Source organism: Streptomyces sp. Z423-1 (assembly GCF_013009255.1).
GTDB classification, from domain to species: domain Bacteria; phylum Actinomycetota; class Actinomycetes; order Streptomycetales; family Streptomycetaceae; genus Streptomyces; species Streptomyces gossypiisoli.
In genome coordinates this window covers 400,102-512,882 of the sequence record NZ_CP053109.1, presented here as the reverse complement: position 1 = coordinate 512,882, position 112,781 = coordinate 400,102, and the positions used below count along the sequence as shown (strand labels likewise).

Annotated in this window: 102 protein-coding genes, 4 pseudogenes and 1 riboswitch (1 of these 107 running past the window's edge); of the genes and pseudogenes, 46 read left to right on the top strand and 60 right to left on the bottom strand. The window is 71.9% G+C overall.

Translation table 11 applies throughout. The annotated features are described in order from the left end of the window. Positions 1-139, top strand: partial view of a flavoprotein gene (locus HJD23_RS02380; protein ID WP_171114943.1) — the end only. It extends 380 nt beyond the left edge of the window; only the last 139 of its 519 coding nucleotides appear in the window; its start codon lies off the left edge, out of view; the stop codon is at positions 137-139. Positions 140-237: 98 nt separating this feature from the next. On the opposite strand, the gene HJD23_RS02375 is transcribed toward HJD23_RS02380, so the two are convergent. Beyond that, positions 238-1,056 carry a phytanoyl-CoA dioxygenase family protein gene (locus tag HJD23_RS02375; RefSeq protein WP_171114946.1) on the bottom strand — a complete coding sequence of 273 codons (819 nt, stop codon included), beginning with the start codon at positions 1,054-1,056 and terminating at the stop codon, positions 238-240. Positions 1,057-1,124: 68 nt separating this feature from the next. Here HJD23_RS02375 and HJD23_RS02370 point away from each other — a divergent pair, with 68 nt between their 5' ends. Continuing rightward, positions 1,125-2,045, top strand: a complete 921-nt coding sequence (locus HJD23_RS02370) for a helix-turn-helix domain-containing protein (RefSeq protein ID WP_171114948.1) — start codon at positions 1,125-1,127, stop codon at positions 2,043-2,045. Between the two features lie 153 nt (positions 2,046-2,198). Here the strand turns inward: HJD23_RS02370 and HJD23_RS02365 are convergent, their stop codons facing one another. Further along, positions 2,199-2,441, bottom strand: coding sequence for a DUF4232 domain-containing protein (locus HJD23_RS02365; protein WP_171114950.1), 243 nt, complete (start codon positions 2,439-2,441; stop codon positions 2,199-2,201). A 190-nt stretch (positions 2,442-2,631) separates the two neighbouring features. After that, complete coding sequence (locus HJD23_RS02360; protein ID WP_171118879.1) at positions 2,632-5,004, bottom strand: SpoIIE family protein phosphatase; 2,373 nt, start codon at positions 5,002-5,004, stop codon at positions 2,632-2,634. A gap of 256 nt (positions 5,005-5,260) precedes the next feature. Between HJD23_RS02360 and HJD23_RS02355 the strand changes: the two genes are divergently transcribed. From HJD23_RS02355 to HJD23_RS02335, 5 genes are all read left to right on the top strand, one after another. Further along, positions 5,261-8,359 (top strand): glycoside hydrolase family 2 TIM barrel-domain containing protein, encoded by a 3,099-nt coding sequence (locus HJD23_RS02355; RefSeq protein ID WP_171114952.1) that lies wholly within the window; start codon positions 5,261-5,263, stop codon positions 8,357-8,359. Between the two features lie 150 nt (positions 8,360-8,509). Further along, complete coding sequence (locus HJD23_RS02350) at positions 8,510-10,741, top strand: glycoside hydrolase family 9 protein (RefSeq protein ID WP_171114954.1); 2,232 nt, start codon at positions 8,510-8,512, stop codon at positions 10,739-10,741. 153 nt (positions 10,742-10,894) lie between these two features. Beyond that, entirely contained in the window at positions 10,895-11,140 is a 246-nt protein-coding gene (locus HJD23_RS02345) for a hypothetical protein (RefSeq protein WP_171114956.1), read from the top strand. A 3-nt stretch (positions 11,141-11,143) separates the two neighbouring features. After that, positions 11,144-11,521, top strand: a complete 378-nt coding sequence (locus tag HJD23_RS02340) for a toxin Doc (protein WP_171114958.1) — start codon at positions 11,144-11,146, stop codon at positions 11,519-11,521. A 312-nt stretch (positions 11,522-11,833) separates the two neighbouring features. After that, positions 11,834-13,447, top strand: coding sequence for an RICIN domain-containing protein (locus HJD23_RS02335; RefSeq protein ID WP_171114959.1), 1,614 nt, complete (start codon positions 11,834-11,836; stop codon positions 13,445-13,447). A gap of 117 nt (positions 13,448-13,564) precedes the next feature. Here the strand turns inward: HJD23_RS02335 and HJD23_RS02330 are convergent, their stop codons facing one another. From HJD23_RS02330 to HJD23_RS02320, 3 genes are all read right to left on the bottom strand, one after another. Continuing rightward, positions 13,565-14,734: an alpha-hydroxy-acid oxidizing protein gene (locus tag HJD23_RS02330; protein WP_171114962.1), complete on the bottom strand. Its 1,170-nt coding sequence runs from the start codon at positions 14,732-14,734 to the stop codon at positions 13,565-13,567. A gap of 131 nt (positions 14,735-14,865) precedes the next feature. Next, the gene (locus tag HJD23_RS02325; protein WP_171114964.1) at positions 14,866-15,561 is read right to left on the bottom strand and encodes an alpha/beta hydrolase; all 696 of its coding nucleotides are present in this window, start codon (positions 15,559-15,561) and stop codon (positions 14,866-14,868) included. Between the two features lie 100 nt (positions 15,562-15,661). Then, positions 15,662-16,216 carry a hypothetical protein gene (locus tag HJD23_RS02320; protein WP_171114966.1) on the bottom strand — a complete coding sequence of 185 codons (555 nt, stop codon included), beginning with the start codon at positions 16,214-16,216 and terminating at the stop codon, positions 15,662-15,664. A gap of 325 nt (positions 16,217-16,541) precedes the next feature. On the opposite strand from HJD23_RS02320, the gene HJD23_RS02315 reads away from it, so the two are divergent. Beyond that, entirely contained in the window at positions 16,542-16,976 is a 435-nt protein-coding gene (locus tag HJD23_RS02315) for a protease inhibitor (protein ID WP_171114967.1), read from the top strand. 137 nt (positions 16,977-17,113) lie between these two features. Here HJD23_RS02315 and HJD23_RS02310 read toward each other — a convergent pair whose 3' ends face one another. From HJD23_RS02310 to HJD23_RS02300, 3 genes are read right to left on the bottom strand one after another with little or no spacing between them, the layout of a single operon-like run. Further along, positions 17,114-17,326, bottom strand: coding sequence for a CDGSH iron-sulfur domain-containing protein (locus HJD23_RS02310; protein ID WP_171114969.1), 213 nt, complete (start codon positions 17,324-17,326; stop codon positions 17,114-17,116). Next, complete coding sequence (locus HJD23_RS02305; RefSeq protein ID WP_171114971.1) at positions 17,307-17,981, bottom strand: HemK2/MTQ2 family protein methyltransferase; 675 nt, start codon at positions 17,979-17,981, stop codon at positions 17,307-17,309. Before HJD23_RS02305 ends, HJD23_RS02310 begins: the two co-directional genes overlap by 20 nt. Next, positions 17,982-18,995: an iron-containing redox enzyme family protein gene (locus HJD23_RS02300; RefSeq protein WP_171114973.1), complete on the bottom strand. Its 1,014-nt coding sequence runs from the start codon at positions 18,993-18,995 to the stop codon at positions 17,982-17,984. It abuts the gene before it with no gap. Positions 18,996-19,071: 76 nt separating this feature from the next. Here HJD23_RS02300 and HJD23_RS02295 point away from each other — a divergent pair, with 76 nt between their 5' ends. After that, a complete protein-coding gene (locus HJD23_RS02295; RefSeq protein ID WP_171114976.1) occupies positions 19,072-19,680 on the top strand; it encodes a flavodoxin family protein in 609 nt (202 codons plus the stop codon). Positions 19,681-19,726: 46 nt separating this feature from the next. On the opposite strand, the gene HJD23_RS02290 is transcribed toward HJD23_RS02295, so the two are convergent. From HJD23_RS02290 to HJD23_RS02265, 6 genes are all read right to left on the bottom strand, one after another. Continuing rightward, positions 19,727-19,927, bottom strand: coding sequence for a hypothetical protein (locus tag HJD23_RS02290; RefSeq protein ID WP_171114978.1), 201 nt, complete (start codon positions 19,925-19,927; stop codon positions 19,727-19,729). Positions 19,928-19,955: 28 nt separating this feature from the next. Continuing rightward, the gene (locus tag HJD23_RS02285; protein WP_171114980.1) at positions 19,956-20,963 is read right to left on the bottom strand and encodes a Ppx/GppA family phosphatase; all 1,008 of its coding nucleotides are present in this window, start codon (positions 20,961-20,963) and stop codon (positions 19,956-19,958) included. Between the two features lie 106 nt (positions 20,964-21,069). Continuing rightward, positions 21,070-23,886, bottom strand: a complete 2,817-nt coding sequence (locus HJD23_RS02280) for an NHLP bacteriocin export ABC transporter permease/ATPase subunit (protein ID WP_171114983.1) — start codon at positions 23,884-23,886, stop codon at positions 21,070-21,072. A 1-nt stretch (position 23,887) separates the two neighbouring features. Beyond that, positions 23,888-26,110 (bottom strand): NHLP family bacteriocin export ABC transporter peptidase/permease/ATPase subunit, encoded by a 2,223-nt coding sequence (locus tag HJD23_RS02275; protein WP_171114985.1) that lies wholly within the window; start codon positions 26,108-26,110, stop codon positions 23,888-23,890. Further along, positions 26,107-26,913, bottom strand: a complete 807-nt coding sequence (locus tag HJD23_RS02270) for an HlyD family efflux transporter periplasmic adaptor subunit (RefSeq protein ID WP_171114987.1) — start codon at positions 26,911-26,913, stop codon at positions 26,107-26,109. Before HJD23_RS02270 ends, HJD23_RS02275 begins: the two co-directional genes overlap by 4 nt. A gap of 105 nt (positions 26,914-27,018) precedes the next feature. Beyond that, complete coding sequence (locus HJD23_RS02265) at positions 27,019-27,234, bottom strand: type A2 lantipeptide (protein WP_141306631.1); 216 nt, start codon at positions 27,232-27,234, stop codon at positions 27,019-27,021. 637 nt (positions 27,235-27,871) lie between these two features. Here HJD23_RS02265 and HJD23_RS02260 point away from each other — a divergent pair. Continuing rightward, positions 27,872-29,167: a S1 family peptidase gene (locus HJD23_RS02260; protein WP_171114989.1), complete on the top strand. Its 1,296-nt coding sequence runs from the start codon at positions 27,872-27,874 to the stop codon at positions 29,165-29,167. 351 nt (positions 29,168-29,518) lie between these two features. Here HJD23_RS02260 and HJD23_RS02255 read toward each other — a convergent pair whose 3' ends face one another. Beyond that, a complete protein-coding gene (locus HJD23_RS02255) occupies positions 29,519-31,663 on the bottom strand; it encodes a SpoIIE family protein phosphatase (protein ID WP_171114991.1) in 2,145 nt (714 codons plus the stop codon). A gap of 241 nt (positions 31,664-31,904) precedes the next feature. Here HJD23_RS02255 and HJD23_RS02250 point away from each other — a divergent pair, with 241 nt between their 5' ends. From HJD23_RS02250 to HJD23_RS02240, 3 genes are all read left to right on the top strand, one after another. Continuing rightward, on the top strand, positions 31,905-34,349 hold the full coding sequence (locus HJD23_RS02250) for a SpoIIE family protein phosphatase (RefSeq protein ID WP_171114993.1): 2,445 nt from the start codon (positions 31,905-31,907) through the stop codon (positions 34,347-34,349). 67 nt (positions 34,350-34,416) lie between these two features. Next, positions 34,417-34,836 carry a CBS domain-containing protein gene (locus tag HJD23_RS02245; protein WP_141306627.1) on the top strand — a complete coding sequence of 140 codons (420 nt, stop codon included), beginning with the start codon at positions 34,417-34,419 and terminating at the stop codon, positions 34,834-34,836. A gap of 192 nt (positions 34,837-35,028) precedes the next feature. Then, positions 35,029-36,486: a ubiquinol-cytochrome c reductase cytochrome b subunit gene (locus HJD23_RS02240; protein WP_197973455.1), complete on the top strand. Its 1,458-nt coding sequence runs from the start codon at positions 35,029-35,031 to the stop codon at positions 36,484-36,486. Here the strand turns inward: HJD23_RS02240 and HJD23_RS02235 are convergent. Then, on the bottom strand, positions 36,404-36,805 hold the full coding sequence (locus tag HJD23_RS02235) for a cytochrome c oxidase subunit 4 (protein WP_171114997.1): 402 nt from the start codon (positions 36,803-36,805) through the stop codon (positions 36,404-36,406). The genes HJD23_RS02240 and HJD23_RS02235 overlap by 83 nt on opposite strands. Next, positions 36,805-38,484, bottom strand: a complete 1,680-nt coding sequence (gene ctaD / locus HJD23_RS02230; RefSeq protein ID WP_171114999.1) for a cytochrome c oxidase subunit I — start codon at positions 38,482-38,484, stop codon at positions 36,805-36,807. Before ctaD ends, HJD23_RS02235 begins: the two co-directional genes overlap by 1 nt. A gap of 128 nt (positions 38,485-38,612) precedes the next feature. On the opposite strand from ctaD, the gene HJD23_RS02225 reads away from it, so the two are divergent. The 4 genes and pseudogenes from HJD23_RS02225 to HJD23_RS43330 all read left to right on the top strand — a co-directional run. After that, the gene (locus tag HJD23_RS02225; protein ID WP_171115000.1) at positions 38,613-38,969 is read left to right on the top strand and encodes a DUF6479 family protein; all 357 of its coding nucleotides are present in this window, start codon (positions 38,613-38,615) and stop codon (positions 38,967-38,969) included. Positions 38,970-39,082: 113 nt separating this feature from the next. Further along, positions 39,083-39,262 carry a hypothetical protein gene (locus HJD23_RS02220; protein ID WP_171115002.1) on the top strand — a complete coding sequence of 60 codons (180 nt, stop codon included), beginning with the start codon at positions 39,083-39,085 and terminating at the stop codon, positions 39,260-39,262. A 50-nt stretch (positions 39,263-39,312) separates the two neighbouring features. Continuing rightward, positions 39,313-39,813: a metallophosphoesterase gene (locus HJD23_RS02215; protein ID WP_171115004.1), complete on the top strand. Its 501-nt coding sequence runs from the start codon at positions 39,313-39,315 to the stop codon at positions 39,811-39,813. A gap of 182 nt (positions 39,814-39,995) precedes the next feature. After that, positions 39,996-40,217, top strand: a pseudogene (locus HJD23_RS43330) (phosphotransferase); the annotation flags it as partial. 13 nt (positions 40,218-40,230) lie between these two features. On the opposite strand, the gene HJD23_RS02210 reads toward HJD23_RS43330, so the two are convergent. Beyond that, the gene (locus HJD23_RS02210; protein WP_171115006.1) at positions 40,231-41,331 is read right to left on the bottom strand and encodes an XdhC family protein; all 1,101 of its coding nucleotides are present in this window, start codon (positions 41,329-41,331) and stop codon (positions 40,231-40,233) included. A gap of 205 nt (positions 41,332-41,536) precedes the next feature. Here HJD23_RS02210 and HJD23_RS02205 point away from each other — a divergent pair, with 205 nt between their 5' ends. Both HJD23_RS02205 and HJD23_RS02200 read left to right on the top strand, forming a co-directional pair. Continuing rightward, the gene (locus HJD23_RS02205) at positions 41,537-43,516 is read left to right on the top strand and encodes a TetM/TetW/TetO/TetS family tetracycline resistance ribosomal protection protein (protein WP_171115007.1); all 1,980 of its coding nucleotides are present in this window, start codon (positions 41,537-41,539) and stop codon (positions 43,514-43,516) included. Positions 43,517-43,608: 92 nt separating this feature from the next. Beyond that, positions 43,609-45,468, top strand: a complete 1,860-nt coding sequence (locus HJD23_RS02200; RefSeq protein ID WP_171115010.1) for a cellulase family glycosylhydrolase — start codon at positions 43,609-43,611, stop codon at positions 45,466-45,468. Here HJD23_RS02200 and HJD23_RS02195 read toward each other — a convergent pair. Further along, complete coding sequence (locus HJD23_RS02195) at positions 45,461-46,714, bottom strand: YncE family protein (protein WP_171115012.1); 1,254 nt, start codon at positions 46,712-46,714, stop codon at positions 45,461-45,463. The genes HJD23_RS02200 and HJD23_RS02195 overlap by 8 nt on opposite strands. 150 nt (positions 46,715-46,864) lie before the next feature. Between HJD23_RS02195 and HJD23_RS02190 the strand changes: the two genes are divergently transcribed. After that, positions 46,865-47,527 carry a TetR/AcrR family transcriptional regulator gene (locus HJD23_RS02190; RefSeq protein ID WP_171118881.1) on the top strand — a complete coding sequence of 221 codons (663 nt, stop codon included), beginning with the start codon at positions 46,865-46,867 and terminating at the stop codon, positions 47,525-47,527. Positions 47,528-47,550: 23 nt separating this feature from the next. Here the strand turns inward: HJD23_RS02190 and HJD23_RS02185 are convergent, their stop codons facing one another. The 4 genes from HJD23_RS02185 to HJD23_RS02170 all read right to left on the bottom strand — a co-directional run bounded on the left by HJD23_RS02185 (position 47,551) and on the right by HJD23_RS02170 (position 51,463). After that, positions 47,551-48,402 (bottom strand): bifunctional 5,10-methylenetetrahydrofolate dehydrogenase/5,10-methenyltetrahydrofolate cyclohydrolase, encoded by an 852-nt coding sequence (locus HJD23_RS02185; RefSeq protein ID WP_171115014.1) that lies wholly within the window; start codon positions 48,400-48,402, stop codon positions 47,551-47,553. A gap of 22 nt (positions 48,403-48,424) precedes the next feature. Further along, a riboswitch (ZMP/ZTP riboswitch) is annotated at positions 48,425-48,509 on the bottom strand. A 44-nt stretch (positions 48,510-48,553) separates the two neighbouring features. Further along, positions 48,554-48,919 carry a nuclear transport factor 2 family protein gene (locus tag HJD23_RS02180; RefSeq protein ID WP_171115016.1) on the bottom strand — a complete coding sequence of 122 codons (366 nt, stop codon included), beginning with the start codon at positions 48,917-48,919 and terminating at the stop codon, positions 48,554-48,556. A 114-nt stretch (positions 48,920-49,033) separates the two neighbouring features. Continuing rightward, positions 49,034-50,788: an ABC transporter ATP-binding protein gene (locus tag HJD23_RS02175; protein WP_171115018.1), complete on the bottom strand. Its 1,755-nt coding sequence runs from the start codon at positions 50,786-50,788 to the stop codon at positions 49,034-49,036. 108 nt (positions 50,789-50,896) lie between these two features. Beyond that, positions 50,897-51,463, bottom strand: a complete 567-nt coding sequence (locus tag HJD23_RS02170; RefSeq protein WP_171115020.1) for a rhodanese-like domain-containing protein — start codon at positions 51,461-51,463, stop codon at positions 50,897-50,899. Positions 51,464-51,543: 80 nt separating this feature from the next. On the opposite strand from HJD23_RS02170, the gene HJD23_RS02165 reads away from it, so the two are divergent. Then, the gene (locus HJD23_RS02165; RefSeq protein WP_171118882.1) at positions 51,544-51,819 is read left to right on the top strand and encodes a metal-sensitive transcriptional regulator; all 276 of its coding nucleotides are present in this window, start codon (positions 51,544-51,546) and stop codon (positions 51,817-51,819) included. 31 nt (positions 51,820-51,850) lie between these two features. On the opposite strand, the gene HJD23_RS02160 is transcribed toward HJD23_RS02165, so the two are convergent. After that, positions 51,851-52,597, bottom strand: coding sequence for a sulfite exporter TauE/SafE family protein (locus tag HJD23_RS02160; protein WP_171115022.1), 747 nt, complete (start codon positions 52,595-52,597; stop codon positions 51,851-51,853). After that, positions 52,594-53,958 (bottom strand): MBL fold metallo-hydrolase, encoded by a 1,365-nt coding sequence (locus HJD23_RS02155; RefSeq protein ID WP_171115024.1) that lies wholly within the window; start codon positions 53,956-53,958, stop codon positions 52,594-52,596. Before HJD23_RS02155 ends, HJD23_RS02160 begins: the two co-directional genes overlap by 4 nt. A gap of 218 nt (positions 53,959-54,176) precedes the next feature. Between HJD23_RS02155 and HJD23_RS02150 the strand changes: the two genes are divergently transcribed. The 4 genes from HJD23_RS02150 to HJD23_RS02135 all read left to right on the top strand — a co-directional run bounded on the left by HJD23_RS02150 (position 54,177) and on the right by HJD23_RS02135 (position 57,733). After that, entirely contained in the window at positions 54,177-55,265 is a 1,089-nt protein-coding gene (locus tag HJD23_RS02150; RefSeq protein WP_171115026.1) for an S-(hydroxymethyl)mycothiol dehydrogenase, read from the top strand. Next, positions 55,265-55,894: an MBL fold metallo-hydrolase gene (locus HJD23_RS02145; RefSeq protein WP_171115029.1), complete on the top strand. Its 630-nt coding sequence runs from the start codon at positions 55,265-55,267 to the stop codon at positions 55,892-55,894. The genes HJD23_RS02150 and HJD23_RS02145 overlap by 1 nt, the downstream gene beginning before the upstream one ends. 94 nt (positions 55,895-55,988) lie before the next feature. Then, a complete protein-coding gene (locus HJD23_RS02140) occupies positions 55,989-56,903 on the top strand; it encodes an SDR family oxidoreductase (protein WP_171115031.1) in 915 nt (304 codons plus the stop codon). A 134-nt stretch (positions 56,904-57,037) separates the two neighbouring features. Then, entirely contained in the window at positions 57,038-57,733 is a 696-nt protein-coding gene (locus HJD23_RS02135; protein WP_171115032.1) for a L,D-transpeptidase family protein, read from the top strand. Positions 57,734-57,757: 24 nt separating this feature from the next. Here the strand turns inward: HJD23_RS02135 and HJD23_RS02130 are convergent, their stop codons facing one another. The 3 genes and pseudogenes from HJD23_RS02130 to HJD23_RS02125 all read right to left on the bottom strand — a co-directional run. Next, entirely contained in the window at positions 57,758-58,960 is a 1,203-nt protein-coding gene (locus HJD23_RS02130) for a Gfo/Idh/MocA family oxidoreductase (RefSeq protein WP_171115035.1), read from the bottom strand. 14 nt (positions 58,961-58,974) lie between these two features. Then, positions 58,975-59,142, bottom strand: a pseudogene (locus HJD23_RS42955) (sugar ABC transporter substrate-binding protein); the annotation flags it as partial. Further along, positions 59,140-59,406, bottom strand: a pseudogene (locus HJD23_RS02125) (sugar ABC transporter permease); the annotation flags it as partial. The pseudogenes HJD23_RS02125 and HJD23_RS42955, both read right to left, overlap by 3 nt. A 271-nt stretch (positions 59,407-59,677) precedes the next feature. On the opposite strand from HJD23_RS02125, the gene HJD23_RS02120 reads away from it, so the two are divergent. Together HJD23_RS02120 and HJD23_RS02115 are read left to right on the top strand one after the other, a co-directional pair. Continuing rightward, complete coding sequence (locus HJD23_RS02120; RefSeq protein ID WP_171115037.1) at positions 59,678-60,838, top strand: ROK family transcriptional regulator; 1,161 nt, start codon at positions 59,678-59,680, stop codon at positions 60,836-60,838. Positions 60,839-60,938: 100 nt separating this feature from the next. Further along, positions 60,939-61,124: a hypothetical protein gene (locus tag HJD23_RS02115; protein ID WP_171118884.1), complete on the top strand. Its 186-nt coding sequence runs from the start codon at positions 60,939-60,941 to the stop codon at positions 61,122-61,124. A 46-nt stretch (positions 61,125-61,170) separates the two neighbouring features. Here HJD23_RS02115 and HJD23_RS02110 read toward each other — a convergent pair whose 3' ends face one another. Together HJD23_RS02110 and HJD23_RS02105 are read right to left on the bottom strand one after the other, a co-directional pair. Next, positions 61,171-62,505: a S1 family peptidase gene (locus tag HJD23_RS02110; protein ID WP_171115039.1), complete on the bottom strand. Its 1,335-nt coding sequence runs from the start codon at positions 62,503-62,505 to the stop codon at positions 61,171-61,173. Positions 62,506-62,624: 119 nt separating this feature from the next. Next, positions 62,625-63,455, bottom strand: a complete 831-nt coding sequence (locus HJD23_RS02105; RefSeq protein WP_171115041.1) for an SAM-dependent methyltransferase — start codon at positions 63,453-63,455, stop codon at positions 62,625-62,627. A gap of 147 nt (positions 63,456-63,602) precedes the next feature. Here HJD23_RS02105 and HJD23_RS02100 point away from each other — a divergent pair, with 147 nt between their 5' ends. Together HJD23_RS02100 and HJD23_RS02095 are read left to right on the top strand one after the other, a co-directional pair. Next, positions 63,603-64,781, top strand: coding sequence for an aminotransferase class I/II-fold pyridoxal phosphate-dependent enzyme (locus tag HJD23_RS02100; protein WP_171115043.1), 1,179 nt, complete (start codon positions 63,603-63,605; stop codon positions 64,779-64,781). A gap of 24 nt (positions 64,782-64,805) precedes the next feature. Then, positions 64,806-65,192: a PPOX class F420-dependent oxidoreductase gene (locus HJD23_RS02095; RefSeq protein WP_171115045.1), complete on the top strand. Its 387-nt coding sequence runs from the start codon at positions 64,806-64,808 to the stop codon at positions 65,190-65,192. A 124-nt stretch (positions 65,193-65,316) separates the two neighbouring features. Here HJD23_RS02095 and HJD23_RS02090 read toward each other — a convergent pair whose 3' ends face one another. The 3 genes from HJD23_RS02090 to HJD23_RS02080 form a co-directional block, all read right to left on the bottom strand. Beyond that, positions 65,317-65,730 (bottom strand): zinc ribbon domain-containing protein, encoded by a 414-nt coding sequence (locus HJD23_RS02090; RefSeq protein ID WP_171115047.1) that lies wholly within the window; start codon positions 65,728-65,730, stop codon positions 65,317-65,319. 151 nt (positions 65,731-65,881) lie between these two features. Next, positions 65,882-66,550, bottom strand: coding sequence for a TetR family transcriptional regulator (locus HJD23_RS02085; RefSeq protein WP_171118886.1), 669 nt, complete (start codon positions 66,548-66,550; stop codon positions 65,882-65,884). 100 nt (positions 66,551-66,650) lie between these two features. Then, positions 66,651-67,325, bottom strand: a complete 675-nt coding sequence (locus HJD23_RS02080) for an ANTAR domain-containing protein (protein WP_171115049.1) — start codon at positions 67,323-67,325, stop codon at positions 66,651-66,653. A gap of 131 nt (positions 67,326-67,456) precedes the next feature. Between HJD23_RS02080 and HJD23_RS02075 the strand changes: the two genes are divergently transcribed. After that, positions 67,457-67,807 carry a MarR family transcriptional regulator gene (locus HJD23_RS02075; protein ID WP_171115050.1) on the top strand — a complete coding sequence of 117 codons (351 nt, stop codon included), beginning with the start codon at positions 67,457-67,459 and terminating at the stop codon, positions 67,805-67,807. Between the two features lie 33 nt (positions 67,808-67,840). Here HJD23_RS02075 and HJD23_RS02070 read toward each other — a convergent pair whose 3' ends face one another. The 4 genes from HJD23_RS02070 to HJD23_RS02055 all read right to left on the bottom strand — a co-directional run bounded on the left by HJD23_RS02070 (position 67,841) and on the right by HJD23_RS02055 (position 74,458). After that, positions 67,841-70,246, bottom strand: coding sequence for a SpoIIE family protein phosphatase (locus HJD23_RS02070; RefSeq protein ID WP_240980609.1), 2,406 nt, complete (start codon positions 70,244-70,246; stop codon positions 67,841-67,843). Between the two features lie 214 nt (positions 70,247-70,460). Beyond that, positions 70,461-70,835, bottom strand: a complete 375-nt coding sequence (locus HJD23_RS02065) for a hypothetical protein (RefSeq protein ID WP_171115053.1) — start codon at positions 70,833-70,835, stop codon at positions 70,461-70,463. 319 nt (positions 70,836-71,154) lie between these two features. Beyond that, a complete protein-coding gene (locus HJD23_RS02060) occupies positions 71,155-72,078 on the bottom strand; it encodes a MurR/RpiR family transcriptional regulator (RefSeq protein ID WP_171115055.1) in 924 nt (307 codons plus the stop codon). 445 nt (positions 72,079-72,523) lie between these two features. Beyond that, the gene (locus HJD23_RS02055; protein WP_171115057.1) at positions 72,524-74,458 is read right to left on the bottom strand and encodes a phosphatase PAP2 family protein; all 1,935 of its coding nucleotides are present in this window, start codon (positions 74,456-74,458) and stop codon (positions 72,524-72,526) included. Positions 74,459-74,732: 274 nt separating this feature from the next. Between HJD23_RS02055 and HJD23_RS02050 the strand changes: the two are divergent. Further along, positions 74,733-75,065 (top strand): annotated as a pseudogene (locus HJD23_RS02050) (hypothetical protein); the annotation flags it as partial. 215 nt (positions 75,066-75,280) lie between these two features. Here HJD23_RS02050 and HJD23_RS02045 read toward each other — a convergent pair. Further along, positions 75,281-75,913 carry a nucleoside/nucleotide kinase family protein gene (locus tag HJD23_RS02045; protein WP_171115059.1) on the bottom strand — a complete coding sequence of 211 codons (633 nt, stop codon included), beginning with the start codon at positions 75,911-75,913 and terminating at the stop codon, positions 75,281-75,283. A gap of 370 nt (positions 75,914-76,283) precedes the next feature. On the opposite strand from HJD23_RS02045, the gene HJD23_RS02040 reads away from it, so the two are divergent. The 4 genes from HJD23_RS02040 (at position 76,284) to prcB (ending at position 81,891) form a co-directional block, all read left to right on the top strand. Further along, a complete protein-coding gene (locus HJD23_RS02040; RefSeq protein ID WP_171115061.1) occupies positions 76,284-77,024 on the top strand; it encodes a beta-phosphoglucomutase family hydrolase in 741 nt (246 codons plus the stop codon). Then, positions 77,021-79,363, top strand: a complete 2,343-nt coding sequence (locus HJD23_RS02035) for a glycoside hydrolase family 65 protein (RefSeq protein WP_171115063.1) — start codon at positions 77,021-77,023, stop codon at positions 79,361-79,363. The genes HJD23_RS02040 and HJD23_RS02035 overlap by 4 nt, the downstream gene beginning before the upstream one ends. A 130-nt stretch (positions 79,364-79,493) precedes the next feature. Beyond that, complete coding sequence (locus tag HJD23_RS02030; protein WP_206326293.1) at positions 79,494-80,963, top strand: hypothetical protein; 1,470 nt, start codon at positions 79,494-79,496, stop codon at positions 80,961-80,963. 73 nt (positions 80,964-81,036) lie between these two features. After that, positions 81,037-81,891: a proteasome subunit beta gene (prcB, locus tag HJD23_RS02025; protein ID WP_171115065.1), complete on the top strand. Its 855-nt coding sequence runs from the start codon at positions 81,037-81,039 to the stop codon at positions 81,889-81,891. 9 nt (positions 81,892-81,900) lie between these two features. Here the strand turns inward: prcB and HJD23_RS02020 are convergent, their stop codons facing one another. Genes HJD23_RS02020 through HJD23_RS02010 form a run of 3 tightly spaced genes read right to left on the bottom strand, consistent with a single transcriptional unit; the run spans position 81,901 to position 85,110 of the window. Then, positions 81,901-82,617, bottom strand: a complete 717-nt coding sequence (locus tag HJD23_RS02020) for a peptidase E (RefSeq protein WP_240980608.1) — start codon at positions 82,615-82,617, stop codon at positions 81,901-81,903. 55 nt (positions 82,618-82,672) lie between these two features. After that, on the bottom strand, positions 82,673-83,626 hold the full coding sequence (locus HJD23_RS02015; protein ID WP_171115070.1) for a hypothetical protein: 954 nt from the start codon (positions 83,624-83,626) through the stop codon (positions 82,673-82,675). A gap of 11 nt (positions 83,627-83,637) precedes the next feature. Next, on the bottom strand, positions 83,638-85,110 hold the full coding sequence (locus tag HJD23_RS02010; RefSeq protein WP_171115071.1) for an APC family permease: 1,473 nt from the start codon (positions 85,108-85,110) through the stop codon (positions 83,638-83,640). A gap of 404 nt (positions 85,111-85,514) precedes the next feature. Here HJD23_RS02010 and HJD23_RS02005 point away from each other — a divergent pair, with 404 nt between their 5' ends. Continuing rightward, entirely contained in the window at positions 85,515-86,009 is a 495-nt protein-coding gene (locus HJD23_RS02005) for a DUF5709 domain-containing protein (RefSeq protein ID WP_171115073.1), read from the top strand. Positions 86,010-86,013: 4 nt separating this feature from the next. Here HJD23_RS02005 and sthA read toward each other — a convergent pair whose 3' ends face one another. The 3 genes from sthA to HJD23_RS01990 all read right to left on the bottom strand — a co-directional run bounded on the left by sthA (position 86,014) and on the right by HJD23_RS01990 (position 88,991). Then, on the bottom strand, positions 86,014-87,417 hold the full coding sequence (gene sthA / locus HJD23_RS02000) for a Si-specific NAD(P)(+) transhydrogenase (protein WP_171115075.1): 1,404 nt from the start codon (positions 87,415-87,417) through the stop codon (positions 86,014-86,016). A gap of 128 nt (positions 87,418-87,545) precedes the next feature. Next, positions 87,546-87,752: a hypothetical protein gene (locus HJD23_RS01995; protein WP_171115077.1), complete on the bottom strand. Its 207-nt coding sequence runs from the start codon at positions 87,750-87,752 to the stop codon at positions 87,546-87,548. A 129-nt stretch (positions 87,753-87,881) separates the two neighbouring features. Continuing rightward, complete coding sequence (locus HJD23_RS01990) at positions 87,882-88,991, bottom strand: PP2C family protein-serine/threonine phosphatase (protein ID WP_240980607.1); 1,110 nt, start codon at positions 88,989-88,991, stop codon at positions 87,882-87,884. A 308-nt stretch (positions 88,992-89,299) separates the two neighbouring features. Here HJD23_RS01990 and HJD23_RS01985 point away from each other — a divergent pair, with 308 nt between their 5' ends. Further along, the gene (locus HJD23_RS01985; RefSeq protein ID WP_171115080.1) at positions 89,300-89,578 is read left to right on the top strand and encodes a GlsB/YeaQ/YmgE family stress response membrane protein; all 279 of its coding nucleotides are present in this window, start codon (positions 89,300-89,302) and stop codon (positions 89,576-89,578) included. 119 nt (positions 89,579-89,697) lie between these two features. On the opposite strand, the gene HJD23_RS01980 is transcribed toward HJD23_RS01985, so the two are convergent. After that, entirely contained in the window at positions 89,698-90,588 is an 891-nt protein-coding gene (locus tag HJD23_RS01980; RefSeq protein WP_171115082.1) for a Gfo/Idh/MocA family oxidoreductase, read from the bottom strand. 286 nt (positions 90,589-90,874) lie between these two features. Between HJD23_RS01980 and HJD23_RS01975 the strand changes: the two genes are divergently transcribed. Continuing rightward, positions 90,875-91,699 (top strand): SAM-dependent methyltransferase, encoded by an 825-nt coding sequence (locus HJD23_RS01975; RefSeq protein ID WP_171115084.1) that lies wholly within the window; start codon positions 90,875-90,877, stop codon positions 91,697-91,699. A gap of 29 nt (positions 91,700-91,728) precedes the next feature. On the opposite strand, the gene HJD23_RS01970 is transcribed toward HJD23_RS01975, so the two are convergent. Together HJD23_RS01970 and HJD23_RS01965 are read right to left on the bottom strand one after the other, a co-directional pair. Beyond that, on the bottom strand, positions 91,729-92,649 hold the full coding sequence (locus HJD23_RS01970; RefSeq protein ID WP_171115086.1) for a helix-turn-helix transcriptional regulator: 921 nt from the start codon (positions 92,647-92,649) through the stop codon (positions 91,729-91,731). A gap of 135 nt (positions 92,650-92,784) precedes the next feature. Then, entirely contained in the window at positions 92,785-93,015 is a 231-nt protein-coding gene (locus tag HJD23_RS01965; protein WP_171115088.1) for a DUF397 domain-containing protein, read from the bottom strand. A 208-nt stretch (positions 93,016-93,223) separates the two neighbouring features. Here HJD23_RS01965 and HJD23_RS01960 point away from each other — a divergent pair, with 208 nt between their 5' ends. The 3 genes from HJD23_RS01960 to HJD23_RS01950 all read left to right on the top strand — a co-directional run bounded on the left by HJD23_RS01960 (position 93,224) and on the right by HJD23_RS01950 (position 96,052). Further along, positions 93,224-93,763 carry a hypothetical protein gene (locus tag HJD23_RS01960; protein ID WP_171115090.1) on the top strand — a complete coding sequence of 180 codons (540 nt, stop codon included), beginning with the start codon at positions 93,224-93,226 and terminating at the stop codon, positions 93,761-93,763. Positions 93,764-93,904: 141 nt separating this feature from the next. Continuing rightward, positions 93,905-95,674: an ABC transporter ATP-binding protein gene (locus tag HJD23_RS01955; protein WP_171115092.1), complete on the top strand. Its 1,770-nt coding sequence runs from the start codon at positions 93,905-93,907 to the stop codon at positions 95,672-95,674. 135 nt (positions 95,675-95,809) lie between these two features. Next, complete coding sequence (locus HJD23_RS01950; RefSeq protein WP_171115093.1) at positions 95,810-96,052, top strand: DUF5133 domain-containing protein; 243 nt, start codon at positions 95,810-95,812, stop codon at positions 96,050-96,052. 24 nt (positions 96,053-96,076) lie between these two features. Here HJD23_RS01950 and tgmB read toward each other — a convergent pair whose 3' ends face one another. From tgmB to HJD23_RS01930, 4 genes are all read right to left on the bottom strand, one after another. Continuing rightward, positions 96,077-97,060: an ATP-grasp ribosomal peptide maturase gene (tgmB, locus tag HJD23_RS01945; RefSeq protein ID WP_171115095.1), complete on the bottom strand. Its 984-nt coding sequence runs from the start codon at positions 97,058-97,060 to the stop codon at positions 96,077-96,079. Positions 97,061-97,074: 14 nt separating this feature from the next. After that, on the bottom strand, positions 97,075-97,266 hold the full coding sequence (gene tgmA / locus HJD23_RS01940; RefSeq protein ID WP_141306568.1) for a putative ATP-grasp-modified RiPP: 192 nt from the start codon (positions 97,264-97,266) through the stop codon (positions 97,075-97,077). 314 nt (positions 97,267-97,580) lie between these two features. After that, positions 97,581-97,895 (bottom strand): YkvA family protein, encoded by a 315-nt coding sequence (locus tag HJD23_RS01935; RefSeq protein ID WP_171115097.1) that lies wholly within the window; start codon positions 97,893-97,895, stop codon positions 97,581-97,583. A 160-nt stretch (positions 97,896-98,055) separates the two neighbouring features. Beyond that, complete coding sequence (locus HJD23_RS01930; protein WP_171115098.1) at positions 98,056-99,171, bottom strand: hypothetical protein; 1,116 nt, start codon at positions 99,169-99,171, stop codon at positions 98,056-98,058. Between the two features lie 182 nt (positions 99,172-99,353). Here HJD23_RS01930 and HJD23_RS01925 point away from each other — a divergent pair, with 182 nt between their 5' ends. Beyond that, positions 99,354-100,148, top strand: coding sequence for an SDR family oxidoreductase (locus HJD23_RS01925; protein ID WP_171115100.1), 795 nt, complete (start codon positions 99,354-99,356; stop codon positions 100,146-100,148). Positions 100,149-100,222: 74 nt separating this feature from the next. Here HJD23_RS01925 and HJD23_RS01920 read toward each other — a convergent pair whose 3' ends face one another. After that, the gene (locus HJD23_RS01920) at positions 100,223-101,563 is read right to left on the bottom strand and encodes a hypothetical protein (RefSeq protein ID WP_171115102.1); all 1,341 of its coding nucleotides are present in this window, start codon (positions 101,561-101,563) and stop codon (positions 100,223-100,225) included. Between the two features lie 113 nt (positions 101,564-101,676). Between HJD23_RS01920 and HJD23_RS01915 the strand changes: the two genes are divergently transcribed. Next, the gene (locus HJD23_RS01915) at positions 101,677-102,948 is read left to right on the top strand and encodes a molybdopterin-dependent oxidoreductase (protein ID WP_171115104.1); all 1,272 of its coding nucleotides are present in this window, start codon (positions 101,677-101,679) and stop codon (positions 102,946-102,948) included. Between the two features lie 328 nt (positions 102,949-103,276). Here the strand turns inward: HJD23_RS01915 and HJD23_RS01910 are convergent, their stop codons facing one another. The 5 genes from HJD23_RS01910 to HJD23_RS01890 form a co-directional block, all read right to left on the bottom strand. Beyond that, complete coding sequence (locus HJD23_RS01910; protein WP_171115106.1) at positions 103,277-104,038, bottom strand: class I SAM-dependent methyltransferase; 762 nt, start codon at positions 104,036-104,038, stop codon at positions 103,277-103,279. Next, a complete protein-coding gene (locus tag HJD23_RS01905; RefSeq protein WP_171115108.1) occupies positions 104,035-104,652 on the bottom strand; it encodes a DUF2064 domain-containing protein in 618 nt (205 codons plus the stop codon). Before HJD23_RS01905 ends, HJD23_RS01910 begins: the two co-directional genes overlap by 4 nt. Further along, entirely contained in the window at positions 104,649-105,359 is a 711-nt protein-coding gene (locus HJD23_RS01900) for a glycosyltransferase family 2 protein (protein WP_171115110.1), read from the bottom strand. Before HJD23_RS01900 ends, HJD23_RS01905 begins: the two co-directional genes overlap by 4 nt. 79 nt (positions 105,360-105,438) lie before the next feature. Next, positions 105,439-106,440, bottom strand: a complete 1,002-nt coding sequence (locus tag HJD23_RS01895; protein WP_171115112.1) for an NAD-dependent epimerase/dehydratase family protein — start codon at positions 106,438-106,440, stop codon at positions 105,439-105,441. A 141-nt stretch (positions 106,441-106,581) separates the two neighbouring features. Beyond that, a complete protein-coding gene (locus HJD23_RS01890) occupies positions 106,582-107,946 on the bottom strand; it encodes an FAD-dependent oxidoreductase (RefSeq protein WP_171115114.1) in 1,365 nt (454 codons plus the stop codon). 239 nt (positions 107,947-108,185) lie between these two features. Here HJD23_RS01890 and HJD23_RS01885 point away from each other — a divergent pair, with 239 nt between their 5' ends. Next, complete coding sequence (locus HJD23_RS01885; protein ID WP_171115116.1) at positions 108,186-108,875, top strand: substrate-binding domain-containing protein; 690 nt, start codon at positions 108,186-108,188, stop codon at positions 108,873-108,875. A gap of 3 nt (positions 108,876-108,878) precedes the next feature. On the opposite strand, the gene HJD23_RS01880 is transcribed toward HJD23_RS01885, so the two are convergent. Beyond that, positions 108,879-109,919: a medium chain dehydrogenase/reductase family protein gene (locus HJD23_RS01880; RefSeq protein WP_171115118.1), complete on the bottom strand. Its 1,041-nt coding sequence runs from the start codon at positions 109,917-109,919 to the stop codon at positions 108,879-108,881. Positions 109,920-110,032: 113 nt separating this feature from the next. After that, the gene (locus HJD23_RS01875) at positions 110,033-110,596 is read right to left on the bottom strand and encodes a TetR/AcrR family transcriptional regulator (RefSeq protein ID WP_171115120.1); all 564 of its coding nucleotides are present in this window, start codon (positions 110,594-110,596) and stop codon (positions 110,033-110,035) included. Between HJD23_RS01875 and HJD23_RS01870 the strand changes: the two genes are divergently transcribed. Together HJD23_RS01870 and HJD23_RS01865 are read left to right on the top strand one after the other, a co-directional pair. Further along, positions 110,587-111,228, top strand: a complete 642-nt coding sequence (locus HJD23_RS01870) for a type 1 glutamine amidotransferase domain-containing protein (protein ID WP_277347798.1) — start codon at positions 110,587-110,589, stop codon at positions 111,226-111,228. The two genes, HJD23_RS01875 and HJD23_RS01870, sit on opposite strands and share 10 nt — an antisense overlap. A gap of 838 nt (positions 111,229-112,066) precedes the next feature. Beyond that, positions 112,067-112,540 (top strand): GNAT family N-acetyltransferase, encoded by a 474-nt coding sequence (locus tag HJD23_RS01865; RefSeq protein WP_240980605.1) that lies wholly within the window; start codon positions 112,067-112,069, stop codon positions 112,538-112,540. Positions 112,541-112,781: the final 241 nt, after the last annotated feature.

The window sequence follows — 112,781 nt, the reverse complement described above, 5'->3', positions numbered from 1 at the left end:
GCTGGCCGCCCATCCCGCCTACAACGAGAGCCTGATGAGGCTCCGGGGGATGGGCGTCCGCTTCGGCGACCCGTACTCCGGCGACGAGGGCCGCCACGCCTTCGGCTGGGAGCGCGCACTGGACCTGCTTCACCGCTAGAGGGAGTTGGGCACGGCGTACGCTCGCCGCTCACCGACAAGGAGATCGAGGAACTGCAGCAGCCCTGCTCCCCGCACCCCATCTCCAGGCACTGAGACTCAGTGCGGGCCCGGCGGGTCGAACTCCGTGCCGCACGGGCCCGCGCCCTCGCTCTCCGGCAGCGGCACCCGGTCGCCGCTCATCGTCAGCGTGCGGTAGTAGCTGCCGATGCGTTCGGCGGAGCGGCCGACGTAGTGGCCGATGAACGAGCGGCGGAAGCGGTCGGTGGCGCGGTTCGGGCCGGAGCCGTGCACCAGGCTGCCGTTGAAGAACAGGACGTCACCCGGCCGCATGTCGACCGGCACCGGAGTGAGCCCGGGCGGCGGCGGCACGTACTCCCGTGCGAAGGAAACCTCCGCGTCCGCCTCCTCCGGGCAGAAGATGTCCATCCGATGTGTGCCCGGCACGACCTCCAGACCGCCGTTCTCCCGGTCGATCACATCGCAGGCCACCCACGCCGCGACGCACGTGCCCGGCTCGACCCGCAGATAGAAGTTGTCCTGGTGCAGGGCCTGTCCCCGGGCTCCCGGCGGCTTGAAGTAGAACATGCTCTGCGCGGCCAGCACCTCCTCGCCGAGCAGCATCTCCAGCACCCCGCGCAGCCGAGCGTCCAGCAGGAACCGCAGCGCCAGGTCGTTGATCTCGTGCGGCTGCATGACCCTCGGGTGGGCGGCGAGCGGATCGTCGCCCTCGCGGGGCTCGAAGTGCCCCGGCACCGGCCCGGCCGCGTGCAGTGCCGTGAACTCCGCGCACAGGCGGTCGATCTCGTCGTACCCGAACAGCCCGCGGACGACCGTGAAACCGTCCTCCTGGAACCGTGCGAGCCCTTCCTGGGTCAGGATGGGATGACCGGCGGCGCCCATGTCCGTGGCTGTCATGCGTCCACTCCTCGATGAGGTGTCGTGGTGCACCACGCTAGGCCGGAACGCCGCCCGGGAGGATGCCCATGAGCGCTGACGACTTGCCCGAGGCTGCTGCCCCCGGCGATCCGGCGCCGCCGCCCGGCCTGGTGGTGGTCGGCCACTTCGACCAGTCTCCGGGCTACGCCGTCGATCGGCCACGTGGCGCGGACAGCTGGCTGTTCACCTGGACGACGGGCGGCCAGGGCCGACTGCGCCAGGGCGGCACCGAGACCCGGGCGGGTGCGGGGGACCTGGTCGTGCTCGCGCCCGGAGTCCCGCACGGCTACGGCGTCGCCCCGGGCGCGCGCCGCTGGCGCTTCTGGTGGGCGCACTGCCGGGCCCGGCCGTCCTGGCGGCCCTGGCTGCGCCCGTACGACGCCGGAGACGGCGTCCATGTCGTCGCCCCCGTCCCTGCCGTGCTGCACGGCAGGGTGGAGTCGGCGTTCCGCCGGATGCTCGCCGACGCCCGCTGGGCGGGCGTGGAAGCACCGCCCGCGACGACGCCCGCCGACGACCGGATCGCCGTCGCCCACGGCATGGCGGCCCATGAACTGGCGCTCGGCGCCCTGGAGGAGGTCGTCCTGCTCACGGCCGCCGCCGCGCGCACCCCGGTGCCCCCGCCGGGCGTCGACGCCCGGGTGCGCCGGGCCCAGGCGCTGATCGCCGCCGACCCGGGCGCCCCGCACACCGTCCGCTCACTGGCCGAGGCGGTCGCCCTGTCCCCGTCCCGGTTCGCGCACCTGTTTGCCCAGCAGGTCGGCGAATCCCCGATGCGAGCCCTGCGCGAGGCGCGCCTGCGGCACGCCGCCCGGCTGCTGGAGGCCACCGACCTGTCCGTGGAACGCGTGGCGGCGGCCTCGGGGTTCGCCAGCCCGTTCCACTTCAACCGGGTGTTCCACGAGCGCTTCGGAAGCCCGCCCGGCGCGTACCGGGCCAGGGCCTGTCGTGTGGGTCAGGTCGGCTGAGAGAGACTGCGCTCTTCGGGCGACCCGGGCCGGGCGATGGGGGAGTCGCCACACGTCGACGCGGTGCCGGTGCTGGCGCACGATGCGCCGCCACAGCAGCGTCGCCGGCGATCCCGCGTACGTCAGGTTCGGGCCGATGTTCTCTCGGTGAGATCAGGGTCCGGTGCCCGCTCGCAGCACCGTGAGGGAAACCTCCGACTCGTTCCCGGCCACCGGGACTTCGCCGCCCGTCCATCGCACCGCGGTGATCTCGGGGCTGGTGTACGACAGGCCGGACCAGGCGCTGTCGCCCGGCGCCGGCACGACCCTGGACGGCGCGTCCCCCTCGCGCACCGGGTCGGGCCCGAGCTGTGTGCCGGAGGCGTCGACGAAGGCGGCGCCCGGGTAGCCGTACAAGGTGCACGTGACGTGCGGGACGAGGTGTTGGTCAGGACGACGGGGTAGTTGCGTTGCCCGGCACCCGGGTTGACGCGGCCGACGGAGGCCTCGGCGCGTCGAGGGGGAGGGATGCGCGGACGGGGACGTGGACGTCATGTACCTCAACACTCCCGGACGTTCGCCGATGCGTACGTACTGGTGGCGGCCTTCACTGCTCCTGGAGCAACGCCAGCTCCGCCCAGATCGTCTTGCCCTCGGTCGTGTGCCGGCTGCCCCAGCGCTGGGTGAGCTGGGCGACCAGGAGCAGTCCGCGGCCGCCCTCGTCCCAGGCCTTGGCGCGCCGCAGGTGCGGAGCCGTGTGGCTGGTGTCGGACACCTCGCAGATCAGGGTCGTCGCGTCGTGGATCAGGCGGAGGCGGATGGGGTGGGAGCCGTACCGGATGGCGTTGGTGACCAGCTCGCTGACCACCAGCTCGGTGGTGAACTCCGCCTCCTCCAGTCCCCAGGTGCCGAGTTGGTCGACGACCTGCTTGCGCACCGGGGCGACCAGCGCCGGATCGGCCGGGATGTCCCAGGTCGCGACCTGCGAGGCGGGCAGCCCCCGGGTGCGGGCCAGCAGCAGGGCCACGTCGTCGCGGGCCCCGCCGGTCGGCAGCAGCCGGCGCAGGATCCGGTCGCAGGTATCGTCCAGGGAGGCGGAGGACCGTGAGAGGGCCTCGTGCAGCAGTTCGTGGCCGAGGCCGACGTCCCGGTCGCGGGACTCGATCAGCCCGTCGGTGAAGAAGGACAGCACGGTGCCCTCGGGCAGATACAGCTCGGCCGCCTCGAACGGCAGCCCGCCCAGCCCCAGCGGCGGCCCGGCGGGCAGCTCGACCTCCTCCGCGGTCCCGCCCGGCCGCACCATCAGCGGCGAGGGATGCCCGGCCCGGGCGAGCGTGCAGCGCCGGGACACCGGGTCGTACACGGCGTACAGACAGGTCGCGCCCACCTCCCCGGCGCTGCCGTCGGCGCCGGACTCGTCGGACAGCCTCAGGACCAGGTCGTCGAGGTGGGTGAGCAGCTCGTCGGGCGCGAGGTCGATGTCGGCGAGCGTGCGCACGGCGGTACGCAGCCGCCCCATGGTGGCGGAGGCCTGGATGCCGTGGCCGACGACGTCCCCGACCACCATCGCGACCCGCATCCCCGACAGCGGGATCACGTCGAACCAGTCGCCGCCGACCCCGGCCCGCGCCGCCGGAAGGTATCGCGAGCACGCCTGAACGGCGGCCGTGCTCGGCAGCGACTGCGGCAGCAGACTGCGCTGCAGGGCGAGGGCGGTCTCCCGCTCCCGGGAGTAGCGGCGGGCGTTGTCCATGCACACGGCGGCGCGTGCCGTGATCTCCTCGGCCAGCAGCTGGTCGTCCGGCGTGAACGGGTGAGGGCGGCGGAACCGGGTGAGCACCGCGACGCCCAGGGTCGTACCGCGCGCCCGGATCGGCACGGACATCGTGGAGTGAATGGCGTACTTCCGCACCTGCTCCTTCCGGGCCGTGTCCCAGGACAGCCACTGGGCGAGGGCCTCGGACGCCGTGTCCGCGATGATGGTCCGGCCGGCCAGCAGGGAGTCGGCCTGCGGCGAGCCGGCGGGGTAGACGTCCGGCCGGCCCGGCTTCACCACCGCCCCGGGGCCCGGATTGATCGACTGGTGGGCTGCCCGGCGCAGGGTGATCGGCGCGGTCAGCGGCCCGGCGGCGGGCTCACCCGTGGGCTCCCGAGGGTCGAGCAGGTCGACGCTGACGAAGTCGGCGAGCCCGGGCACGCAGACGTCCGCCAGCTCCTGCGCCGTCCGGGTGACGTCGAGGGTGGTGCCGATCCGGACGCTCGCCTCGTTGACCAGCTGGAGCCGCTCGCGGGCCAGGTACTGGTCGGTGACGTCGTGCACGGCGACGGACACCCCGCACACCTGTCCCGCATCGTCGGTGACCGGCGCCATCCGGCCCAGCCAGGCGGTCGTCCGGCCGTCGTCGGCGGCCGGGACGTAGGTGTTGAAGTCGTGCACCTGGCCGGTGGTGAGTACACGGCGCAGTTGCTGCTCGATCTCCTCGCTCCGGAGCCGGCCGCTGAGCTCGGTCACGCGCAGTCCCCGGACCCGCTCCTCGGGCAGTCCGAGCACCGCGGCCAGGGCGTCGTTCATCCGGTACAGCCGGAGCCGCTCGTCGTAGATCGCGACGGCGCAAGGGGACTGGATGAGCTCGATCCGGTCCAGCGGATCGTCGTCCGGGCGGGCCCGGGCGTCCTCCAACGGGGTGACGACGAGCCAGTCCCCGGCGCGGCCGCCCCGACCCGGCCGCTGGTGGGCGAGCAGCCACACGGACACCGTACGGCCGTCGCGGTGGCGCAAAGTGAGCGTTCCGTTCCAGCGGGTTCCCCGGAGCGCGGGCGCCCTGCCGTGGACCAGCCGCGCGGCGGACCGCCCCACGACCTCGTCGGCCGTCCAGCCCAGCAGCCGCCGGGCCCCCTCGCCCCACTCGGTCACCCGGCCCTCGGCGTCGATGACGGCCCGGGCCGTGGCGGCCTCGTCGAACGGGTACTCCGGGGGCATCGTCGTCACTCCATCGCGCATATACGCACAGTGAACAATCGAGTCACTTCGGTTCCAGCCTAATGCGTCGCGCTCCGACGCGAATCCGGTCGCGGGGCCGTCCGGCGCACCGGTCAAGAGGCGGATCCGGCCGATGTGACCCACGGGACAGAAGGACCTCACCGCACCCTTGACGGGCGTGCGTGGCACACCGTCAGAATCTGTTTGTTCGCGATCAGTTGTGAGTACTTCTGGGCCCTGATGAGGGAGAGCCGCCATGACGGTCACGCGCAGATCGGTTTTGATCGCCGGTACGGCCGCCCCGGCCGCCGGCGCGCTGGTGGGTACCCCGAGTGCCCGGGCCGCCGACGACGCCGGGCACGCCCCCGGCCGCCGTGACGTCCCCCTGCGCGACGGCTGGCGTTTCGCGCTGGTAGACCCGGGCGGCACCACCGACCCGACGGGCGCCTACGCCGACGCCGCCGACCCCGCGTACGACGACTCGGCGTGGCGCGAGGTCGCCGTACCGCACGACTGGAGCATCGAGCAGACCCCGACCACCGACCACGGCACCACCAGCGGCACCGGCTTCTTCCCCGGCGGCCTCGGCTGGTACCGCCTCGCCTTCACCCTCCCGCCCGGCTACGCCGGCAAGCGGATCGCGGTGGAGTTCGACGGCGTCTACATGGACGCGTACGTCTACTGCAACGGCCGCGAACTCGGCCGCCACCCCTACGGCTACACCGGCTTCGCCTTCGACCTCACCGACCTGGTGCACACCGACGGCACCACCGAGAACGTCCTCGCCGTGAAGGTGCACAACCAACTCCCCAGCAGCCGCTGGTACTCCGGCAGCGGCATCTACCGCGAGGCCCGCCTCGTCGTCACCGAACCCGTGCACGTGCCGCGCTGGGGCACGTACGTCACCACACCCCAGGTCACCGAGCAGCGCGCCCGGGTACGGGTGCGCACGGACGTCTTGAACGCCTCCGGCGGCGCGCGACCCGTCGAGATCAGCTCCCGCATCACCGGCCCCGACGGCCGCACGGTCGCCCGGACCAGCTCCACGGTCGACGTCACCGACAGCGCGACGGAGACCCACGAACTGACCGTCGAGCGGCCCGAGTTGTGGGACTTCGCCACCCCGCACCACCGCTACACCCTGGTCACCGAGCTGCGCGTCGACGGCGAGACCACCGACACCTACCGCACCCCCTTCGGCATCCGCACCTTCCGCTGCGACCCCGACGAGGGCTTCCACCTCAACGGCACCTACACCAAGCTCAAGGGCGTCGACCTCCACCACGACCTGGGCGCGCTCGGCGCGGCGACCCACATCGACGCCGTCCGGCGACAGCTGACCATCATGAAGTCCATGGGCGTCAACGCCCTGCGCACCTCCCACAACCCGCCCTCGCCGGAAGTGATCCGGGTCTGCGAGGAGCTGGGCATCGTGCTCCAGGTCGAGGCCTTCGACTGCTGGCGGAGGGGCAAGAACCGCTACGACTACGGCCGGTTCTTCGACGAGTGGTGCGAACGGGACGCCACCGAGATGGTCCGCGCGGCCCGCAACTCACCCGCCGTGATCATGTGGTCCATCGGCAACGAGGTCCCCGACTCCACCTCCACCGCCGGGCTCGCCATGGCCGACCGGATCATCGCCGCCATCAAGGCCGCCGACGACACCCGCCCGGTCGTCATCGGCTCCGACAAGTACCGCCGTCTGCCCGCGAAGGGCTCGGCCGCCGACCTGATGCTGGCCAAGCTGGACGGCCTCGGCCTCAACTACAACACCGCCAAGTCCGTCGACGCCCTGCACGCGGCCTACCCGCACCTGTTCCTCTTCGAGTCCGAGTCGTCGTCGGAGACCTCGACGCGCGGCACGTACCAGGAGCCCGAGCGGCTCAACACCGGCGAGAACTACACGCCGGGCAGGCGCGCCACCTCCTCGTACGACAACAACCTCGCCTCCTGGACCATGAGCGGCGAGTACGGGCACAAGAAGGACCGGGACCGGAAGTGGTTCACGGGCCAGTTCCTGTGGTCGGGCATCGACTACATCGGTGAGCCCACGCCGTACGACGTCTTCCCGGTGAAGGCGTCCTTCTTCGGCGCGGTCGACACGGCCGGGTTTCCGAAGGACATGTACTACCTGTTCAGGAGCCAGTGGACGAGCGAGCCGATGGTCCATCTGCTGCCGATGAGCTGGAACCACCCCAAGGGGGAGACGGTCGAGGTCTGGGCGTACGCCAATGTCGACACCGTCGAGCTGTTCCTGAACGGCCGGTCGCTGGGCGTGCGGCGGTTCGACACCAAGAAGACCACCGACGGGCGGACCTACCTGGAGACCACCGAGGCCACCGGCGACGACAAGACCTTCACCGACGGCCCCTACCCCGGCAGCTACACCAGCCCGAACGGCAGCGCGGGCAAGCTGCACCTCACCTGGCGGGTGCCCTTCGAGCCGGGGATGCTGAAGGCGGTGGCCCGCAGCGACGGCCGGGTGGTTGCCACGGACGTGCTGCGCACGGCCGGAGCCCCGCACGCCGTGCGCCTCACCGCCGATCGCACGTCCCTGGCGGCGGACGGGCGTTCGCTGGTCTTCGTGACCGCCGAGATCGTCGACGCCCGCGGTGTCGTGGTGCCCGACGCCGAGCACCTCATCGCCATCGACGTCAGCGGCGGCTCCCTCGCCGGACTCGACAACGGCCGCCAGGAGAGCGCCGAGCGCTACCAGGCGAGCACCCGGACCGCCTTCCACGGCAAGGCACTCGCCATCGTCCGCTCCGGCAGCAGGCCCGGCCCCCTGAAGGTGACCGCCCGCGTCAAGGGCCTGCGCACCGGCACCGTGACCGTGCGCACGACGGCCGCCCGGTCGGCCGCGACCACCCCCGCGCCTCGGTTCGCGCCCGACTACCCGCCCGCGCCGAACTACCCCCACGCCGACGCCAGTTACTCCGGCCGACCCGACACGCTGCCCGCCGCCATGCTCGACGGCGACCCGGCCACCGGCTGGTCCAACGGCTTCCACAAGGCGGCCACCGCCCTGCTGCCCGCCTTCGACGGGGCCCGGGCGCAGGACTGGGTGTCGGTGGACTGGGGGCGGGCGCGGACCTTCGACCGGGCGGAGGTCTGGTTCACCACGGACGCGACACACAGCCTGCCCGCGGCCGTCGAGGCCGAGGTGTGGGACGGCCGCCGGTACGTGCCGGTCGAGGACGCGTCCGTCGAGTGGGCCACCGCCTCCGACACGCCGACGGTCATCACCTTCGCGCCGGTCCGCGGCTCCCGGCTGCGGCTCACCCTCACCAGCCGGTACCCGGGCGAGGCCCGCGGCGCGGTGCGCATCGGCAAGCTGGAGGTCCCGGCCGGTTGAGCGACGTACGCCAACGGTCCGGACGCAAAAGCAGCAGTTCCGTCCGGACCGTTGACGGGGTGTCACCTTTCGCACAAGCATGGCGGACGTCCGCAACTTGGGAGCGCTCCCATCACAGGGGGCGCCACACGCACCCCGAGGAGCCCCGACGTGAAACGTCGCAGAACCGCCCTGCTGTCCCTGACGGCCCTGCTGGGAACGGCCCTCACCGCACTGCCCGCCGAGGCCGACGAGGTGGAGCAGGTCAGGAACGGCACCTTCGACACCACCACCGACCCGTGGTGGACCAGCAACGTCACCGCCGGCCTGTCCGAGGGCCGGCTCTGCGCGGACGTGCCCGGCGGCACCGCCAACCCCTGGGACGCGGCCGTCGGCCAGAACGACCTCACCCTGGTGAAGGGGGAGTCGTACCGCTTCTCCTTCACCGCGTCCGGCGCGCCCGCCGGGAACGCCGTGCGCGCGATCGTGGGGCTGTCCGAGGCGCCGTACGACACCTGGTTCGAGGTGAAGCCGCAGCTGAGCGTCTCCGGTGACGCGTACGCCTACACCTTCACCTCGCCCGTCGACACCACGCAGGGCCAGGTCGCCTTCCAGCTCGGCGGGGGAGCGCAGGACTGGCGCTTCTGCATGGACGACGTGTCGCTGCTCGGCGGGGTGCCGCCGGAGCCGTACGAACCCGACACCGGGCCGCGGGTCCGGGTCAACCAGGTCGCCTATCTGCCCGCCGGGCCGAAGAACGCCACCCTCGTCACCGACGCGACCGAGGCGCTGCCCTGGCAGCTGAGGAACGCCGGGGGCGCGGTGCTGGCCCAGGGGCGGACCGTGCCGCGCGGTGTCGACGTCTCCTCCGGGCAGAACGTCCACTCCATCGACTTCGGCTCCTACCGGGCCCGCGGCGAGGGCCTCACGCTGGTCGCGGACGGGGAGACCAGTCGGCCGTTCGACATCGACGCGCGCGTGTACGAGCGGCTGCGGCTGGACGCGCTGAAGTTCTACTACACGCAGCGCAGCGGCATCGAGATCCGCGACGATCTGCGCCCCGGCTACGGTCGCCCCGCCGGACACGTGGGCGTCGCGCCCAACCAGGGCGACGCGAACGTGCCCTGCCAGCCGGGCGTGTGCGACTACACGCTCGACGTCACCGGCGGCTGGTACGACGCGGGCGATCACGGCAAGTACGTCGTCAACGGCGGCATCTCGGCATGGGAGCTGCTCAGCACCTACGAACGCGCCCTGCACGCCCGCACCGCACACCCCGGCACGCTCCGTGACGGCACCCTCGCCATCCCGGAGAGCGGCAACAAGGTGCCGGACATCCTCGACGAGGTCCGCTGGGAGCTGGAGTTCCTGCTGAAGATGCAGGTGCCGGACGGGCGCCCGCTGGCCGGGATGGCGCACCACAAGATGCACGACGAGCAGTGGACGGGCCTGCCGCTGCTGCCCAGCGACGATCCGCAGAAGCGCGAGCTGCACCCGCCGTCCACACAGGCGACCCTCAACCTGGCGGCGACGGCCGCGCAGGCGGCCCGGCTGTACCGGCCCTACGACCGCGCGTTCGCGGCGCGGGCGCTCAAGGCGGCGCGCAAGGCCTGGACGGCGGCCCTCGCGCACCCCGCGATGTACGCCGACCCGAACGACGGCATCGGCGGTGGCGCCTACCCCGACAGTGACGCGACCGACGAGTTCTACTGGGCCGCGGCCGAGCTGTATCTCACCACCGGGGAGCGGCAGTTCGAACGGCACATCCTCGCCTCGCCCGTGCACACCGCCGACATCTTCGGCCCCCTCGGCTTCGACTGGGCCCGGACGGCCGCCGCGGGCCGCCTCGACCTCGCGACCGTGCCGAACCGGCTCCCCGGACGGGACAAGGTCCGCCGGTCGGTGATCAAGGGCGCCGACCGCTATCTGGCCACGCTGAAGGCACAGCCGTACGGCATGCCCTACGCCCCCGACGGCAACCTCTACGACTGGGGCTCCACCCACCAGGTCCTCAACAACGCGGTGATCATCGCCACCGCCTACGACCTGACCGGCGCCGCCAAGTACCGCGACGGCGCGCTGCAGAGCATGGACTACGTGCTCGGCCGCAACGCCCTGAACCTCTCGTACGTCACCGGCTACGGCGAGGTCAGCGCGCAGAACCAGCACAGCCGCTGGTACGCCCGTCAGCTCGACCCCGGCCTGCCGAACCCGCCGCGGGGCACGCTCGCCGGCGGCCCGAACTCCAGCATTCAGGACCCCTACGCGCAGAGCAAACTCACCGGCTGCGTCGGCCAGTTCTGCTACATCGACGACATCCAGTCCTGGTCGACCAACGAGTTGACGATCAACTGGAACGCCGCACTGGCCCGGATGGCGTCCTTCGTGGCGGACCAGGGCTGAGATCCGCCGACCGGTCCGGATGTGACCTCGGGGGTGCTCAACGTGACGTACCTCTCTCGCATTCTGAGCGCCCCCTGGCCGTCCGGTACCGTCTCCTGACCCCTCTGAGCTGGGGCTATTTACGAGTAAGTACCCTGGCGGTACCGTATCGGCATGCCAGCCCTCAACGTGGAGTTCAGTGATCGTGAGCTGGAGGACCTGCGGCAGATCGCCAAGGAGCGCGGTACGTCGATGAAGGCCCTCGTGCGGGAGGCGGCCGCGGCCGACATAGCCCGGCACCGGGCGTTGCAGGAGGGCGCCGAGGCCTTCCGCCGGTTCTTCTCCGCCCATGCCGACGAGTTCGCGGCCGCCTTCCCCGACGACGAACCGTCCGTCGGCGGCGAGGGGCGGGTCGCCTGACCGATGGCACCCGTCCTGCATATCGACGTGCCCTGGCTCCTGCAGCGGCACGAGGAGGTCCTTCCGGACCAGCCGACGATCAACGACTTCTCCGCGCTGGTCGCCGCCGTCGCCCGGCACCGGGTCGACCCGCCCCGCCTCGGTGTGAACTCCGACCCCGCCTGGCGGGCCGCCGCCCTGCTGCACACCCTCGCCCTGCTCAAGCCGCTGCCCTCGGCCAACGCCCGCTTCGCCTGCGCGACCGCCGTGGCCTACATGTTCGTCAGCGGCGTCGGCATCGACCCGCCCTACGGCGCCCTCGTGGACCTCACCCGGGACCTGATCGACGGCAAGACGGACGTGTACGGGGCGGCGGACCGGCTGCGGTCCTGGCAGATCTGATGCGTGGCCGTCTGTTCGAGTGCAGGACATTCGCACGGGGCGCCCGGAATAACGAATGGCGTAGCACGGGGCCTGAGTTCCGGCCCGATTGACTTTCTGTCAGTGGCGCTGATGTTGCTCAAGTGCCTTGTTGGCCCAGAGTGAGCTGTGCAAGGGTGAACCATCCGGCGGGGGGTGTAATGGCCGGGCTCACGCGCACAATTCACGCCCCTCGCACCCGCCAAAAGGTATATACCAATCCGGTTCATCCCGGCTTCCCTTTTCGGCGGGCAGAACTCTTTGTGTCACCTTGCGTGGGAAGGAATCCGCTCAGTGCCCACCCCCCACCCCCCTCGTCCTCATTACCCGCCGTCCGGCGGTGATCCGGGCGAATCCGACGCCGCCCTCGCCGCCCGGCTGACCGGCGCCCCGGACGCCGAAGTCGCCCATTCCACGGCCCTGCTGATCGCCCGGCACTGGCAGCCGGCGTACGACTACGCGGTGATCTGCCTCGCCTCCTCGGCGAGCGTCGCGTCCATGGTCACCGCGGCGGCCTTCCATCAGGTCTTCGACCGCCTCACCCTCGGGGAGCCGGGCGATGTGCTGCGGCCGCGGCTGCTGGTGACCGTGCGGGACATCGTCCGGCTGTGGTCGGCCGAGGAGCGAATAGCGGGGGCACTGCCGGAGTTGCAGAAACCGGCCGGGGGGCGCGGTATGCGGGCCGCGAAGTCCATGACGCCGGATAACCGCAAGCTGGCAGAGCGCGCATTCCAGGGCCTTCCGGGGGCGGCCCGCACTCTGCTGTGGCACAGCGAGGTCGAGGCGGAACCGATCACCTTCCCCGCCGCTCTGCTCGGCATGGACACCGACACCGCGTCGGCCACCCTGGAACAGGCCCGGGACAAATTCCGCGAGGGCTGTGTACGGGCCCATCTGCAACTCGCGCCGTCCAAGGACTGCGGCTTCTACAACCGCCTCCTCGATGTCCCGATCCGCCGCGGCGGCGCCCTGCTGCCGGACGTCCAGCAGCATCTGGCGGAGTGCCGCTACTGCCGGGACGCCGCCGAACAGCTCAGCCATTTCGAGGGCGCGCTGGACGTCCTGCTCGCCGAGGCCGTGCTCGGCTGGGGCAGCCGCCGCTATCTCGACTCCCGGCCCGGCCGCACCCAGCACCGATCGCGCACCCGTGCCGCCGCCCGGCACTCCGCCCGCGCCCGCAGCGCCGCACGCCACCGCGTCCTGGCCCGCTTCCCCAAAGTGACCGGGCGCTCCTCCCGGGCGCTGCGCACGGGCGTGGGCATCGCCGGCGCCGCCCTGCTCGGCACCGTCCTCGCCACCAGCCTGTCGTCCTACGACGGTGAGACCGACCCCACGGCCTCCGCGGGCGCCACCGACGGCACCGGCACGGCACCCGGCACCGGCACCCAGGCGCAGCCCACGCCCCCCGGCACCGCCCAACTCCCCACCGCGCCCCGGCAGACCCGGCTGCGCAACGCCGCGAACGAGCTGTGCCTCGACATCCGCGACGAGGCGGAGGCGGGGGCCGGGGCCGTACTGGCGGCGTGCTCGTCCGAACCGAGCCAGCAGTGGATGTACGAGAACGACGGGCTGCTGCGCAGCGTGGCCGACCCCGGGCTGTGCCTGGACTCGCACGCGGACGCCGGTGTCGTCATCCTCGGCACATGCGCCGACGGGGACGACGAGCGCGCCGACGACGTGCGGTACGACCTCACCGTCCGGGGCGAGCTGCTGCCCCGCTGGGACGAGCAGCTAGCGCTCGCCACCACGACCGGGGACCCGGGCGCCGACATCGTCGTCAAGGTGCGCGACGGATCCGACGCCCAGCGGTGGCTGACCGACCCCCAGCCGGCCGAGGCGGGCTCCCTGTCGGTCGCGGAGACGGGCGACCCGTCGGCGCGGCAGGCGGCGCTGGGGAACAGGTCCTAGCGGCGACCGGCGGGCGCAGTTGGGTGCCCGTGGCCCTGGCCGGCGTTCCGTGTCGGCCAGGGTTCGCCTTTTTGCGGCCGCTTTTGCGGCCTTCGGGCTTTGCCTCTTCTACGGCCGTCAGGCGGGATCCTCCACGAGGTCCGCCGCGCCGACGGTCGCGGGTGTGGCGTGGCCCGACAGGGCGAGGGTGAGGTCGAGTTCGGCGAGCAGGCAGCGGATCACGTGCTCCACGCCCGCCTGACCGTCGAGCGCGAGACCGTAGACGTACGGCCGTCCGACCAGGACCGCCCGCGCGCCGAGCGCGAGCGCCTTGAAGACGTCGTCCCCGGTGCGCACCCCGCTGTCGAACAGCACCGTCAGCCGGTCGCCGACCGCCGCCACCACGCCCGGCAGCGCGTCGGCGGCCGCCATGGCACCGGCCACCTGACGGCCGCCGTGGTTGGACACCACCACGCCGTCCATACCGGCGTCGACGGCCTGCCGGGCGTCGTCCGGGTGCACCACGCCCTTCAGGACGATCGGGCCGTCCCAGTTCTCCCGCAGGAACGACAGGTCCGGCCAGGTCTTGGCGGGGTCGGCGAACATGCCGACGAAGTGCATCACCGCCGCGTTCGGATCCTCGTGCACCGGCTTCGCGAGGCCCGCCCGGAACGCCGGGTCCGAGAAGTAGTTGGCGGTGCCCACCCCGTGCAGGAACGGCAGATACGCCTGGTCCAGGTCGCGCGGCCGCCAGGCGAGCAGCGGTGTGTCCAGCGTGACGACCAGGACGCTGAACCCGGCCGCCTTCGCCCGGTTGAGGAAACTCCGGGTCACCTCGCGGTCCTTGGCCCAGTACAGCTGGAACCAGCGCTCGGCGTCGCCCATCGCCTCCGCGACCTGCTCGATGGGCGTGCTGGACGCCGACGACAGCACATACGGCACGCCCTGCGCGGCGGCCGCCCGGGCGGCGGCGCACTCCGCGTCCGGATGCATGATCGACAGCACTCCGACCGGCGCCAGCGCCAGCGGCGCGGGCAGCGCACGTCCCAGTACCTCGACCGACAGGTCCCGCTCGTGCACGTCCCGCAGCATCCGCGGCACGATCCGGCGGCGTCGCAGGGCCGCCCGGTTGGCGCGGGCCGTGCTGCCGTCACCGGCGCTGCCCGCGACGTAGCCGACGGGTCCGGGGCCGAGCCGCTGCGCGGTCAGCTCCTCCAGCCGGGTCAGATCGGTGGGCAGCCGGGGTACGGCTCCCGTCATCCCGTTCAGATAGATCTCGTACTGGAAGTCGGCCCAGTGCTTCGCCATCGCCAGGTCCCCGCCTCTCGCCGTCGAGCCGCGTCGTCCCGACGATACTGGCGAGTAAGGGCAGGTCCGTCCAGCGGTGTGCGGCTCGGTCCTTGACGACCCGGCGCTCTGTCCGCGGCGAGCGCGAACCCTCACTCTCTCGCGACCGACCGGTGCAGGATTTCCGCCAGTTCGCGCGGCCGGGAGAACATCGGCCAGTGCCCGGTGTCCATCCGCACCAGCTCCCAGCGCTCACTGCCGAGCAACTCCCGCACCGCGTCCAGGGGTTCCTCACCGTCGAGCAGGCACTTGATGTAGGTCGTCGGCAGCTCGGCCAGGGAGCGGGTCAGGACCGCCGGTTCGATGAGCGTCGCGCCGGGATGCGGCGTCGAGTCCCGCAGGAGCCGGGCGATCTGGTCGTCCGTCAGGTCCTGGCCCGCGCAGTCGTCGGCGGTGAGCGGCGGCCAGAAGCCGCCGTGCTTCTCGATCGCCGCCCGCACGGGATCGCTCGGCCACCCCGACAGGAAGGTCTCCCCGTCGACGGGAACGATGGCGTCCACGAACACCACCCGGGCCAGCCGGTCGCCGATCCGCTCGGCGGCCTGGCCGACCGGCACACCGGAGTAACTGTGCCCGACGAGCACGACATCCCGCAGGTCCCGGCGCTCGACCTCGTCGACGATGTCCTGGACGTGGGTCTGCTGCCCGGCCGGCACGCCCCGCTTCTCGGCGAGACCGGACAGGGTCAGCGGATGCACCCCGTGCCCGGCCCCACGCAGCTCCGCCGCCACCTCGTCCCACACCCACGCGCCCAGCCACGCACCTGCCACAAGCACGAATTCGGTCATGGCGGCAACGTAGCGCGCGGCACTGACAATCGCCGGGCGGCAGGGGTCCCAGGATCAAAGGGTGCCCGGCGTCAGGGGATCAGTCGGGCACCGTCGTCGATCACTCTCCGTCCTTGGCGGTCTCCCGCGGGGGCTCGGCGTCGGGTCCCTGCGCCCGCACGCGGTGGACGTGTTCGAGGGAGTCCCGCAGTTCGGTCAGCCAGTCGTCGGCGTGGCGCTGGACCAGGCGCACGCACCAGGCGAGCGCGTCGCTGCGGCTGCGGGCGACACCACCGGCGATCAGGGTGTCCAGGACCTGGCGTTCGGGCTGCCGCAGCCGGGTCATCACCGGCGCCGCGACGTGCGTGAACAGCGCCCGCCGCCCGCCGCACTCCACGCCCCAGGACACCTTCCGGCGGAACCGGTGCTCGGCCTCGCGGGCCACCTCGATCCGGTCCTCCCGGGTGCGTTCCCGGAACTCCTCGATCCGCCCCTGTACGGCCGCCTCCCGCTCACCCGCCGAGGCGTCCTCCGCCAGCCGGGGTTCGGGGATACGGCCGATCACGGTGATCTCCTCGCGGTCGACCGTCACCTCGGTCAGTTCCTCGAAGAGGTCGTCGGGCAGCCGGCCGGCGAACCAGCCCCGCAGTTTGTGTTGCTGCTCTGTCGTAATCATGTAATGACGATTACGCGGCCCGCACATGAACACAAGTGGTCAAAACGGACTACGCTCACGGCGCATCCGGAATGTTTCAGGCCGATTAAAGAACCGCAGGGATCCAGCCATTCGGCCACGCGGGGCGATCAAGGGCCGCGTCTCCGGCCGGTTGTAACGTTCGAATTCCGTGACTTCACGCCACTGTTTCAATACGCAATGTTACTGAAACACATGGGGTGGAGGTGAGTTTCGGCGCCGGACTCGGCAGACTCGCGCTCGCCGGTCGGGCACCGACCACAAGCCGGTCCGGCGACTCATGCAATCGAGCGGAAGGATGCACACAATGCGGAACCCCGCGCGCTGGGCAGCGACCCTCGGCCTCACGGCCACCGCCGTCTGCGGACCCCTGACCGGAGCCGCGCACGCCGCCCCCGCCGCCACCCCGGCCTCGCTCTACGCCCCGTCCGCCCTGGTGCTCACCACGGGCCACGGAGAGAGCTCGGCCACCGTCACCCCCGAGCGCGCGGTGACGCTGAACTGCGCCCCGACGGCTTCCGGGACGCACCCGAACGCCGCCGCGGCCTGTGCCGAACTGCGCGGCGTCGACGGGAACTTCGACGCCCTGGAGAGCAGGACCGGCGTGTGGTGCACCCGGCAGTACGACCCCGTGGTCGTCCGGGTCGACGGGGTCTGGCAGGGCCAGTACGTCTCCTATGAGCGCACCTTCGGCAACGAGTGCGTGAAGAACTCGTACGGGACGAGCGTCTTCGCGTTCTGAGGGACCGGGATCGCAGGGTCCCCGTGAATGCCGCGAGCGACCCGCAGTTGGGGAGTGCGGGCCGTCGTCACGGGGACCCTGGGGTCTCGCCCCAGGGGTCGGCAGGGCGGAGTGGGGCCGCCCGCCGACCCCTGGGATCACTCGTCGGACCGCTGCGCCCGGTCCCGGTGGCTGGTATCGCACCAGGGGTAGCGGCGGCTGCGCCGGCAGGTGCACAGCGCGACCCGGAAGCGGTCGGAGGAAACGGTCGTACCGTCCTCCAGTTCCACTTCCACCGGGCCCTCCACCAGCAGAGGGCCACGGCGCCGGACGGTGATCCGGCGCGGGGCGTCAGACGGGCAGTTCGGCACGGACGACCACCAGCTCTTCCTTGTCCTCAGCGGCGGACAGCAGCCCCCGCTCCCGCAGCCAGCCCTGTCGCTCCCGCAGTACGGGACCGAAGGCGATCCGGCGACGACGGATCACGCTCGACTTCAGGCCCGCCGCGCGCAGCAGCTCCAGGGTCCGCTCGGGTCCGCTGACGGCCGAGTGGACGATCAGCAGGACTCCGCCCGGGCGCAGCAGGGCGGGCGCCTCCCGGCAGATCCGGTCCAGGACCAGCCGGCCGTCGCGGCCCGCGTCCCAGGCCCGGGCCATACCGCGCGGCGTCGAGCCCCCGTCCGGCGCGGGCATGTACGGCGGGTTGGCCAGCATCAGGTCGAACGTCTGTCCGCGCACGGGGTCGAAGAGGTTCCCGTGCCGGACGCGGACCCGCACCCCGGACAGCCAGGCGTTGATCCGGGCCGCGCCCACCGCCCGCCACGACACGTCGACGGCCGTCACCCGCATCCCGCGCCGCGCGGCGTACAGCGCCAGCGCGCCGGTGCCGGTGCCCACGTCGAGCACGTCCGCACCCGGCCGGAGCGGCTCCTCGGACAGGGCCTCGGCCAGGAGGGCGGTGTCTTCCTGGGGTGTGTAGACGCCGGGCGGCACAAGAGGGCTCACCCCGCCCAGGTACCCCGGCATTCAGGAAATATGGGAGGTTTCGGATGGGAGCGGGGTGCGCATCGAAGACTTCCCCGCCCGCCAGCCGGTGAGCAGGCGCTCGGCGAGGCGGTCCTCGACATACCCCGTGGCGTCGATACCGAAGGCGATGTCGCGGGCGAGCCACGGCTCCTGGGCCAGCAGACCGCCGATGACGTCGTGCCGGACGACCTGCTCGTGCACGGCGTCGGCCTCCACGTGCTCGTCGTAGAAGTGCTCGGCGGCCGGTCCGGCCCCGGTCCGGCGCATGGCCTCGGCGAGCCGCCGGGAACCCGGTGACGAGGTGACCTCCACGGCGGCGAAGTGGCCCACCAGGGCGCCGCGCAGGGAGCGGTGCAGGCCGAACAGGGACATGAGGTTCACCGTGGTGAGGGCCTCGGCGCAGGCCCCGTCGAGGTAGTGCCCGTACGTCGTGTCCAGGCCCAGGTCCGCCATCAGGTCGGCGAACAGGCGGGCGTGGACCCGGTCGGCGCGGCCGCCGCCGAACTCGTCGAACTCCACCGCCGCCATCGCCGCCTTCGCCCTGCCCCACAGCCGGGGCAGCACCCACGCGTGCGGATCCGCCTCCTTGAGGTGGTACAGGGAGCGCTGGGCCGCGTACTCGCGCAACTGCCACAGCTCGCCCTTGTCGCGCAGAAAGTGGGTGACGCCGGTGCCGTCGACCGGTTCGACGAGGATCTCCGCGAGGGCGTCCTCGACGCCGTCGTGCACCGGCGTGTCGGCGCGCAGGGCGGTCAGGAAGCGGTCCTCCAGCGCGGCGCGGGTGCGCAGCAGGCCGGGGTCCCACTCGCGGTCCTCGGGCACGCCCGCGAAGCCTCGGTAGTGGAGCTCGTAGCAGAGGTAGAGGGCGAGCTGGAGGTCGTCGCCGTACGCGCCCGCGCCCGCGATCTCCTCGTTGCCGGGCAGCGGACCCGTACCCCGCAGATACTCCATGACCGCGGCGGACAGCGGGCCGCGGGCGGACGGCAGCCGTGGTTCGTGATGGTCGTGCGTCATGCGGGAGCGAGTACCCCGGGTGACAGCGGGCCTCCCACCCGACTGGCACCCGGCTGCGCGGGTACCCCTGAGCCCCATGAAGGCACTAGTGATCAACTGCACGCTCAAGCCGTCCCCGGAGCCCTCGAACACCGAGGCGCTGGCCCGGGTCGTCGTCGAGCAGCTGGAGAAGGACGGCGTGGAGGTCGAGGTGCTGCGTGCCGTCGACCTGGACATCGCGCCGGGCGTGACGAGCGAGCCGGTGCGCGAGGGCGACGCCTGGCCGGGCGTCCACGACAGGCTGCTCCAGTCCCGGATCCTGGTCGTCGCCTCGCCGACCTGGCTCGGCCGGCCGTCGTCCGTCGCCCAGCGGGTGCTGGAGCGGATGGACGCGATGCTGTCCGAGACCGACGACGAGGGCAGGCCCGTCGCCTACAACCGGGTCGCCGGGGTGGTCGTCACCGGCAACGAGGACGGCGCGCACCACGTCATCAGCGAGATCTCCGGCGCGCTCGCCGACATCGGCTACACGATCCCCGGCCAGGCCTGGACCTACTGGCACCTCGGCCCGGGCCCCGGCCCCGACTATCTCGACGACGAACGCGGCCGGGACTGGTCCCACCGCACGGGCCGCGCGATGGCGGCCAACCTGACGGCGGTGGCCCGCGCGCTGGCCGCACGGCCGGTGGGGGCGCCGCCCGGGTGAGGCGACCCGGGGGGCGGCCTGGCGGTCGCCGCCCCGGAGCCGTCCGTCAGTCTCCCTGCGACTGCTCCTGCGCCTCCGTGTTGGGCGTGATCGCGTCCCCGGCCTCGCCCCGGCGCCCGGATTCCTCCGGGGACTGCGCGGCGCGCGGCTTGGCGTCCCGGATCTCGCGCAGGACCTTCTCGCGGGCGGTTTCGGCGTGCTCCTCGGGGTGCTTGCCGTGCTTGCCGTTCTGGTCGCTCTTGCTCACGGTGGCTCCTTCCAGGGACGTTGGGACGTCAGGACGTGGCGGACGCGATCCGCAGCGGTACCGGGTCCGGCGGCGCGGCCTCCTCGCTGAGCCGGCAGACCTCCGCCCACCAGGCCGCGCCCTCCTCGATGTGCCGCAGCAGGACGCCCTCACGGATCGCCCACGGGCACACGGTGACCGTCTTCAGCCCGGTCACCTTCATCGCCGTGTGCCCGATCACCGCGCCGGCCAGGCTCTGCCCGGCGCGCGGCGCGGAGATCCCCGGCAGCAGCGCCCGCTCGGCGGCGGGGAGTGCGGCGAGCCGGGTGATCGCCGCCCTCAGGTCGGCGCGCCGCAGCCGCCGCTCGACGAAGGGCCCGTACCGCCCCGGCGCGGCACCGCACAACCGCCCCAGCTGCTGGAAGGTCCGTGAGGTGACCACCGCCGACCGCGGCCCCTCCCAGCGGATCCGCGAGCCGACGTCCCGCAGCTGGTGCCGGACCTTGCGGCGCAGCGCCCGTACCTGCTCCGGCGACGGCGGATCCCGGTCCGCGAAGAACTCGTGGGTCAGCCGTCCCGCGCCGAGCGGAAGCGAGGCCACGAAGTCCGGCAACCGCCCCCGCCCGAAGGCCACCTCCAGCGAGCCGCCGCCGATGTCCAGCAGGGCCAGCGGTCCGGACTGCCAGCCCATCCAGCGCCGCGCGGCGAGGAACGTCAGCTCGGCCTCCACCTCGCCGGCCAGGGTGCACAGCTCCACTCCGGTCCGGGCCCGGACGGTGTGCAGCGCCTCCAGACGGTTCGGGGCGCTGCGCACCACCGCCGTGGCGAAGCCCAGCGGGCCCGCCGCACCCCACCGGGCCGACGTACGGCTCGCCTCGGCGACCGCCTCCACCAGCCGTTCTATGGCATCCTCGGGGATCGCGCCCCCGGGCTTGATGTGCTCGGCCAGGCGCAGCCGCCACTTGGCGGTGTGCACCGGCAGCGGTACTCCGCCCTCCGCGTCCGCCACCACCAGCCGGACCGTGTTCGAACCCACATCCACCACGCTGATTCGCATGGCCTGGCGGGTACCCGGTTGCGCCGCACTCCAACGGTCTCCACATCCGTGCGCCGCCCGAAGTGCGCCAATGCGCCGGAGGGGCCGCCCCCCCGGCAAGGACCGACTACGCCAACTGCCGCCGCACCAGTTCGTGCAGCCGCCCGCCGGTGTCCGCGAGCAGCTGTGCCGGCGGCCCCTGCTGGGCGACCTTGCCGTCCTCCATCACGATCACGCGGTCGGCGTCCAGCACCGTCGACAGGCGGTGGGCGATGACGATCCTGGTGGCGTTGAGGGCCTTGGTGCTCTCGATGACCTTCCGCTGGGTCTCGTTGTCGAGGGCGCTGGTCGCCTCGTCGAAGAAGAGGATGCGCGGCCGGCGGATCAGCGCCTGCGCGATCATCAGCCGCTGCCGCTGGCCGCCGGAGATCGCCCCGTTGCCCGCGACGATCGTGTGCAGGCCCATGGGCATGCGCTCGATGTCCTCGGCGAGGCCCGCCATCTCGGCCGCCGCCATCGCCTCCTCCGGCGTGTACGGCTCGGTGCCGCAGATGACGTCCAGGATCGAGCCGGTGAACGGCTGCGCGTGCTGGAGCACCACCCCGCACTGCCGCCGTACCGCCGACTGGTCGAGCGCGGCCAAATCCTGACCGTCGTACAGCACACTCCCGGAAACCGGCTTGTCGAAGCCGATCAGCAGCCGCAGCAGCGTCGACTTGCCGCAGCCGGACGGCCCGACGATCGCCACGAACTCACCAGGCCGCACCTCGAACGACACGTCGTCCAGGACCAGCGGCCCGTCGTCGGAGTACCGGAAGGACAGCCGCCGCGCCTCCACCGCCCCGGTCAGCGGGCCCGGCCGGGTGCTGGCCGTGCGCACCTCCGGCGTCGCCCGCAGCACCGGCTTGATCTGCTCGTACAGCGGCAGCGCGGCCACCAGCGACACGAACGCGCCCGTGATCTGCGTGACCGAGGTGAGCAGCATCGTCACCGAGGTGTTGAAGGCGAGGAAGGCGGCGGCGGACATCGAGCCGCGCGCCGGGCCCGCTAGCAGCATGAACATCAGCAGCGAGCAGAGCGGCAGATAGACCGCGCCGAGCACGGTGGTGAGGTTCTTGATCCGGCCGAGGCGCTGCTGGAGCTCACGGCTGCGTGCGAACTCGCTCGCCCAGGCGGCGTAGGCGTAGTTCTCGGCCGCCGCCACCCGCAGCTTGGGCAGGCCGCGCAAGGTCTGGAAGGCCTGGTTGTTCAGCTTGTTGGTGAGCACCGTCAGGCGCCGCTGCCAGCGCACCTGCCACAGCCCCAGCCCGAGGAAGACACCGGCGATGACGACGAGCATGCCCATCGCGGCCAGCGCCATCGGGACGCTGAACCACAGCAGCAGCCCCAGGTTCATCGCACCGACGGTGACGGACTGGGCGACGGTCGGCCCCACTCCCGCGAGCAGCCTGCGGATCGCGCTGATGCCCATGGCCGCGCTGGCCAGCTCACCCGTGGAGCGGCCGGTGAAGAACTTCGTCGGGAGCCTGAGCAGCCGGTCCCACACCGCCGGCTGGAGCGTCGCCTCGATACGGCCCTCCAGGCGCAGGATGGTCATGTTCTGCAGCAGCATGAAGGCCGCCGCCACGACACTGCTGACCATCACCGCCAGACAGACCTGCGCGATCAGCCCCGCCTGCGCCTTCGGCACGAACTCGCCGAGCACCTTGCCGGTCGCGATGGGCACCAGCGCGCCGATCGCCACCGTCACCAGCCCGCTGAGCACCAGCCCGGTCACATCCCCGCGCGTGCCCCGCACGCAGAAGCGCAGCAGCCCGAGCGGACCCAGCGGGCGTTCCGGCAGCGGCCGGTAGAACATCACCGCGCGCGGCTCGAACTCCGGCGCGTTGGCCTTCTCGATCGGCGTCTCGCGTCCGGTCGCCGGATGCACCGCCACATAGCCGCCACGCCGCCACAGCAGCGCGACCGGCGCCCCCGACAGGGCCCGGTGGCCCACCAGCGGGCCCACGTTGTCGCGCCACCAGCTGCCGTCCAGCCGCACCGCGCGGGTACGGACGCGCGAGGCGAGGGCGATGCGCTCGACCGGGTCGAGACGGTCGCTCTCGGCGCCGCCGTGCCCGGGGTCGGCGAGGACGATCCCGGCCGCCCCGGCGACGAGCTTGCACACCGCGTACGTGGCGTCCGCGTCGGCGGCGGTGGTGCGCTTGCCCGACGGCTTGCCGATCGCCGCGAGCAGCGTCCGGTCGGCCTGCGCGCGCACCTGCTCCCCGGCCTTGATACCGGCGGCCGTACGGGTCTCGTGGGTGCGCTCCAGCTGCTCGATCCAGCGGTCCAGCGTGGTCAGCAGGCGGTACTGCTGGTCGACCATGCTCTGCCAGACCGCCGGGTCCATCAGCAGGTCGGCGGCCGCCTCCGCGCCGTAGAGCGAGCCGTACTGGACGCTGCCGGGCGGCACCTGCATCCAGAACACGTCGTCGTCGGTCATCTCGGCGGCCCGCTCACCGGCCGTCGGTGCCTGGAAGAGGATCGACAGGCCGCGGCCGACGCCGAGCGCGAGGGCGTACTCCAGCGGGCTCGTCGTGGGCGGCACGTACTGGGGGTTGCCGTACTCGTCGTACGACCACGTCTGGGTCTGCGCGGGCTGGTACAGCTCGCGCAGGCCGATGCGGTGCACCACGCAGTCCCGGACCGGGCGGGCGATCAGCGTGTGCTGCGGGCCCGCGACGGGGCCGAGCAGCAGCGAGCCCGCCTCCAAGCGGCCGAGGTGGTGCCAGTGGCCCTGCTGGGCGGCGTCCACCGCGAACAGGTCGAGGGCGCCCGCCGCGACCAGCCACAGCACCTGCGGCCCCTCCAGGTCCAGACGGCTGAACCCGGCGCAGTCGATGGGCGTGCCCACCGGGCCGAGGGCGCCGAGGACGTAGTCGTCGCCGTGCACGGTCGTCATCTCACCGCTCCCTGACCAGCGCCGCGTACGCGCCGCCGCGCGCCACCAGCTCGTCGTGCCGGCCGCGTTCCACGATCGTGCCGTGCTGGAGTACGACGATCTCGTCGCTGTCCCGCACAGTGCTGAGCCGGTGGGCGATCACCACGCAGGCGCAGCCGCGCCGGCGCAGGTTGTCCATGACGGCCAGCTCGGTCTCGGCGTCGAGCGCGCTGGTCACCTCGTCCAGCACGAGGATGCTGGGCCGGCGCACCAACGCCCGGGCGATCTCCAGGCGTTGGCGCTGGCCGCCGGAGAAGTTGCGGCCGTCCTGCTCGACCCGGCTGTGGATGCCGCCGGGGCGGCGCAGCACGACGTCGTGGAGCGCGGCGTCCTTCAGCGCCTCCACCACCGCCTCGTCCGGGATGGACGGGTCCCACAGCGCCACGTTGTCCCGGACCGAGCCCTCGAACAGGAACACGTCCTGGTCGACGAAGGACACGGAGGCCGCGAGCGCGCCGCGCGGGATGTCCTCAAGGCGTTGCCCGTCGATCCGGATGACGCCCTCCCACGGCGTGTACAGGCCCGAGATCAGCCGGGAGACCGTCGACTTGCCGCTGCCCGAGCCGCCGACGAGCGCGACCTGCTGCCCCGGCCCGACGGTCAGGTCGAAGCCGGTGAGCAGCGGCTTGTCGAGGGGGCTGTAGCCGAAGGTGATGTTCTGCAGCTCGACGTGGCCGTGCAGACGGCGGGTGGAGTCGCCGCCCGCCCGGTCGTACAGCGGGTCGGTGCGGAAGTTCTCCACGTCCTTCAGCCGCGCCACGTCCGCCGCGAAGTCCTGGATGCGGCCCGCGACGCCGTTGAGCCGGGTCAGCGGAGCCGTGAAACGGGTCACCAGCGCCTGGAAGGCGACCAGCAGACCCACCGAGATGTGGCCCTCGATCGCGCGCATGCCGCCGATCCACAGGATCAGCGCGCTGTTCAGCGTGGCGAGCGTCGGCGCGACCACGCCCAGCCAGGCGCTCGGCATGCCGAGCCGCTGCTGTTCCTCCAGGGTGGTGGCGTGCTGTCCGGCCCACTTGCGGAAGTAGCCGTCCTCGCCGCCGGTCGCCTTCATCGTCTCGATCAGCTGAAGGCCGGTGTACGCGGTGTTGGTGAGCCGGGCGTTGTCCGCGCGCAGCTTGGCCGTACGGGTCGCGCGCAGCCGGATGACGACCCGCATGGCGACGATGTTCAGCAGCGCCACGCCGATGCCGACGAAGGTGAGCTGCGGGTCGTACGTGTAGAGGAGCACGGCATAGAGCACGACGACCACGGCGTCCACGCCCGCCGCCGCCAGGTCGCGGGCCAGCGTCTCGGCCACGGCGTCGTTGGACTGCAGGCGCTGCACGAGGTCGGCGGGGCTGCGCTGGGAGAAGAAGGTGACGGGCAGCCGCAGCAGGTGGCGCAGGAAGCGGGCGCTGGAGAGGGTGGAGGAGATGATGCGGCCGTGGTGCAGGTTGGCCTGTTGCAGCCAGGTCAGCACCAGCGTGAGCAGCACGCACGCGCCCATGGACGCGAACAGCACGTCCAGCAGCGAGGTCTGCCCGCCGATCAGGAACATGTCGATGTAGGTCCGGCTGAGCGCGGGTACCGCCGCGCCGACCGCCACCAGCAGCAGGCTCGCCAGCACGGCGGCGGGCATCGTGCCGGCGGTGCCGCGCAGCCGGGCGGGCATCGCGCCCCAGACACCGGGCTTGCGTCCGCCGCGCGTGAAGCCGTCGCCGGGCTCCATCGTGAGGACGACGCCGGTGAAGCTGCCGTCGAAGTCCTCCATCGGCACGAAACGACGGCCTTTGCCGGGGTCGTTGATGAACACCCCGCGGCGCCCGAAGCGGCGGCCCATGCCGTCGTAGACGACGTAGTGGTTGAACTCCCAGAACAGGATGGCCGGCGCCTTCACCTCGGCGAGGGCGGCCAGGTCCATCTGCATGCCCTTGGCGGTCAGGCCGTAACTGCGCGCCGCCTTCAGCAGGTTGCTCGCCCGCGAGCCGTCGCGGGAGACACCGCAGGCGATGCGCAGCTCCTCCAGCGGGACGTGCTTGCCGTAGTGGCCGAGCACCATGGCGAGGGAGGCGGCGCCGCACTCGACGGCCTCCATCTGGAGCACGGTGGGGGTACGGACGGTCTTGCGGCGGCCCTTGGGAACGGTGCGCCCGGGCGGGGCGGCCCGGCGCCGGCCCCGGGTCTGCGGTGCGGCGGTGGTCACGGCAGCAGCCAATCGACGGGACGCTGATCGGCCAGCCGGATCGAGCCCGTGGCCATCGTCATGGAGGTGAGGGGGAACGGCGGTCCGTCCGCCGACGACCACTTGTAGCCGCTCTTGGTGCCGGACGATGTGTCGAGGCGGACCAGTACGGCGACCGGGCGGCCGTCCTTGGTGAACTGCTCGCCGAGCTGGCTGTCGCCGAGGAACGCGGCGATCTCCTGCGCCGACTGCGGGGAGCGGTCCACGGACTTCACACGGCCGCGCAGGACGCCGTACTCCTGGGTGGGGACCGTCTGCACGGTCAGGTCCACGGCCGCGTTCGCGGGGATGGAGCCGGCGTTCTCGGCGGGCACGTACACCGTGGCGTACAGCGGGTCGTCCGCGTCGGCGACCTTCTCGACGGCGGCGACGTTCGCGCCGGTGGCGATGATCTGGCCGATGGTGGCGGCGAGCGCGGTGAGGCGGCCGGCGGCGATGGTGCGGACGACGGTCTCGCCGTCGTCCGTACGGACCTTCAGCACGGGGGAGTTCGCGGGGAGCCGCTCGCCTTCCTCGGCGAGGATCGCGGTGACCTGGCCCGCGGCCGGGCTCTGCAGGATGTAACTGCCCTCGCCGTGGGTGAGGATGGCGGGCGCGCTCACCGTGGAGGTCACCGAGCCGGTCACGGCCCACACGGACGCGGCGGCCATCGCGACCACGGTCACGGACAGCACGAGCCAGCCCTGCGGGCGGGCGAGGCGCACCGGAAGGTCGAGCTCCTCCGGCGACTGGAGCTTGGCGAGGGCCTTTTGGCGGAACTGCACGGAATTTCCCTCACCGGGTGAACAGCGTTACGACATCCCGTTACGACATCCGAAGAGCCCCGGAGCCGGGAGGCGGCTCCGGGACTCAGCGGCACTGGTGTGCGATCAGAGACCGGCGACCAGGTTGGTGACCGGGGCGGTGTTCAGGCCGGTGACACCCTCGACGGTGCCGACGGCCGTGTCGACCAGGCCGGAAACCGGGGCGATGCCGTCCACCGCGCCGACGACGGTGTTCACGGCGTTCACGGAGAGGCCGCCGGAGACGTTGTCGAGCTCGGCGTCGGAGATCTCGACGGTCTCAACCTGGGGGGTGGAGTTCATGATGGAACTTCCCTTCGTATGGCAATTTCACAAGGGGGGAGCGGCACCCTCTGGGGACAGACGGACGGCCGCGACCGCGGGCGCCGGGCACCCCTGGCCGGGGAGCCCTTCGCGTACCGCGCGGTGCGATGGATCAAAGCACGCGGCGACCGTGGGCTTCCAATCAATCACCGGCCTCATCAGGGCACTTGAGTCACACCAGCCCCCATCCGTGCAGGTGTGCCCACGGCTTGTCGGCGACTTCTTCACATGCCGCCCGGCATCGCCCCGCAGCGACCCCTTGCCGCCCGCTCGTCGAATCCGGCACTCCCGCCCCAAAGGCGTGTCCCGGGGCGCGAGATTGTGCAGAACCCCGGGTGCCGGTGACTTGGTTGCGCATTCGATGTGCAGATTCGCTGAAGCGAGGATTCCGCTCACCGTCCGGAACGGACCGTTGCTGATCGATCACCGGCCGTATCGGCCCGGCAGAGGGCGAACGAGGCTTTCGGCGTTGGCCGAATCAGTGCCCGTACGGGCGCGCCGCGAACCGGAATTGAACGTCCCGCGCGCCCCCTGCGTACCAGTGGCCATCCAGGCGCCCCTATCAGCTGCCGAGGGACGGCGGCACGGACCCCGTCCTCCAGGAGGTCGAGAACCCTTGAGTCACAAGCGAATTCCGAAGCGCAAGGCCGCGATCGCGGTGGGCAGCGTGGCGGCGCTCGGGGCGGCGGCACTCCTGCTGCCGAACGCCAACGCGTCCCAGGACGGCGCCGAGGACACGGCCGCCGCCCCCAAGACCCTGAAGGCGGGCGACGCCTCGGGCCTCGCCTCGCAGCTTGCCGGGCTGCTCGGCGACGCCTTCGCCGGCTCCTACTACGACGCCGACAACCAGCAGCTCGTCGTCAACGTGGCCGGCGACAACAACCAGCTGATCATTCAGGCCAAGAAGGCAGGTGCCGCGGTCCGCCAGGTCGACAACAGCACGGCCGAACTGAAGTCCGCCGCGCAGACGCTGAAGTCCGAGGCCACCATCCCGGGCACCGCGTGGGCCGTCGACCCCAGGACCAACAAGATCCGGGTCACCGCCGACAGCACGGTCACCGGCGCGAAGTGGGACAGGCTGGAGGCGACCGTGCAGAGCCTCGGCTCCGGCATGGCGACCATCCAGAAGTCGGCCGGCACCTTCAAGACGTTCGCCTCCGGCGGCGACGCGATATTCGGCGGCGGCTCCCGCTGCTCGCTCGGCTTCAACGTCACCGCGGGCGACGGCTCCCCGGCCTTCCTGACGGCGGGTCACTGCGGGGTCGCGGTCGCCGAGTGGTCCGACGCGCAGAACGGCGCCCCGATCGCCACCGTCGACCAGGCCGTCTTCCCCGGTGAGGGCGACTTCGCGCTGGTGAAGTACAACGACCCGGCCACCGAGGCGCCGAGCGACGTCAACGTCGGCGGGCAGACCGTCCCGATCCTCCAGGCCGCGGAAGCCGCCGTCGGCCAGCAGGTGTTCCGGATGGGCAGCACCACCGGCCTCGCCGACGGCACGGTCACCGGGCTCGACGCCACCGTCAACTACCCCGAGGGCACGGTCACCGGCCTCATCCAGACCAACGTCTGCGCCGAACCCGGCGACAGCGGCGGCTCGATGTTCACCCAGGACGGCCTCGCCATCGGCCTGACGTCGGGCGGCAGCGGCGACTGCACGGTCGGCGGCGAGACCTTCTTCCAGCCGGTCACGACGGCGCTGGCAGCGGTCGGCGCGACACTGGGCGCGGGGGGCGCAGGTGAGGGCGCCGGTGCCGGTGAGGGCGTCGGCGAAGGCGCCGGCGATGGCGACGGCGTCGGTGAAGAGGCCGGTGCGGGCGAGCAGGCGGGCGGCGGTGAGCAGGCCGGCGAGGAAGCCGGTGTCGGCGACCAGTCCGGTGTCGAGGACGGCTCCGGGCTGACCGGCACCAACTGACCCGGAGCCCGACGGTCCGGCCCTCCGGCGGGCGGGCCGGACCGCTGTGTTCGTCGGGCCTTCCGGCGGGTGGGTCGGACCGCTGTGTTCGTCCGGGCTTCCGGCGGGCGGGCTGGACCGCCCTGTTCGTCCGGCTCTCCGGTGGGGGCCTGCCCACCGTGTTCTTCGGGTTTTGCGGTGGGGAGGTTGGTGTGCGTCCGGCTCTCCCGCGGGCGGGTGGGACCGCCGTGTTCGTCCGGCCCTCCGGTGGGAAGGCCAGACCTCCCCGTGCGTCCGGCCCTCGGTGGGAAGGCCAGACCTCCCCGTGCGTCCGGCTCTCCGGCGGGCCGGACCGCCCTGTGCGTCCGCCGCTCAGTCGCCCCCCGCAGCCCCCCGCGCCCGCAACAGCAGCAGCGCCACATCGTCGAGCCGTTCCTCCGCGTGGCCCTCCTGCCCCACCAGCACGTCGGCCAGCTCGTCCAGCGGCCGGTCCCCGGCCTCGGTCAGCCGGCCCCCCAGCTCCACGAGCGCGTCCTCGATGTCGACGCCGGGAGATTCCACCAGCCCGTCGGTGTAGAGGACGAGCACCGAACCCGGCGCCAGGTCCACCTCGGTCGTCGGATACGTCGCCGAGCCGTCGATCCCGAGCAGCGGCCCGCCCGCCAGGTCCAGCACCCGGACCCGGCCGTCCGGCCGCCTCAGCAGCGGCGGCGGATGCCCGGCCCGGGCCATCACGGCCCGCCCGCGTCCCGGGTCGAGCCGCAGGTACAGACAGCTGGAGAACAGGTCGGCCCCCAGGTCGATGAGCAGCCGGTTGGTGCTGCGCATGACCTCCGCCGGCGACTGCCCCACCGTCGTGTACGCGCGCACAGCGGTGCGGATCTGCCCCATCAGCCCGGCCGCCGTCACGTTGTGCCCCTGCACATCCCCGATCACCGCGGCCGCCAGCCCCTCGACCGGCACCACGTCGTAGAAGTCGCCGCCGATGTCCATGCCCCGGGTGCTCGGCAGATAGCGCGCGGCTGTGTCGATGCCGGGCAGCGGCGGCAGCGACGGCGGCAGCAGCGCGGCCTGCAACCCGTGCGCCAGCTGGTGCTTGGCGTCGTACAGCAGGGCCCGCTCCAGTGCCAGGGCGATCAGCCCGCCGAGGCTGGTCAGTACGGCCCGCTCGTCGGCGGGGAAGGCGTGCGGTTCGGCGTAGGCCAGCACGCACGTGCCCACGGGGCGTCCGGAGGCGATCAGCGGCAGATACGCCCAGGCCGCGAAGCCGTCCGGCGTCGCGTGCCGGGCTGGATACAGCCGCTCCAGTTCCGCCTGGGACTCGAAGAACGCCGGCACCCCGCTGTTCAGCGCGTGCGCGCCCGGCGTCGGCGCGCTCAGCGGCGTACCGTCGAACCGCTCCACGACCTGGGGATCCGGATAGCCGCGGTGCCCCAGCACATGCAGCCGCCCCGCCCGCGAGCCGAGCACGACCAGCGCCTGGCAGCCCACGGACGGCGCGATCTCCTCGGCGACCAGCTGCACCACGTCCTGCGCGGTCACCGCCTCCGTCAGCGCGCCGGCCAGGCTCAGCAGCTGCGAGATGGTCACCAGACGGGACGGCCCGTCGCCGTGCGACGGCGCCGTCAGGCCCATCTCCGACACGGACCGCGCCCTGCTCACCCGGACGCTCAGCCCCGTCGTACTCGGATACAGCCGGAACGACAGCCACTCGCCCGGCGGCCGCAGCGCCACGAACGACGTCACGTGCTGGCTGATCAGCGCCGCCCGGTAGCGGTCCTCGTACACCGGGTCGTTCAGCCACGGCACCGCCGCCCACAGATGGGTGCCGAGCAACCGGCTGACGGGGACGCCGATCAGCTCGGCCGCCGCCGTGTTGGCGAAGGTGATCCGCCCGTGCAGATCCAGTGAGCACAGCCCGTACGGCAGCCGCGCGACCATCCGCACCGCCTCGACCGAGCCCAGCGTGCCGGCCACTCTCCCCGTCGCGGGGAGCGGATCGGACTCCAGGAGCACCGGGTGGCTCTCCTCGGCGGCCCGCTCCAGCCGTACGGCGAGCCGTTCGCAGGCCGCGGTCAGATGCTCCCGCTCCCGGTCGGACAGCTCGTGCGGATGGGAGCCGGGCCAGGTCACGAACACCGACCCGTACACCTTGGTCTCGGTCGCCACCGGCAGTGCGGCCAGCGCGAAGGGGTACGGCAGGACCACGGCGACCCGTGGATAGCGGCGCGCCATGTCGTCCTCGCCGCCCACCCAGATCAGCTGCCGCTCACGCGCGGCGTCGGCGACCGGGATGGGGGCGCCGAGCCCCACCCGCTCCCAGGGTGCCGCGAACGCCCGGGGCAGCCCGGCCATGACCGCCATCTCCAGTACGGGCTCGTCGGCGGACAACAGATACACCGCGCCGGAATGCGCGTGGACACCGTCCATCATCGAGGCCAGCGCCAGCGACAGCAGGGAACTACCGGGCGGAGCCCGGCGCGCCGTGGGCGCCTGCTTGTCGGACACGCCGACCACCTCCTCGCAGCGCCGCGGGACGAGTCCCAGGGATCAAATCTCCCTTGTCACGGCCCACCGCGCACGGCGAGTGCCTCACCCACGGGGGCGCCGGCGGCGTCTGGACAACGCAACCGCGTACCCCGACTGCCACGGTCCATGCCACAGCACTCCCACGCCTGTCACGAGACGGAGGTGCGGTACGCCTGTATCCGCGTGCACAGGGGCTGCGCGCGGCGGGCATTAGCGCTGTAATACGGACGTGGTCAGTGAGGGCGTTGCCGGACGCAGGGCGAGAGTGCTGCGTGCCGAGGACGCCCTGTCGGCGCTCATGGCCGACCCGGACACCCCCGACCGCAGGCGCCGCGTCCTCGAACAGGCGCTCGTCTTCGCGCGAGCGACCTTCGCCGCCGTGTACACGCCCAGCGAGGACGGTGAGCTGCTGTGCCTGGCCGACTCGGCCGGCGTGCCCCGGACCCTGTACGGCCTGCGCGACGGCTATCCGCTCGGCGGGAGGTCCCCGGTGGCCGACGCCCACCACACCGGGCGCGCCGTGTGGCTCGGCCCGGGTGAACTCGCCGACCGCGCGGAGGCCCGCCGTACCCCTGCGCGGGACTTCTCGATGGCCGCGCTGCCGGTCCGCCGGGGCGGCGACGGGGGCTGTCTGCTCGCCGTGAGCGAGTGCCGGGACGGCTTCGACACCGAGGACCGCAAGTGCCTGGAGCTGATCGCCGACGCGGTCGCCGCCCCCGCCCCGGCCGCGCCCGCCGAGGGCGGTGAGCTGCCGCCGGGCGCGTTCAGCCTGGCCATGGACACCGGGCGGGTGGAGATCGGCGACGAGATCCTGGAGCTGTTCGGCCTCAGCCGGGACGAGTTCGACGGCAAGGTCGAGACGCTGCTCGGCCGCACCGTGCCGGAGGACGTGCCGTCGCTGATGTCCGTGGTGGAGGCCGACCACATGACGATCGGCGAGCGCGAACTGGAGTTCCGGGTGCTCCAGCGCACCGGTCCCCCCAAGTGGCTCCGGCTGCGCGGCCGCCTGCTGCCCGGCGGCGAGGGTGTCCCGGCCCGGCTCTCGGGCACGGTCGACGACGCCTCCACGCTGCGGTCCGACATCACGGACGTGGCCCGCGTCCAGCGCCTGGCGGCCGCCCTGTCCACCGCGGGCACCGTCCGGGACGTCAGCCAGGCCGTGGTCGCCGCGCTGCGCCGCCCCTTGCAGGCCGACCGGATCGCCCTGGCCGAACTGGAGCACGACCGGCTCGTCGTCACCGTCCTCGACCCGCCCGAGCCGGAGGCCTGGCCCGAGCTGTGGCGTCTGGAGTGGCGCACCGAATGGCCCGACGCGCCCGTGCGCGCCATGCCCACCCTCGCCGCCGCGCTGCGCGAGGGCCGCGCCCAGATCTGGCCCGCGGGCACCGCCCTGGAACCCGCGCTCGCCGATGTCGGCCCCGGCGGCCTCGCCGTCCTCCCGCTGCCCGCCGCGGGCCGCATGGCCGGCGCCTGCCTGATCGGCTGGGACCGCCCGCACGACTTCGGCCCCGACGAACGCGCCCTGCTCACCGCCTCCGCCGGCCTCGCCGGGCAGGCCCTGATGCGCGCCCGCGCCTTCGACGCCGAGCACGAACTCGTCGGCACGCTCCAGCGTCAGCTCCTCCCGCGCCGCCTGCCGAAACTGCCCGGCGCGGTCGCCGTCGCCCGCTATCTGCCCGCCACGGCCGGTCTGGAGGTCGGCGGCGACTGGTACGACGTGATCCCGCTGCCCGACAACCACGTCGCCCTCGTCATCGGCGACGTCCAGGGCCACAGCGCGGGCGCCGCCACCCTCATGGGCCAGATGCGCACCGCCCTGCGCGCCTACGCCGTCGAGGGCCACCCGCCCGACGTGGTGGTCTCGCACGCCAACCGGCTCCTCGTCGACATGGAGACCGACCTCTTCGCCACCTGCGCCTACGTCGACGTCGACATGGAGGAGGGCTCCGCCTGGTGCGTCCGCGCCGGACATCCGCCCCCGGTGGTGCGCCACCCCGACGGCAGCACCCACATCGCGGAGGCCGAGGGCGGCCCGCCGCTCGGCGTGATGGCGCAGGCCGACTACCCGATGAGCCCGATCCGGCTCCAGCGCGGCACCCTGCTCGCCCTGACGACCGACGGCCTGGTCGAGTCCGCCGAAGCCGACATCGACCAGGGCATGGCGGGCTTCGCCGAGCGGCTCGCCGCCTCCGACCCCGCCCACCTCGGCGTGGTCGCCGACGGTCTGCTCGGCGACGCGCACCGAGGCGACGACGTGGCGCTGCTCCTGATGCGCTACGACGGCATGGCCGTACGCCCGCGGCGCGAGACGTGGACCGTGTGGCGGCTTCCCGAGGCCGTCGGGCACGCCCGCCGCTTCACCCGGCGCGCCCTGCGCGCCTGGGACGTGAGCGCGCACACCGACGCCGCCCTGCTGGTCGTCTCCGAACTCGTCACCAACGCGCTCGTGCACACCGACGGCCCGGTCCGTCTCGACCTCACCCTCGTCAACAGCCGGCTGCGCGTCGCCGTCGCCGACACCTCGCCGCGCAGCCCCGTCAAGCCCACCAGCATCGGCTGGGAGGCCACCGGCGGCCGCGGCCTCCTCCTCGTCGAGGCCATGTCCGCGGCCTGGGGCACGGTGCCGGTCAGCGGCGGCAAACAGGTGTGGAGCGAACTCGCCCTCGGCCGCTGACCCGCACGTGCCGACCCGGCCGCCCCGGGTACCCGGAGCCGAGGAGCAGCAGATGAGGAGGTACGTCATGGCCCAGTACGTCCGCGACATCATGACCGGCGACCCGGTGACCGTCGAACCGCAGACGTCCGTCGTGGCGGTGGCCCGGATCATGCGTGACCAGGACCTCGGCGCCGTCCTGGTCACGGACGGCGACCACCTGCGCGGCCTGGTCACCGACCGCGACCTGGTGGTGCGGTCGATCGCCGACGGCGGCGACCCCGGCGAGATCACCGTGGCCGCCGCGTGCAGCGACGACCTGGTGACCGTACGGCCCGACGAGGAACTGGACCACGCGGTGGAACTCATGCGCGAACACTCCGTACGCCGTATCCCGGTCGTCGAAGACGACCACCCGGTGGGCATCGTCTCCCTGGGCGACCTGGCGATGGAGCGCGACCCGGAGTCGGCACTGGGGGACATCAGCGCGGCCAAGCCCAACACATAGCCCTTCGCACACCCCCGATCGGGGTGTTTCACACCCCGCGGGCGCTCGGCGCCGTCCCGGCGCGGGATACACAGCACGGGACGGTGCTGGCGGTGGTCGGAGGTGCGTGACGTGGCGGCAGGCGACGAGGCGGCGGCCCGGCGGCGCCCCCCTTCCCGAGGGGCCCGGCTCGCCGACGCGGCGGACGCCCGGCTGCCCGTCCACGAAGGCGGCGCCCTGCTGCGCAAGGCCTTCCCCGACCACTGGTCCTTCCTGCTCGGCGAGCTGGCCCTCTACAGCCTCCTCGTCCTGCTGCTGACGGGCGTATGGCTGACGCTGTTCTTCAAACCGGAGATGACCGAGGTCGTCTACGACGGCTCGTACGCGCCGTTGCGCGGTGTGCGGATGTCGGCGGCGTTCGACTCCACCCTGCAGATCAGCTTCGACGTCCGCGGTGGGCTGCTGCTGCGCCAGACCCACCACTGGGCGGCCCTCGTCTTCGTCGCCGCCATCGGCGTGCACCTGCTGCGGATCTTCTTCACCGGCGCCTTCCGCCGCCCCCGCGAGCTCAACTGGGCCATCGGCGTCACCCTGTTCGTGCTCGCCCTCGCCGAGGGCTTCGCCGGTTACTCACTCCCCGACGACCTGCTGTCCGGCACCGGGCTGCGCATCGCGCAGGGCATCATGCTGTCCATCCCGGTCGTCGGGACGTATGTGAGCATGTTCGCCTTCGGCGGGGAGTACCCCGGCGAGGACATCATCACCCGGCTGTACGTGCTGCACGTCCTGCTGCTGCCCGGCGCCCTGATCGCCCTGGTCACCGTGCATCTGTTCCTGGTCTTCTACCTCAAGCACACCCAGTGGCGCGGACCGGGCCGCACCCGGCGCAACGCCGTCGGCAAACCCTTCTACCCGCAGTTCACGGCCACCTCGGGCGGCCTGTCCCTGATGACCTTCGGACTGCTCACCGTGCTCGGCGGCGTCGTCCAGATCAACCCGATCTGGGCGTACGGCCCCTACCGGACCGACCTGGTGTCGACCGGTGCCCAGCCGGACTGGTACGTCGGCTTCCTGGAGGGCGCGCTGCGTCTCGTACCGCCCTGGGAGACGGTCGTCTTCGGGCACACCTTCATGTGGAACGTGCTGCTCCCGGCGGTCGTCCTGCCGGGGCTGCTGTTCACGGTCCTGTACCTGTACCCGTTCGTGGAGCAGCGGCTGACGGGGGAGGGGGAGCAGGAGCAGCACCTGTGCGACCGGCCCCGGGAACGTCCCGTCCGCACCGCTCTCGGCGTCGCCGCTATCACCTTCTACGCCGTCCTGCTGCTGGCCGGCGGCAACGACGTCGTGGCGTTCGCCTTCCGGATCTCGGTGAACGCCCTGACCTGGATCCTGCGCGTGGCCCTGGTGCTGGGCCCGATCCTGGCGTTCATGGTCACCCGGCGGCTGTGCCACGCCCTGCTGCGCGCGGAGGAGCAGCGGCTGAGGGAGGGCGTGTCGACCGGCGACGTACGGCAGACCGTCGAGGGGGCCTACGAGAGCGAGCACCGGCCGGTCGGCGAGTTCCGGCCCGGAGCGCCCCGCCCGGAGCTCACTCCTGCCGACCGGCACCCCGATGCGCGTACTGGAACACCAACCCCAGAATCCCCCGGGACAGAACAGCAAGACCGATGAGGAACAGCCACAGCCCGTACACCACGCCGGTGGCCGCCACCGCGAAGCCCACCGCCGTGACGATCGGCCACGGGCTCTCGTCGGGGAAGAACTCCAGCGGCCCGGCCGAGTCGGCGACCTCGGCGTCACCCCGGTCCTGCGGGCGGCGCCCCTTGCGCCGGTACTGCACCGCGCTGAAGAAGGACACCAGGCCCGCCATCAGGAACGCGATCACCAGCAGCGCCGTGCCGGCCGGCTCCTCGGACCACGGGCCGTAGAGCGCGGAGATCCCCGCGAAGAACAGCGCGACACCCCCGAACAGCAACGCCTCCGTCTTCATCAGGCCTCTTCCCCCCTCCTGAGCTGCTGTCGCCGGGCGATGTCCGGATGGTGCAGGTGGAACGCCGGGGACTCGGTCCGTACCCGGGGCAGCGCGACGAAGTTGTGCCGCGGCGGCGGACAGGCGGTGGCCCATTCCAGACTGCGCCCGTACCCCCAGGGGTCGTCCATGGTCACCGTCCTCCCGTATCTGGCGGTGCGCCAGACGTTGTAGAGGAACGGCAGGGTGGAGACGCCGAGCAGGAACGCGCCGACGGAGGACAGGGCGTTGAGGAGGGTGAAGCCGTCGGTGGGCAGGTAGTCGGCGTAGCGGCGGGGCATGCCCTCCTCGCCGAGCCAGTGATGGACGAGGAAGGTGAGCTGGAAGCCGGGGAACAGCAGCCAGAAGTGCAGCTTGCCGAGCCGTTCGTCGAGCAGTTTGCCGGTGAACTTGGGCCACCAGAAGTAGAACCCGGCGAACATCGCGAACACGACGGTGCCGAACAGCACGTAGTGCAGATGCGCCACGATGAAGTACGAGTCGGTGAGGTGGAAGTCGAGCGGCGGCGAGGCGATCAGCACCCCGCTCAACCCGCCCAGCAGGAACGACACCAGGAACCCGAACGCCCACAGCATCGGCGTCTCGAACGACAGCGAGCCGCGGTGCATGGTGCCGATCCAGGCGAAGAACTTGATGCCGGTGGGCACGGCGATCAGGAACGACATCAGCGAGAAGAACGGCAGCAGCACCGCGCCGGTGGCGAACATGTGGTGCGCCCAGACGACCGCGGACAGCATGGTGATGGCGATGGTCGCGCCGATCATCGGCAGATAGCCGAACAGCGGCTTGCGGGAGAACACGGGGATGATCTCCGTGATGATCCCGAAGAACGGCAGCGCGACGATGTACACCTCGGGATGCCCGAAGAACCAGAACAGGTGCTGCCACAGCAACGCCCCGCCGTTGGCGGCGTCATAGATGTGCGAGCCGAACTTGCGGTCCGACTCCAGCGCGAGCAGCGCGGCCGTCAGGACCGGGAACGCGGGCAGCACCAGGATCGACGTGAACAGGACGTTCCAGGTGAACATCGGCATCCGGAACATGGTCATGCCGGGCGCGCGCATGCACACGATCGTGGTGATGAAGTTCACCGCGCCGAGCGTGGTCGACACGCCGGTGACGACCAGGCCCATCACCCACAGGTCGCCGCCCGCGCCGGGGGAGAAGTAGGCGCTGTTCATCGGCGCGTAGGCGAACCAGCCGAACGCCGCCGCGCCGGCGGGGACGACGAACCCGGCGACCACCATCAGCCCGCCGAAGAGAAACATCCAGTACGACAGGGCGTTCAGCCGGGGAAAGGCCACGTCCGGGGCGCCGATCTGCAACGGCATCACGGCGTTGGCGAATCCGGCGAACATCGGCGTCGCGAACAGCAGCATCATGACCGTGCCGTGGATCGTGAAGAGCTGGTTGTAGCCGAGCTCGCTGAAGAACTGCAGCCCCGGCGCCGCGAGTTCGGCGCGCATCCCCAAGGCCAGCAGCCCCGCGAAGAGGAAGAAGCAGAAGGCGGTGACCATGTAGAGCCGTCCGATCACCTTGTGATCGGTCGTCGTGGCCCAGTGCAACAGCGTGGCGCCCAGCGGATGCCCGTGCGTCGTGCGCCGCCGGGCGGTCGGGGTGTCCTGCGGCAGCTCCGTCATCGTCCTCCTCTCCGGCCGCCGCGACGCTATCGCCGTGACGTGCGGTGCCGCCCGCGCCACGCCCTGTTGTCGGCCGTCAGGGGACCGACCGGAGTCATTCACCGCCCGTGACCGGGTACTCGGAGCGCATGAACCCCATCGCTCAGGAAGTAGCCGCAGCCGGTTCCGCCGCCGGGTTCGTCGTGATCCTCGTCGGTGGCGTCGTCGTCACCGCAGTGCTGATCTGGGCCGTCCTGCTCGGCATCAAGGTGCGCAAGCGCGAGCCGCGACGGCCCCGGCCCGACGAGCAGCCGAGGCTGCCGGCCTCCGGCGCGGTCCGGGAGACGCGGGAGCAACGCGACCCCCACGAGGTGGCCGGGGAGGAACGGCTCACCGCGCACGACCTCAGGCCGTCCGGCGGGATGCGCAGCGGCGACCAGCGCCGGCCGCGCTGGAACCGTGGATCCAGCGGTTCGTTCGGCAGCGGCGGACCCGGCGGGGCCTGACCGGCAGGGCGTTTACCTGCGGCGGAGACGGGGACCCGGTCCTGGCGGAGACGGGGACCCGTTCCCCTTTCCGTGCACCCGTACGAGGGGACGCAGAAGGAAGAGGTTGCGTCGTGACCACGTCCACCAGTGACAAACCCGTCGTCCGCCGACTGGAGACCGGCTGGTCGAAGGCCCGTAGGCTGCGCGCGAAGAGCGAACTGCGCACCTGGCTCCCGGCTGTGGAGAGCCCGGACGGACCGCGGACCCCGCACACGGCCCCGGAGTGGAACATCGTGCGGGGTGAGGACTGAAGCACACGCGTGACGCGCCCCGCGTGCGGCAGCCGGCCTACGCTGAAGCCGTGCGCCTGCTCCTGATGTCCGACACCCATCTGCCCAAACGGGCCAAGGCACTGCCGGACGCGCTGCTCGCCGAACTCCCGCACGCCGACGTCGTGTTCCACGCCGGCGACTGGGTCGACACGGCCACCCTCGACCTGCTGGAGAGCCGCTGCCGCCGACTGATCGGTGTGTACGGCAACAACGACGGCCCCGACCTGCGCGCCCGGCTCCCCGAGGTGGCGTACGCCGAACTCGACGGCCTGCGCTTCGGCGCCGTCCACGAAACGGGCCCCGCCCAGGGCCGCGAGGCCCGCTGCGCCGCCCGTTTCCCCGACCTGGACGTTCTGGTCTTCGGCCACAGCCACATCCCCTGGGACACCATCGCCCCCACCGGCCTGCGCCTGCTCAACCCCGGTTCCCCGACCGACCGCCGCCGCCAGCCCCACTGCACCTACATGACCGCCACCGTCACCGACGGCAGCCTCACGGACGTGACCCTGCACCGGCTGCCGCCGCGCTGATGCGCCCAGTTCCCGCAGTGGGCCGACCTTCCGATCTCCCCGGTTCCGATCTCCGGCCTGGACAACGCCACTTGCACCGCCGGCTGCCGCGGCTGGCCCCGCATCTCCCGCTGCCCGTCTCCGAGCCGCTAGCGCAGGGCGAGCCGGGCGAGGGCTACCCGTACCGGTGATCCGTCTACCGCCTGCTGCCCGCCTGGCTGTTCCTGCCCGCGTCCGCCCGCGAGGCGTTCCGGGAGGCCGTCGGCACGGACGACGCGACCTGGGCACGCGGCCGCGGCCGGGCCCGGGCGGGGGCGCTCCCGGTCCCGGACGATCCCTACTTCCGGGATCACCCGGACGGGACCGCGGCGGCACCGGACCAGCTGGAGCACCTCATCGCCGACCACCGGCAGGAGAACGCCTGAGGGACCCCGCCCGTCATGCCGGCGGATGGATCGCCCCCGCCGTCGCCGCCAGCGGCGCCCCGGTCCCGCCCCACCGCAGCGCGACGATCTCCGCGGCGACGGACACGGCCACCTCCTCGGGCGTACGGGCGCCCAGGTCGAGCCCGATCGGGGAGCGCAGCCGGGACAGCTCACCGGGAGTGAGTCCGGCGTCGGTGAGGCGCTTGGCGCGGTCGTCGTGGGTACGGCGGCTGCCCATCGCCCCGATGTACGCGGCGGGCCGGCGCAGGGCCTCCTCCAGCAGCGGTACGTCGAACTTCGGATCGTGCGTGAGCACGCAGATCACCGTGCGCTCGTCGGTGTCGGTGCCGCGCAGATAGCGGTGCGGCCAGTCGACGACCACCTCCACGCCGGGCGGGAAACGCTTCGGCGTGGCGAAGACCGGGCGGGCGTCGCAGACGGTGACCCGGTAGCCGAGGAAGTCGCCGACGCGGGCCACCGCCGCCGCGTAGTCGATCGCGCCGAACACCAGCATCCGCGGCGGCGGCGCGAAGGAGTGCAGGAACACCGAGACATCGTCCTCGCGCCGCTCCCCGTGCGGCCCGTAGTGCCGTACGCCGGTGGCGCCGAGGGCGAGTTCGCCGCGCGCGTCGGCGGTGACCGCCACGTCCAGGCCGCGCGCGCCCAGCGTGCCGGCCACCCGATCGGGCCAGACGGCGAGCGTGGCCCCGCGCGGCGCCGGGCCGTCGGTCACCGTCGCCACGGTCACCGGGCTGCCGTCCAGGACGCACTGAGCGACCGCCCCGAACGCCGGATCCCGCTCGGGCGTCACCGGACGGACCAGCACGGTGATCTCACCGCCGCAGGTCAGCCCCACCGCGAACGCGTCCTCGTCGCTGTACCCGAACGTCTCCAGCCGGGCCTCGCCGCTCGCCACGGCCTCCTGGGCCAGCTCGAACACCGCACCCTCGACACAGCCGCCCGACACGCTGCCGACCACCTCGTCGTCCGGCCCCACCGCCATCGCCGCTCCTGGGTCACGCGGCGCGCTGCGGCTCACCGCCACGACCGTGGCCAGGCCGAACGGGGCCGAGGCCGCGTACCAGCGGCGCAGCGCCGGAAGAATGTCACGCATGCTTCGACCCTCGCATGGTTGAGCGTTAATCCATTGTCGCTCCGCCGGTCCTTCTGCTGCACTGCACCCGACCAGTCGTCACGTACTTACGTCGTCACGTCGTCACGTCGTCACGCCGTCACAGAGCAAGGAGCCGATTGGATGCGAGCAGCGTTCATGTCCCCCGCCGTCGCACTGACCCACACCACAAAGGACATGACGCTTCGTGCACTCGCTCAACCTGGGGATTCTCGCGCACATCGACGCAGGTAAGACCAGCCTGACCGAACGGCTGCTGCACATCGCCGGGGTGATCGACGAGGTCGGCAGCGTCGATGCGGGCAGTACCCGGACCGACACCCTCGCGCTGGAGCGGCAGCGCGGCATCACCATCAAGTCGGCCGTCGTCTCGTTCCCCGTCGACGACGTGACCGTCAACCTCATCGACACCCCCGGTCACCCGGACTTCATCGCCGAGGTGGAGCGGGTCCTCGGCGTCCTGGACGGCGCCGTCCTGGTCGTCTCCGCCGTCGAGGGAGTCCAGGCCCAGACCCGCGTCCTGATGCGGACCCTGCAACGGCTGCGCATCCCCACCCTCCTCTTCGTCAACAAGATCGACCGCCGCGGAGCCCGGTACGAGGACGTGCTGCGCTCGGTCTCCGAACGGCTCGGCGCCCCCGCCGTCCCCATGGGCACGGCCACCGGCCTCGGCACCCGGGCCGCCGGCTTCGTCCCCGGCCTCGGCCCGGCCGCGCTCGACGTCCTCGCCGACCACGACGACGACCTGCTCGCCGCCTACGTCCAGGGCACCGTCCCGGACGACCTGCTGCGCGCGTCCCTCGCCGCTCGGACCCGCCAGGCCCTGGTCCACCCCGCGTACTGCGGCTCGGCCATCACCGGTGCGGGCGTGGACGCCCTGATCGGCGGCATCAGGGGCCTCCTGCCCACCGCCGACGGCGACCCCGAGGGCCCGGTCTCCGGGACCGTCTTCAAGGTCGAGCGGGGCCCGGCGGGGGAGAAGGTCGCCTACGCGCGCATCTTCTCCGGCACGCTGCGCATCCGCGACCGGGTGCCGTGCGGCGAGGAGGGCACCGAGGGCCGGGTCACCGCGATCAGCGTCTTCGACCGCGGTACCGACGCCCGGCAGGACGCCGTCCCGGCGGGCCGTATCGCCCGGCTGTGGGGCCTCGCCGACATCAGGATCGGCGACTCCATCGGCGTACCGCGAGGGCCGTACGGGCACGGGCACTTCTTCGCCCCGCCGACCCTGGAGACGGTCGTCGTGCCGGGCCCCGGGACGCACCGGCGGGCCCTGCACGTCGCGCTCACCCAGCTGGCCGAGCAGGACCCGCTGATCGCCCTGCGGCACGACCAGGTGCGCCAGGAGACGTCCGTCTCCCTGTACGGCGAGGTGCAGAAGGAGGTCGTCCAGGCGACGCTCGCCGACGACTACGGACTGCACGTCACCTTCCGGGAGACCACACCGCTGTGCATCGAGCGGCTGACCGGGACCGGCTCGGCGGTGGAGTTCAACAAGAAGGACGCCAACCCCTTCCTCGCCACGGTCGGCCTGCGCGTCGACCCGGCGCCGCCCGGTGCGGGCGTCGACTTCCGGCTGGAGGTGGAGCTGGGCTCCATGCCGTACGCCTTCTTCACGGCCGTCGAGGACACCGTCCGCGAGACCCTCGGGCAGGGCGTGCACGGCTGGCCGATCCCCGACTGCACGGTCACCCTCACCCACTCCGGCTACTCGCCCCGGCAGAGCCACGCCCACCAGGGCTTCGACAAGAGCATGTCCAGCACCGGCTACGACTTCCGCGGCCTGACCCCGCTGGTGCTGATCGAGGCCCTGCGGCGCGCGGGCACCCGGGTGCACGAACCGATGCACCGCTTCCGCGTCGAGGCCCCGGCCGACACCCTCGGCGCCCTGCTGCCGATGCTGGCCGCGCTGCGAGCCGTACCGCAGACGATCGGCACCCGTGGCACGGCCTGCGTCCTGGAGGGCTCGGTGCCCGCGGCCCAGGTACACGCCCTGGAGCAGCAGTTGCCCGGGCTCACCCGGGGCGAGGGCGAGCTGGACAGCGCCTTCGACCACTACGCGCCCGTCACGTCCGGCACCCCGGTGCCCGAGCGGCCGCGCACGGACCACAACCCGCTGAACCGGAAGGAGTATCTGCTGAACGTGACGCGCCGCGTCGGCCAGTGAGTCGGCCGAGCACCAACTCACTGGCCGAGAACGAACTTACCCGCGAGTCAGAAGTGTTGACGGTGTCCGGATTTGGTCGGACTGTGGTGGACATGCCGAATAAACGTGCGCGTTTGCTCGTTGTTCTGGTTGTCCTCTGTGGATTCCTGTCGGTCGCGGGCACCCGTCCCGCCACCGCCGACACCCTCCCCGACTCCCTCTGGTTCGACGGCTCCCCGCTCACCGTGCAGAACGGCCGCTTCACCGACGCCTCGGGCCGCGAGGTGGTCCTGCGCGGCTACAACGTCTCCGGCGAGACCAAACTCGCCGAGAACAACGGCCTGCCCTTCGCCTCGGTCGCCGACGCCCGCAAGTCGGCGACCGCGCTGCGCGCCCTCGGCGGCGGCAACACCGTCCGCTTCCTGCTCTCCTGGGCCTACGCCGAGCCGGTACGCGGCCAGGTCGACACGGCGTACCTGGCCGCCGCCACCGACCAGATGCGCGCCTTCCTCGACGTCGGCATCCGCGTCTACCCCGACTTCCACCAGGACCTCTACTCCCGGTACCTCTTCGACCCCGACAGCTGGTACACCGGCGACGGCGCCCCCAAGTGGGCCGTCGAACTTGGCGACTACCCCGACGAATTCTGCGGGATCTGCCTGTTCTGGGGCCAGAACATCACCCAGAACGAGGCCGTCAAGCAGGCGACGTACGACTTCTGGCACAACACCCACGGCCTTCAGGACGCCTTCCTCACCACCGCCGAGAAGACCATGGCGTACGTCAGACAGCACCTGTCCGCCGAGGACTTCGCCGGCGTCGTCGGCTTCGACCCCTACAACGAGCCGCACGCGGGCGTGTACGACTCCGGGCAGACCAGCCGCACCTGGGAGCGGGACGTGCTGTGGCCGTTCTACGAGCGGTTCCGCGCCCGGATGGACGCGGCGGGCTGGCAGTCCAAGCCCGCCTTCGTCGAACCGAACCTCTTCTGGAACGCCAACCTCGGCTTCCAGAAGGAGGAGGGCGGCCTGCTCGACGCGGGCACGCTCGGCCCGCGCTATGTCTTCAACACCCACTTCTACGATCAGAAGGCCATCTCCGGCATCTTCATGTGGGGCAAGGCGCAGGACGGCCAGTACGCCGGTGACTTCGGGACCGTCCGGGACCGGGCGGCGGCGACGGGGACGCCCGCGATCGTCAGCGAGTTCGGCCATCCGCTGGCCGGTAACGTCGCCGACAAGGCGCCGACCGTCCTCAAGGCGATGTACCAGGCCCTCGACTCCCGCTTGCCCGGCGCGAGGTGGTGGTCGGACCCGATTGCTTCCGGACCGGTGCTGTCCGGCACACAGTGGCAGTGGGACATCTACAACGGCCGCCACCACGAGCTGATGAACGGCAACCCCGACAAGGTGCTCACCGAGGGCGACGCCTGGAACGACGAGGACCTGTCCGCCGTTCGCCTCGACGACTCCGGTGCGGTGACCCTGCGCCAGGACGCCCGGTTGCTGGACCGCGTCTACCCGAGCGCCACCTCCGGTACGACGGTCGCCTTCACCTACGAGGACCGCTCCCGGGACGGCTCGACCACCCTGACCTGGAACCCGGTGCCGAACTCGCTGCCGAACGTGGGACGACTGGTGGGGTCGGGCCAGTACGCGTTGCTGCTGTGGCGGTCGAACGGCGGCTCGGCGCCGACCGAACTCCACCTTCCGGCGTCCTTCCCGACCTCGGCGACGACGGTGGTGTCGGACCTCGGCACGGCATACGCCCCACCGGCGTACACCGGCACGGCCCCGATCGGCGTGGCCGCCGAGGCGGGCGGCGCGGGCAGCCGCCGCCTGCTGCTCACCGCGCCGGACTCGGGGGTCCTGCACTACGCGCTGGTGACCAACGGGGCGACGGCTCCCTCCGCCGAGCTGCTGAGCGCGGCCCGCGCCGAACTCACGGCGTGGGCCGCGCAGGCCGTCAACTAGCCGACGGACCCGTCCAGTCGGCGGGCACCCGGGCCAGCCGTACGCGCTGGGGGTGGTCGCCGACCGGGACCGAGACGAGCTTCCTGCCGGTGGCGAAGTCGATCGCGGTGACCTGGTCGGCTCCGCTCTCGGAGACCACACAGGCCTTGCCGTCCCCGCTGACGGTCGACCAGTAGGGCTTGGAAGCGGGGACGAGCGGGCCCTCCTGGAGGGTGGCGCGGTCGACGACGACCGCGTAGTCGTCCATGGTGCCCGCGACGCACAGCTTGGTGCCGTCGGGCTTCATGGTGATGCCGTGGTGGCGGGAGTCATTGACCCAGGTGGTGCGGTCCTCGCTGGTGTCCGGGTTCTTCGGCAGGGTCTTGGTACGGGTGATCCTGTCGGTGGCGACGTCGTACTCGAAGAAGCCGTTGAAGAACGACACCTGGAAGTACAGCTTGCTCTCGTCGGGGCTGAAGGCGGCGGGGCGGACCGCGTCCGAGTGGTCGTCGAGCCCGATCGCGTCCAGCCGCTCGCGCATGTCGATCACCTTGACCTGCTGGAACGTCGTCGCGTCGACGACGGTGATGCGTCGGTCGCCCTTCGTCCAGTCCAGCCAGGGCGCGTCGAGGGCGGTGTTGACGTCGCCGATGGACATGTTCCAGATGTACTTGCCGTCCTTGCTGAAGACGTTCTCGTGCGGCTTGTCGCCGGTGGCGAACCGGCCGACCTGCTCACCCGTGACGATGTCCAGCACATGCACGGTGTTCGAGGTCGAGGCGGAGACGGCGACCCGGGTGCCGTCGGGGGAGACCGCCATGTGGTCGGAGCGGTAACCCGATACCGGGAAGCGCCAGTTGATGTCACCGGTGGCCAGGTCGATGGAGACGACGTCGGCGAAGCTCGGCCGGGAGACCACCATCGCCGTGCCGTCCGGGGTGGCGTACATGTCGTCGACGAACTGGTCGTGGCCCTCGCCGACGCTGTTGCGGATCGCCATGAAGTAGATCCACTTGATCGGATCGGCGTTGATCTCCGCCATCCGCTCGTCCTTGTCCGGGATGACGTTGATGCGGCCGATCTTGGCGAAGTCGCCGGTGGACTTGATGACGTCGGCGGTGCCGTCCCAGTTGTTGCCGACGAACAGCACCTCGCGCAGGGCAGCGGAGCCGGGGGTGTCGGCGACGGCGGTGGTCGCGGGGACGGCGAGGGTCAGGGTGAGGGCGGCGGCGATGGAGCAGAGGTGCCTGGGGCTGATGGCAGGCATGACGGCTCTTTCCTCTGGAATCTGAATACTCCGGAATCTGAATACGAGATCGTTCAGAGTTTGACTTACTGGAAAGTAAGGAGCCGGTGCCCTTCTCCACAAGACTGCGTACACGACAAAATTGGCCAACGGTTCGGAACGGGAGGGATGTTGGCGGGCAGGCTCAGGGCGCCGACAGGGCGTTACGGCGGCAAGTCGGCGGAGGAACGGCAGGCCGAGCGGCACGGGCGGTTCCTGGACGCGGCGCTCCAGCTCTTCGGCGACAGTCCGGGCTACCGGTCCACGACCGTCGCCGCGCTCAGCGAGGCCGCGGGACTGTCCACCCGGCAGTTCTACGAGGAGTTCCGCACCTTGGAGGATGTGCTGGCCGCCCTCCATCTCCAGGTCAACGCCTGGGCCGAGGAAGCCGTACTGACGGCGGCGGCCGCCACACAGGGCTCACCGATCGCCGAGCGGGCCACCGCGATCTTCCATGCGTACGCCGGGAACGTCACCGCCGACCCCCGCCGCATCCGCATCACCTTCGTCGAGATCGTCGGCGTCAGCCCGCGCATGGAGGAGCAGCGGCTCACGCGCCGCGCCCGCTGGGTCGACCTGATCTGCACGGAGGCACAGGCTGCCGCCGAGCGGGGAGAGGCGGCCCGCCGTGACTACCGCCTCGCCGCGACGGCCTTCATCGGCAGCGTCAACGGCCTGATCCACGACTGGAGCGCGGGGTGGGTGCCGGCGACGCTGGACGAGGTGGTGGACGAGCTGGTGCGGCAACTGCTGGGGATTCTGCGGCCTACGGGATGGCGGCCGGGGGAGAGGTGAACTCCCTTGGCCGAGCGCCGAGTTCAGGCCACCCCCAGCTGCCGTTCCGCCGCGTCGACCGTCTGTTCCAGCAGCGTGGCGATCGTCATCGGGCCGACCCCGCCCGGCACCGGGGTGATCAGCGCGGCCCGTTCCACGGCCGAGTCGAAGTCGACGTCACCGATGTTCCCGGCGTTGTAACCGGCGTCGATCACGACGGCGCCGGGCTTGATGTCCTGGCCCCGGATCAGGCGGGGACGGCCGACGGCGGCGACCACGATGTCCGCCTCCCGGACGGCCGAGGACAGGTCCTGGGTGCGGGAGTGGCAGTACGTCACCGTGGCGTCCCGGGCGAGCAGCAGCATGCCGGCGGGCTTGCCGAGGATCGCGCTGCGGCCGACCACCACGGCCCGCTTGCCGGCCGGGTCGACGTCGTACGCGTCGAGCAGCCGCATGATCCCGCCGGGCGTGCACGAGACGAACCCCGGCAGCCCGAAGCTCATCGTCGCGAAGGACGCGAAGGTGACGCCGTCGACGTCCTTCTCCGGCGCGATCGCCTCGAACGCGGCCCGCTCGTCGATGTGCTCGCCGACCGGGTGCTGGAGCAGGATGCCGTGCACCTCGGGGTCGGCGGAGAGGGCCCTGAGCGTGCCGGTGAGGTCCTCGGTGGTCGTGGCGGCGGGCAGCGCCACATGCCGGGAGGTGATACCGGCCTTGCGGCAGCGGTTCTGCTTCATACGGACGTAGGTGACGGACGCGGGGTCCTCGCCCACCAGCACCGTCGCCAGACACGGGGTGGTGCCGGTGCGGTCGGTGAGAGCGGCGGCGCGCTGCGCGGTGTCCTCGACGACGCGCCGGGCGAGCGCGGTGCCTTCCATGAGCCGGGCCTGAGACATGATCCACTCCTGGGTCGATCTACTGGATCGCCCAGGCGCGCGGCATCGACTCTGCGTGGACCGCTCCCCGGTGGTACTCCACCTCAGCGCCAGTCACGGCCCCGGACCACCGTAACCGAGGCCGTGCCGCACCTGCTCTCCTGCTTCCGCGTTACTGCTCGTCCCACGCCTGGATCAGGGTCTGCTCGGTGATCTTGCCGTCGCGCAGCCTGATCATCGACTCGGCGAAGACGCGGACCCCGTCCGAGTACTCGCAGGACTCGCTGTAGGCCGCCCGGTCGCCCTGGACGACGCAGTCCTCCAGCTTGTGCGTCATGTCGCGGCTGTAGACGTCGTCGAGCATGGCGCTGATCTCGTCACGGCCGTGCAGCACCCGGGGGTGGCTGGGCTGTGTGTTGTGGTCCACGACGCGCAGTTGGGCGTCGTCGGCGTAGAGCGACAGAAGGGTGTTCGGATTGCCTTCGATGCCCCGGCGCAACGTCTCGGCGTCGAAGGCGGGACTTGCCGCAGTACCCATCGTGACCTCCTTCGAGGGCCGCGGCCCACGGGGACGCGGGCCGGGGATGGCCTCTCCTACGAGATTCCTCCGCCCGGTCGGCCTCGGCAAGCGCAGGTGGCCGCGCCTGACGGGTCAGCCCGCCGTGGCGAGGAACTGCGTGGCCGCCAGCTCCGCGTACAGCGGGTCTGCGGTCACGAGTTCGCGGTGCGTGCCCACCGCACGGACCTTGCCCGAGTCCATCACCACGATCCGGTCGGCCATCGTCACCGTGGACAGCCGGTGCGCGACGACCAGCACGGTGGTCGTGCGGGCCACGTCGGCGACGGTGTCGCGCAGCGCCGCCTCGTTGACCGCGTCCAGCTGCGAGGTGGCCTCGTCGAGGAGCAGGAGTCTCGGGCGGCGCAGCAGCGCGCGGGCTATCGCCACCCGCTGACGCTCGCCGCCCGACAGCTTGGTGCCGCGATGCCCGACGAGCGTGTCGAGCCCGCTCGGCAGCCGCCCGACCAGCCCGTCCAGCCGGGTCGTCTTCAGTACCCGCGTGAGGGCGTCGTCGTCCGCCTCCGGATTGCCCAGCAGCAGGTTGTCGCGCAGCGATCCGGACAGCACCGGCGCGTCCTGCTCGACGTAGCCGATCGCCGAGCGCAGCTGCGGCAACTCCCACTCCATGAGGTCCCGCCCGTCCAACGTGATCACGCCCGACTCGGGGTCGTAGAACCGCTCGATGAGCGAGAAGACGGTCGTCTTGCCCGCGCCGGACGGGCCGACGAACGCCGTCATGCCCTGCGCCGGCACCTCGAAGCTCACGCCGTGGTGGACGTAGGGCAGGTCGTCGTCGTAGCGGAAGCGGACGTCCTCGAAGGTGAGCGCCGCCGGGCGCGCTTCGGCCAACGGCAACGGGGCGGCGGACGCCGGGGGTTCGGCGGGCAGCCGCAGCGCCTCCTGGATCCGGGCCAGGGCCGCGGCACCCGTCTGGTACTGGGTGATCGCGCCGACGACCTGCTGGATCGGCGCCATCAGGTAGAAGACGTACAGCAGGAAGGCGACCAGCGTGCCGACGTCGACGGCGCCGGTCGCGACCCGCGCGCCGCCGACCGCGAGCACCGTGATGAAGGCGATCTGCATCGCCAGCCCGGCCGTGTTGCCCGCGGCCGCCGACCACTTGGCGGCGCGCACGCTCTGCCGCCACGACTCCTGAGCCGCGGAGTGCAGGGTCTGCTCCTCGCGGTGCTCGGCGCCGGACGCCTTCACCGTGCGCAGCGCGCCCAGCACCCGCTCCAGCGAGGCACCCATCACCCCGACCGCGTCCTGCGCCCGCCGGCTGGCCTTGTTGATGCGCGGCACGATGACGCCGAGGACCGTGCCCGCGCCGAGGACCACGGCGAGGGTGACGCCGAGCAGCACCGGGTCGACCAGGCCCATCATCACCACGGTCGCGACCAGCGTGAGCCCGCCGGTGCCGAGGCCGACCAGGGAGTCGGTGGTGACCTCGCGCAACAGCGTGGTGTCCGAGGTGATCCGGGCCATCAGGTCGCCCGGCTCGCTGCGGTCCACCGCGGATATGCGCAGCCGGAGCAGATACGACGACAGGGTGCGCCGCGCGCCGAGCACCACCGACTCCGCGGTGCGCCGCAGCACGTACGCGCCCAGCGCGCCGACCGCGGCGTTGGCCACGACCAGGCCCGACATGGCGATCAACGCGCCGGTGATGGCCCGGTCGTGGGACAGGTCGTCGATCAACTCCCGTGCCACCAGCGGCAGCAGCAGCCCGGTGGCCCCGGTGACCAGCGAGAGCACAGCGCCCACGAGCAGGGCCCACCGGTGGGGTCGTACATAACCCAGGAGCATGCGCCACGGGGGCGGGGCGGTCTCCGTCTGTGCGATGCTCACGCTGCTCCTTCGCTCTTTCACGAGTCCGGCGGGATGTTCAGAGACTCGGGATGTTCAGAGACTACGGGGCAGCACTGACAGTCGACCTCCGGGTTTCGCCGTCGGCCGCTACCGTGCCCTGAGCGCCGTCAGGGTGGCGTCGAGGTCGGCCGGGCGCGGCCGGTTGTGCGGCAGCCTGCCGAGCAGGGCGGCCAGGCCGCACGTGTTGGTCAGGGCGGAGAAGACCAGCCCGCCCGCGATGCCCGCGGCGAGCAACTGCCAGGCGGGATGCAGCAGTCCGAGCGCGAGCCCGGTGAGGACGAGGGCGCCCGCGGTGAACCGGACCTGGCGTTCCATGGACCAGGTGGTGCGCGGGGTGTGGTGGGGGCGGCCCAGTTCGTGACCGCGCCGCGCCCACTCCTGCGTACCGCCCGCCAGCGTCATGGCCGTTACGCCCTCCTCGGCGAGGGCCGCGCAGGCCTGCTCCGAACGGCGGCCGGAGGCACAGACCATGAGCAGTTCGCCGCGCGTCTCACGCAGCGCGGGGAGGGCGCGGGGGAGCTGGTCCAGGGGGACGTTCAGGGCCCCGGGGAGGTGGCCGCCGGCGTACTCGGCCGGGGCGCGGACGTCCACGACGGTGAGGTGGGGGAGTCGGGTCCGGGCCTCTTCCGTGGTGAGGGCGACGGGAGCGGTCATGATGGTGCGTTCCTTCCGTGGAGGGAGGGGTAAAATACCCCTACCGGTATATGGGCCGGTGGGCAGAGGAGTGGGTGGCTGTGGAGTTGAGGTTCGAAGGTGATGAGCTCAAGTCGGTGCTGAACCGGCTGCGCCGGGCGCAGGGGCAGATCTCCGGAGTGATCAAGATGATCGAGGAGGGACGCGACTGCGAGGACGTCGTCACCCAGCTCGCCGCGGCTTCCCGCGCCCTGGACCGCGCCGGGTTCGCGATCATCGCGACGGGGCTCCAGCAGTGTCTCACCGACGCGCAGGACGAGGAGACCACGGACGCGATGAAGGCCCGCCTGGAGAAGCTCTTCCTGTCGCTTGCCTGAGCGTCCGCACAGGTCGTCCGTCCGATCCTGCTCACAGCACGGCGTCCGCCAGCATGAACGCGGCCACCGCCAGCAGCGCCCAGGCGAAGACCCGCCGCAGCGAACCGGCGGAGACCCGCGCCGCCAGCCGCCTGCCGTCCCACGCCGCGAGGACAGCCGCCGCCGCGAACGGCGCGACACGCCCCCAGTCGACGCCCACGGCCGCTCCCGCGCGGGCCGCCAATGCGACCAGCGAGTTGACGGTGATGACCAGCAGCGAGGTGCCGACGGCCGCTCGCATGCCCAGGCCCACGACGTTCACCAGCGCCGGTACGGCGAGAAAGCCGCCGCCCACGCCCAGCACCCCGGTGACCGCGCCGAGCCCGGCCCCGGCGGTGGCGACGCGCCCGCGACGTACCGGCGCGTCGTCGCGCACGGCCGCCGAGGGGCGCAGCATCCGCACCGCGGCGACGGCCGCGAGGACGGCGAAGGCACCGGTCAGCAGCCCGGCCGGGAGCCGCCCGGAGACCGCGCCACCGACGGCGGCGGGGACCAGACCGGCGAGCGCGAACAGCACGCCTCGACGCCACTGGACCGTGCCCTCGCGGGCATGTCCGAGCAGTGCGATGCCGGAGCTGACGGTGACGATCAGCAGGCTCGCGGTGGCCGCCGCGGCCGGGGTGAGGCCGAGCAGGTAGATCAACGCGGGCACGGCCAGCACACTGCCGCCACCGCCGAGGGCGCCCAGGGCCAGACCGGTGACGGCACCGGCGAGCAGGGCGAGGATCAGGGCGCTCACGCGCGGGGCGCGCGGTGCAGCGGCAACCCCGCCTGCCGCGCCGCGTCGAACCCGTCGTCGACGGCCACCACGTCCCGCCCCGCCGCGTCCAGCAGCGAGGCCGCGATGGCCGCCCGCATCCCGCCGGCGCAGTGCACCCACACCGTGCCGTCCGGCACCTCGGCCAGCCGGTCGCGCAGCCGGTGCAGCGGGATGTGCAGCGAGCCGGCTATGTGCTCGGCCGCCCGCTCGGAGTCGCGCCGTACGTCGAGGATCACGACGCCGTCACGGGCGGCGAGTTCCGCGAACGTGCCGCGCGGGAAGGAGCGCGGCCGCTCGCCCGCGGGCACCCAGTCGGCGGGGGAGCCGGTCGCGGCCGCGGCGGGGCGGTCGATACCGACCCGGACGAGTTCCCGCTGGGCGTCGGCCAGCTGCTCGGCGGACTCCGCCAGCAGCGTGACCGGCTTGCCCCACGGCAACAGCCAGGCCAGATAGGTGGCGAGCTGCCCCTCCGCCTCGAAGTTCAGCGCGCCGGTGACATGCCCCTCGGCGAACGCGACCCGGCTGCGCAGGTCCACCACCCACTCCCCGGCGGCCAGCCGGGCGGCGATCTCCCCGGCGTCGGCCCTGCGCGGCGGCGTGAGGTCGACCGGCGCCGGACCACCGGCGTTGGCGGGGCCCATGTGGGCGTAGTACGCCGGTATGTCGTCCAGCGCGGCCAGCAGATCGGCGACGAACGTGTCGACGTCCTTGACGAGCGCCTCGTTGGCGGTGCGCTCCCGGCCGATGGTGGTCTGCGCCCGGCCGTCGTGCTGCGCGGCGGAACAGAAGCTGCCGAAGCCGTGCGTCGGCAGCACCTGCGCTTCGTCCGGCAGCTCGGCGGCCAGCCGGTGCGCGGAGTCGTACTGCGCCCGGGCCAGCCGCGCGGTGAGCCGTGGCTCGACCAGGTCCGGCCGCCCCACGGTGCCGATCAGCAGGGAGCCGCCCGTGAAGACGGCCACCGCCCGCCCGTCGTCCTCCAGGACGTACGACATGTGGTGCGGGGTGTGGCCGGGCGTGGCGAGCGCGCGCAGCGCCAGACCGTCTCCGATCGGGGTGCGGTCGCCGTCCTTGGCGGCTGTCCGCTCGTACGCCACCCGCGCCCCGGCCGGGACCAGATAGCGGGCGCCGGTGACCCTGGCCAGCTCCAGGCCGCCGGTGACGTAGTCGTTGTGGACGTGGGTCTCGGCGACGTGCGTGATGCGCACGCCCCGCCGGGCGGCGGCCGCGATCACCCGATCGATGTCACGCGGCGGATCGACCACGACGGCACTGTGCGCACCCCCCGCCAGATAGCCGCGGTTGCCCAGTCCGGGCACGTCGATGGTGTCGACGAAGTACACGGCAGCGTTCCTCTCCTAGGTGAACCCGGGAGTAAGGGGGAAGTACCCCCGGGGGTATCTAGCAGTTACCGTACAGGATTACCCGGGGGGGTATCCAGAAAGGTGGCCGGAAGCAACCGCCCGCCCCTCCTCCGGCCCCACAAGCCCGCCCCTTACCGATCAGTCACACGTAAGGTCGGGAGCGGGACGGACGCCCGGAGACGGAAGGGGTCAGCACCATGGCGCAGGAAGTACGCGGCGTGATCGCACCGGGGAAGGACGAGCCGGTGCGGGTCGAGACGATCGTCGTGCCGAACCCGGGGCCGGGCGAGGCCGTGGTGCGGGTGCAGGCCTGCGGGGTCTGCCACACCGATCTGCACTACAAGCAGGGCGGCATCACCGACGAGTTCCCCTTCCTGCTCGGCCATGAGGCCGCCGGGGTCGTCGAAACGGTCGGCGACGGCGTCACCGACGTGGCGCCCGGCGACTTCGTGATCCTCAACTGGCGTGCCGTGTGCGGCCGTTGCCGGGCCTGCCTGCGCGGGCGGCCCTGGTACTGCTTCGACACCCACAACGCCGAGCAGAAGATGACCCTCGCCGCCACCGGCCAGGAACTCTCCCCGGCGCTCGGCATCGGCGCCTTCGCCGAGAAGACGCTGGTCGCGGCCGGTCAGTGCACCAAGGTCGACCCGGCCGTCTCCCCGGCGGTCGCCGGACTGCTGGGCTGCGGTGTGATGGCCGGCATCGGCGCCGCCATCAACACCGGCAACGTCGGCCGCGGCGACACCGTCGCCGTCATCGGCTGCGGCGGCGTCGGCGACGCGGCCATCGCCGGGTCGCACCTGGCCGGAGCGGCGCGGATCATCGCGGTCGACATCGACGACCGCAAGCTGGAGACCGCCCGCACGATGGGCGCCACCCACACCGTCAACTCGACCAAGGCCGACCCGGTCGAGGCGATCCGCGAACTGACCGGCGGTTTCGGCGCCGACGTCGTCATCGAGGCGGTCGGCCGCCCGGAGACGTACAAACAGGCGTTCTACGCTCGCGACCTGGCCGGAACGGTCGTCCTGGTCGGCGTACCCACCCCGGAGATGAAGCTCGAACTCCCGCTCCTCGACGTCTTCGGACGCGGCGGCGCGCTGAAATCCTCCTGGTACGGCGACTGCCTGCCGTCCCGCGACTTCCCCATGCTGATCGACCTGCATCTGCAGGGGCGCCTGAGCCTGGACGCCTTCGTGACCGAGACGATCCAGCTCGACGAGGTGGAGAAGGCGTTCGAGCGGATGCACCACGGTGACGTACTGCGCTCGGTGGTGGTGCTGTGATGACCGCCCGCATCGAACGCCTCGTCACCGCAGGGCAGTTCACGCTCGACGGCGGCAGCTGGGACGTCGAGAACAACGTGTGGCTCGTCGGCGACGATCACGAGGTCGTCGTCATCGACGCCGCGCACGACGTCGACGCGATCGTGAAGGCGGTCGGGGGCCGCCGGCTGACGGCCATCGTGTGCACCCACGCCCACAACGACCACATCAACGCCGCGCCCGCGCTCGCCGAGCGCACCGGAGCCCTGATCTGGCTGCACCACGACGATCTGGCGCTGTGGAAGCAGACCCACCCCGACCGCGACCCCGACGCCGGGCTGCTCGACGGCCAGGTCATCGAGGCGGCGGGCGCCGACCTGCGGGTGCTGCACACGCCGGGCCACGCTCCCGGCGCGGTCTGCCTCCACGACCCGGGCCTCGGTGTGGTCTTCACCGGGGACACCCTCTTCCAGGGCGGCCCCGGCGCGACCGGCCGCTCGTACTCCCACTTCCCGACGATCATCGACTCGATCCGCGACCGGCTTCTCACCCTCCCACCGGAGACCAAGGTCCTCACCGGCCATGGCGACTCGACGACCATCGGTGCCGAGGCCCCGCACCTGGAGGAGTGGATCGCACGGGGTCACTGAACGCCGGCGGAGTGACCGGCCGGGAAAGGTGACAGAGGATGTCCGGCTTTCGCGGGAGGCTCGTCCCCGGAAACAGCCACACGGGAGGTCGGACATGTCACAGCCGTTGCAGGGCAAGGTCGCGCTGGTCGCCGGAGCGACCCGCGGAGCGGGCCGGGGGATCGCCGTGGAACTCGGCGCGGCCGGCGCCACCGTCTACGTCACCGGCCGCAGCACCCGCGCCCGCCGCTCCGAGTACGACCGCCCCGAGACCATCGAGGACACCGCCGACCTGGTCACCGAGGCCGGCGGCCACGGCATCGCCGTACCCACCGACCACCTCGACCCGGCGCAGGTCCGCAGCCTCGTCGAGCGTGTCGACGGCGAGCAGGGCCGCCTCGACATCCTGGTCAACGACATCTGGGGCGGCGAAAAGCTCTTCGCATGGGACACGCCCGTCTGGGAGCACGACCTCGACGACGGCCTCCGGCTGCTCCGCCTCGCGGTCGAGACCCACGCCATCACCAGCCACCACGCGCTGCCCCTCCTGCTGCGTCGCCCCGGCGGTCTGGTCGTGGAGATGACGGACGGCACGGACGACTACAACCGCGACACCTACCGGGTGAACTTCTTCTACGACCTGGCCAAGGCGTCCGTCCTGCGCATGGCCTTCTCCCTGGGGCACGAACTGGGCCCGCGCGGCGCCACCGCCGTGGCCCTCACACCGGGCTGGCTGCGCTCGGAGATGATGCTCGACCACTACGGCGTCCGCGAGGACAACTGGCGGGACGCCCTCGAACAGGTCCCGCACTTCGCCATCTCGGAGAGCCCGCGCTACGTCGGCCGCGCCGTCGCCGCCCTCGCCGCCGACCCCGAGGTGTCCCGCTTCAACGGCCACTCCCTCTCCAGCGGCGCCCTCGCCCAGGAATACGGCTTCACCGACCTCGACGGCAGCCGGCCCGACGCCTGGCGTTACCTTGTCGAGGTCCAGGACCCGGGCAAACCGGCGGACACGACCGGCTATCGGTGACTGACCCCACTGGACCCGAATGTCACCGTTTGGTCGCGATCGGCCCACCCCTACAACCCATTCCGCCCGGAACCGGTCTAGCTGGCAGAGAGCGCGCGACCGACGCGCATTCCATGCGAGAGACAAGGCCGACCATGGGGGAGACACGCAGACGGGCGACCGTCGTTCTGGGGACCACCGCACTGGTGGCGCCGCTCACACTCGCGCTGGGCGCCGGCCCGGCGCAGGCGGCGAGCTGCACCACGCAGACCGGGCCGTACCAGAAGCAGGTGGAGAAGTTCCTGGGCCGTCCCGTCGACGGCAAGCAGTCCGCCGCCGACTGCAAGGCGATCCGGGCGTTCCAGACCAAGCACGGCATCAAGCCGAACATCGGGTACGCGGGTCCCGTCACCTGGGGTGTGATGGACCTCATGAACAAGCAGAAGGCCGTCGGGAAGAACCCGAACAAGGCCGGGAAGTGCCCGGTCAACAAGGGCCGCATCGCCTGTGTGAACCTCACGCTCCAGCTGAGCTGGATCCAGGACGGCAAGAAGCTCGTCTACGGCCCCGTCCCGGTCCGTACCGGACGCGACGGCTACGAGACCCGCACCGGCCTGAAGAAGATCTACTGGCGCAACATCGACCACGTGTCGACCATCTACGACGTGCCGATGCCCTACGCCCAGTTCTTCGACGGCGGCCAGGCCTTCCACTCCGTCGGCGTCAGCATGTGGAACCCGCCCGGCTCGCACGGCTGCGTCAACATGACCAAGACCGCCGCCAAGAAGTACTGGTCGCTGCTGAAGAACGGCGACGACGTCTACGTGTACGGGCGCAAGCCGGGCACCTGACGGGACCCGGCCCGCGCGGAGGTGTCAGGCCTCGGGCGCGTCTCCGAAGTCCGGGATCTCCAGTCGTACGCCGCCCTGCCGCGCGGACTCGTGCGCGATGATGCCCGGCAGGGTGTAGCGGGCCGCCACCCAGGCGTTCACGGACGGCAGCGAGCGTGTGTTCACCGCCGTCACGAAGTCGTCCACCAGGAAGTGGTGGCTGCCCTCGTGGCCGTTGTGGAGGTGGTCGAACGCGCGCGGCAGCCGCGACCGGTCGTGCACCGGCGCCGAACCCGAGGTGAACGCCGCCCGCAGATCCGGCGCGATGTGCTGCAGCGACGGGTCGTCGGGGGACATCGTCGGCTTGGGCTCCAGCAGTTCGGAAATGTCCGTGACGCCGGTCTTGTCCTGCCACAGGGCCACCGTGGCGAGCTGCTCCATGCTCGCCTCGGTGCCGAAGAAGCGGAAGCGCGACTCCCGGATGTGGGAGGGGTAGCCGACCCGCCGGAACTCGTTCGTACGGAACGAGCCACCGCCCGCCACCTCGAACAGCGCGGTCGCGTTCGAGACGTCGTTGTCGAACTGGCTCACCGACCGGTCGAACACGCCGTCGCCCCGCTCGTCCACCACCCCGATCGCCGACACGCTCACCGCGTGCGTCTGCCAGGCGCCCAGCACCCCGCCCACCGCGTGCGTCGGGTACAGTAGCGGCGGGTAGCTCGCGGTCGCCTTCCAGTTCTCCCCGCCGCTGTACTGGTACGCCTCGTAGAACCCCAGATCCATGTCGTGGACGTAGTCGCCCTCGGCGTAGAAGATCCGCCCGAAGGCGCCCTTGGCGATCTGGTTGCGGGCGTGCACGGTCGCCGGGTTGTACTGGCTGGTCTCGCCCATCATGTACGTCAGTCCGGTCGCCTTGACCGCGTCGATGATGGCCGCTATCTCCTCCGTGGTGATCGCCATGGGGACCGCGGAGTAGACGTGCTTTCCGGCATTCAGCCCCTGGAGCACCAGCGGGCCGTGTGTCCAGCGCTGGGTGAAGATCGCGACCGCGTCGACCGCCGTCGACTCCAGCATGGCCTCGTACGTCGGGAAGGTGCCGCTCAGGCCCTCTGCGGCGGCAAGCTGCTCGGCCCGCTGCGGGAGCAGGTCGGTGACGTGGACGTCGCTGACGCCGGGATGGGCGAGGAACAGTTTCGCGAACTGTCCGGAGAACTGCCCGGCGCCGACGATGCCGAGGGAGAACGTCATGGGATGGGTGCCTTTCACTGGCCGAGGATGAGATTGATCTGGCTATTGGTCTGGTTCAGGCCGCTCACCGGGGCGTCGTTGGCGTATATGTCCTGCATGGCGGGGCGCATCAGCGCGAGCACGTCCGCTGCGTAGTCGGCGACCGGTTCGGTGAAGGCCGTCACATCGATGCCTTTCTTCCGGCCGGCCCGGGTGAGCCGGTACTGCAGGACGGTGATGGCGGTCAGGACGATCAGCAGGGCCACGGACATTGTGGAGGCGTAGCCGAACTGGAAGCGGCCGAAGGCGGAGCCGTGGATGTAGTACTGGAGCACATTGGTGGCGTTCGCCGGGCCGCCCATGGTCGTCACTGCGACGGTGTACAGGTGCTGGGGGATGGCCTGGAGACCGGCGAACAGCAGCAGCGTGGTGTAGCCGACGTGCCGCCAGACGTTGACCATGCGGACGTAGTTGTCGAGGCCCACCCGAGCAGGGCGGGCGCGAGGAACACGGCCGCGAGACGCCCGTCGCCCCGGGATGTCGGCGGACTGCTGGCGGCGATGGACATGGGCAGGCTCCCTCGGCTGTGGCGGCTCGTCCTGGGTGCCACTTACTTTTGAGCCGGAATAATCCCTGCGTCAAGGGGTGGTGAGGAGATCTTCTGTAGGGTCTGTCGTGACCTACAGTGGGATGATTAGTTGTGGTGCAAAAGAAAAAACTCGTGGGAGTCTGATCTCCATGACCGCAGGTTCCGCCAGCTGGCTGCCGCTGAGTCCGGGTGAACGCTCGGTGGCGATCGAGGTGCTCGTCAACGGACCGCTCTCCCGCGCGGAGCTCGCCCGGCGGCTCAACCTGTCCGCGGGCAGCCTCACCCGGCTGACCAAACCGCTGATCGAGTCCGGTCTGCTGGTCGAGGCCCCCGACGGCGGCGCCCCGGGGGAGGCCCGGCAGGGACGGCCCTCACAGCCGCTGGACGTCGTCGCCGAGTCCCGTTCCTTTCTCGGCTTCAAGGTCACCGAGGACATGGTCTACGGCGTCGTCACCACCCTCAGAAGCGAGATCGTCGCCCGTCACGACCGCCCCCTCACCACGCACGACCCGGGCGAAGTCGCCGACCTGCTCGCGGAGATGGCCGACGAACTGGCCCGCGGCCACCCCGGGCTCGCCGGGATCGGCATCGGGGTGGGCGGATTCGTGCAGGACCGGGCCGTGGTCGGGGAGTCGCCGTTCCTGAACTGGCGTGACATTCCGCTCGCCGCGCTCGTCGAGGACCGCACCGGGCTGCCGGTGGTCGTAGAGAACGACGTGGCCGCCCTCGTCGAGGCCGAGACGTGGTTCGGTGCCGGGCGCGGCCTCGACCGGTTCGTCGTGCTGACCATCGGCGCCGGCATCGGCTACGGACTGGTGCTGGGCGGCAAGCGGGTGCCGTCCGAGGGGGAGGACCGGGCCTTCGGGCGGCGCTGGATCCTCGACCCCCACGGGCCGCTCACGCCCGACGGCGACCGCGGCAGTGCCGTCTCGCTGCTGACCATCCCCAGCATCCGCTACCAGATCCGGGCCGCCATCGGAGGCGACCACACCTACGAGGAGATCCTCGCCCTGGCCGCCGCCGGGGAGCCCGTGCCCGCCCGCGTCGTCGACGAGGCCGCCCGCGCCCTGGGTGTCCTCGTCGCCCACATCGCCAACTTCGCGATGCCGCAGAAGATCCTGCTCGCCGGAGAGGGGGTGGGGCTGATGGATGTGGCCAGAAACACGGTGGAGGAGACCATCCGTGCCCGTCGGCATCCGCTGGCCACCCCGGTCGACCTGGAGACCAGGAAGTCCGACTTTCACGACTGGGCCCGCGGTGCCGCTGTGCCGGCGATTCAGGTGCTGGTGCTGGGTGCGGCGGATGCCTGAACTGCCCGGCCGGTTCAGGGAAATGGACGTGATCAGCAACACGGCCCGATATGTCCGTTTGGCTCACGATTACTCACATCGTCTTCACCTCGGGCGCCGTATGCTTCACAGCATGTCCACCAGTGTTGAAGCCGCCATCGAGCGATCGGCTGCGGAGGTCAACGAGGAGATCCGGGCGCTGTGGCGCCGGTCGGGCGGGACACTGAGCACCGAGCAGCGCGAGGAGTACCAGCGCCTCGTCATGGAGTGGGCCGCCGCGACGCCGCATTCGGCGCGGGCGGCCTGACCGCTCCCGACGGCCCCGGTGCCCCCTCGGCCCCCGGACCTCTCCGTCAGCCCCACGTCGCCGAGTAGTACCGCTGGTAGGCCTTGCGGTCCTGTTCCGTACGGATCCACCGCGTGGCCACCAGCGCGATCAGACTGCCTCCGATGACCAGCAGGCCGGGCCCGACGTTCTTCGGGTCCGCCAGCCGGGCCAGCAGCTCCCTGCCCGCCTCACCCGAGATCGGCGTCGACGCTCCCGGCGCCGCCGCCTCCGGGGGCGCGGCCGCGCTCTGGGTGCCCGATGCGGACGGCGCCGGAGCGCCCGACGTGATCAGCTGCACGCCGAGCGCGGACAGTGCCTGCGTCACGGGCTGGAAGAAGGTCGTCCCGCCCGCCTGGCAGTCCCCGCTGCCTCCGGAGGTCACGCCGAGCGCGATGCCCTCCGAGAACAACGGGCCGCCGCTGTCCCCGGGTTCGGCGCACACGTTCGTCTCGATGAGACCGGAGACCGTGCCCTCGGGGTAGTTCACCGTGGCGTTGAGCGCGGTCACCTCACCGTCCCGCAACCCGCTGCTGCTGCCACTGCGGAACACCCGCTGCCCGACGGACGCCTGACCCACACCCGTGATCCGCACCCCTTGCCCGTTGCCGATGGCCACGACGTCCGCCCCGTCGCCCGCCCGGCCCCCCGTGTACTGCACGAGGGAGTAGTCGTTGCCCGGAAAGCTGCCGGTCACCGTCCGGCCCACCGGCTGGTCGCCCCGGTTGTCCGCGAACCAGACCGAGCCGCTCGGCCCGCAGTGTCCGGCGGTGAGGATGAAGTCCGTCTCCCCGTTGGTGACGTTGAAGCCCGCCGAACAGCGCCCGGCCGTGGACAGGATGGGCAGGGCGCCGTTGATGCGGGTGGTGAAGGTGCCCTCGGTGCGCTCCATGCGGACGAAGCCGCCGATGCCGTCCGCGAGGTCGGTCAGCTCGGACCAGTCGCCGGCGGAAACGGTGCTGTCGCCTCGTACCACCACCTCGTTCGACCGGTAGTCCACCACCCACGCCGTACCCGTCACCCTCGGTGCCGAACGCAGCGTTTCCGTGGCCGACTTCAGCTCACGCATGCTGTGCCGCACCAGCTTGGGCGTCGCGCCTGCCTCGCGGACCTCGGCGGCCGCCTTGTCGTCGGTGACCGCGACGACCGGCCGCCCCTTGTCGTCGATCCAGCTGCCCGCCGTACGGGAGGCGCCGAGCCGCTCGACGAGGTCCGCGCCGGTGTCCTCGGCCAGCACCCTGGGGGACACGACCGGAGGCTCGCTCGCGACCGCCTGCGTGACCATGGCCGCCCCGAGGACGATCCCGCCGACTGACGCCAGCCGTGTCACTCGCCGGACGATCCGTCGTCGTGCGTGCCTCATGCATGGCTCCCGAACCCCGAACCCGCGGCGCGTCTACGCCGCGGGGCGCCCGGGTCGTCGAGCGCCCCCTCTCCATACGTGCCGGGGTCCGGCAGCGTTCACCCCGAGGGGCGACCGGCTCAGTTCTTCCGGGCCACCCCGCCGAACATGGCGACTTCCTCCGGCTCCGCCCCGTCGGTGGGCTCCGGCCGCCAGCGCGAGCACGAGACGACACCCGGCTCCAGCAGCTCCAGACCGTCGAAGAAGCGCGCCATGGCCTCGGGGGTGCGCTGGGTCAGCTTCGGAGTGCCGTGCTCGTTCCAGAACTTCACCGCCTCGTCCACGTCCGGCATCGCCGGCGAGGTGACGGTGTGCGACAGCACCAGGTGGCTGCCGGACGGCAGCGCGTCCAGCAGCCGGCGCACCACGCCGTACGGGTCCTCGTCGTCGCCGAGGAAGATGACGACGCCGAGCAGCATCAGCGCCACGGGCTGCGTGAAGTCCAGGGTCTTCGCGGCGTGTCCGAGGATCGCGTCGACATTGCGCAGGTCCTCGTCGAGATAGGCGGTGCGGCCCTCGGGCGTACTGGTGAGCAGCGCGCGGGCGTGTGCGAGGACGAGCGGGTCGTTGTCGACGTACACGATCCGGGCGTCGGGGGCGATCCGCTGGGCGACCTCGTGGGTGTTGTCGGCGGTGGGCAGGCCGGTGCCGATGTCCAGGAACTGGCGGATGCCGACGTCGGAGACCAGGTGCCGCACGGCGCGGCCCAGGAACAGGCGGTCCGCGCGGGCGTACTCGCCGATGCCCGGGTGCAGTTGGCGGATCTGGTCGCCGGCCGCCCGGTCGACCTCGTAGTTGTCCTTGCCGCCGAGCCAGTAGTTCCAGATCCGGGCCGTGTGCGGCTGGGACGTGTTGATGCGCTCGCGCAGCGACTGGGCCATGCCGTCCGCGGCTGGCGGGTTCTCGGTCACGGGATCAGCTCCTGGGGATGCCTGGTGCCGGGGCGTGAAGACGCCTCGTGCGGTGTCAAGACGCAATCTAGACCGACGAATTGATCTTTGCCGGGGCTTGTGGGTTTTCGGGTGGGCGGTCCGAGCCGTGCCGCCTATCGTGTGCCCATGACCAGGATCACGCACGGAACGTCCGGTGAACCGAACCCCCTGCGCGCACTGGACCTCGACCAGCTCCGGCGCCGTACGAGCATGAAGTGGCGCACCTACCCGGATGACGTGCTGCCGCTGTGGGTGGCCGAGATGGACGTGCCGCTCGCCGAGCCCGTCGTCCGCGCGCTCACCGACGCGCTCGCGCTCGGCGACACCGGCTACCCGGCGGGGACCGCCTACGCCGAGGCGCTGGCCGACTTCGCCGAGAAGCGGTGGGTCTGGACCGGGCTCGACGTGGCGCGCACCGCGATCGTGCCCGACGTGATGCTCGGCGTGGTCGAGATGCTCAAGCTGGTGACCGGGCCGGGGGACGCGGTGGTGGTCAACCCGCCCGTCTATCCGCCGTTCTTCCAGTTCGTCGCGCACATGGACCGGCTGGTGCTCCAGGCCCCGCTGGGCGCCGACCTCCGCATCGACTTCGGCGCTCTGGAGGAATCCTTCCGGCAGGCCGTGGCGGGCGGGCGCCGGGCGGCGTTCCTGCTGTGCAGCCCGCACAACCCGACCGGGACCCTGCACACCACCGAGGAGCTGTCCGCCGTCGCCCGCCTCGCCGAGGAGTACGGCGTGCGCGTCGTCGCCGACGAGATCCACGCCCCGCTGGTCGTCGGCGACACGGACTTCGTGCCGTACCTCAGTGTGCCGGGCGGCGGGCGGGGCCTGTCGCTGATGTCGGCCTCCAAGGCCTGGAACCTCGCCGGCCTCAAGGCGGCCCTGGCCATCGCGGGCCCCGAGTCCGCCGCCGACCTGGCGCTGCTGCCCGAGGAGGTCAGCCACGGCCCCAGCCACCTGGGCATCATCGCCCACACCGCCGCCCTGCGCGACGGCACCGACTGGCTGGACGCCGTCCTGGCCGGCCTCGACGAGAACCGGCGCCTGCTCGCCGAGTTGCTGGCCGAGCACCTGCCCGCCGTCGCCTACCGCCCCGGCGACGCGACCTACCTCGCCTGGCTCGACTGCCGCGCGCTCGGCCTGGGCGACGACCCGGCCGACGTCTTTCTGCACCGGGGCCGCGTGGCACTCAACTCCGGCCTGCCGTTCGGGACGGGCGGCGCCGGGCACGTACGGCTGAACCTGGCCACATCGCCGGAGGTCATCACGGAAGGGGTACGGCGGATGGCCGCCGCGCTGGACTGAGGGCGGCCCGCCTACACTCCCGCCATGGACGCCACGTCAACGGCCCGGCTCGGCGCCGGGAAGTACCTGCTGATCACCAGCTACCGCAAGGACGGCACCCCGGTCCCGACGCCCGTCTGGGTGGTCGCCGACGGTGACGCGCTCGGGGTCTGGACGGTCGCCGACTCCTGGAAGGTCAAGCGGATCCGGCGCCGCTCCGACGTTCTCGTCGGCCCCTGCGACCTGCGCGGCAACCCGACCGGCGAACAGGTCCCGGCCACCGCCGAGATCACCGACGCGGCGACGACGGCCCGCTATCGGCAGCTCATCGCGCGCAAGTACGGCATCTCGGGCCGCCTCGTGCTGCTCGGCAGCCGACTGCGGCGCGGCCGGGAGGGCACGGTCGGGATCCGGGTGAGGCCGAACGACTGAGGGGACGCCCGTCGACTCGGCTGAGGGACGCCCGTCGACTCGGCCGGAGTCGCCCGTCGACTCGGCCGGGAGAACGCCCTTCGGCTCGCCGGAACGCCCGTCAAACCCGTCCGAGCGCGGCCCCTCAGCTCCAGGCCCGGTACGGCTCGTCCACCAGCTGGAACACCGGCTCGCCCCGGACCGGGTCCTTGGCGGTGGACAGCCGCACCCGGTCGCCGCTGTGGATGCCGACCGGCGGGCCCATCACCCGGCCCCGCACCACGAACCCCTCGGCCATCTCGATCAGGGACACATTGCGCGCGGCGGGCGTGTTGCGGTGCACCACCGTCGTGTGGCGGACCGTACCGGTTCCCTCGCTGCGTTCCGTCCGCAGGTCGCTGCCCTGGCAGACGGGGCAGAGCAGCCGGTGGTACATGGCGGTGCCGCACCACGTGCAGCGCTGGAAGAGAATGGCCTCCTGGTCGGAGGCCCGATGGTCGAGGACGCCCGCGGCGGAGCCGGATGCCTGCTGAGCGACGCTTCCTGAGTGGTGGTACACGCTGGTCAACTCCCTGCGCTCGGCCGGAAATCCCGCGTGCGCGACGCCACGCGCACGCCTGTGCGCGGCTCACCGTGCCACCGTGCACGGCCCCAGCGTATGGCACTGAGTGTCACTCGTAAAGGCACTCCGTACCCCCGAATCCCGAGGGTCAGTCCCGGCCGAGTGCGGTCTCGATCTCCTGCATCACACGCCACAGGGGAGCCCCGCGCCGCGAGACGACGACCACCACGTCCTCGGGCCGCTCGTCCACCGGGGGAGTGGGCCCGCCGCCGAAGGTGGCCTGCACCAGGCCCAGGGCATGGTCCACCGCCGCGGTCGCGTCGCCCTTGCCGTCCGAACGCAGCCAGGACCGCAGCGCGTTGTTGTGCGCCGCGACGACGGCGGCCGCGATCACGTCCGCCCGCAGGGTGCCGTCGCGCCGGCCCGCGAAGCGCCCCCGCAGATACTCGGCGAGCGCACGCTCGTAGCGCCACACCACCGACAGCTCGTACGCGCGCAGCCCGGGGACTTCCCTGGTGAGCCGGTAACGCTGCACGGAGAACGCCGGGTTCTCGGCGTACATCCGCAGCACCAGCCGGGCGGCGTCGCAGACCCGCCCGACCGGCTCGTCGTCCTCGCCGCCGGACGACAGGAAGGCCGTCATGTCGGCCAGGCAGCGCTCGTGGTCGGGGAAGACCACGTCCTCCTTGGACGGGAAGTAGCGGAAGAACGACCGTCGCCCGACTCCCGCGAGGGCCACGATGTCGTCGACGGTGGTCTGTTCGTAGCCCCGCTCCAGGAACAACTGGAACGCCGCCGCGACCAGGGCCTCCCGCATGGGCGGTTTCGCGCTCATGGGACGGAACGTAGCATCTGAACAGCCCTGTGGCACTCAGTGCAGCATAAGCGGGGAACTGAGTGCCCTGAGCGGGATCGCGCTATACCTCACCGTCGCCCTGTGCCCCGGGGCCGTCGGACTCCGACAGCCGGGCCACCGCCGCGGCCACCTGACGCTGTACCGAGTCGGGCAGCGGTTCCCCCTGTACGGCGGTCACCAGGTCCTGGGCGAGACGATGGAGCTTGGTGTTGGTGTGTTGCGACACCATCACCAGCACGTGCCACGCGTCCTGCGGGCTCAGCCCGAACGTGGCCATCAGGACCCCGCGGGCCAGATCGATGGTCGGCCTGGTCTGCATGGCCCGGCGCAACTGCACGACCTCCACGCCGAGCTGGTGGTCGATGCCGTCGTCGGTCTCGGCGGTGAAGAGCGACAGGGTGCCCGTGAGGGTGAGGAGCCGTTCGGTCACGGGACTGAGGGACTGGATCGTCACCGTCCTGCTCTCCGCCAGGGCCTGTTCGCGGACGGCGAGCAGGACGTTCAGGGCCGAGCAGTCGCAGAAGGTGACGCCTCGCATGTCGAGGTCGATGCCCTCGGCCGCGGACTTCAGCGCCCGGCGCAGGGCGGCCCCCAGCTCGTTGGCCGCCTGCAGGTCCAACTCACCGCGCACCACCACGATGGAGCGGCCGCCGTCGGGCTGTGTGGCGATCGACAGCGACCGCGGCCGCACGGCCGCGGGGGTGGCGGGCTGCGTGGAGAACGCAGGCTCCGGCATGGCCGACACTCCTTCGAATCTCCTGCCTGCCGTCCCCACCAGAGTCGACCTCACACCGGTATACGTCAAGAGATACATGAAATCTGGTTCGCGTTTTTGAATGCGGGAACCGTCGCTCCTATGATGGGGCCATGGGTGGAGTGCCTGAGCCGCATACCGGATGGACCTTCCTCACCAATCACGCCCGGGTGCTGGCCGCCATCGCCGATGATCACAACGCCCGCGTACGCGACATCGCGGCGCACTGCCGGCTCACCGAGCGAGCCGTGCAGAAGATCATCGTCGATCTGGAGCAGGCCGGTTACCTCTCCCACCGGCGTGAGGGGCGGGGCAACACGTACCGCATCGAGCCCACCAAGGTGCTGCGGCACCCGGCCGAGGCGGGGCTGACCGTGGCCGCGCTGCTCTCCCTGCTCGCCCGGGACGAGGCGCACCGCGACCGGGAGTCCGCGGACAGCGGGGCGCCGGCCGGCGAGAGCTGAGACCCGCATCCGACCGGGGATCACATGCGACGGTCAGCCCTGCGCGGCGTCCGCCGGGTCGGTCGGCACGCGGATGTCCACCACACAGACGTCGTCCCGTCGTTCTTCCTCCAACACGGCCGCGAGCAGCGGGCCGAGTGAGCCGGGCTCGTCGGTGTGGTGGGTGACGAGGGCCTGCGCGAGCCGTTCCAGGCCGCGGTCGATGCCCTCCGAGGGGCGCTCCACCAGCCCGTCCGTGTAGAGCAACAGCCGGTCGCCGGGCTCCAGTCGGCACTCCGCCTCCTCGAAGACCGGCGTGGTGCTCGCCCCGAGCAGCATCCCGCCGGGCCGGCCGAGCCGCCGTACCTCTCCGTCGCGCAGCAACAGCGGCGGGAGATGGCCGGCCTGAGCCCAGACCAGTCGGCGTTCGCCGGGATGGTAGTGGGCCAGCACCATGGTCGCCGTGCCGTGCGGGTCGCGGGAGTGCAGCAGCAGCGTGTTGAGCCGGTTGAGGGCACCGGTGAGCGAGGAGCCCGTGATGACCATGCCCTTGGCGGTGAACCGGAGCTGGGCCATCGTGGCCACGGCGTCGATGCCGTGACCGGCGACGTCCCCGACCACGAACAGCGCGGTTCCGTCCGGCAGTTCGATGGCGCTGTACCAGTCGCCGCCGACATGGATCCCCGACTGCGCGGGCAGATACGCCACCTCCACCCGCAGCCCGGCCAGCCGCAACGGCTTGTCCGGCAGCGGCAGCAGCGCGTGCTGGAGCCGGGCGGCCAGCGCCCGTTCGGCCTGGAGCACCCCGTGCTGGGTGAGGATCGCCCGTTCGCTCGCCACCAGGGCGAGTTCGGCGCTGCGCTGTGCCGTGAGGTCCTGCACGAAGCCGTGCACCTCGACGGGCGTGCCGTGCAGGTCGGCCACCGCCTCGGCGACGGCCCGCAGATGGCGTACCCCGCGTGCCGTCCGGATCCGGAACGGCGCGTCGACCGGCCGCCCTTCGTGCTGGAGCGCCCGGATGGCGCGGGTCAGGGCCGGTGCGTCCTCCGGCACGGCGAGGCCTGGCAGTTCGGAGAGCCGCAGCGGGCCGCGCGCGGGATCGCGGTCGAGGACGGTGAAGATCTGGGCGGACCAGGTGACTTCGTCGGTGACCAGGTTCCAGCTCGCCCAGCCGAGGTTGCCCAGCCGCTGCACGTCCGCCAGCCGCTGCTCCTGCCGGTCCGACGGGTCGTGCCGGATCCAGCTGACCACGAGCCCGTCGCCCAGCCGCGCCACCCGTACCGAGTACGTGGACAGTTCGGCGACGCCGGCCACCACGTCCTGCTGCGCGAACGGCTCGCCCTCGTACGGCATCCCGTCGCTCAGCACATCCAGGCACCGCTGCCACAGCGACTCGTCGGCCACCGGCGGCCAGCACTCCAGGATCCGCAGCCCCACCAGCTCCCGGCCACTGCGCCCGATGACGTCGATCGCCTCCGGGGTGGCCGCGTCGATGCGGTAGTCCTCGATGTCGCCGGAGGGGGCGCGCAGCGGGGTGAGCAGCATCGCCGCGCCGGGCAGGGTGTCGAACACGGCCTGTACGGCGTCGGCGGCGCCGTCGGCGGCGGGTTCCGGCCGGGCGTCGAAGGCCCGCAGCCGGCCCGCGCACAGCCGGACGACCGCCCGCAGATGCTCGCGGGTGCGCGGCGTGAACGGACCGGGGCGGGTGCGCAGCACGCCGATGGCGACGTCGGCGGTGTCGCCGGTCACCACCGGCAGCCAGGCGCGCGACCGCCAGCGCTCGGGCGGGTCGCCGATGAGCAGGAACCGCTTCCGGTCCTCCGCGAGGTCCTCCAGCCAGCGCGCCTGTCGGGTGCGCAGCGTGTCCAGCGCGGCGATGCCGGTCAGCGGGGGCACCCGACGCCACTGGGCGGCCAGTGTGGCATCGACGCCCGCGTGCCCGACCAGTTCGAGGCCGCCCTCGGGGAGCCGGGCGAAGACCATGACCGCGTCGGCGGCGACGGTGTGCGCGAGATGCTCCAGCAGGCATCCGGCCAGCTCCTGCGGGGTGCGCACGCCGACGAGTGCCTTGCCCAGCCGTCCCAGGGCGGTCGATCCGTCGTCGGACGGCTCACGGGCGGGAGGGGGGACCGGGACGCCGGGGGTGCCGGGCGCCGGCGGCGCCCGGTCGGGGGCCGGGACGGCCTTGGCGGGGGAGCCGCTGCCGAGCGTGATCCAGCACTCCTCGATCAGCGTGCGGTTCCCGGCGTTCGCGCGCCTGAGGAGTTCCTCGTGCGCCGCGTCCGCGGAGCACCCGGTGAGCGCCATGAGCGCGCCCTTGGCCCGCTCCAGGACAGCCGAGGTCGCCGCCAGGTCCCGCAGCCGGTCCGGCTCGGCGCGTCGCCCGGCCATGGCTCCGGCCGATGTGACCGTCTCGGACCCGGTGCCGTTCTCCGCCGGGATCGCGGGGTCGCTCGTCACGCGTCGAGCATCGCACAGGGACCCCCCGGAGAGCACAAGGTCGCCGGGAGGGAATCCACTCGAAAGTGCAAGGCGTGGCCATGGCTGGTCACGCCGGTCCTGGTCGGCAGAGCCCCCCTTGCCGTGCCGGGCGCACGCGAGGTCCCGGGGCGCATGCCTGAAGTGCTCCCGAAGTCCCGGGGCCGCACCCCTGAAGTGCTCCCGAAGTGCCCCCTCAGCGCCCCGAGTTGCGCTCCACCAGCGCGTCGGTCACCGCCCGGACGCTGCGCGCGATGTGCTGGAGTTGCAGCACCTCGGCGGCGTACAGCTTGATCGTGTGCTCGATGACCGACTCCGGCATGCCGAGCCGCGGCAGGTCGGCGCGGGCGGTCTGCAGGGCGGTGCGGGCGATCCGGATCTCGTGCTGGACCTGGATCTGCGCGTGCCGGGCGAGCAGCACGGGGTGGCGGATCAGTGCCGGATAGCCGGCGTACCGCGCCGGTACCAGCTCGCGCAGCCACTTGGCCGCCGAGCGCTCCCAGTCGTAGCTGCCGGGGGTCTTGACCTGGCACGGCCAGTCCGGGCTGGTGCGCGTGGACGTCAGGGGCATGATGATCGCTTCCGGTGTGCTGCGGTGCGGAGGTGGTCCGCGGTGGTGGGGCGGCCCCGGCCTAGGGGATGACCGGGGCCGCCCCGACCGAACACCCAGGGCACCGACGCGGGTAGGGGACGTCGGCTTCGGGTGTTCGTGCGGGCGCCCTGGGAAAGCAGACCTGGTGCATGCGCGGACGGCCGACTCTCCTCAGGCGGTGCGGATCCGCGAGCAGTATTTATATATGCCGATCGCTTTGCAAGACGTATGAAAACATTCATGCGCGCTTTGAAATGAAAGGTCCCTTTGCAATGCCGCTCGGATAGGGGCGGGAAGCTCAGTCCCGCAGGAAGAACTGGTGCTGGTCGGAGACCTGCTCGTACGCCTCCAGCCGGGCCTGGGTGCGTTCCGGGTCGGCGTCCGTCATGGCCTGGAGCAGCGCGGCCGCGATCACGCCGGGCGCGGCGTAGGAGTCGAAGACCAGCCGGGAGCCGGTGCCCGTGGCGAAGGTGACGTCGGCCTCGTCGGCGACCGGTCCGAGCGCCAGGTCGGTGATCAGGGCGACGCGCAGCCCGGCGCCGCGCGCGAGGCGCACCGCGGCGAGGGTCTCGTGGGCGTGCCGGGGCATCGAGAACGCCAGCACCCAGGTGCCGCCGGCCTCGCGGGACTGCAGCAGCGCGTCGTAGGCGACGCTGCCGCCCCGCGTCACCAGCCGTACGTCGGGGTGGATGCGGCGCGCGGCGTACGCGAAGTACTCGGCGAGCGAGGCGGAGATGCGCAGCCCCAGCACGGTCAGCGGGGTCGACTCCGACAACTGCCGGCCGATCGCGATCACCTGGTCGGGGTCGGCGAAGTCACGGCGCAGGTTCTCCAGGTTCTCGATCTCGGCGTCCACCGCCGCCTGGAGTTCGTTGCCGCGGTCCTCCTCGGCGGTCGCGGGGCCGCCGGCCAGCGCGCCGAGGGCGATCGCCTGGAGCTTCTCCCGTAGCGCGGGGTAACCGCTGAAGCCGACCGCGGCGGCGAAACGCGTCACCGACGGCTGGCTGACTCCGGCCCGGTCGGCGAGCTCGGTGATCGACAGGAACGCCGCCTCGGTGAGGTGCTCGATCAGGTACTGCGCGATGCGCCGCTGCCCCGGCGACAGTCGGGGCTGGTCGAACAGCGCCCTGAGCTGGGAACTCGGGGCGGCCTCCGTCTCCGGTGCGGTCTTCCCCGAGGTGATCGCGGATGCCTGTGCGCGTGCCTGCTGCGGCGATGCCACGGGTGCGCCTCCTTTGCTTCCCAGGGAGCTTCAACATAGCTCACGCAGGGTGGCGATCAGGGGCGCATGCCGGTCTCTGGGGGTGGTCGGGGCAGGGGGGATGCCGGTCTCTGGGGGTGGCTGGGGCAGGGGCGATGCCGGTCCCCAGGGCGGCCGGGGTAGGGGCGACGCCGGTCACCGGGGTCGGCCGGGGTAGGGGCGATGCCGGTCACCGGGGTCGGCCGGGGTAGGGGCGATGCCGGTCACCGGGGTCGGCCGGGGCAGGGGCGATGCCGGTCACCGGGGTCGGCCGGGGCAGGGGCGATGCCGGTCCCCAGGGCGGCCGGGGTAGGGGCGACGCCCGGTCACCGGGGCCGCCGGAACAGGGGCGCATGCCGGTCATCCGGAGGCGGCCAAAACCGGTGCGGGAGCCGGGGCGGTACGCCGGCTCCCGCACCGGCCGGTGTCACCGCTTCAGCAGCCGCACCGACAGACCGCGCGCGGTGTACAGGGGCACGGCCCGCAGTGTGTCGGAGTCCAGCTCGACGCGGTCGAACTGGCCGCGCAGCACCGGGACGTCGAGCACGCGCACCGTCCTGCCCGCGGCCGGGGGCTTGTCGGCGTCGAGCCGCAGGGACAGCGTGCTGCCCCGGCCGAGCATCACCCGCCGCGTCACCTCCAGGGCGGGCTCCTTGCAGGAGCGGAGGGTCACCTCCAGCGCGCCCGACTCCTGGGCGTAGGTGCCGTGCACCCGCACCGACTTGGCGAGCCTCAGCGTGCCGCCGGTCACCCGCACGTCACCGTGTCCCAGCGCGTGGCCCGAACCGGCGGCCAGCACACCGCCCGTGACCACGGTGCCGCCGGTGTACTTGTTGTGGCCGGTCAGGGTCAGCGTTCCGGTGCCCCGCTTGGTCAGCCCGCCGCGCCCGTCGATGTCGTTGCGCCAGGCGTCGGCCGCGCCGAAGCCGCCGGCCGCCGCGTCCAGCGTCACCGTCACGTCGGAGTCGAAGGCGCCGTAACCGTCCGCCGCGGCGAACAGGTTCAGCCGGCCCCACTGCTCGAAGCCGTCCAGCAGCACGTACCCCGAGGGCAGCGCGGTCGTGCGCAGCACCTCGCGGCGCTGCTCGGCGGTCAGATACGGCAGCCGCGTCTCCAGCAGCACCTCCGCGCCCTTCGGCACGGTCATCGGCTTGCTGCGGCCGTGCCGGGTCAGGATGTACGTCAACCGCCGCCGCACGGAACGGGCGTTGGCGGCCCGGTCCGCGTACGGGTCGGTGTCGGCGTCCGCCGAGTGCGCGTAGGCGTCCAGGGTGTCCGCCGTGGTGCCGGTCCGCGCCCGGAAGTAGGCGAGGGCCTGGGCGCGCGCTGCGGCCTTCAGCTCCGCGTTCGCCGGGTCGGCCAGCGCGGCCGCCGCCAGGGCGGTGGCCATGACGCGGCCGCCGATGACGTCGACGGGGGAGTGCATACCGGCCACGATCCGGGTGTCGGCGAGCGCGAAGGCGTGCGTCACCAGCTCCTGGAACCGCTCGGGTATCGCGTAGGCGAACGCCAGGCACGCCAGGTGCAGGGCGTTGGTGTGACCGCTGGGGAAGCCGCCGTCGTCGTCGGGGCTGGTGCTGCGCTGGCGCAGCAACTGCGGGGCGACGATCACCTCGGAGTCGTACACCGGGTAGCCGAGCGCGTCCGTCCGCCCGGTGTCGACGACCTCGCTGTCCTCGTTCATACGCCACGGGCGCGGGTACTGGTACGTGAACTTGGCGGGGTTGCTGGAGGCGAACGGGCCGCGCACCGTGTTGACCAGCTCGGCCACCTTGCCCAGCTCCGAGGTGGTCGAGCCCGCGCCGAGCGCCGATCCGGCGGGCGCGTCGGCCGGAACCGCGTCGCTGATCTTGGTGGCCGGTGTGCCGTCCGGGGCGCTGGTGATCGAGGTGACCGCCTTGGCGCCCTCCCGGTACAGGCCGGCCAGCGGGCCCAGACCCGCGATCATCGCGTAGCTCTGGTGCTGCCGGTCGACGATGAACGCCTCCTTGGCCTGCTCCGGCGTGCGCCTGGCCGTGATCCGGGCGCAGTAGCGCATGTTGGCACGCAGCACCTCGGGCCGCAGCGGTGTGCCGGTGTTCCAGGCGTCGCCGGTCTTCCACACCTCGGCCATCCCGCCGAGGACCCGCACCACGGCGTTGGTCTCGGGCGTCCGGTTCGCGGTGACGTTGCTCTTGTAGTCGTCGACGAACGCGGCGAGCGGGGTGGCGGCCTTGGCGTCCGTGGCGGCCAGCCAGCCGACGAAGGTCGGGGCGGCCAGCAGCCCCGCGGAGGTGCCCAGCGAGGTCCTGAGGAAACCCCGGCGGTTCAGGGCGAGCTGACCTGCCGACGCGGTGGACGGGTGACCGGCTGGTGACGGCATGAGGATGCCTCCCTGGCGTTCAGGTGGGTGCGCGCGGTGGCGACGGGGGTGGGTGAGGCACGCAAGGCGTGCAAGCGAAGATCTACGGGCGAGTTGTGTCGGTCCGGGGGCGGTCCGGCGACGGCGTCATGTCCTGGGGGTGAACGAGATCTGGTGAAGTCTGTGCGGGTGTGTTCGTTCCGCCCTGGCGGGCCTTGATGTTCGCTGTGCGAACGCGTGCGATCGTATCCGATCCCGCGTTCGTCGAAGCGGTCGCGCGGAAAGGCTGACCGATGTGCATCTCCCTTACCAGCGCCGTCCGTTGCACGACCTGCCGGACACCCCCGAGGCCTACGACACCTCCCTCGGCGTCACATCCCTGCTCGCGCTCGCCTGGCAGCGCGGCCGGGACCCACGCCTGCCGGAGGCGGTACGCCGCAGTCTCGCCTTCCCTCTGCGCGAGCGGGTGTTCCGCGCGGACAACCCCGGCTACCCGAACCTGAGAATCCGCGACTCCGGACTGCCGTACGCCCGCTTCGTCCTCCGCGCGGGCGCGCACCCGCACGGCGACCGGCCGAGCACGGTGTGGACGCTGCTGCAGACGGTCAACGTGCTGGACGCGGCCGACCTGGTCTCCACCACGGCCCTGGAAGCGGGCCCGGCCCCGGAGGCACCGGCGGATCTGCACGTGTTCGCCGTCCGCTACGGCGATCCGACCCCGTTCGCCCCCACCTTCGAGCCCGGCCCACGCGGCCTGACGGTCGACACGGAGGCCTTCACGGCCCTGATCGGCGACGCGGCGGGCGACGCCCAGGGTGAACCGGAGCTGACACTCGAGCGCCGTTAGCCCGTGGCCACGACCACGTCCGCGCGGTCCCGGGTCGTCGCCACCAGCTCGGCGTTGCGCTGGTCCGTCCCCAGTACCCACGCCACCGCCTCCTCGTGGCCCTTGCCGAACTCCTCGTGCCGGGCGACGAGGCGGCGGATCCGCTCCGGCTCCGGCAGCTCGCAGAACCACACCTCGTCCAGCTGCGGCCGGACGCGCGCCCAGGCGCCCGAGGCGAGCAGCAGGTAGTTGCCCTCGGTCACGACCAGGCGGGCGGTCGGCGGGACGGGGATCGCGCCCGCGATCGGCTGCTCCAGGACGCGCTCGAAGCCGGGCGCGTACACCACGTCGTCACCGTCCTCGTGCAGCCGCCGCAGCAGGGCCGCGTACCCGGCCGCGTCGAAGGTGTCGGGCGCGCCCTTGCGCTCGCGGCGGCCGAGCCGGTCCAACTCCACGTCGGCGAGGTGGAAACCGTCCATGGGGACGTGCGCGACCCACGGCCGGCCCGGGTCGTTCAGCTCCCGCACCAGGCGTTCCGCGAGGGTCGTCTTGCCCGCGCCGGGGCTGCCGGTGATGCCGAGGACGGCCCGGCGGCCGTCCGCCACGAGGGCACGGGCGCGGGCCAGGAGGTCGTCGAAGGTCACCGGCACACAGCAGAGTGTGTCATCCGGCCGACGGGCGACGAGTTCCGGCTCCGGGCAGAGTCGGATCAGGGGAAGAGACGAGGAAGAAGGGGGCGAGACGAGGAAGAAGGGGGCGAGACGAGGAAGAAGGGGGAGAGGCCAGGAAGAAGGGAGCAAGGCATATGTCCGACGACGAGACCCGGATCCGCGACCTCATCACCCGGTGGGCCGAAGCCGCAGTCCCAGGGCGCGTCCTTCGAGATCGAGTCCCTGGACGTCACCGCGGGCACCGAGGTGGCCTACGCGTTCCCCCTCGACTGACCGTCGTACGGCGCAAGGCGCCCCGTGTGGCGCCCGCCACCCACTGGACCCCGCCGAGCCGGGGAACCGTTCCCGTATGACAGAGCTCGGTCTGCCCGAAGAAATCCTGGCCTGCCTCTTCGACCTCGACGGGGTCGTCACCAAGACGGCCGTGGTCCACGCCGCCGCCTGGAAGGAGACGTTCGACGCCTTCCTGCGTGAGCGCGACGGCGACGACTTCCGGCCGTTCGACGCCGTCGCCGACTACGACGAGTACGTCGACGGCCGCCCCCGCGCCGACGGCGTGCGCACCTTCCTCGCCTCCCGCGGCATCCACCTGCCCGAAGGAAGCCCCGACGACCCGCCCGACGCCCCGACCGTGCACGGCGTCGGCAACCGCAAGAACGACCTCCTCCTGGCGAAGATCCGCAGCGGCGGCGTCGAGGCCTACGACAGCACCCTGCGCTACATCGAGGCGGTCCGCGCCCAGGGCCTGCGCACCGCGATCGTCTCGTCCAGCGCCAACTGCCGTGACGTGCTGCGCGCGATCGACGCCGAGGACCTGTTCGACGTACGCATCGACGGCGTCGTGGCGGCGGAGCGGAAGCTGCCGGGGAAGCCGCGGCCGGACACCTTCCTGGCCGCCGCCCACGACCTCGGTGTCCAGGCGTGGCAGGCGGCCGTGTTCGAGGACGCGCTGGCCGGCATGGACGCCGGGCGCGCGGGCGGCTTCGGTCACGTTGTCGGCGTCGACCGCGCCGGACAGGCCGACGCCCTGTACGCGCACGGCGCGGACCGGGTCGTACACGATCTCGCCGAACTGGGGGGCAAGGAGTGATCACACAGGGGGCGTACGCCGTCGAGCCGTGGACCGTGCGGGAGACGGACCTCAAACTCGACGTGCTGGCACAGAGCGAGTCCGTGTTCGCGCTGTCCAACGGCCATGTCGGCTGGCGCGGCAACCTCGACGAGGGCGAGCCGCACGGCCTGCCCGGCTCGTACCTCAACGGGGTCCACGAGCTGCATCCGCTGCCGTACGCCGAGGCCGGGTACGGCTATCCGGAGTCCGGTCAGACGGTCATCAACGTCACCAACGGCAAGGTCGTCCGGCTACTCGTCGACGACGAGCCGTTCGACCTGCGCTACGGGCGGCTAGTCGCGCACGAGCGCACGCTGGATCTGCGCAGGGGTGTGCTGGAGCGGGTCTGCGAGTGGACCTCACCGGCCGGTTCGACGGTGCGGGTGCGTTCGACGCGGCTGGTGTCGCTCACACAGCGGGCGATCGCCGCCGTGGCGTACGAGGTGGAGCCCGTCGACAGCCGTACGCGGGTGGTGATCCAGTCGGAGCTGGTCACCAACGAGAGCCTGCCCGAGCCGAACGGCGACCCACGTGCCGCCCGGGCGCTGAAGTCGCCGCTGGAGCACGAGGAGGACTTCGCCGACGGCCCCCGGCTGCGCCTCGTGCACCGCACCCGGCGCAGCGGCCTGCGCGTCGCCGTGGCCGCCGACCACGTCGTCACCGGCCCGGAGCGCACGACCACGAGCAGCGAGAGCCACGTGGACGTGGCCCGCCTCACCGTCACCTCCGTGCTCGGCCCCGGCGAGCGGCTGCGGGTGGAGAAGCTGGTCGCGCACGGCTGGTCCGGCGTTCGCTCCCGGCCCGCGATGAGCGACCAGGTCGAGGCGGCGCTGGCGGCGGCCGCGCACAGCGGCTGGCAGGGCCTGCTCGACGAACAGCAGGCGTATCTGGACGACTTCTGGGCGCGGGCCGACGTCGAGGTCGACGGCGACGAGGAGATCCAGCAGGCGGTCCGCTTCGCCCTCTTCCACGTCCTCCAGGCGGGCGCCCGCGCCGAGGGCCGCGCGATACCCGCCAAGGGCCTGACCGGCTCCGGCTACGACGGCCACGCCTTCTGGGACACCGAGACGTTCGTGCTGCCCCTGCTGACCTACACCTCGCCCGGTGCCGTCGCCGAGGCGCTGCGCTGGCGGCAGAACACCCTGCCCGCCGCCCGTGAACGCGCCGCCCAACTCGGCCTGGGCGGGGCGGCGTTCCCGTGGCGGACGATCGAGGGCTCGGAGGGCTCGGCGTACTGGCCCGCCGGCACCGCCGCCTTCCATGTCAACGCCGACATAGCCGACGCCGTCGTCCGGTACGTGGCGGCGACCGGCGACCGCGACTTCGAGCGGGACACCGGCGTGGAGCTGCTGGTGGAGACGGCGCGGCTGTGGCGCTCCCTCGGCCACCACGACCACCACGGCGCGTTCCACATCGACGGTGTCACCGGCCCGGACGAGTACAGCGCGATCGCCGACGACAACACGTACACCAACCTCATGGCCCGGGCGAACCTGCTGGCCGCCGCCGACGCCGTCGAACGCCACCCGGAACAGGCCGCGCAACTGGACGTGGACCACGAGGAGAGCGCCGCCTGGCGCGACGCCGCCACCGCCATGCACATCCCGTACAACGCCGCCCTCGGTGTGCACGAGCAGCACGCGGGCTTCACCCGCTACCAGCGCTGGGACTTCGAGTCGACGGGCCCCGACCAGTTCCCCCTCATGCTGCACTTCCCCTACTTCGACCTGTACCGCAAGCAAGTCGTCAAGCAGGCCGACCTGGTGCTCGCGATGTACACCTGCGGCAGCCACTTCGACGACGAGCACATCGCCCGCAACTTCGCCTACTACGAGCCGCTGACGGTGCGGGACTCCTCGCTCTCCGCCTGCGTCCAGGCCGTCATCGCCGCCCAGGCCGGCCACCTCGGTCTCGCCTACGACTACACCGTCGAGGCGGCCCTGATGGACCTGGCCGACCTGGAGCAGAACACCCGCGACGGACTGCACATCGCGTCGCTGGCCGGTACGTGGATGGCGCTGGTCGCCGGTTTCGGCGGGATGCGCCGCACCGGCGACACGCTGCGCTTCGCGCCCCGCCTGCCCGAACGGTTGAGCCGTCTCGCCTTCACGATCCAGTTCCTCGACCGCCGCCTGCACGTGGAGATCACGCCCGACAAGGCCACGTATACCCTGCTCTCCGGCCCACGCCTGACGATCAGTCACCACGGCGAACCCCTGAACGTCGGCCCCGACAGCCCCGCCGTCCGCACGGTCCCTCCGACACCCACGCGCCCGACCCCGGAACAGCCCCCGCACCGCGCACCGAACATCCACTGAGCGGTGGGCCCGGCGACGCGTGTCCCACTCCCATGGGTTAGTGTTCATGCTTGTTTTCCTTGAATTCGCCCTCAGTTCACAGGCTGTGGGGGTTTCAGCGACCCGGTGAGCTTGGGGGAGGGGCCGGACCATGGCCGACAGTGCGAGGGTCACCCGTTTCGGAACGCTGCGCTTCGGCCCGCCGGGCGCCCCGGCGGTGGTGGCGGGCGCCTTCACCGTGGCGCAACTCCTGCTGGTGCCGCCCGGCATGGGCCTCGGCTGGGACGAGACGGTGTACGTCAGCCAGGTCGGCGACCAGGCCCCCGCCGCCTTCTTCAGCGCACCCCGCGCCCGCGGCGTCTCCCTGCTGGTGGCGCCGATCGCGTCCTGGTCGACGTCCACCGCACTGCTCCGCGTCTACCTCGCACTCCTCGCAGGCCTCGGCCTCTACCTGGCCCTGCGCTCCTGGCGCGGCCTGTTCCCGCCCCGCGTCCTGGCCACCGCCGGCGCCCTGTTCGGCACCCTCTGGGTGACGCTCTTCTACGCCCCGCAGGCCATGCCCAACTACTGGGTGGCGATCGGCGCGCTGATCTGCGTCGGCTGCTTCGTGCGGGCCGGGGAGGACGGCGGCAGGGCACTGTGGGGGATCGGGGCGAGCGCGGCGCTGATGGCGTTGATGCGGCCGACGGACGCGGTATGGGTGACGGTTCCCTTGCTGGTCCTCGCCGTGTCCGTGCGGCAGTGGCGGGCCCTCGCGGCACTGCTGGCGGGCCTGGCGGCCGGGGCCGCGCAGTGGATCGTCGAGGCGTACGTCAGTTACGGCGGCCTGGGCGAGCGGCTCGCCGAGGGCTCCCGCATCCAGGGCGGACTCGGCCTGAACTTCGCCGTCGACGATCAACTGCGCAGCCTGGTCGGCCGCACCCTGTGCCGCCCGTGCGACGTCCCGATGCCCCACCCGGTCATCACGCTGTGGTGGTACGCCCTGCCGCTCCTGGCCGCGCTCGGCCTCGCGATCGCGATCCGCGCCGGCCGCGCCAGACCCTCCCTCGTCGCCCTGGCCTGCGCCACGACGGCCGCCGTCCCCTACCTCTTCCTGATCGAGTACGCGGCCCCCCGCTTCCTGCTGCCCGCCTACGCGCTCCTCGCCCTCCCCACCGCCGACGCGCTGTGGCGCCTGGTCACCGCACCGGACGGGCGGTGGCGGCCCGTGGCGGCGACCCTGGTCGCGCTCGGGCTGACCGGTCATCTGGTGGTGCAGTACGTCGTCCTGGACCGCACCGCGCAGCGCACCGTCGCCGACCGCGAGGACTGGGTGCGCACCGCCGACCGACTGCACCGCCTCGGGGTACGCCCGCCCTGCCTGCTCACCGGCCACCAGGCCATCCCCATCGCGTACTACACCGGCTGCTCCTCCGGCGCGGTCCGCGGGCACAACGCCAACACCACCGAGGCGGAGATCCTGAGCCGCGCCCGCCGCATCCCCGTCGCCGCCCTGACCACAGCCGACGGCCGCCCACCGGCGTACGCCCGCGACTGGACCGTGCACCGGCTCGACGAACTGCGGGTGTACGTCGCACCGCAGAGCGGGTCCGGTGAACCTGCGCTCACGCAGGCTCCGTGACCCGGCCGGGACGTTTCCCCGGCGCCCGGCTCAGGTAGGACTCCGGTTGTCGGCTCGGTCGAGGGGGAGTGGCATGACGGGACACGAGAGCGCCGGACGACTGGGGGACGAGTTCTGCGTCCCCGGCAGCTCGTCCTTCACGGAGTTCCTCGCGGCGTACCGCCCGGAGCTGCTGCCCATGCGCCGCCCCTTCCCCGACGGCGTCCGCGTGGCGGACGACCGGTTCCCGCACGGCACCACCGTGCTGGCGCTCGGCTACCGCGACGGCGTGCTGATCGCCGGGGACCGCAGGGCCACCATGGGCAACCTCATCTCCCAGCGCGAACTGGAGAAGGTGCACCCCGCAGACGACCACACCGCCGTCGCCTTCGCCGGCAGCGTCGGGCTCGCCGTGGACATGGTGAAGCTGTACCAGGTCGAGCTGACGCACTTCGAGAAGGTCGAGGGCACCCCGATGACCTTCGGCGCGAAGGCGACCCGGCTGGCCGGCATGATCCGGCAGAACCTCGGCCAGGCCATGCAGGGCCTTGCCGTCGTGCCGCTCCTGGCCGGTTACGACGTCAAGGCCGCCGGGGGCGCGCGGGGCCGCATCTTCGGCTTCGACGTCGCCGGCGGCGCCTACGAGAAGCCGGACTTCCACGCCGAGGGCTCCGGCTCGCCGTACGCACGGGGCGCGTTGAAGAAGCTGTTCCGCCCGGGCATGTCCCGGCGTGAGGCCGCCCTGGCCGCCCTCCAGGCCCTGTACGACGCGGCCGACGACGACTCCGCGACCGGCGGCCCGGACATCAACCGCCGCATCTTCCCGCTCGTCTCCGTCATCACCGAGGACGGCTTCGAACGCCTGCCCGCCCAGGAGACGGAGGAACTCACCCACGAGATGGTCGAACAACGCCGCACCCGCCCCGACGGGCCGAACGCGGCACCGTGACAGCGGCGTTCAGGCAGCCAGTGGCCGTGCCGCCACGGCCCGCTCCACCGCCTCGCCGCGACCGTCCGGCTCGACCCGGTACAGCCCCGCGCCCGGCGCGCGAGTCACCACCTCCGCCAGTTCCCCCTCCGTGAACAGCGCCCCCGCCCCGTCGTCCAGGGCCCACCCGGCGGGCAGCCGGCCGGTCGCCACGGCCTCCCGGTACGAGGGGCGGCGGCCGGGCTCACTGTCGTAGTGCGGGCAGACCGAGCCGGGGAGCAGGCCCAGGCCGTCCGGCAGGAAGGTGAGCGGGCCGAAGGAATCGGTGTGGGAGCCCTCCGCCCAGCAGTTGGCGCCCGCGCTGATCCCGCACAGCAGGGTCCCGCGGTCGTAGGCCTCGGCGAGCAGCCGGTCGACGCCGTGCGTGCGCCAGACGGCGAGCAGGTTCGCGGTGTTGCCGCCGCCGACGTACACCACGTCCTGCGCGAGCAGGAAGGACCGCAGCGTGGCGTCGTCCACCTCCCGCCGGAACAGCGGCAGGACGGACGGCTCGCACCGCCGGGACCCGAACGCGTCCAGGAACCGCTCGATGTAGCCGGGCGCGTCGCCGCTGGCGGTGGGGACGAAGCACACCTTCGGCCTGGACGCGCGCGCCTGGCCGAGCAGCCAGTCGTCCAGCAGTCCGTCCTCGTCGGTGGAGAAGCCTCCGCCGAGCAGGGCCAGACGACGTGGGGGAGCGGCGGTCACGGGCATGCCTCCTGGGAGCGGGGCGGGAACGTCGGGCCGGCCGGTCTCCCCATGTTCACACCCTCAGCTGTCCCCGCCACTTGGTGATCTCCTTCGCCGGGTCTCCGGTGTAGGACCAGGGAGTCCGGGTGTACCGGCGGCCGAGCAGCCGGAGGAGTTCGGTGGCGATGGCGGAGGCGCCGGCGTGGCAGGCGGCGTGGGCCAGGTAGTTGAGGTCGCGCAGTTCGACCGGGGTGACCGGGGCGTCCGGGCGCTCCTGGATCCAGCGCTGCCAGGTGCGGCGTACGTCGCTGACGGCGCCGTCGTGGTCCCAGTGCTGGCCGAGACGGACGGCGGAGTGGTGGCCGCGGGCGGCGTCCAGGACGTAGCGGAACTCCTCGACGCGGGCGTACTGCACCAGCACCGGCAGCGCGCAGCCGGGCGGGGCCACTCCGGCGGCGTCGCGGGCGAAGTCGTACATCAGGCCGTGGGTGCCGTGCCAGCGGGCGGAGTAGTAGTGCAGGACCTGGAGGTGGCCCTCCATGCTGTACGGGTCCCGCTGGTGCAACTCGTCCCACCAGCGGGCCAGTTCGCGCCTGCGCACCCCCTGCGGATACAGGCGGGCCACGGAGATCAGCGAGATCCACGGCGTCGGGTCCGCCGGATACGCCTCCGCGGCGCGCATGCACGCCAGGACCGTGCCGTCGATGCGCTCCTGCTCGATCGGCACGCCCCGCCCGGCCGCGATGGCCAGGTTGAACGCCCGGGCCGTCTCGGTCGCGGCCCACAGCACCAGCGCGTCGGCGCTGTACGGCGTGGCGGCCAGCCAGGACTCCACCGCCGAACTGCCCGCGCAGGCCTGCGCGAGCAGCCGCACCCGGTGCCCCCGCAGGGGCCAGTCGGGGCCGGTGGACCGCAGCAGTTCGCGCAGCCCCTGCCAGCGGCCGATGACGATGTCGTGGCGGGCCGCGGTGAGCTCCGCGTCCCCGCAGTCGGGGTCGAGGTCGGGGACGAAACGGTCGCGCGCCATCGGGGTCTCTTTCAGAAGTCGGTGGAGAGACCCTCGTGGCTGCGGGAGCCCGCGGCCGCGTGGCCGCCGGGTGGGTAGTCCGGCAGGATGGCGCGGGTCGCGTCCAGCTTGTCCGGGCGGTAGTAGTCGCTGCCCCGGTGCCAGTACCAGAGCATCGGAACCAGACCCACGGCGAGCCCGCCGACGCCGATCGCGACCGCCGTCGCGCTCAACTCGCCCAGGGACTCCACGAAGACCCAGAACATGAACAGCGAGCCGAGCAACGGCCACACCCCGCCGAGCACGAAGTGCACGGGCGAGCGGAGCAGCATCCCCCGGTAGGCGACGACCGCGGCGAGGCCCGCCAGGCCGTAGTACACGGCGATCTGCAGACCGATCGCCGAAATGGCCTCGGCGAGGATGTCGCCCACCGAGCCCAGCGCGTTGGCGGCGACGAACATCGCCAGCGCCACCGCGCCGACCACCGCGATCGCCACCCACGGCGTGTTCCACCGGCGGTGCACCCGGCCCAGCGCGGAGGGCATCGTACGGTCCCGGCCCATCGCGAACAGCGACCGCGTGACCTGGATCAGCGTCGTCTCCAGCGTGGCGATGGTGGACAGCATCACCGCCGCGACGATCAGCTTGCCGCCCCAGCCCGGCCAGATCTCGTCGCCGAGCACGGCCAGCACGTCGGCGCCGTTCTCCTCGATCTGCCGGGTGGACAGCACGATGTTCACCGCGATGGTGAACACCATGAACAGCAGGAAGACGATGCCGACGCCGATGAGTCCGGCGAGGCCCGTGGTGCGGCGGCTGTTGCGGGTCTCCTCGCTGAGGTTGCAGGCGACGTCCCAGCCCCAGTAGTAGAACGCCGCGACCAGCGCCCCTGACGCGAAGCCCGACAGGCCGTCGAAGTGGCCGAATCCGAGCCAGGACCAGTCGAACGTGCGGGCGTTGTCCGAGTGCAGCAGTGCCAGCACCGCGAAGACGGCCAGGATGACCAGCTCCCCACCCGACATCAGCAGCTGCGCGCGCACGGTCAGTCGGGCACCGCCCAGCACCACCAGCAGCATCAGCAGGAACCACCCCGCCCCGACCACCGAGGCGAGCGCGGTGTTGTCCGCGAGGTCCTCGTCGAACAACGCCAGCGTCATCGACCCGGCGGGCAGCGAACCGGCCACCATGAAGATCGTCGCCGACACCACCAGCGCCCAGCCGCTGATGAACCCCAGGAACGGATGGAGCGTACGGCCCACCCAGGAGTAACTGGCGCCCGCGTTCACGTCGATACGGCTGAGATAGCTGAACGCCAGCGCGATGCCCAGCATGGGGATCGCGCAGTACAGCAGCGCCGCCGGGCCCGCCAGCCCCACCGCCCCGAACAGAACGGCCGTGGTCGCGGCCAGCGAGTACGCGGGAGCGCTGCCCGCGACCGCCATCACCACGGTGTCGAACGTACTGAGGACGCCTGCCTGCAACCCTCTGCCCGTGCTCTTGCTCATGCCTGCGCTGCTTTCGACTTGCACGACGCGAGGGCGAACGCCCTGACGGCGTAAGGAGTGTGGGGGGTGCACCCGCCTGCGGCCGACGAGGGATGGCCTCGGGCCGGGGCGGCGGAAAAGCGGAGGGTGGTGGGCGGCGGTGACCGCCCCGTTGTCGGACGGTCACACCGTGTGTGCGAGTGATGATAGCCCCGCGCGTCGGCCTTGCAAGATTGACCTCTGTGGAAAACTCGCGGACTGCCGCATGGCCAACTCCCATGCCGGTCACGGACCTTGTCGCCCGCGAAGCGGAACCTGCGCGGTCCGGCCCGAGGGAAGGGCGAATGGAGTGCGCCCGACGGGATACGCGGACGGGGACCCACGCCGAGACCGACGAGCCGGCGCAGCGCGACAGGGAGGCAGCCATGGGCAGCGAAGGGACGCGCCCCGAACCGGGGGCGGACGACGCGATGGCCGACGACGCCTACCAGCCCACCGGGACCAACGAGGAGCAGGAGGACGCCGCGCCCCTCGACCTGCAGGACGCCGTCGACGAGCGCACGTACGACGACACCCTGGACGAGGGGTACTCGCCGCCGGAGAAGCCCCTCGGCGTCAGCAAGCACGGCACCACGGCCGCCGAACAGCACACCGGCGAGACCCTCGACCAGCGCCTCGCCCAGGAGCGGCCCGACGTGGAGGAAGCCGCCGGGGACGACATCGGTGACCTGCCCGGCGGCGCGGGCGAGCCGGTCGACCCCGAGGCGGGCACCGAGCGCGCCGGGCGTCTGGTGGCCCCGGACGAGGGGGCGCACCCGGACACGACGAAGGAGGCGGTCGCGCAGGACAAGGGCGTCGACGCGGGGGCCGCGGGCGCCGAGGAGGCGGCCGTACACGTCGTGGACGAGGACACGACCTGACCGGTCAGTCGGCGATGCGGTCGATCTGGCGGAGCCTGTTCGTGGCGTCCAGGGCGGCCACCTTGTAGGACTCCGCCAGCGTCGGATAGTTGAACACTGCATTGACCAGGTAGTCGACCGTGCCGCCGCACCCCATCACGGACTGGCCGATGTGGATCAGCTCGGTCGCCCCCGTGCCGAAGCAGTGCACGCCGAGCAGCGTGCGGTCCTCGGGCGAGACCAGCAGCTTCAGCACGCCGTGCGAGTCCCCGATGATCTGCCCCCGGGCCAGCTCACGGTAGCGGGAGACACCGACCTCGAACGGCACCCGCTCCTCGGTGAGCTGGTCCTCCGTACGCCCCACGAAGCTGATCTCCGGGATCGTGTAGATGCCGATCGGCTGGAGGTTGTGCGTCCGCCCCACCGGCTCCCCGAAGGCGTGGTACGCCGCAGCCCGCCCCTGCTCCATCGAGGTCGCCGCCAGCGCCGGATAGCCGATGACGTCGCCGACGGCGTAGATGTGCGGCACCTGCGTGCGGTAGTGCTCGTCGACCTCGATCCGGCCGCGCGCGTCGGCGGCCAGGCCCGCCCTGCCGAGGTCGAGGCCGTCCGTGAGGCCCTGCCGGCCCGCCGAGTACATCACCGCGTCCGCCGGGATCTTCTTGCCGCTCTCCAGCACGGTCAGGGCACCGCGGGGATGCCGCTCGACCGCGGCGACGGTCTCCCCGAACCGGAACGTCACCGCGAGGTCCCGCAGGTGGTACTTGAGCGACTCGACGACCTCGACATCGCACATGTCGAGCATCCCGGCCCGCTTCTCGACCACCGTCACCTTGCTGCCGAGGGCGGCGAACATGCTCGCGTACTCCATACCGATCACCCCCGCACCCACGATGACCATGGAGCGCGGGACGCGTTCGAGGGCCAGGACGTTGTCCGAGTCCATGATCGTGCGGCCGTCGAACTCCACGCTGTCCGGCCGGGCGGGCCGGGTGCCGGTGGCGATCACGATGTGCTCGGCGCTGATCAGCCGCTCCCTGCCGCCGACCTCATGGAGGGCGACGGTGTGCGGGTCGACGAAACGGCCCGTGCCGGGGAACAGGGCGACGTGGTTGCGGGACAGCTGGTTGCGGATGACGTCCACCTCGCGGCCGACCACGTGCTGGGTGCGCGCGATCAGGTCGGCGACGGTGATGTCCTCCTTCAGGCGGTAGCTCTGCCCGTACAGGTCGCGCTGGGTGAGACCGGTGAGGTAGAGCACCGCCTCGCGCAACGTCTTGGAGGGGATGGTGCCGGTGTGGATGGAGACCCCGCCGACCATGTCGGGGCGGTCGACGACGGCGACCCGGCGGCCCAGCTTGGCCGCGGCGATGGCGGCCTTCTGGCCACCGGGGCCGGATCCGAGGACGAGCATGTCGAAGTCGGGCACCCTCGGAAGTGTGACAGCCCGAACGGCCTCTCCGTAAGGGCGAAGCCGTGGCAGAACCTCGACGTGGCGCGGGTCAACTCCCGCGGGCCATGGCGGAGCTGGACCTGCGGGCGCTCACCTGCGCCGGGCTACGGCAGCAGCTTGTCGAGCGCGGCGTCGCCCTCCTGTGCCAGCTTGCGCCGCGCCCACTCCAGGTTCTTCGGCGTGAGGTCCTTGCCCGAGGCAAGCACCACGTCCTCCGGCGACACGTCCGTGCCGGTGCGGGTGTGGAGCAGGGCGTCCGGGGTGACGCGGTCCGCGGGCCTGCGGGACGCGTCGGGCTGTGGCGTAGACATGATCTCTGCTCCTCCGGTCCGGGGGTTCCGCTGTGGACCCGGTGCGGTCATCGGGTCCACTTACACCATTCAACGCCGGAGCACACCCTGCATCCGGAAGGCTCCGCACCCGGCCTTCGCCGGAGGGAATCAGGGCCCCTCCGGCGGCCGAGGTGCGAGGACGAGCATCGTGACGTCGTCGTGGAGGCTCCGGGTGTGCCGGAGCAGGTCCTCCCACACGAGGTCGGGCAGGGCGGCGCGGTCGTCCCCGGTCAGGAGCGCCAGCCGCTGGGTCAGCGGGTAGAACGCGCCGGCCGGGTCACGGGCCTCCAGGACTCCGTCCGAGGCCAGGAAGAGCCGGTCGCCCGGCTCCAGCCGCACGGTGACCCCCCGGTGCGGGGTGGGGTCGGCGAGGCCCAGCCCCAGCGGCGTGCACGCCTCGACCCCGATGTCCGTGGCCGTCCTCGCGCGCAGCAGCACCGGCGGCGGATGCCCGCAGGTCAGCACCCGGACGGAACGCACGTCGCGGGCGAACTCCAGCAGCACGGCGGTCGCGAACAGATCGGCGTGCCGGGCCTCCGCCGAGTCCACCGTCAGCCGACGGTCCAGCCGGTCGGCCACTGCTTCCAGGTCCGGCTGGTCGAGCACCGCCTCCCGGAAGGCGCCCAGCAGCGAGGCCACCGTGCCGATGGCCGCCAGACCGTGCCCCTGGACGTCGCCCAGCACCGCGCGCACCCCGTAGGGGCTGTCGCGCACGTCGTAGAAGTCGCCGCCGACCAGCGCCCCGCGCTGCGCCGCCCGGTACAGGCCCCGGCAGCGCACCGGACCGACCGCTTCGGGCAGCGGCGGCAGCAGGGCCCGCTGCGCGGCCTCGGCGATGGTGCGCTCCAGGTCGAGCTGGGCGTCGCGGTGACTGCGGACGAAGGACACGAACACGCTCAGGGCGGCGACGAAGCTGAGCGTCCACAGGTCGGTGTCGCCGGGCCGGTTCAGCTGGAGCGCCGGGATGTGCAGCAGCGTGACCGTCGCCGCGCCGAGGATCGCCGTCGCCAGCGGCCCGTACGACAGGACGGCGAGCGGCGGGATGGCGCCCAGCAGGAAGCCGATGTCGAGCGGATCGTGGCTGAGCGCCGTGGCGACGGCCACGCCCGCGATCAGGGCGACCGGCAGCACCCGCACCCAGCGCGGCGGCGGCGCGCCCCGAAGCCAGCCCCGCCGGTCCAGGTGCCGGAGCGGTGACAGGACGTGCGCCGTATCCACACCACCACGCTACGCCGGGCCGGGCACCGCGCACCGGGGCCGGGATGCCGGTGCCGGATGCCATGCCGGTGAAATCGTCGTCGACGACTCCGACTTCCCGTGGCTGTCCGGGAGAGTCACCGCGGGACCGGCCTTCTCCGCCGTGCAGGACCTGTTCGCCCGTGAACTCGCCAACTACGAGATCCGGCGCCGGGTGCCGCTGGATCGACGGCTGACAGCGAGCGCAGGAGTCGTCCGGTTTCTGGTTTGACAACGGCTTCTCGGCGCATCCGGTAGGGAACACAGTTCCGACGGATGGTGGAGGAGACGTGAGCATCATCGCCTGGATCCTGATCGGGCTGCTGGCCGGTGCCATCGCCAAGCTGCTGCTGCCGGGCAGGGACCCGGGCGGGATCATCATCACGATGCTGATCGGTGTCGCCGGTGCTCTGCTCGGCGGCTGGCTGGGCAAGGTCATCTTCGGGGTCGACTCGATCGACGGGTTCTTCGACCTGTCGACGTGGGTCGCCGCGATCGTCGGCTCGCTCATCCTGCTCCTGCTGTACCGGGCCTTCACCGGCGGCCGGCGCTCGCACCGGCACGCCTGAGCCATGACCCCGAGCAGAGCGGGCCGCGGCCCGGGGGCCCTCGGTGCGGGGGCACGGAACGGACGTCCGTTCCGTGCCCCCGCACGATCACGCCGGGCGCGGCTCGGCGGCCCGGTGGCTCAGTCGACGGGCCGGTCGAGCACGTCCTGCACCGCCGCCAGGATCTCGGTGACCCGCAGCCCGAAGGCCGCGTCGCACGCGTGCGGGCGGCCGGTGCGGGCGGCGGTGAGCAGCGCGTCGGCCGCCCGGGAGAAGGCGGGCAGCGCGCCTTCGGAGGTTTCCGGCAGCGACGTCACTCCGCTCGCGCCCCTCAGTTCGACGGTGGCGCCCGCCGCCGCGGGCGGGGCGGTGAGGCTGAGGGTCAGGGTGCTGGAGGCGCCGGTGACATGGTCGAGGACGGCGTGCACGGTGTCCTGCGGACCGTGCGCCGCGGCCGGCACGCCGGTCACGTCCCCGAGCACCGGCAGCAGCACGGACAGGGCGTGCGGGCCCACGTCCCACAGGGCGCCCTTCTCCCGCCGCCACGGTGAGGCGGCGAACGGGCTCTCGCCGCTGGTGAACACCGCGCCCAGCCACTGGGCGCGCCCGACGAACCAGCCGTCGCTGCCCGCCTGCTCGCTGATCCAGGCCTCGGGACCGGTCTGGAAGCGGGCGGTGAAGAAGACGACCGAGGCGACACCTGACCGGCGCGCGGCCTCGGCCACGGCCTGCCCTTCGGCGACCGTCGGGGCGAGGGGCTTGTCGAGCAGCAGATGGCACTCCGCCCGCGCGGCCCGCACCGCGAGGTCCGCCTGCACCGCCGGTGGCAGTGCGACCGCCACCGCGTCGACGTCTCCGAGCAGGGCGTCCACGTCGTCGTAGGCGCGCGTGCCATGAAGGTCCGCCAGCTCCTTGGCGGCGGCCGGACGGCGCCCCCACACACCGACGAAGTCCAGCCCGTCGTGCCCGCTGAGGACGGGGGCGTGCACCATCTGCGCCCAGGGGCCGGTGCCGAGCAGTCCGATACGCATGCGTCGCCTCTCCCACGTGCGGAACCTTGCGAGGACCAGCGCGGATGGGGCCGGTCGAGGTGAGCGTGTCACACGGATGGGGGAAAGGGGTACCGCGTGCTGACGCGGGGCGGGGCAGGAGCGCGGGCGTGTCGTCCCCGGCGTTCCGCTCCGGCGGGCCCGAGCTGCGCTGTGGCCCGCAGCACACCGGTTCCGCTCATGGACTGGCACCGGCCATCCCCGCGTCCCTAGGATGTACTCCCTGTCAGGCCAGTCGAGTTGGCGCTCGACGCGAACAGGGGGATCGATGAACACCGACAAGCCGCTGTCCAAGGAGATCGACGCCAACGTCCCGACGGCCGCCCGGATGTACGACTACTACCTCGGCGGCAAGGACAACTACGCCGCGGACCGCGCGGCCTGCGACGAGCTCGACAAGGTCGTCCCCAGCACCCGCCGACTGGCCGTGAACAACCGCCGGTTCCTGCAGCGCGTCGTACGGACCCTCGCGGCCGAGTACGGCATCCGCCAGTTCCTCGACCACGGCTCCGGCCTGCCCACCCAGGACAACGTCCACCAGGTCGCCCAGCTCCACGACCCCACCGCGCACGTCGTCTACGTCGACAACGACCCCATGGTGCTGGTGCACGGCCGCGCGCTGCTGGAGCAGGACGAGCGCACCTGCGTCATCCACGCCGACATGCGGGCCACGGACGCGATCTTCTCGCACCCCGACACCGAGCGCCTGATCGACTTCTCCCAGCCGGTCGCCGTGCTGTTCAACTCGGTCTTCCACTGCATTCCGGACAGTGACACCGACGGCCCGCAGGCCGTGGTCCGGCGTGTCGCCGAACGGCTCGCCCCCGGCAGCTTCCTGGTGATGTGCCAGCTGGTCAGCGAGGACCCCGAGGTCCGTGACTTCGTCACCAACTTCATGGACCAGGTGACGCAGGGACACTGGGGCCGCGTTCGCCAGGAGAAGGACGTCGCCGAACTCTTCGAGGGCCTGGAGGTCCTCGAGCCGGGCCTCGTGGAGGTGTCCACCTGGCGGCCGGACAACGAGGTGGCCCCCCGTCAGCTCACTCACGAGTGGATCGAGTTCGGTGGCGTGGGCCGCATTCCCCTCTCGTAGTCACGACCCCGTGGACGGGGTCCCGGACGTCACCCCTCCGGGTACCGCCGCTCCATCGTCTCCCGCAGCAGCGCCAGCGACTCGCGCGGCGTGAGCGCCTCGTCCGCCAGCCGGTCCAGGGCGATCCGGTACTCCTCCGTCTCGTCCCGGTCCTCCAGGAAGTTCGCGCTCCTGATGTGCTCCAGATAGACGACGTCCGGCAGATCGAGGCCGTCGAAACGGAGATAGGTGACCGGGATGGACGGCGCAGACGCGTTGGTCACGTCCAACGGCACGATCTGCACGCTGACATGGGGACGCTGGGCCATCTCGGTCAGATGCGCGAGCTGCTCGCGCATCACCGCCCGGCTGCCCAGCACCCGCAGCAGCACGGACTCGTCGATGATCGCCCACAACTGGGGCGCGGCCGGCCGCAGCAGCAGCTCGGTGCGTCGGGCGCGCAGTTCGACCCGGCGCCGTACCTCGTGCGGCGGGGCGATCGGCAGCCCGCGTTCCACGACCGCCCGGGCGTAGTCCGGGGTCTGGAGCAGTCCGGGCACGTACTGGATCTCGAAGGTACGGATCGAGGCGGCCGCCTCCTGCAACCCCACCAGCCGGTCGAACCACTCGGGCATCAGCCGCTTGTCGTACCGCTGCCACCAGCCGGGCTCCCCGGCCCGTCGTAGCAGTTGGAGCAGCACCGACGCCTCGTACTCGTCCGCGCCGTACAGCTTCAGCAGTGCCTGGACATCGGCCTCGGTCGGCGGCCTGCGCCCCTTGCCCGACTCGATGCGCGACAGCTTCGCCGGGCTGAACCCCAGGGCGCGCGCCGCCTGGTCCTGGGCGAACCCGGCGTCCTCCCGGAAGCCCGCCAACTGCACGCCGACGAGCATCTTCAGCAGAGTCGGGGCGGGCTCCGCCCGGTCGAGATAGGGTCGGAGGCGGGAGATGCGCTGTGACTCGGCGGACATCCTGGCTCCCTGCGGACCGGCAGAAGTATCTATCACGCTACCGCACTTCGCCGATCCGCAGCAGGCGGAGCTCACCGCAGACGGAGTTGCCCGTGGGCGGAGCCGGCTGCGCGCGGAGTCCACAGCGGGCGCCGTTCACAGCAGGTGGTCGAACTCGCCCTCCTTGGCACCGGCCAGGAACGCCGCCACCTCCGCCGCCGTGTACACGAGCGCCGGCCCGTCCGGATCGCGGGAGTTGCGCAGCGCGATGCCCCCGTCCACCAGCGATGCGACCTCGACGCAGTTGCCCTCGGCGTTGCTGTGCCGGCTCTTGATCCAGCGGGCGTCCAGCGCACTCGCCCGCACTCCGTTCGGCATCACTGGCATCGCGACCTCCCTCAGTTCACGGTGCTGAGTCCCTACCCGATTCTCGCGCAATTTCTCGTGTAATTGCACGCGGGCGCTGACGGCGTGGATAATAGCCCTGGCGTCAACCCCTCGGAAGGCGCCCGATCATGACGCTGCATCAGGGAAAGAGCAGGTCGGCGTACCTGTCTCCCCGTCCGACATGACTGCCGCGGAAAGGCCCGACGCCATGCGCACCGCTTCGACCCAGCAGCCGAGCAACGAGCGCACCGACCGTGAGACGCGGCCGAGCGGCCCAGCGACGCCGCTCCGGGCGCTGGGCGAGGTGCCGTGGCGGGAGATCCAGGACTCGACCGGATCCGCGGCCGCGATCCCCCTGCTGCTCAACACCGTCGCGTGGGGCGGCCCCGAGGCCGCGAGCGGCGCGCTGCGCGAACTGCGGGACCGCATCTGCCAGTACGGCTTCGTGGTGGAACAGGCCACGGCCGCGACCGTGCCGTTCCTGTGGGAGCTCGCCCAGCTTCCCCAGGTGACCTGCCGGGCCGGGATCATCCAACTGCTCAAGAACATCGCCGACGCCCGCCAGTGGGAGCACACCGCGTCGGCCTACCCCAAACTGCTCAACCACCGTGAGAACCACGTGGTCTGGGAGCGCGCCGCCCGCCGCGCCGTCCATGCCCGCAGGGCCGCCCTCCCGCAGCTGATGGCCGAGGAGGACGCGGAGATCGCCCACGCGTCCACCGAACTCGCCCGTTCCCTCGGCGAATAGCCCTCAACGGGGTCTCACGCTCCGGACGCCCCCCGCATTCCACCCGCGCCCTGGTATACCCCTGGCCGAACGAGGGGAGTAAGCGCTTTCGCGTGCTTGCGCTCACCGCACCCACTCGGCCAACGGAGAGGACCACCGCGGATGGCGTCGTCGATGGAGCAACCGCTCGACCATCGCTACCGGGGCGAACACCCGATACGCACCCTCGCCTACCTGTTCCACGCCGACCGCCGGCGGCTCGCCGCCGCCGTCGGCGTCTTCACCGTCAAGCACAGCCCGATCTGGCTGCTGCCGCTGATCACCGCGTCCATCATCGACACCGTCGTCCAGCACGGGCGGATCAGCAGGCTCTGGACGAGCACCGGGATCATCATGTTCATCCTGGTGATCAACTACCCCCTGCACGTCCTCTACGTCCGCCTCCTCTACGGCAGCGTGCGCCGCATGGGCACCGCCCTGCGCTCCGCGCTGTGCACCCGTATGCAGCAGCTGTCGATCGGCTACCACTCCCGGGTCAGCGCGGGTGTCCTGCAGGCCAAGGTGGTACGCGACGTCGAGACCGTCGAGCAGATGGTGCAGCAGACCGCCGAGAACGGACTCGGCGCGATCACCGTCCTCACCGGCGGACTGATCATCATCGCCGTCCGCACCCCGGAGTTCCTCCCCGTCTTCCTCGTCGTCGTCCCCGCCGCAGCACTCCTCGTGGCCCGGCTCAGGGCACGGCTGCGCACCCACAACGAGCACTTCCGGCACGAGGTGGAGACCCTGTCGTCCCGGGTCACGGAGATGACCCGGCTCATCCCGGTGACCCGCGCGCACGGCCTGGAGGGCAAGGCGCTGCACCGCATGGACGGCACCCTGCGCCGTCTGCTCACCTCCGGGATGCGCCTCGACCTGGTCAACGGCCGGTTCGGCTCGCTCGCCTGGGTGGTCCTCAACGTGATCGGCGTCCTCGTCCTCGCCGGCGCCGCGCTGATCTCGTACTACGACGTCTGGGGCGTCACCCCCGGCGACGTCGTCATGCTCAGCGCCTTCCTGACCACCCTCACCAACTCCACCACGACCCTCGCCGGTCTCGCCCCGGTCATCACCAAGGGCCTCGAATCGGTCCGCTCGGTCGGTGAGGTGCTCCAGGCGCCCGAACTGGAGGACAACGAGGGCAAGGCCGAGCTCACCGAACTGCGCGGGCACGTCACCTTCCAGAACGTGTGCCACGCCTACGAGGACGGCGGCCGGGCGGCGGTGCGCGACTTCACCCTCTCGGTCCGCCCCGGCGAGACCATCGCCCTGGTCGGCGCGTCGGGCGCGGGCAAGTCCACGGTGCTCAACCTCGTCATCGGCTTCATCCGCCCCACCTCGGGCCGGCTGCTGCTCGACGGCACCGACATGACCACCCTCGACCTGCGCACCTACCGGCGGTTCGTGTCGGTCGTGCCGCAGGAGTCGATCCTGTTCGACGGGACGGTCCGGGAGAACGTCGCCTACGGCATGGACGACGCCGACGAGGAGACGGTCCGGGCGGCACTGCGCGACGCCAACGCGCTGGAGTTCGTCGACGCGCTGCCGCAGGGGCTCGACACCCTGGTCGGCGAGCGCGGGGCACGGCTGTCCGGCGGGCAGCGGCAGCGCCTGGCCATCGCCCGCGCCCTGATCCGCGACCCCAAGGTGCTCGTCCTGGACGAGGCGACCTCGGCGCTGGACACCCGCTCCGAGGCCCTGGTCCAGCAGGCCCTCGCCCGGCTGGTGCGGGGACGGACCACGTTCGTGGTGGCGCACCGGCTGTCCACTGTGCGGGGCGCGGACCGGATCGTGGTCATGGCGGACGGCCGGATCCAGGAGATCGGCAGCCACGAGGAGCTGCTGCGCCGGGGCGGAGCGTACGCGGCGCTGCACAGCGGCCAGGTGGCCTGAGAGGTGAACGGCGGGCGGCGGGACTGTCCCGGTAGGCAACGGTATTGCGTCAATTGGGTGTCCCGGGCCCAAGGAGGTGAATGGTCCGGCTCCATTCGGGCATACGGTGCGCAAAAGTCGAGAGAGGGGCGCCCCGTGCTTGTTCCGGACCCGAAGGTCGTCAGGAAGCTGCTGACCCGGTACGCATCACTGCGCATCGCCCAGGCGGAGTGTGAGACGTCGACGACTGCACGGGAGTTGGAGGACGTCACTTACACACTGTGCGTGATGATGGGCACGACCAGCATCCATGACGCGATCACCCAGGCGGACGACCTGCTGATGGGCGGGCGCCCCACCGACCCGGACGAGGAGAGCGGACTGTCGCTGGCCGTCTGACCCGCGCCGTGCGGTGCACGGCCGTCACGGCACGGTCGTAGTGGTGCCATTGACCCGCCGCTGCTTTTCGGCGGCGGGTCTCGCCAGCCACTCGGCGATGGTCCGGGCGATCGGCTGGCCCGTGTCGGCCTCGACGAAGCCGAACTGACCGGACTGATTGCACTCCAGGAACCACCACGTCCCGTCGGCGTCCTCGACGAAGTCGAAGGCGCCGTAGGCCAGTTCCGCCTCCCGCAGATACGACCGCACCCCCTCGGCGACCCGCGGCGGCACCTCGGTGCACCGCCACGGCGTTCGGTCCGGGACGAAGCGGACATCCACCTCCTCGGGATCGGCGTCGGGCGCGGTCGGCTTGCGGGCGGCCAGCAGCCGCTCGCCGACCACGGTGAGCCGGATGTCGGCCCGCTTGGCGATACGCCGCTGCAGCAGCGTCGGCCCGAAGGCGACCGCGGCGAAGTCGGCGTCCGGTGCCACCCGGCTGGTCGGTACCGCCCTCGGCGGTTCCTGCGGATGCGCCCCCGAGACCGGTTTGACCACCAGGTCGGGGAAGCGCTCGGCGAAGTCCCGCGCGGCCTGCGGGAACGTCGTGATCAGCGTGGCCGGAACGGGCAGCCCGCAGCGCTGGGCCAGCCGTAGCTGCCACGGCTTGTGCCGGGCCCGGCGGGCCGCGTCCGGGTGGTTCATCCAGCGCGCGCCGGAGCTGCGCAGCATGCCGTACAGCGCCTGCGAGGACTCCTCCGTCAGCCACGCGGACGGCTCGGCCACCCGGGTGGCCGCAGCCCCCGGCCGGCGCACCCACACGGACCGCAGTCCGTCCATGCTCACCAGCCGGCCCGCCGACCACAGGTGTCCGCGGAACGTACCGTGCACATACTCGCCCGACAGGGCGGCACCGCCGATCAGATCGGCGGGATCGAGGCGGACCACCGGAACCCCGGACGCGTGCAGGTGCACCACCACCATGTCCGCCGTGACGTCCTCGTCGTTGGTCAGGATCAGTACGGTCATGTCGACGGCCCCGCTCAGTCGTCGAAGTGCGTCTTCGAGCCGGCGGTGGAGGTCGTTGTCGCCAGCTCTCTGAGCAGCGCGAGGTCCGTGGCGGCTATCCGCCCGTCGAACAGCACGTTCAACTGCAGGCCGGGGTCGTACGCGTACGGCGTGGCGACGTCCAACTCCGCTGCCGGGCGTGCGTAGTTGAGCGCGAACGGTTGCATCGTCTCTCCCTCTCGGTGCTGCCCCGGTCAGGCCGTCGGCCTGCCGTGTGGTGGCATCTCCCGCTCGTTGTCCGGGACTTCCATGGACTTATACGAATCGAACGGGTGGTTGGTTTCCTTACGCTCCGTGATCGCGGGCGAGTTGGCCGCTCTGAACCTGAGACGGCCGACAGAGTCGGTCGGTTGACTGGTCGTTGGGTCGAGAGCCGCGCGCACGGAGCGGCGGTGGGGCGCATCGGGGCGGTCGCGGGGCGCGTGGCTCGGGCCGGCACCCCTGGGTGAGGGTGCGGAGTGCGGGGATCCGTCCGGAAACGTCAGACGGGTTCGCCGGGCCTGCCGACCTCGGCGGGGGTACGGGGCGCCCGTGCGGCAAGAGGGGCGCGCAGCGTGCGCAGAGCGAGCAGGAGTACGCCGACGTCGTCGAGGTACACCGGATCGGGCAACAGGTCGGTCGGCAGTACGAAATACAGGACGGCGCCCCAGAACACCCAGCGTGGCCCGGTCGGCAGCCCGGCCCGCCGCAGTCCGCGCCGGGCCCGGATCAGCCGTACCAGCAGCCCCACGGCCGCGGCGAGCAGGAGCGCCGCGACCACGGCGACGACGGCGAGCACTGCTGTGGTGGAATCCAACGGGCCCTCCTCGGTCCGGTGTACGCGCTACGCGCGTGCACTTCTTGGATTCCCTGATATGGCTCCGGTATTGCCTCTGTTGCGGCGTTTGTGCCCCTCGGCATATCCCGTCCCGGTACCGGTGTGCCTGGGCTGACGCCCGTGAACGCGAGGAACGGGGCTAATCCGTCGGGCGGCGGCCCTTCCCGCCCTTGAGGCGTTCCAGGGTGCGGGTCAGCTGCTGGAGCGGGGACGCGGTGGGCGTGTCCCGGGGCTGCTCGGGGACGGGCGGCTCGGGGAGGGCGGCGGCCGACTCGCGGTAGGCGGTCAGAGCCTCGTGGGCGCGTTCGGCGGCCTCCCGGTACAGGTCCCGGGACCTGGTCATGGCCTCCAGCGCCTCGGCGTACATCTTCACCAGCGCCCGCTCGCGCGCCAGCTCCTCCTCCAGCGTCAGCAGATGCCAGTCCTCCCGCAGCGCGGCCAGCACCTCCTCGGCCCCGTCGGGCAGCGGCCGCGCCGAGGCCGCGAACCGGCTCAGCGTCTCGATCAGCTCGGCCGGTTCCGAGCCGTCCAGGAAGACACTGCGGACGGCGAAGGCGTCACCGTCGTACCCCTCCGGCGCCGGGGCGCCCGGCAGCACCACGGCACCACCGCGCGGCACCTGCACCCCGGAGTCCCGCAGCGCCCAGTTCACCGCCCGCAGCTGGTGCGGGGCGGCCCGGTGCTCCACCACCCGGTGCCGCAGTCCCGGCGGCAGCAGCCGGGCCAGCGGCAGGCGGCCGCGCGCGTCGGGCGTCATGGCCTCGTGGACGACGACGTGGACGGACCACCCGCTGCGCGCGGCACCCCTCAGGACGCGCCGCAGCTCCTTGTCGTCCGACGGGAGCGGGTTGACGTCGCGGAAGCGCAGCTCCGCACCCGTCTCCGCCTCGTGGTCCCAGGGCGCGTCGGGATCGTCCGGCCAGAACATCGTCGCGGGCGACGGCCACCGCGGATCCCACGCCGCCTCCGCCTCCGCCGCCAGCACCCACTCCCGCCCCTCGGCCGGGCCGTGGTGCGCCAGCGACAGCCTGGCCCGCACGACCACCCCTTCGCCGGTCTCCCAGCGCGCCTCGAAGACCCGCTCCTGCGCGTCCTCGGCCGCGGGCAGCTCCAGCCAGTCGCGGAGCACCCCGCTGTCCTTGAGCTGTTGCACATGCCGCCGGAGTACGTCTTCCGCGGCGGGCCCGGCATGGCGGCCGCGAGCCAGCCACACCGTGGGGGGAGTCATGGGGCGGACGGAGGAGGAGGTCGGCATGAGTCCATCTGTGAACGGGGGCGACGTGCTGCTGCCAGTATCGTCGCCGCGGACGGTCCGGGATCATCCGGGGGTCACCCGGCGAGGAGGCGGTCCGCCTGCGGTCACGTGCGAGGTCGGCGATGGTGGGCAGGAGGACATCGGCCGACTCTACGGCGGAAACCGGAGAAGGAGTGACCCCTGTGAACGTCAACCTCGGCGGGCGAACCGCGCTGGTGACAGGCTCCTCCCAGGGCATCGGAGCGGCGATCGCGGTGGGCCTGGCCCGCGCCGGCGCCCGCGTGGGCGTCAACGGACGGGACGCCGAACGCCTCGAAAGGAGCGTCGAGAAACTGCGGGCCGAGGTGCCGGACGGCCTGTTCGTGCCCGTCGCCGCCGACCTGGGCACCGAGGAGGGCGCCGCCCGTGCCGTGGACGCCCTGCCCGACGCCGACATCCTGGTCAACAACCTCGGCATCTTCGGCCCCACCCCCGCTCTCGACATCAGCGACGACGAGTGGCGCCGCTACTTCGAGATCAACGTCCTGTCCGGCGTCCGGCTCATCCGCGCGTATCTGCCCCGGATGGTCGACCAGGGGTGGGGCCGGGTGCTGAACATCGCGAGCGACTCCGCGGTGGCCATCCCGGCCGAGATGATCCACTACGGCATGTCGAAGACGGCGCTGCTCGCGGTGAGCCGAGGCTTCGCGAAGGAGGCGGCGGGCAGCGGCGTCACCGTGAACTCCGTCATCGCCGGCCCCACCCACACCGAGGGCGTCGAGGACTTCGTCTACCAGCTGGTCGACCGCGACCTGCCCTGGGACGAGGCCCAGCGCGCCTTCATGCGCGACCACCGCCCGCAGTCACTGCTCCAGCGCCTGATCGAACCCGAGGAGATCGCGAACCTCGTCGTGTACCTGAGCTCGCCGTTGGCGTCCGCCACGACAGGCGCGGCCGTGCGGGTCGACGGGGGATACGTGGACTCGATCCTGCCCTAGATGTCCCGATCGTGCCCTGGATGTATTGATGCCCTGGATGTATTGATCCTGCCCTGGATGTTTTGATCCGCCGCTCACCAGCCCGTCCACAACAGGTGGTTGACGAGCAGCGCGACCACGGCCTGTGCCGCGAGCCAGCCGCGGGGACGGGGCAGGAAGGCGCCGGCGGCCGGCAGCCAGATGGCGAACGGCAGCCAGATCCGTTCCGTCTCCGCCTTGCTCATCCCGGACAGATCGGCGACGAGGATGGCGAGGAGCGCGGCGAGGAGAAAGACGACGAGACGAGGCTCCGGCGTGCTCAGGACGCCGTCCTGCTTGCGCTGCCGCCGCAGCACCCCACCCCCGCGCACCAGCCCCGCCACCGTCGCCAACCCCACCACCAGCACCGTGCACGCCGGATTCGCCCACACCCAGTACCAGTACGGCCGGACACCCCCGGCCCCTTGGTTGTAGCGCTCCACCAGCAGGTGGTACGCCTCCCAGTAGTTGAACCCGGCGAGGGTGAACGCCAACGGCACCACGATCACCCCGGCCACCAGCGGCAACAGCACCGCCCGCCGGTTCCGCCCGAGGACCAGCACGCCCAGCCCGATGATCCCGATCAGTGTCAGCCCGTACGACAGGTAACAGGTCAGCCCGTAGAGCAGCCCCGCCCCGAACGCCGCCGCCCGTGGCCGTCGCCCCGTCACCGCGAGCGCGAACAGCGCCACGGCCCAGGCGGCGACCGCCGTGAAGTACCCGTCGGCCGACGTCCCCATCCACACCGCGCCCGGCACCAGCACCAGAAACGGCGCCGCCCGCCGCGCGAGCCCCTCCGCGGCCAGCGCCCGGACCGTCACCAGCACGGCCACCACCGCCGTGGCCCCCACGGTGATGCACCAGACACCCGCCCAGGCACCGCCGCCCAGCCCGATCCGGTCGAGCAGGACGAAGGTGAGGGTGGCCCCCGGCGGGTGACCGGCGACGTGCGCGGGCCAGTGGTATTCGGGGCCCTGGATCAGGATGTGCTCGGTGAAGTCCCGCAGGGCCGTCGGAATGTCGTGGAAGCGGTCGATGACCTGGAGGTACTCGTACCGCGTGGTCAGCCGCGCCGCGATGCCCCGGTGCCAGCCGTCGATGAGGGCGAGGGACCACGTCCAGGCCATCGCGGCGCCGCAGGACACGGCGAGCAGCGCGCGCCACGGCAGCCGCGCGGCGAGCCCGGGCCCGTACACCACCACCGCGACCGCCACCACCACGGCGGCCGGGGTGCCGGGCCCCACGTGCGGGCCCCAGGACGCGAACAACGGGGGCCAGTTGAGAAACAGCGTGCCGTCGGTGTTCTGGATGTGGCGGCCGACCAGCACCGCCGCCACGAACAGCAGCACGGCGGCCAGGGCGGCAGCGAGGTCACGGAGATGAGAGGAGCGGATCACACGCAGGACGCTAGGCCGCCACCGGCCCGGTCAGCAGGTCCGGCGCCCGGACGTCAGCATTTCGTCATCGGTTGCGCGGCCCTTTCCGCCCGGTCCCGGCCTACCGTCGGGACATGCGAGACCATCGGCTTCCCTCCTCGCCCGGCTTCTGGCGCAGCCCCCTGCGCGGCCCCCGCTTCACCGCCGTGCTCGGGATCGTCCTGCTGGTGGGCATCACGGTGCTGTTCGTGACCGGACTGCTGTCGTACGCCGCCTACAACCCGAACCTGTCGCCGGTGAACGACAAGACTCCGGACAAGGGGATCCTCGGTTTCTACCTGTTCTCCTGGCCGACGAACCCGTACTGGCTGTACCGGCTCAACCAGGGCGTCCACGTCACCCTCGGGATCACGCTCATCCCCGTCCTGCTGGCCAAGCTGTGGTCGGTCGTGCCCAGGCTGTTCACGCTGCCACCGGCCCGCTCGCTGGCGCACGCCCTGGAGCGGCTCTCGCTGCTCCTGCTCGTCGGGGGCGCCCTGTTCCAGTTCACGACCGGTGTGCTCAACGTCCAGCTGGACTACGTCTTCCCCGGCTCCTTCTACACGCTGCACTTCTACGGCGCCTGGGTGTTCTTCGCCGCGTTCGTCGCGCACGCCGCCCTGAAGTTGCCGACGGCCCTGCGCAATCTGCGCAGACTCCGCGCGGAGAAACCGGAGAATGCGGGGAAACCGGAGAATGCGGAGAAACCCGAGGACAGTGATCTGGTGACTCCGCGGCCCGCCGAGCCCACCGTGTCCCGGCGGGGCGCGTTCGGACTGGTCGGAAGTGCCTCCCTGCTGCTGTTCGCGACGTCCGTGGGCCGCAACTTCGACGGGCCGCTGCGCCAGACCGCCCTCCTCACACCGCACGGGGGACCGGAACCGGGCAGTGGTCCCGGCGGCTTCCAGATCAACAAGACGGCCGCCTACGCCGGGATCGACACCCGGGAGACCGCCGGCGACGCCTGGCAGCTGGTCGTCACCGGGCGGACGGGCGTCGTCCGGCTGAGCCGCGAGGACCTGCTGCGGCTGCCGCTGCACAGTGCCGCGCTGCCGATCGCCTGCGTGGAGGGCTGGTCGACGTCCGACCAGTGGTGGCGCGGCGTCCGGCTGCGGGACCTCGCCGCACTCGTCGGGTACGACGACCCGGCCGACGTCCTGGTGGAGTCCCTCCAACGGCGCGGCGCCTTCCGCCGGGCCGCGCTGCGCGCCAACCAGGTGGCCGACCCGCGCTCCCTGCTCGCCCTGGACGTCAACGGCGAGCCGCTGACCCTCGACCACGGCTACCCCGCCCGGATCATCGTGCCCGCCGCGCCGGGCGTGCTGAACACCAAGTGGGTGGCACGGATGACGTTCGGAGACCTGTGATGCGCCCCATCCTCACCCGACCGCGCCTCGTCGTCGGCAGCCCGTTCCAGCTGCTGCTGCTCGGCTGTTCGTTCGCGCTCGCCGGGTACGCGGGCGTACGGCTGCTCGCGGGCGACTGGTTCCAGGTCGTGCTCTGGTTCGTGGGCGCGGCCGTGCTGCACGACCTGGTGCTGGTGCCGCTGTACGCGGCGGCCGACCGGGCGCTGACGGGCACGCTGGGCGCGCTGCGGCGGCGGGAGTGGATCGGGTACGTCCGGGTCCCGGCCGCCCTGTCCGGGCTGCTGCTGCTCGTGTGGTTCCCGCTGATCAGCGGCCGGGTCGACGAGCGCTACCGGCTGGCCACCGGGCTGTCGGCGGACGGCTTCCTCGCCCGCTGGCTGCTGATCACCGCCGTCCTGTTCGGCGGCTCGGCGCTGCTGCTGGCGCTGCGGGTGCGCAGGGCGACGAAGCAGCGGCCGCCGGCCGACCACTGACCGTCCACGGCGAGGCCCAGCACGCGCGCGTGCCGCAGCAGCGCCGGCGTGCCGAGGCGGGCCCACGGGAAGGGCGCGCCCGCGGTGCCCTGCCCGTCGGTGACATGGACCTGGATCCGTTCGTCGACGTCCACGGGGACGGTCTCGGCGATCACCAGACCGCCCGGCGCGAGGAGCCGGGCCAGCCGGACGAGCAGCGCGTGCGGATCGCCGCCGATGCCGAGGTTGCCGTCGATCAGCAGGGCGGTGCCCCACCGGCGTTCGGCGGGCAGCGGCTGGAAGACCGAGCGGCGCAGGGCCATGCCGCCGAGGCGCGCGGTGTGCGCGACGGCGGCCTCGCTGACGTCGATACCGAGCGCCGTACGACCCCGGGCGGCGAGCTCGGCCACCAGGCGGCCGGGACCGCAGCCCACGTCGAGCACGGCGCCCTCGCAGCGGGCCAGCACGGTGAGGTCGGCCTCGTCCGGGCGGGCGCACCACCGCTCCACGTCCAGCGGGAGCAGCCAGCCGTCACTGCGGCGCAGGAAGAGCGGGCCGCGCCCGGTGCGCAGGGCGTGCACATAGGGGTCGTCGGCGGTCCAGGGGAGCAGGCTCCGCGTCTCTTGGGGTGCGCTCATCGGTGGGCGGCCGCCCGCAGCCGTGCCAGCTCCGCGGCGAACCGGCCGTGCCGTGCCAGCCCGGCCACCACGTCGGCGTCGGCGGCCGTGTCGACGTCCCGCAGCCGGGGCAGCTCCCGCACCCGCAGCCCGGCGGCGACCAGCCGGTCGCGCTGGACGGCCCCGGTGACCGGCGTCGACATCGGAACCCCCCGCAGCAACTCCGGCGCAGGCTCGGCGAGCCCCAGCGCCCAGAAGCCCCCGTCCTCGGCCGGACCGAGGTACGCGTCGCACCCGGCGAAGTCCACCGTCAGCAGCTCCGGTGTCACCTGCGGCGTGTCCATGCCGATCAGCAGCGCAGGTCCCGCACACCCGGCGAAGGCCGCGGCCAGCCGCTCGTCCAGCCCGCCCGCACACTGCGGTACGACGTCGAAGCCCGGCGGCAGCCAGGGTCCCGGACGTCCCTCCAGCACCAGGACCCGGCGCCGGGCCGGTGTCGCGGCCACCGTCCGCAGGGTGTCCACCAGGGCCGCCTCGGCCAGCGCGGCCGCCTCGGCGGGCGTGAACGGCGGCGTCAGCCGTGTCTTGACGCGCCCCGGGCGGGGCTCCTTGGCGATGACGAGCAGGGTGGTCATCGGCGGCTCCCTTCGAGTGCGGTGGGCGGTTCGGCCAGGACACGGCGCATGTCCCGTACCGCGTGCCAGGTGCCGCGCCAGGTGCCGGTGACCTTGGACGCGCCGGTGCGGGGCAGATACGGCACGTCGTGCTCGGTGACGCGCCAGCCCGCGTCGGCGGCGCGCACGACCATCTGCAGCGGATAGCCGCTGCGCCGGTCGGTGAGCCTCAGGCCGAGCAGCGCCGCACGCCGGGCGGCCCGCAGCGGACCCAGGTCGTGCAGCCGCAGCCCTGTGCGCCGCCGCAGCAGCACTGCCAGCGCGGCGTTGCCCACGCGCGCGTGCGCGGGCCAGGCGTTGCGGCCCCGCGGCCGGCGCCGGCCCAGTACCAGGTCCGCTTCACCGGCCTGCACTTCCCGTACGAACGGGACGAGCAGGGACGGGTCGAGCGAGGCGTCGCAGTCGCAGAAGCAGACGATGTCCGCGGTGGCGGCGGTGAGGCCCGCATGGCACGCGGCGCCGAATCCGCGAAGGGGCTCGTGGACGACGGTCGCGCCGAGCGCGCGGGCGAGGTCCGCCGAGCCGTCGGTGGAGCCGTTGTCCACGACGAGGGCGCGCCACCCGGCCGGGATGCGCTCCAGTACCCAGGGCAGCGCCTCGGCCTCGTTCAGGCAGGGCAGGATCACATCGACGTCAGGGGAGGGGTGAGGGGTCGTCACGTCTTTCACCCTACGAATGGAAGGCGGGCATATCGGACTTTGGCTGCTTACGAAACACGGACGTCGGAGGGCGGGCGCGGCCCTCGGCTCACCCTTCGCGCAGCCCGGCCCGCGCGAACTCCCGCATGCCGTCCTCGAACCCGACCTCCGGCTTCCAGCCCAGCTCCGAGCGCAGCCGCGAGGAGTCGGCGGTGATGTGCCGTACGTCCCCCAGCCGGTACTCCCCGGTCACCACCGGTTCGGGCCCGCCGTACGCCTCCGCCAGCGCCCGGGCCATCTCGCCGACCGTGTGCGGCTCGCCGCTGCCGGTGTTGTACGCCGTGAGCGCGCCCGGCGCGGAACCCGCCTCCAGCGCGGCCACGTTGGCCGCCGCCACATCCCGTACGTGCACGAAGTCCCGCCGCTGCCGACCGTCCTCGAACACACGCGGAGCCTCACCGCGGGCGAGCGCCGAGCGGAAGAAGGACGCGACCCCGGCGTACGGCGTGTCGCGGGGCATCCGGGGTCCGTACACGTTGTGGTACCGCAGCGACACCGCCGACCCGCCCGTGGCCCGCGACCAGGCCGCCGCCAGATGCTCCTGGGTGAGCTTGGTCGTCGCGTACACATTGCGCGGATCCACCGGGGCGTTCTCGGTGACCAGACCGGGCGTCAGTTCGGCACCGCACACGGGGCAGACGGGTTCGAAGCGTCCCGCCGCCAGATCGGCCACGGCCCGGGGCCCCGGCCGTACCACCCCGTGCCGGGCGCAGCTGTACCGTCCCTCGCCGTAGACCACCATCGACCCCGCCAGTACCAGCCGCCGTAGGCCGGTCTCGGCCATCGCGGCGAGCAGGACGGCCGTGCCGAGGTCGTTGGCGGAGACGTAGTCCGGCGCGTCGGCGAAGCCGGTCCCCAGACCGACCATCGCCGCCTGGTGGCACACGGCGTCGACGCCGGACAGAGCGCGGCGGACGGCGTCGGCGTCCCGCACGTCCGAACCGGCGTCCACGCGCACGTCGTACACGACGGGCTCGTGCCCGCCCGCCGTCAGCGCCTCGACCACATGGGACCCGATGAACCCGGCACCGCCGGTGACCAGTACTCGCATGCCCACACGCTAGGTCGGCGGACCGGCCCCGCCGACGATCCGCGCCCGGCACGTCACAGGTCCGTAAGACACGTGAGAGGTCCGTAAGACACGTGAGGGGTCCGGCGGCACAGCCGCCGGACCCCTTGAGCACGGGCTCGCTTACGCGCCGCTCTCCCTGAGCATGTCCTCACGCTCGACGATCTTCACACGATCCCGGCCCTGCGGCTCACCGAGGGCCTTCTCCGCGGCGTCCAGCCTGTACCAGCCCTCCCAGGTGGTGAAGCGGACGTCGCGCTCGGCGAGGAAGGCGTCCACGGCCTCGGGCTCCGGCGCCGACGGCGTGTGCAGACGGCTGTTGGCGAAGTCGTCCAGCAGGTTGGACACCGTCTCGTTGGCGTCGCCCTTGGTGTGGCCGATCAGGCCGACCGGGCCGCGCCGGATCCAGCCGGTGACGTACACCGACTGAAGGTGCGTGCCGCTCTCCTCGATGACGCGGCCGCCCTCGTCCGGAACCGTGCCCGAGTCGATGTCCCAGGGCAGCTTGGGCAGTTTGTCGGAGAGGTAGCCGACGGCGCGGTAGACCGCGGTGACGTCCCAGTCGGTGAACGTGCCGGTGCCCTTGACGTTGCCGGTGCCGTCCAGCTCGGTGCGCTCGGTGCGCAGGCCGACGACCTTGCCGTCCTCGCCGAGGATCTCCGTCGGCGACTCGAAGAAGTGCAGGAACAGCTTGTGCGGCCGGTTGCCGACGTCGCGGATCGCCCAGTTCTCCAGGGTCTTGGCGACCATGTCGGCCTGCTTGTTGCCACGCCGGGTCTCGATCGAGCCCTCGTCGTAGTCGATGTCCTCGGGGTCGACGATGACCTCGATGTTGGGGGAGTGGTCCAGCTCGCGCAGCTCCATCGGGCTGAACTTGGCCTGCGCAGGGCCGCGCCGGCCGAAGACGTGGATCTCCTTGGCCGGGTTGGCCTTCAGGCCGTCGTAGACGTTCGGCGGGATCTCCGTCGGCAGCAGCTCGTCCGCGGTCTTGGCGAGGATGCGGGCGATGTCGAGTGCGACGTTGCCGACACCCAGGACGGCGACCTTCTCCGCTTCCAGCGGCCAGGTGCGCGGCACGTCCGGGTGGCCGTCGTACCAGGACACGAAGTCGGCGGCGCCGTACGAGCCGTCGAGGTCGATGCCCGGGATGGGCAGCGCGCGGTCGGCCGTCGCGCCGGTGGAGAAGATCACACCGTCGTAGAACGAGCGCAGGTCGTCCAGGCTGATGTCGGTCGGGTAGTCGACGTTGCCGAAGAGCCGGATCTGGGGCTTGTCGAGGACCTGGTGAAGGGCCGTGATGATGCCCTTGATCCGGGGGTGGTCGGGGGCGACGCCGTAACGGATCAGTCCGAACGGCGCCGGCATCCGCTCGAAGAGGTCGATGGACACGCCGGGTTCGGCGGCCACCTCGGACTTGAGCAGGGCGTCGGCGGCGTAAATCCCGGCCGGGCCGGCTCCGACGATGGCTACCCGCAGCGGGCGGGGCATGATCAGGTTCCCTTCGAGCGGTGACGTTGCGACTCGACGGGAAGCCTAAGCTAAGGCAAGCCTAACCTGGTACGCGGGTCCGACCTATGAGCTCATAAGCCCACCTTATGGCATCCATAAGCCGCCACCGGGACCCTCCGGGCACGCTACCTGCCGCGGTGCTTTCCTTCTGCCGTACGCACAAGGGCGTCACGCCGACTTAGCGTGCGGCAGCGCTCGCGTCCCGCATCGGCGTCCATGTGGACGGCCTGCGCGAGGCCCTGCACCCGGCCGACACCGAGCCGCCCCTCCAGGGGACGGTGAAGGTCGGGGGAGCGGCCGAGGTGATGACCCTGCGGGTGCTGCCGGTGCTGGCCGAACTGGTCGGCCGGGGCGTGACCGTCCAGGTGGCCCTGGGGCTCGCCGACGACCTGCTGTCGCAGTTGGCGAGTGGCCGACTCGACCTCGTCGTCTCGGCGGCACGTCCGTCCCAACAGGCCCTGCTCGCCGTGCCGTTGGTAGACGAGGAGTTCGTCCTGGTCGCCTCGCCCGCGCTGGCCCGCACCATCGGCGCCGACCGGCTGCGGGCCGAACCGGTGGCCGCGCTCGCCCATCTGCCGCTGGTGGCCTACGCCGAGGAACTGCCCGTTGTGCGCCGCTACTGGCGCAGCGAGTTCGGCCGCCGCCCACCGAACCCGGTGGCCATGGTCGTCCCGGACCTGAGGGCCGTCCTGGCGGCGGTGGTCGCGGGCGCCGGGATCTCTATCCTGCCCCGCTACATCGCCGCCCCGGCCCTCGCCGCCGGAGAGGTCGTGCAGCTCCACCACCCGAGGTGGCGCCGCTCAGCACGCTGTATCTGGCGGTACGGCGGGGGCGCCCCGGCCGGCCCCGCCGTGACCGTGCTCCGCGACCGCCTCCAGCAGGCCGCGCGCCGGTGGAACACGCTCTGAGCCTCACCCTGCCTGCCCCGCGCCGGGGGCGATCACGACCTTGCCCACGACGGTGCCGGACTCGGCGTGCCGCAGCGCGGCGGCCGCCTCGTGGAGCGGATAGACCCGGTCGATCCTGGCCTCGATCGCGCCGGACCGCAGCAGACCGAAGATCCGCGAGAGGTCCTCGCCCAACTCCGCCCGGTACCGCCGCGCATGCCGGGCCTTCCCGGCCCACAGGTTGAAGAAGTGGGCATGGCGGCCGTTGGGCAGGGCGTTCCACACGGCGAGTTTCGCGACCAGCTTCAGGACCGTGATCGTGCCGCTGCCGGTCTGGTCGCGGGTCGAGGCGCTGCCGTACGAGACGAGGGTGCCGCCGGGGGCGAGCATCCGCCACGAGTCCTCGATGCCCTTGCCGCCCACGTGGTCGAAGACCGCCGCCACCCCGCGCGGCGCCAGCTCGCGGACGCGGGTGAGGACATCCCCGCGGTAGTCGACCGGGGTGGCGCCCATGGCGGCGACCGCCTCCTGGTTGCGGGCCGAGGCGGTGCCGATCACGTGGATGCCGCTGCTGCGGGCCAGTTGGACCAGCACACTGCCGACGCCGCCGTTGGCGCCGTGCACCACTATGGTGTCGCCGCTTCGGACCTCCGCCGTGCGGAACAGCATGCGCCAGGCCGTCGCGCCGTTGGTGACCAGCGTCTCGGCCTCCACGGCCGTGATCCCCTCGGGGACCGGGACCAGATCCGCCGCGTCCAGCAGGACGCGGTCCGCCCAGCCGCCGGTCTTGGTGAGCGCGGCGACCCGCTGCCCCACGGCCACGGGGCCGGACTCCGGGGAACCGAGCTGCTCGACGACGCCGACGAGGTCGTAGCCGGGGACGAAGGGGAACTTCGGCATGTCGTAGTACTTGCCGCGCCGCATCTGCTGCTCGGCGAAGGTCACGCCGCTGGCCTCGACCCGCACCAGGGCCTGGCCCGGGCCGGGCGTCGGCAGGTCCCGCACCCTGAGTTCGAGGCTCTCGGGCTCTCCGACGGCGGGGAGGACGATTTCGGTGGCTTGCATGGCTGACTCCTTCTCTCGCTTGTTAGTGGTTAACCACTCACTCGTTGGGTCTTGTGAAGGGCGGCTGCCGGTCCGTGGAGGAGCCGGACGGCCGCCCGGGTCGGTTCGGTCGGTCAGTAGTGCGTGATACCCGCCGCCAGCGTGCGCGTCCAGGGCGCGTCGACGGCGTTCGCGTCGATCGAGACGATCAGGTGGCAGAGCATGCCGGTCGCGAAGAACTGCTGGATCTGCTGCTCGCTGCCGCCGGAGGCGCCGCGGACGTATTCGACCGTCCGGGCGTATCCCGCCCTGACCGCGTCCCTGATGACCGGCTCCGAGACTGCCGCCGCCTGGGCGTGCAGCTGCACCAGTAGCAGGTCGTTGTCGCTGATCAGGCGCGCGTAGGCATCGCCCATCGACTCCAGCGCCGCTTCGGGTGCACTGCCCTTCGCCTCGGCGGCCCCGCGTTCGAGCGCGGCGCGCACCTGGACGAAGCAGTGCTCCACGACCGCGGTGAACAGCGCCTCCTTGTTCGGGAAGAGCCGGTAGACGTACGCCTGTGAGATGCCGGCCGCCTTGGCCACTTCCGTCGTGGTGGTACCGAAGTAGCCGCGGGCCGCGAACGCTCCGATGGCGGTGCGCAGCACGGTCTCCCTGCGTTCCTCGGCGGTGGAGAGTCGACGCTGTTCTGCCTTCATGTGAGTACTTAATCACTCACACTTTCGGCCGTCAAGGGCCGGTAGTCGGCGCGGCTCCGCTGCGCAAGTGCCGGGCGGAGGAGGTCGCCGCCTCCCACCAGGTGCTCACCGCCGCGGGCGTCCAGGTGTCGATCGCCACCCCGGGCGGCGTACGCCCCACCGTCGATGCCCTCGGCCTCGACGAGCGCGGCGGCGTGCCGGAAGCCGACGCCCAGCGGTTCCGCACCTACCTCGACGGCCTCGCCGACCAACTGGCCGCGCCGCTCGCCCTGTCCGACGTACGGCTCGACGACTGCGACGCCCTCTACCTCCCCGGCGGCCACGCCCCGATGGCCGACCTCACGCAGGACGCCGACCTCGGCCGGCTGCTCAACGAAGCCGACGCGGCAGGCAGGGCGGTGGCGGCCCTGTGCCACGGTGTCGCCGGTCTGCTCAGCGCCGAGCGGCAGGACGGCGGCTTCACCTTCGCCGGCCGCACGCTGACGTTGTTCAGCGACGAGGGGGAACGCCAGGGCGGTCTGGGCGACAAGATGCCCTACCACCTGGAGAGCAGGCTGCGCGAGCGGGGCGCCGTGGTCGAGACCGGCCCCGCGTGGAGCGACACGATGGTGCTGGACGGCAACGGTCTGTAGTGGACATTCAGGCGGCGGACGAATTCGCAAGTACATGTACGAGGTGTCTTCTTGTCGACCCGCTCTGGCTGAACTCGATCACCGATGGTGCGCCCTGCAGCAGAACCTGGAAGTGATCACTGGCGAGAGCGTCTCGCTGACCGCTTCTGACGAGAACCACTGGTTCTTGGCGAAGGCGGTCATGTGCGGCAAGAGGGCTGGCTCCCGTCTCTGTGTGGTGGCGTCATCGTCGGGAAGGGCTTCGTGGGGGCGCAATACCGCTTCCGTCTCGCGGAAGATCGAAGTAAAGCTCCTGGTCAGAGGGTTGAGCGATACGCGTACTCAGAACGTGACTCTGCTGAGAGGGCAGCCGGTGTTTCGCGTTCTCAGCCGACGGCTCGTGTCGTTACAGTGTCGATGATTTGCAGTGAATGGCCTCTTTGGTGTTTTTGTGGCGACTTCGTGGCTGTATATGGCTGGTACAGCGGCAGAACTTGTATGGCCACAGCTCAGGAAGGCTCGATGCGGTGATGAGACGCCTCCGGGTCGAATTCGGGTCGAATTCGCGTTCATTTCACCTCGTTCAGGTGTCGCTGCAGTCGGCTGTGTCAGAAGGCATGACCGCGGGATTGTGAGGAGGGCCGCTGAACTTGTGGCCCTGAGCGGCGGTCGTCAGCAGATTCTTCGTCTGCTGGTGGTGCAGCTCTCGCATGCCTTTGACGAGCGCGAATGTTCTGCTTTCGGGGAAGTTGCCGAACTCTGGACCGTGTGTGGTCCGCATCTTGGTCACGGCCCAGGCTTGCGTCACAACTCGCCTGACCCGTACGGACCTTCGTCTGTAACGGCCGAGGTGCTTGTCGTGATCGTCATCATGGGGATATACATCGCACCGGCCGGGGTGGCCCACTTCCGCCAGGTCCTGACTGATCACCTCCGTTACTGGGGCGATCGCGACCTCCGGTCGCTGCACCTTCTGGCACCGGTGCAGGAGTTCGGCTCAACCTGCCTGGTTGCTCGGGCCGAGGACAGTATCCGTGGATGCATTTTCGGGTTCGTCACCCCCAACGGCACTGGGTACGTGCATCTGATCGCTGCGCGGGACGACGCCCGCGGCACTGGGCTCGGGCGTCGTCTGTATGTGGCGTGCGCTGAGGCCGCAGAACGACATGGAGTGCGGCAACTGAAGGCGATCGTGTCAATCGAGAACACCGGCTCGATCGCCTGCCATCGCAGCCTTGGCTTCGACACGCAGATCGTCGACGACTACAACGGCCCCGACCGGGCCATGGCCGTCTTCCACCGTGATCTGCCGCTCAACGTCACGTGGCCCTGACCAACCAGCCGTCACTGATAGAAGCCCCCAGACCGAAGTGAGCTGCACTGAGATTCGTGGTTGTTCGCTGACGATCAGGAGGCGGCTGCATCCGTCGTCGATGAAGCGAGAACGGTGAGGGAGCCGATCGTAAGCGGACGTCGCCCCTACGAATCTACGAAGTAATGGTGTGCGCCGCGTAGCAGGGACGGGAAGGTCTTGGCCTGAGCGCCCCGCTGGACAACGACGCTGTCGACAGCGC

Excerpts from the sequence above, each read along its gene's own strand:
- HJD23_RS02235 (WP_171114997.1), bottom strand. The coding sequence starts at position 36,805 with ATGAAGACGGAGGCGTTGCTGTTCGGGGGTGTCGCGCTGTTCTTCGCG.
- HJD23_RS02180 (WP_171115016.1), bottom strand. The coding sequence starts at position 48,919 with ATGGGTACTGCGGCAAGTCCCGCCTTCGACGCCGAGACGTTGCGCCGG.
- tgmB (WP_171115095.1), bottom strand. The coding sequence starts at position 97,060 with ATGACCGTACTGATCCTGACCAACGACGAGGACGTCACGGCGGACATG.
- HJD23_RS02150 (WP_171115026.1), top strand. The coding sequence starts at position 54,177 with ATGGCGCAGGAAGTACGCGGCGTGATCGCACCGGGGAAGGACGAGCCG.
- HJD23_RS01930 (WP_171115098.1), bottom strand. The coding sequence starts at position 99,171 with ATGCCGACCTCCTCCTCCGTCCGCCCCATGACTCCCCCCACGGTGTGG.
- HJD23_RS02010 (WP_171115071.1), bottom strand. The coding sequence starts at position 85,110 with ATGAGCAAGAGCACGGGCAGAGGGTTGCAGGCAGGCGTCCTCAGTACG.
- HJD23_RS02195 (WP_171115012.1), bottom strand. The coding sequence starts at position 46,714 with ATGCCTGCCATCAGCCCCAGGCACCTCTGCTCCATCGCCGCCGCCCTC.
- HJD23_RS02130 (WP_171115035.1), bottom strand. The coding sequence starts at position 58,960 with ATGACGTTCTCCCTCGGCATCGTCGGCGCCGGGCAGTTCTCCGGACAG.
- HJD23_RS02300 (WP_171114973.1), bottom strand. The coding sequence starts at position 18,995 with ATGACGCACGACCATCACGAACCACGGCTGCCGTCCGCCCGCGGCCCG.
- HJD23_RS01895 (WP_171115112.1), bottom strand. The coding sequence starts at position 106,440 with ATGCGAGTACTGGTCACCGGCGGTGCCGGGTTCATCGGGTCCCATGTG.
- HJD23_RS02095 (WP_171115045.1), top strand. The coding sequence starts at position 64,806 with ATGGACGCCACGTCAACGGCCCGGCTCGGCGCCGGGAAGTACCTGCTG.
- HJD23_RS01875 (WP_171115120.1), bottom strand. The coding sequence starts at position 110,596 with ATGAAGGCAGAACAGCGTCGACTCTCCACCGCCGAGGAACGCAGGGAG.
- HJD23_RS01890 (WP_171115114.1), bottom strand. The coding sequence starts at position 107,946 with ATGCCCCGCCCGCTGCGGGTAGCCATCGTCGGAGCCGGCCCGGCCGGG.
- HJD23_RS02210 (WP_171115006.1), bottom strand. The coding sequence starts at position 41,331 with ATGCGTGACATTCTTCCGGCGCTGCGCCGCTGGTACGCGGCCTCGGCC.
- HJD23_RS02185 (WP_171115014.1), bottom strand. The coding sequence starts at position 48,402 with ATGTCTCAGGCCCGGCTCATGGAAGGCACCGCGCTCGCCCGGCGCGTC.
- HJD23_RS02015 (WP_171115070.1), bottom strand. The coding sequence starts at position 83,626 with ATGGCGCGCGACCGTTTCGTCCCCGACCTCGACCCCGACTGCGGGGAC.
- HJD23_RS02085 (WP_171118886.1), bottom strand. The coding sequence starts at position 66,550 with ATGCGGGAGGCCCTGGTCGCGGCGGCGTTCCAGTTGTTCCTGGAGCGG.
- HJD23_RS02305 (WP_171114971.1), bottom strand. The coding sequence starts at position 17,981 with ATGCCGGGGTACCTGGGCGGGGTGAGCCCTCTTGTGCCGCCCGGCGTC.
- HJD23_RS02110 (WP_171115039.1), bottom strand. The coding sequence starts at position 62,505 with ATGAGGCACGCACGACGACGGATCGTCCGGCGAGTGACACGGCTGGCG.
- HJD23_RS02340 (WP_171114958.1), top strand. The coding sequence starts at position 11,144 with ATGGCACCCGTCCTGCATATCGACGTGCCCTGGCTCCTGCAGCGGCAC.
- HJD23_RS02100 (WP_171115043.1), top strand. The coding sequence starts at position 63,603 with ATGACCAGGATCACGCACGGAACGTCCGGTGAACCGAACCCCCTGCGC.
- HJD23_RS02030 (WP_206326293.1), top strand. The coding sequence starts at position 79,494 with ATGGCCGACAGTGCGAGGGTCACCCGTTTCGGAACGCTGCGCTTCGGC.
- HJD23_RS02055 (WP_171115057.1), bottom strand. The coding sequence starts at position 74,458 with ATGCCGTCACCAGCCGGTCACCCGTCCACCGCGTCGGCAGGTCAGCTC.
- prcB (WP_171115065.1), top strand. The coding sequence starts at position 81,037 with ATGACGGGACACGAGAGCGCCGGACGACTGGGGGACGAGTTCTGCGTC.
- HJD23_RS02285 (WP_171114980.1), bottom strand. The coding sequence starts at position 20,963 with ATGCGAATCAGCGTGGTGGATGTGGGTTCGAACACGGTCCGGCTGGTG.
- HJD23_RS02145 (WP_171115029.1), top strand. The coding sequence starts at position 55,265 with ATGACCGCCCGCATCGAACGCCTCGTCACCGCAGGGCAGTTCACGCTC.
- HJD23_RS02265 (WP_141306631.1), bottom strand. The coding sequence starts at position 27,234 with ATGAACTCCACCCCCCAGGTTGAGACCGTCGAGATCTCCGACGCCGAG.
- HJD23_RS02360 (WP_171118879.1), bottom strand. The coding sequence starts at position 5,004 with ATGCCCCCGGAGTACCCGTTCGACGAGGCCGCCACGGCCCGGGCCGTC.
- HJD23_RS02135 (WP_171115032.1), top strand. The coding sequence starts at position 57,038 with ATGGGGGAGACACGCAGACGGGCGACCGTCGTTCTGGGGACCACCGCA.
- HJD23_RS02005 (WP_171115073.1), top strand. The coding sequence starts at position 85,515 with ATGGGCAGCGAAGGGACGCGCCCCGAACCGGGGGCGGACGACGCGATG.
- HJD23_RS02355 (WP_171114952.1), top strand. The coding sequence starts at position 5,261 with ATGACGGTCACGCGCAGATCGGTTTTGATCGCCGGTACGGCCGCCCCG.
- HJD23_RS02200 (WP_171115010.1), top strand. The coding sequence starts at position 43,609 with ATGCCGAATAAACGTGCGCGTTTGCTCGTTGTTCTGGTTGTCCTCTGT.
- HJD23_RS01965 (WP_171115088.1), bottom strand. The coding sequence starts at position 93,015 with ATGCCAGTGATGCCGAACGGAGTGCGGGCGAGTGCGCTGGACGCCCGC.
- HJD23_RS02225 (WP_171115000.1), top strand. The coding sequence starts at position 38,613 with ATGAACCCCATCGCTCAGGAAGTAGCCGCAGCCGGTTCCGCCGCCGGG.
- HJD23_RS01910 (WP_171115106.1), bottom strand. The coding sequence starts at position 104,038 with ATGAGCGCACCCCAAGAGACGCGGAGCCTGCTCCCCTGGACCGCCGAC.
- HJD23_RS01915 (WP_171115104.1), top strand. The coding sequence starts at position 101,677 with ATGCGAGACCATCGGCTTCCCTCCTCGCCCGGCTTCTGGCGCAGCCCC.
- HJD23_RS02325 (WP_171114964.1), bottom strand. The coding sequence starts at position 15,561 with ATGACCGAATTCGTGCTTGTGGCAGGTGCGTGGCTGGGCGCGTGGGTG.
- HJD23_RS02140 (WP_171115031.1), top strand. The coding sequence starts at position 55,989 with ATGTCACAGCCGTTGCAGGGCAAGGTCGCGCTGGTCGCCGGAGCGACC.
- HJD23_RS01955 (WP_171115092.1), top strand. The coding sequence starts at position 93,905 with ATGGCGTCGTCGATGGAGCAACCGCTCGACCATCGCTACCGGGGCGAA.
- HJD23_RS01975 (WP_171115084.1), top strand. The coding sequence starts at position 90,875 with ATGAACACCGACAAGCCGCTGTCCAAGGAGATCGACGCCAACGTCCCG.
- HJD23_RS01970 (WP_171115086.1), bottom strand. The coding sequence starts at position 92,649 with ATGTCCGCCGAGTCACAGCGCATCTCCCGCCTCCGACCCTATCTCGAC.
- HJD23_RS01995 (WP_171115077.1), bottom strand. The coding sequence starts at position 87,752 with ATGTCTACGCCACAGCCCGACGCGTCCCGCAGGCCCGCGGACCGCGTC.
- HJD23_RS02170 (WP_171115020.1), bottom strand. The coding sequence starts at position 51,463 with ATGACCGCTCCCGTCGCCCTCACCACGGAAGAGGCCCGGACCCGACTC.
- HJD23_RS02345 (WP_171114956.1), top strand. The coding sequence starts at position 10,895 with ATGCCAGCCCTCAACGTGGAGTTCAGTGATCGTGAGCTGGAGGACCTG.
- HJD23_RS02320 (WP_171114966.1), bottom strand. The coding sequence starts at position 16,216 with ATGATTACGACAGAGCAGCAACACAAACTGCGGGGCTGGTTCGCCGGC.
- HJD23_RS02075 (WP_171115050.1), top strand. The coding sequence starts at position 67,457 with ATGGGTGGAGTGCCTGAGCCGCATACCGGATGGACCTTCCTCACCAAT.
- HJD23_RS02295 (WP_171114976.1), top strand. The coding sequence starts at position 19,072 with ATGAAGGCACTAGTGATCAACTGCACGCTCAAGCCGTCCCCGGAGCCC.
- HJD23_RS01905 (WP_171115108.1), bottom strand. The coding sequence starts at position 104,652 with ATGACCACCCTGCTCGTCATCGCCAAGGAGCCCCGCCCGGGGCGCGTC.
- tgmA (WP_141306568.1), bottom strand. The coding sequence starts at position 97,266 with ATGCAACCGTTCGCGCTCAACTACGCACGCCCGGCAGCGGAGTTGGAC.
- HJD23_RS01980 (WP_171115082.1), bottom strand. The coding sequence starts at position 90,588 with ATGCGTATCGGACTGCTCGGCACCGGCCCCTGGGCGCAGATGGTGCAC.
- HJD23_RS02080 (WP_171115049.1), bottom strand. The coding sequence starts at position 67,325 with ATGCCGGAGCCTGCGTTCTCCACGCAGCCCGCCACCCCCGCGGCCGTG.
- HJD23_RS02330 (WP_171114962.1), bottom strand. The coding sequence starts at position 14,734 with ATGGCGAAGCACTGGGCCGACTTCCAGTACGAGATCTATCTGAACGGG.
- HJD23_RS01960 (WP_171115090.1), top strand. The coding sequence starts at position 93,224 with ATGCGCACCGCTTCGACCCAGCAGCCGAGCAACGAGCGCACCGACCGT.
- HJD23_RS02370 (WP_171114948.1), top strand. The coding sequence starts at position 1,125 with ATGAGCGCTGACGACTTGCCCGAGGCTGCTGCCCCCGGCGATCCGGCG.
- ctaD (WP_171114999.1), bottom strand. The coding sequence starts at position 38,484 with ATGACGGAGCTGCCGCAGGACACCCCGACCGCCCGGCGGCGCACGACG.
- HJD23_RS02115 (WP_171118884.1), top strand. The coding sequence starts at position 60,939 with ATGCTTCACAGCATGTCCACCAGTGTTGAAGCCGCCATCGAGCGATCG.
- HJD23_RS02245 (WP_141306627.1), top strand. The coding sequence starts at position 34,417 with ATGGCCCAGTACGTCCGCGACATCATGACCGGCGACCCGGTGACCGTC.
- HJD23_RS02375 (WP_171114946.1), bottom strand. The coding sequence starts at position 1,056 with ATGACAGCCACGGACATGGGCGCCGCCGGTCATCCCATCCTGACCCAG.
- HJD23_RS02315 (WP_171114967.1), top strand. The coding sequence starts at position 16,542 with ATGCGGAACCCCGCGCGCTGGGCAGCGACCCTCGGCCTCACGGCCACC.
- HJD23_RS02280 (WP_171114983.1), bottom strand. The coding sequence starts at position 23,886 with ATGACGACCGTGCACGGCGACGACTACGTCCTCGGCGCCCTCGGCCCG.
- HJD23_RS02065 (WP_171115053.1), bottom strand. The coding sequence starts at position 70,835 with ATGCCCCTGACGTCCACGCGCACCAGCCCGGACTGGCCGTGCCAGGTC.
- HJD23_RS02040 (WP_171115061.1), top strand. The coding sequence starts at position 76,284 with ATGACAGAGCTCGGTCTGCCCGAAGAAATCCTGGCCTGCCTCTTCGAC.
- HJD23_RS02120 (WP_171115037.1), top strand. The coding sequence starts at position 59,678 with ATGACCGCAGGTTCCGCCAGCTGGCTGCCGCTGAGTCCGGGTGAACGC.
- HJD23_RS01880 (WP_171115118.1), bottom strand. The coding sequence starts at position 109,919 with ATGCAAGCCACCGAAATCGTCCTCCCCGCCGTCGGAGAGCCCGAGAGC.